Origin of the sequence: Variovorax flavidus, assembly GCF_030317145.1 — a bacterium.
Lineage (GTDB): Bacteria > Pseudomonadota > Gammaproteobacteria > Burkholderiales > Burkholderiaceae_C > Variovorax > Variovorax flavidus.
On the sequence record NZ_JASZYE010000002.1, the window covers coordinates 54328 to 169670 of the forward strand.

Consider the following 115343-nt stretch of genomic DNA (forward strand, 5'->3'; position numbering starts at 1 on the left):
GGCTGGAAAGGCAGCAGCTTCTCGAAGCCGAAGCGCCGCAGCGAGCCGGCCGCGATGCCGCCAGCGATCTGTGCGGCTTCGATGGCGATGGTGCCGCTGCCGCAGCAGGGGTCGTACAGCGGCTGGTCCGAGACTTCGCCGGTTTCCGGGTTCCACCAGCCGCTCGCGGCCAGCATGGCGGCGGCGAGCGTTTCCTTCAGCGGGGCATCGCCCTTGTCCTGGCGCCAGCCGCGCTTGAAGAGCGGTTCGCCGGAGGTGTCGATGTAGAGCGTGCAGAGATCGGTCGTCAGATGGGCGAACACGCGGGTGTCTGGCCATTGGGTCTCGATGCTGGGCCGCACGCCGCCCGCCTTGGCGCGGAAGCGGTCGGCGATGGCGTCCTTGATGCGCAGGGTCGCGAAGTTGAGGCTCTGCAGCGGGCTGTGCTGCGCGGTGGTCTCGATCTTGAAAGTCTGCTTCGGCGTGAACCAGATCTCCCAGGCCACGCCGCTGGCGATGGCGTAGAGATCGTTCTCGCTGCGGTAGGGCGCGTGGGCCAGTTCGATCAGCACGCGCTGCGCGAGCCGGCTGTGGAGGTTGAGCTTGAGCGCGTCGCGCCAGTCGGCCCGCACGCGGACGCCGCCGCGCAGGGTGAGCAGGTCCTGCCCCACGCGCCCGGTCAGCGCATGCACTTCCTGCGCCAGGAATTCCTCGACGCCGGCGGCGCAAGGGAGAAAAAGAGAGAGGTCGTTCACCGCCCGATTGTCGCCGGGACCGTCTTTTCCATGTGCCTTGCCTTGGTGCTGCTCTATAGTGCGTTCGCCGATGAGCTCCGCGCCCGCCTCCCCCGCACACCCCGAGGCTTCGCCGGCCGATCGGTTCGCGATCCATTGCGAGGTGCTTCGCCTCAGCGCCCAGCCCAGCGGGCCCGTGCTGCTGGTGCAGTTCCTGCTCGACTGCGGCGTGGCCGCCCTGTTCGCTTGGCAGTACTCGGTGCTGCATGCCGGCATCTGGATCGCGCTGATCGCGGTCACCACGGCCTACCGGGGCTTCTTTCCGCAACATCTGCCCGAGACGCTGACGCCCGAGAACCTGCCGCCGGCGCTGCGCCTGCACACAATGCGCATCGCGGTGCACGAAGGCGCGCACGGCGCGGCGGGCATCCTGCTCTTCAACAGGGCCGACAGCACGGCGCAACTGATGCTCGGGCTGGTCATCATGGCGATGACGCTGTCCTCCGTCTTTTCCGTTTCGTACTACACGCCCGCGATGCAGCTCGCCATCACGCTGCTGCTGGCGCCGGTCATCGTGATGGGGCTCACGACCGGATCGCCCGCCATGATGGTGCTGTCGGTGCTCGGCATCGGCCTGCTCGCCATGGTCTGGAAGCTGGTGGCCGAGCGCTCGCGCCAGCTCGAGGAAAACATCGGCCTGCGCCACAACGAAAGCACCTTGCGCGAGCAGGCGCTGGCCGGCCTGCGCGAATCGCAGCAGGCCCAGGCCGAGCGGCTGCGCTTCTTCTCGGCCGCCAACCACGACCTGCGCCAGCCGGTGATGGCCATGGGCCTGCAGGCCGAAGTGCTGCGCCACCAGCTCGATGCCGGGGAAGACCGGATCACGGTGCAGAACACCGTCGCCGCGCTGTCGCGGGCGCAGCAGGCGCTCGAGGCGCTCACCAACCAGTTGCTGGAGATCGGGCGCATCGAGGCCGCGGCCGATCCGATCACGCCCTCCGCGGTCGCGCTCGCGCCCCTCCTGCACGAGTTCGCGCGCCAGGCCGGCAGCGGCCGGGTGCGGGTGCGTTGCCCGGCCGATGCGGCGGCGTGGACGGACCCGGTCGCGCTGCGGCGCATCCTCGGCAACCTGGTGGACAACGCGCTCAAGTTCACCCCGCACGGGCGCGTGCTGCTGGCGTGCCGGCGGCGCGACGAGGGCTGGCGCATCGAGGTGCGCGACGCTGGCGTCGGCATCGCACCGGAGGCGCAGGAACGCGTGTTCGGCGACTTCGAGCAGGTGGGCAATATCGAGCGCAACCTGCAGCGCGGGCACGGCCTGGGGCTGGCCATCGTGCGGCGTCTGGCGGAACGCCTGGGCGTGCTTGTCACGCTGCGGTCGGCGCCGGGGCGAGGGTCGGTCTTCGGCTTCGTGCTGCCGGCCGCGCCGCACGGCGCTCCGTTGGCGCCCGCGCTCGTCTCGGCGACCGAAAGCGCCAAGGCAACGCAGGGCACCACGATGCTGCGCCCCGGCCTCGCCGTGCTGGTGGTGGAGGACAACGCCGTGGTCGCCGACAGCATCGCCGCGCTGCTGCGGCTCTGGGGCGCCAGTCCGCGTGTGTACGCCAGCGCGGCGGAGACGCTGGCACTGGCCAATCTGTCGACCATCGACGTCGCGCTGTGCGACATCCGCCTGCCGGGCGAGATGGACGGCATCGCGCTCGCGAAGGAGTTGCAGCGGCTCCGGCCGGACCTGGCCATCGCGCTGGTGTCCGCCGACATCGACGACACGATGCAGCAGCTCGCGCGAGAGCGCGGCTGGCAGGCGCTGCGCAAGCCCGTGCAGCCCGCGGCCCTGCGCGCGCTCCTGCTGCGGGCGCAGGGCTGAGCGCAGGCATATGCTTCGGGCATGGCCGCCGTTTCAAACGCAATCCGAAAGCCCGCCATGAAGAAGCTCATCCCCGTGGTCGTGCTGACCGTGGCAACCACCCTGACCGCCGCGCAGCAGGCGCCGGAAGCTGCGGCCAAGCCGGCCGGAGGTCCCGTCAAGGGCGCCACTTACGTGATCGATCCGACGCACACCTTCGTGATGTACGAGATGGGCCACTACGGCACCACCACCAACCGGGGCCGCTTCAGCACCAAGGACGGCAGCGTCAAGATCGACCCGGAAGGCGCCGGCGGCAAGGTCGACATCACGATGGACATCAGCTCCATCAACACCGGCGTCGACCTGCTCAACCGGCATCTGCAGAGCAAGGACTTCTTCAACGCCGCCGAGTTTCCGACGGGCCGCTTTGTGGCCGACAAGATCGCCTTCAACGGCGACAAGGTCACCGAGGTCGCGGGCACCCTCACCTTGATGGGCCAGTCCAAGCCGGTGACCCTGAAGGCGAACCGCTTCAACTGCTACACCAGCCCGCTCATCAATCGCCAGATCTGCGGCGGCGACTTCGAGACGACGGTGGAGCGAAGCAACTGGGGCATCACCTGGGGGATTCCGTTCGGATTCGAGGACAAGGTGCGGCTGCTGGTGCAGGTTGAAGCCGTGAACATCAGATAGCCTACAAAAGACTCTCCGGCGCCAGCGGCGCCAACAGCTCCAGCATCAACCGGTCCCCCAGGTCCGAGTCCGGCTCCACGGTGAGCACCGTCTCGATGCCATCCTCCGTACTCACCCATTCGAGCTTCTCGCTGCCCTTCGCGAAGCGCACGCGGTAGGCGCCCTGCTGCTTCAGCACGTCGAGCAGCTTCAGCACCTGCTGCGCCATCTCGGGGCTGAAGATGATGAGTCCGATCTCGGTGTTGTGCGTGTCGGAGCGCGGGTCGAAGTTCATCGATCCCAGGAAGAGCGTGCGCCGGTCGAAGATGGCCGATTTCGCATGCAGGCGGCCGACCTGCGAGCCGAAGAGGCCGAGCCGCACGCTGCGTCGCGTGCGTACCGAACTCAGCTCGTAGAGCTCGACGTCGAGGCGCAGCATGTCGGGCCGGTAGCGGCGGTAACCGGTGTGGACCACGGGCTCGTCCGTGGCCGCCAGCGAGTTCGTGACGACGCTGATCCTGACATTGCGCGCGCGGACCTCGCGCATCACTTCCAGGCCGGCCTTGCCGGGGATCAGGTAGGGCGAGACGAGCGTGACTTCGGAGCGCGCGCGGCGCATCTGCTCGATGACGTTGTAGCGCACGCTGTCGACGTCGAGCAGCGGCACGCCGCCGTAGGACGCGGTCTTGCCGATGACGCGATCGGGCGAGTCGGCATAGGCCTCGGCGCGGGTCCAGATCAGGCCGAGCTGGCCGGCCTTGATGTCCTCCGCGATCGGGCCGTAGCCGAGCACGTCGTTCGGCGCGGGCGGGCGCGGCGCTGGCGTGGTGGCCGGGCCGGTCGCCTCGTCGAAGCGGCGCATCAGCTCTTCGCCCGAAAGGCTGGTCTTCACGACGGTCCCGATGGGCCGCACGTAGGCGCTGTTCCAGTAGAGGTCGAACAGGCTTTCCAGCCGTGCAACCAGGGCGCCGGAGACGAAGGTGTCGATGTCGAGGAAGTTCTCGCCCGCCATCTGCGTGAAGTACTCGTTGCCGATGTTGCGCCCGCCCGCCACCGCCATCGCGCCGTCTGCGATGAAGAGCTTGTTGTGCATGCGGCGGTTGACGCGGTCGAAGTCGAAGAGCGACGCGGAAAAGCGCTGGAGCATGCTGTCGCGCCCGGCGGGGAACGGATTGAACAGCCGGAGCTCGACGTTGGGCGTGGCCGCGAGCCCGAGCAGCAGCTCATCCTCGCCCGAGGTGTAGAGGTCGTCCATCAGCAGCCGCACGCGCACGCCGCGCTGCGCCGCGTCGCGCAGCGTGCGCAGGAAGTAGCGGCCGGTCTCGTCGTTCTCGATCTGGTAGTACTGCACGTCGAGCGTGCGTTCGGCGCGGCGCGCGAGTTCGAGACGGGTGTTGAGCGCGAAGTCGCCGCCGGGCATGAGGCGGAAGCCGCTCAGGTCGGGGTCGGGCTGGGAGGCCCTGGCGATGCGGCCCAGCGCCGTGTCGGCCGAGGCGGCGATCGCCGTGGACGGCGTGCGTTCGAATTCGTCCGGCAGGGTCGCGCAGCCGGTCGCGAGCAACAGCGCCGCCATCCAAGCCCAAGCCCAACGCAACCCATCGGGAAGCAGGCCGGGGCGACGGCTCATCGGCAGGCGCCCTTCAGAGGGCCTTGCGCAGATTGGCGGGTGCGATGCGCAGGGCCTCGCGGTATTTCGCAACGGTGCGTCGCGCGCACTCGATGCCCTGCTCCTTGAGCATCTCGGAGATCTGGCTGTCGGAGAGCGGCTTCTTGAGATCTTCCGAACTCACGAACTGCTTGATCAGCGCGCGCACCGCCGTGCTCGACGCATTGCCGCCGGTTTCGGTGCCCAGCGCCGAGCCGAAGAAGTACTTGAGCTCGACCGTGCCGTAAGGCGTCGCCATGTACTTGGCGGTGGTCACGCGGCTGATGGTCGATTCGTGCAGCCCGAGTTCGTCGGCGATCTCGCGCAGCACCAGCGGGCGCATGGCCAGTTCGCCGTGTACGAAGAAGCTCTTCTGCCGCTCGACGATGGCGTTGGACACGCGCAGGATGGTGTCGAAGCGCTGCTGGATGTTCTTGATAAACCACCGCGCCTCCTGCAGCCGCTGCGAGAGCGCCTGGCTGCCCTCGCCCTTGTGCTGCTTGAGCGCGCCGGCGTAGATGTCGTGCACGCGCAGGCGCGGCATGACTTCGGGGTTGAGCATCACGCGGAACTTGGTGTGGGTGCCGTTGCCGACACGCGTGACGATCACATCGGGTACGACTACGTTGCGCTCGACATCGACGAAGCGGCGCCCCGGCTTGGGTTCGAGCCTCGCGATGAGCTGGAGCGCGGCGCGCACTTCTTCCTCGTTGCTGCGGGTGAGCGTGGCCAGGCGCTTGAAGTCGCGCCGGGCGAGCAGTTCCATTGGCTGCTTGCAGATCGCGATGGCGGTCTTGCGCACCTGCGCTTCGTCGTCGGCCTCATCCTCGTGCGCCAGGGCGCGCAACTGGATGGTCAGGCACTCGCCGAGGCTGCGCGCGCCCACGCCGGCAGGCTCCAGGCTCTGCAGCAGGCCGAGCGCAACCTGGAAATGATGGACGAGGTCGTCGAACTGGTCGTTGTCGTCACCCGCCAGGCCCGAGGCCAGCGCGGGCAGCGAGTCTTCGAGGTAGCCGTCGTCGTTGATCGATTCGATCAGGAAGCGGAGCGCGGCGCGGTCGGTCTCGCTCAGGCGCAATCCGAGCGCCTGCCGGTGCAGGAAGGACTGGAGCGACTCCTGGCTGCGCGCGAGTTCGGTCGCGTCGGTGCGCTCGTCGTCGCCCAGGTTGTTGGCGCGCGCGGGGGCGTCGCCGCCCCATTCACTGTCGTCGGGCGCGAGGTCGACCGAGCCGTCGCCTTCCCAGTCGGGCTCGCCATCGGCGGTATCGGCGGTGGCGACTTCGGTGTCGCTGGTGGCGGCGACGGCGACTTCCGGGGCAGACGACGACGCGACGGCCGTGAAGTCGCCTTCGCCGTCGGCGAACCGATCGTCATCGCGCACCGGCGCATCGGCCGCCTCCAGCCCGAACTCCTCGCGCGTCGCCTCTTCGGCCGTGCGTTCGAGAAATGGGTTGTCGTCGAGCATCTGCTCGACCTCCTGGGTCAGCTCGAGCGTGGAAAGCTGTAGCAGCCGGATCGACTGCTGTAGCTGGGGTGTCAGCGCGAGATGCTGCGATACACGCAGCGAGAGACCCTGTTTCATGGAGAACCGAAAACCCTCGCCTTTGGCATGCTTACATTCTGAAATGCTCGCCGAGGTAGACGCGTCGTACCTCGGCGTTGTCGACGATCTCCGCGGGCGTGCCTTGTGCCAGTACATGCCCGTCGCTGATGATGAAAGCGTGGTCGCAGATGCCCAGCGTCTCACGCACGTTGTGGTCGGTGATCAGCACGCCGATGCCGCGTTCCTTCAGGAAACTGATGATCCGCTGGATCTCGATCACCGCGATCGGGTCGATGCCGGCGAAGGGCTCGTCCAGCAGGATGAAGCGCGGCTGCGTGGCCAGGGCGCGGGCGATCTCGACGCGGCGGCGCTCGCCGCCGGACAGCGACAGCGCCGGCGAATCGCGCAGGTGGTCCACGCGCAGGTCGGCCAGCAGTTCGGCGAGCCGTTCCTCGATGCGCTGCTTCGACAGCGTCACCGGCCGGCCCTCGGCGTCGGGCTCGCGCTGCAGTTCGAGCACGGCGCGCACGTTCTCCTCGACCGTGAGCTTGCGGAAGATCGACGCCTCCTGCGGCAGGTAGCTCAGGCCCATGCGCGCGCGGCGGTGGATCGGCATGTGCGCGATCGGCTCGCCGTCGATGGTGATGACGCCGGCGTCGGCCCGCACCAGGCCCACGATCATGTAGAAGGACGTGGTCTTGCCCGCGCCGTTGGGGCCCAGCAGGCCGACGACTTCGCCCTTCTGCACGCCCAGCGACACATCCTTGACGACCTTGCGGCTGCCGTAGCTCTTCTGGAGCCCGCGCGCCTCGAGGCGACTGCCCGGTGCGCCAATTCCCTCGCTCATGCCAGCGGTTTCGATCACTTCTTGGGTTCTCCCCCGAGGGTGGTGGTGGAGCGCAGGCCGGCGCCCGGCGCCGGAGCGGCGGGCTTGCTGCCGGCGGCCGGCGCCGCGGGAGCAGCAGGCGCCGCCTTGGGCGTGAGGATCGCCTTGACCCGGCCGCCCTGGCTCGCCACGCCGGCGTTCGGCGGCACCGACGAGCCGTTGACGGTGAAGGTGTCGTTGCTCTGGTCGTAGACGATCAGCGGGCCGCTGCTCTCGTCGTTCGGCGTGGCGCCGATCAGGCGGCGCATCACCGCGCGGCGGATGAACTTCACGTTGTCGGCGCGGCTGTCGTATTCGATGACTTCGCCCTCGCCCTCGATCCACTCGTCGGAGCCGGAGTCGCGCTTCTGCTTGTAATAGGCCAGCTTGCCGGGCGCCGCCGTGACCACGCCGTACTGGTAGCCCTCGGGGTCCTGCCGGACGTCGATCCGCTCGCCGCGGATGACGATGGTGCCCTTGTTCACCACCACGTTGCCCGTGAACACGCTGGTCTGCTTGAGGTCGTCGTAGCGCATCGAATCCGCCTCGATGTTCATCGGCTTGGTGCGGTCGGCTTTCTCGGCCTGGGCGGCCGACGCGAGGCCGGCCAGGGCCAGGGCGAAAAGCAGTGCGCGGCTGAGATGGCGGAAGGAGGAGGAGAGTGGCGAGATCATAGAGGCACGAAACTTGCTCGAAGATTGTATGCGGCCGACGGACGCGGTTTCGCAGGCACTGACGAAAAAGCCCGCAGAAGCGGGCTTCATGGACGGACGGGTGGCGCGACCACCCGCTTCTTCAACCCTTGCGGGCTTCTCCGATCAGGAAATCGGTGACCTGCAGCGCGCGGTCCAGATTGCCCGCGGTGTCGCCGTCCACATACCAGCGACCGGCCACGCCGATGGCCGGCACGCCGGCGACCTGGTAGTCGCTCGTGAGCTGGGCGGCGCGCTTCGCCTTGCCGGAGACCGAGAAGGACTTGTACAGCTCGGCGAACTTCTTGGCGTCCAGGCCCGGCTGCTTTTCGACCCACGCCAGAATTCCCGCGTCGCCGGTCAGGGGTTGGCGCTGCTTGTGGATGGCGTCGAAGATCTTCGGCTGGAACTCGTCCACCTTGCCCATGGCTTCGAGCGTGTAGTACAGGCGCTGCTTGGCCTCGGTGTCATTGCCCACGAAGGGCACCGGGATGCGCTTGAAATTGACGTGCGGCGGCAGCTTCTTGATCCAGGCTTCGAGTTGCGGCTCGAAGGCCGCGCAATGCGGGCAGTTGTAGGAAAAGAATTCGACCACCTCGACCTTGCCGGCCGGCGTGTCGACCGGCGCGGGCTTGCCGAGCGCGATGTAGTCGGTGCCTGCCTTGGGCGGGCGTTGCTGCGCGTGCGAAGGGGCCACGAGCGGAAGAAGGCCCAGCGAGGCAGCGGCCATCGAAAAGTCACGACGTTTCATTCAGAGGTTCTCCTGTCGCCTGAAAGAGCCCGCGGTCCGGGGTGGAGTTCCCCGAACACGCGAAGTAAAGAAAAGTGAAGGTTCAGCGCTGGACGCGGACCAGGGCCGATTCGAGCCCCCCGCCATCGAGCCGTTCCTTGAGATGGTCGGCGTCGTCCTTCTTGTTGAACGGGCCTGCGCGCACACGATAGACAGTCCGCCCGGCCTGCTCGCGCTCGGTCACGCGGGCTTCCACGCCCATGAGCGAGAGCTTGGCGCGCTGCGCTTCCGCGTCTTCGGGGGTACGGAAGGCGCCGGCCTGCACGAAATACATGAAGGGATCTGCGCCGGAACTGGAACTTGCGCTGCTGCTCGTGCCGGCACGCGCCTTGGCGAGATCGCCCAGCGGGTCGCTCGACGGCGTGGCGTTGGCCTCGGCCGGAACGGGCGCAGTGCGCGCCGTGCGCGGCGGGGTGGCCGGATCGCTGCCACGGGAACCGGGGGCGACCACCACCGGCACGGGTGCGGACGGCGGATTGAGCGGGCCGACGCTGGCCGGCTGCGTCGGCGCTGCGGGCGTGGCAGCGGCGGTGCGGGGCGGCGGCGCCGACTTGCCCGCGAGCGGTGCGTTCGGGTCCCAGTCGCGGTTCTTGCGCGCCTCGGCTTCGTCCTGCTCGGGGCCGCCGCGCTGCGTCTTGGTCATGAACGGGATCGGCACTTTGGTCACGTAGACCGCGATGCCGAGCGCCACGCCGAGCCCGAGCACCAGCCCGATGATCAAGCCGATGACGATGTTGCCGCTTTGTCTTTGTTTCATGGTGGAGGTCGAAATCACATCTTTCGCGGCGCGCTCACGCCGAGAACAGCGAGGCCATTGTGCAGCACCTGCGCCGTCGCCGCGACCAGCGCGAGGCGGGCCCGTTTCACCGGCTCGTCGTCGACCAGGATGCGCTCGGCGTCGTAATAGCTGTGGTAGCTCGCGGCCAGTTCGCGCAGGTAGAAAGTGACGTCGTGCGGCGCGAAATCCTTGGCCGCGGCGGTCAGCATGGCGGGGTATTTCGCGAGTTGCAGCAGCAGGGCCTGCGAGGCAGGGCTTTGCAGCGGCGACAGGTCCACGTCCTTGAGCGTCGCCGCATCGCCGCCCCAGGCCGCCAGCACCGAGCAGATGCGCGCATGGGCGTACTGCACGTAGTAGACCGGGTTGTCGTTGTTCTGCGCCAGCGCGAGGTCGATGTCGAAGGTGTATTCGGTGTCGGGCTTGCGGCTCAGCAGGAAGAAGCGCACGGCGTCGGTGCTGGTCCACTCGATCAGGTCGCGCAACGTGACGTAGCTGCCGGCGCGCTTGCTGATCTTGACCTCTTCGCCGCCGCGCATCACGCGCACCATGGTGTGCAGCACGTAGTCGGGGTAGCCCGCCGGGATGCCGACGCCGGCCGCCTGCAGCCCGGCGCGCACGCGCGCGATCGTGCCGTGGTGATCCGTGCCCTGGATGTTGACCACCTTGTGGAAGCCGCGCTCCCACTTGGCGATGTGGTACGCCACGTCGGGCACGAAGTAGGTGTACGTGCCGTCGCCCTTGCGCATGACGCGGTCCTTGTCGTCGCCGTAGTCGGTCGACTTGAGCCACAACGCGCCGTCCAGCTCGTAGGTCTTGCCGGCGTCGATGAGCTTCTGCACCGTCGCCTCGACCCGGCCGCTGGTGTAGAGGCTGGACTCGAGGTAGTAGTTGTCGAACTTCACCTGGAACGCCTTCAGGTCCAGGTCCTGCTCGTGGCGCAGGTAGGCGACGGCGAACTGGCGGATCGAGTCGATGTCGTCCACGTCGCCGCTGGCGGTGTATTCGCGGTCGTCGGAGCGCACGGTCTTCTTCGCCTTGAAGTCCTCGGCGATGTCGGCGATGTACTCGCCGTTGTAGGCCTGCTCGGGCCATTCGGCGTCGCCGGGCTTGAAGCCCTTGGCGCGCAGCTGCGTGCTGGTGGCGAGCGTCTGGATCTGCACGCCCGCGTCGTTGTAATAGAACTCGCGCCAGACGCGGTCGCCCTGGGTCGCGAGCAGGTTGCAGATGGCATCGCCGAGCGCGGCCTGGCGGCCGTGGCCCACATGCAGCGGGCCGGTCGGGTTGGCGGAGACGAACTCGACCAGCACGCGCTCTTCGACGGCCGGCTGCTTGCCGAAATCGGCGCCGGCCTGCAGCACCTCGCGCACGACCTGCTGCTTGGCAGCGGTCTTGAGACGGATGTTGAGGAAGCCGGGGCCGGCGATCTCGACGGCTTCGACCCATTGCGTGAAAGCCGGCGTGGCCTGCAGGGCGGCACTGAGTTCTTCGGCCAGCTCGCGCGGCTTGCGCTGGAGCGGCTTGGCGAGCTGCATGGCCGCCGTGCTTGCGAAGTCGCCGTGGGCGGCCACCTTGGGTGACTCGAACGCGGCTTTGCTGCCGGCGCCGGGCGAGAGGGATTCGAGCGTGTTCGCGAGCGCCGCGAGCAGCTCCTGTTTGACCAATAGCATTTGCGAATTTTACCGGGGGCAAAACCAGCGCCGGTAACGATCATCAACGATCGTCATCCAACAGTGAACGCCGACCGTTAGGATGGTCAGCCCCAGGGTGGGGGAAACCTGTCACAACCCTTCATCAAGGAATTACTCCATCATGAAAAAGCTCCTTTCCCTGCTGGCTCTGGGTGCCTCGCTGTCGTTCGGTGCCGCGCACGCCCAATCCGCCTGTGACTCCCAGGCTGCGGACAAGAAGCTGAGCGGCGCCGCCAAGAACAGCTTCGTCAAGAAGTGCGAGAAGGACGCCAAGGCCGCCGCGACGCCTGCATGCGCCGCCAAGGCGATCGACAAGAACGGCAAGCCGCTGGCCGGTGCCGCCAAGAACAGCTTCATGAAGAAGTGCGAATCCGAAGCAAAAGGCTGACTCGCCCCCAGGCTTGCCCACTTCGTGTGGCCGCCTACCCCCTGCCGGGGGCAACACCGGCGGCCCGGCGGAGCCGGTTCCGCGGTGTTTCACCAATGGGGCGGCTGGGCCGCCCCCTGGCCTCTATTTGAGAACGCTGAACAGATTGTTGTTGTCGTCGGTCCAGGGCTCCAGGCCGGGGATGGGGTCGATGGTGGAGCTGGCGATGCGGATGGCGTCGCGGGTGAGTACGGCCTGATCGCGGGCGACCAGCACCCAGTCGGTGTTGCGGAGGCCCGGCTCCGCCGGTTCGTCGTGCACGAGGGCCACATGCAAGCCCTTGGCCTGGGCGATTTTCTCGACCACGGGCGCCAGCGCGAGAAAGCGGTTGGTGACGTGGAAGGCGACGATGCCCTCCGGGCGCATGTGCCTCAGGTACACGTCCATCGCCTCGGAGGTGATGAGGTGGATCGGCACCGAATCGCCCGAGAAAGCATCGACGGCCAGCACGTCGAAGGCCTGCGCCGGCTCGCGCTCCAGTGCCAGGCGCGCATCGCCTAGCACCCGTTCGATGCGGGCCCGGCTGTCGGCGAGGAAGCTGAACTCGGTGTCGGCCAGGTCGAACACTTCCGGGTTGATTTCGTAGACGCGGTAGACATCGCCGGCCCGGCCGTAGGTGGCGAGCGTGCCGGCGCCCAATCCGATGAGCCCGACCTGTCGCGACGAGGCCGGCGCCGCCGAAATGGCCAGCCCGACGCCGGACCGCGGCCCGTAGTAGGTGGTGGGTTCGCGCCGCCGCTCTGGCGCCAGGTACTGCTCGCCATGCTTGACCGAGCCGTGATACATCTGGCGCACATCGTCCCGCGCGCTGCCGCGCTGCGTATCGAGCGTGACCAGCGTTCCGTAGAAGTTGCGCTGCATGCGGCGCACGCCCGTCGCGTCGACGTTCACTTGCAGGAAGAGAAACCACGCGGAGGCGCCCGCCAGCGCGAGCGAGGCCGCCATGCCGACGCGACGCTGCCGCCACAGCACGGCGCCGATCAGCGCGCACAGCGTCAGGCCCACGCCGAGTTCGTAGTACGCCGGCAGCACGTGCGGCGCGATCAGCCCCACGCTCACGCCGCCGAGCGCACCGCCCAGCGACAGCATCAGATAGAAGCGCGTGAGGTACGCACTGCCCGGCCGCAGGCGCGACATTTCGCCGTGCAGGAACATGCACAGCGCGAACAGGCCGACGACATAGATCGGCAGCGCCGTCCGGAGGTCGGAGCCCAGGCTGTCCTGAAGGCCGAACGCGCACAGCGCCAGCATCACCGCCGCAAGCGGCACGAAGACCGCGCGGCGATACCAGCGGTCGCTCTCGAAGGTCAGCACGAAGCTCAGCAGGTAGACCGACAGCGGCAGCACCCACAGGAAAGGGATGGCCGCGACGTTCTGCGTGATGTGGTTGGTGATGGCGAGCAGCAGCCACGAGCCGAGCGCCGGCAGGGCCAGCCACATCAGGTGATCGCCCAGTCCGGGCCGCGCAGCCTTTGTCACTGTGCCGGACGGCAGCTCTCCCGCGCCACGCGCAGGCGCCGCCCAGTGCCGCGCCACATACAAGGTGGTGGCGGCACACAGCAGCACGAACACGCCATAGGCCAGCGACCAGCCCCACGCCTGCTGCACCAGCGTGCTGCGCGGCTCGATCAGCACCGGGTAGCTCAGCAGCGAGGCCAGCGATGCGAAGTTGGACAGCGAGAAGTAGCGATACACCTGCGCGCCCCAGGGCGTGCGCGCCACCCACGATTGCACCAGCGGCCCGGTGGTCGACAGCAGGAAATACGGCAGGCCGATGGTGCCGAGCAAGAGTCCAAGGATCCAGAGCGTCGGGTCCTCGCTGCCGGTCGGCTTCCAGCGCGCGCTGGTCACGATCGGCAGGAAGGCCAGGCTCGCCAGCAGCAGCCCCACATGCAGCTTCGCCTGCGCCCATGCGCCAAGCCTGCGCGTGACCCAGTCGGAATACGCATAGCCCGCCAGCAGCACGACCTGGAAGAAGACCATGCAGATCGACCACACCGCCGCCGAGCCGCCGAACCACGGCAGGATCTGCTTGGCGATCAGCGGCTGGACCAGGAAGAGCAGGAAGGCGCTGGTGAAGATCGTGCCGGCAAACAGCGCCTTGATGATGGCCGGCCGCATGGGAGGCTAGCCCCTGGCGCCAAAACCGCGCGCGAGGAACACGGCGGCGAGCGGGATCAATGCGATGAGGTGTGCCTGGATCATCACCAGCTTGCGCGTCTTGCGGATCTCGGCCTCGGCCGGCAGCGAGCCGCTGGACCGCAATGCCTTGCGCCAGCGGAAATAGGTGAGCGTCGGGAAGATCGAGATCACGCCCACGATGATGAAGAGCGTGAGCTTCACGTGCAACAGCGGATTGGTCCAGTACCAGGCCGTGCCCTTGACGCCCCACCAGGTGCGCGCAACGCCGGTGGCGAGCACCGCGATCGCCGCGATGCCGTAGACCAGGTCGACCTTGGCCAATCGCTCGATCACCGCGGCGTTGAGCCACTCGACGCGGCACAGCGCGGCCTCGCTGGCGATAAAGACGACCATCGTGAGGATGGCCAGCAGGTGCAGGTAGGCAAGGATCGCTTCGAGCGTCATCGTGGAGGTTCCTTCGTTGTCGGGAGCGCAGCGATTGTGCCGCCCCAGAACTCGGGGCGCGCGTACTGCGCCTTCAGAAAATCCAGCCACAGGCGCACGCGCAAGGGCAGGTGCTTGCGCTCGGGAAACACCGCGTAGATGCCGTTCGGCGGCGCGGCGAATTCATCGAGCAGCGGCACGAGCAGGCCGGCGTCGATCTCGGCCTCGACCTCCCAGGTGCTGCGCCACGCGATGCCGTGGCCGGCGAGGCACCAGTCGTGCAGCACCTGGCCGTCGGAGCAGTCGAGCGGGCCGGTGGGCTTGAGGTGGATGACCTCGTGCTCGCCATCGTCGGTCGGGACGCGAAAGGCCCAGCCACGGGTCTGCGACGCATCGCTCGACAGGCTGAGGCAGGCAAAGCGCGACAGCTCGCCCGGATGACGCGGCGCACCGTTCCGGCGGATGAATTCAGGCGTCGCGACGCAGCGCCGCCGGTTGTCGGCGAGGCGCATGCTCACCAGCGACGAATCCGGCAGGTCGCCGACGCGCACCGCGCAATCGAAGCTTTCGCCGGCCATGTCGACCAGGCGGTCGCTGAGGTTCAGCGAGATCGTGACCTCGGGATGCAATTCGTGGAAACGCGGCACCAGCGGCGCCACATGCCGGCGCCCGAAGCCGGCCGGCGCGGTCACGCGCAAGTGACCACTGGCCTTCACGCCGCCCGCGCTCACGCTGGCCTCCGCGTTCGCCAGCTCGACCAGCAGGCGCTGGCAGTCCTCCAGGAATGCGCTGCCCTCGTGCGTGAGCGTGAGACGGCGCGTCGTGCGCAGCAGGAGCTTGACGCCCAGCCGCTCTTCGAGCGCGTCCAGCCGCCGCCCGATGATCGCCGGCGCCACGCCTTCCGCCTTGGCCGCCGCCGTGAGGCTGCCGCGCGTGGCGATCGCGACGAAGGATTCGAGTTGCTTCAGGCGGTCCATGGGCGGCGATTATGCGTAGCGCATGCTAAAAACCTCGGCCGCCTTCTCCGGACGATCCAACGATGAGCCGCCAGCCTTGACCCAGCCCGCCCAACCCGCCGCGCCTTCGAGCGTCAGCTTCCACGAAGCCTTCCGCTTCTGGCTCAAGCTGGGCTTCATCAGCTTCGGCGGCCCGGCCGGGCAGATCGCGATCATGCACACCGAGCTGGTCGAGCGCAGGCGCTGGATCAGCGAGAAGCGATTTCTCCATGCGCTCAACTACTGCATGCTGCTGCCCGGCCCGGAGGCGCAGCAGCTCGCCACATATATAGGGTGGCTGATGCATCGCACCTGGGGCGGGATCGTCGCGGGCGCGCTGTTCGTGCTGCCGTCGCTCTTCATCCTGATCGCGCTGTCGTGGGTCTACCTGCGCTTCGGCGACGTGCCGGTGGTCGCGGGCATCTTCTATGGCATCAAGCCCGCGGTGACGGCGCTCGTCCTGCATGCTGCGCACCGCATCGGCACCCGTGCGCTGAAGAACGCGTGGATGTGGGGCATCGCAGCGGCGGCCTTCATCGCGATCTTTGCGTTCGACACGCCGTTTCCGGCCATCGTCCTGGGCGCGGCGCTGATTGGCCATTTCGGCGCGCGCCGGGCGCCTGCGGTGTTCGCGCTCGGCGGCGGCCATGGTTCCGTGCAGCAGAGCTACGGTCCGGCACTCATCGACGATGACACACCGACACCCGCGCACGCACGCTTTTCGCGCGGGCATCTGGCGAAACTGCTCGCCGTCGGCCTGGCGCTGTGGGCCGTGCCGATGGCGGTGCTGATCGCCAGCCAGGGCGTGCAGGGCACCTTGACGCAGATGGGATGGTTCTTCACCAAGGCGGCGCTGATGACCTTCGGCGGTGCCTACGCGGTGCTGCCCTACGTGTACCAGGGCGCCGTCGAGCATCACCACTGGCTCTCGGGCGCGCAGATGATCGACGGACTGGCGCTCGGCGAGACCACCCCCGGGCCGCTGATCATGGTGGTCGCCTTCGTCGGCTTCGTCGGCGGGTGGCTCGGGCAGGTGCTGGGGCCCGATGCGGTGTTTCTAGGCGGCGCACTGGCGGCGACGGTGGTCACCTACTTCACCTTCCTGCCCTCGTTCATCTTCATCCTCGCCGGCGGACCGCTGGTCGAGGCCACGCACGGCAGGCTCGGATTCACGGCGCCGCTGTCCGCCATCACGGCGGCAGTGGTCGGCGTGATCCTGAACCTCGCGCTGTTCTTCGCGTACCACGTGCTCTGGCCGCAAGGATTCGGGGGGCGCTTCGACGCCATCTCGGCCGTCATCGCGGTGGCGGCAGCCGTGGCGCTGTTCCGCTTCAAGGTCGGGGTGATGCCGCTGCTCGGCGCCTGCGCCGTGGCCGGGCTGGCGATCCATTTGCTGCGCTGACGGGCATGGCCTAGGCACTCCCACGCTGGCGGGCCGTCGGCGAACGGCGTACAACCGAAGCGTCAGGACTGTCCGGAGCACCGCCATGAACACGCTTGCCTCCAGCCGCGTCACCTGCATGCTGCCCGTGAAGGATCTTGCCCGCGCGCGCCGCTTCTACGAGGAGTCGCTGGGGCTGGAGCCGCTCGGCGCCAAGCCGGACGGCAAGTTCATCTACCACTGCGGCGGCACCGAACTCGCGCTCTTCCCCAAGCCCGAAGGCACCAAGGCCGAGCACACGGCGCTGAGTTTTCGAGTGGAGCGCATCGACGACGCGGTGAAGGCGCTGGAGCAGCGCGGCGTACGCTTTGCCGACTACGACCTGCCGGGGCTGAAGACGGTCGAGCACGTTTGCGTGCTCGGCTCGGAAAAGGCGGCGTGGTTCGAGGACCCGGAAGGCAACATCCTCTGCCTGCACGAAGACATTTGAGCTGACCCCCAGGCTCGCGCACTCCGTGTCGCTCTCCACCCCCTTTCAGGGGGCAACCCCGGCGGCCCGGCTAAGCCGGTTCCGCGGGGTTTCTGGCCTAGGGTCACTCGCTGCGCGTGACGGCGCTCGACTTGAGTTCTGCGATCTGCGCGTCGCTATAGCCCACCTCCTTGAGCAGCGCATCCGTGTGCTCGCCGAGCAGCGGCGGCTGCAGGCGGATGCCCGGCCGTTCGCCGCCGAGGGTGAAGGGCATGAGCGGCACCTTCGACTGGCTGCCGTCGTTCATGCGGATCGGCGCGAGCCCGCCGGTCGCGTTGAGGTGCGGGTCGTCGAACAGGTCCTGCGGCTTGGTGATGGGCGCGAAGGGCAGCTCGTTCTGCTCGAACACCGCGCTGAGTTCGGCCGCGCTGTGTTCCGCCAGATGCGAGCGGAGGATCGGCATCATCCATTCGCGCGCCATCACGCGGTCGTTGTTGGTCTTCAGGCGCGGATCGGACAGCATCTCTTCCAGGCCGAAGGCCTTGCAGAAAATGCTCCACTGCTTGTCGCTGACCGCCGCCAGGAAGATCTGTTCGCCGTCCTTGACGGTGAACACGTCGTAAACGCCCCAGGCCGAGATGCGGCTCGGCATCGGGTCGGCGGCCTTGCCGGTGGCGGCGAACTGCATCATGTGCTGCGCCACGAGGAAGATGTTGTTCTCGAACAGCGCCGACTGCACCTCGCAGCCCTTGCCGGTGAGTTCGCGCTGGCGCAGCGCGGCCATCGCGCCGATGGCGCCGAACATGCCGCCCATGATGTCGTTGACGCTGGTGCCGGCGCGCAGGGGGTCGCCGGCGCGGCCGGTCATGTAGGCGAGGCCGCCCATCATCTGCACCACCTCGTCCAGCGCGGTGCGGTGGTCGTAGGGGCCGGGCAGAAAGCCCTTGTGGCTCACGTAGATGAGGCGCGGGTTGAGCTTCTGCAGGCTGTCGTAGTCCAGCCCCAGCTTCTTCATCGTGCCGGGCTTGAAGTTCTCGCTCACGATGTCGGCGGTGGCGATCAGGCGCAGCGCGGCCTCGACGCCCTCGGGCTTCTTGAGGTCGAGCGCGATGCTCTTCTTGTTGCGGTTGAAGGTCGGGAAGAAGCCCGCGCCGGACCCCAGCAGGCGCCGCGTGTTGTCGCCCTCGATGGGCTCGACCTTGATGACCTCGGCGCCCAGGTCCGCGAGCAGCATGCCGCAAGTGGGCCCCATGACCATGTGGGTGAACTCGACGACGCGGATGCCCGCGTAAGGCAGTGGCGTGGACTCAGACATGGGCGGCTCCCTGGAAACCCTGGACGAAGCCCTTGGGCAGGCCGGCCTCGGGCGTCATGCCATAGACCGGTTCGCCCGGCAGGCCGGCGATGAGCGGCGCGCGGGCCGCGATGAGCTGGTCGATGTCGATGCCGGTGCGCACGCCCATGGCCTCGAACATGAAGACGAGATCCTCGGTGACGACATTGCCCGAGGCGCCGGGCGCGTAGGGGCAGCCGCCCAGGCCGCCGAGCGAGGAGTCGAAGGTTCGCACGCCTTCCTCGTAGGCCGCGAGGCAGTTGGCGAGGCCGAGCCCGCGCGTGTTGTGCATGTGGGCCGCGCCCGCCTTGTCCCCCAGCTCGGCGCGCAGGCGCTTGAAGAGGCGCCGCACCTGCGCGGGGTTGGCGTAGCCGACCGTATCCGAGAGGCCGGATTCGTCGGCACCTGCCGCCACGCATTGCGCCGCCAGCCAGATGACCTCGTCCTCCGGCACCTCGCCCTGCAGCGTGCAGCCGAAGGCGGTGGAGATGCCGGCTTCGAGCCGGACGTGCGGCGCGATCTCGCGGCGCAGGTCGGAGATCGCGCGGACCTCCTCGACCATTTCCTCGCGCGTCTTGCGCACATTGGCAAGCGAGTGGGCCGCGCTGGCCGAGACCGGCATCGTCAGCTTGTGCACGCCGGCCGCGAGGGCGGCTTCGGCCCCCCTGCGGTTGGGCACGAGCGCCATCACGGTCAGGCCCGGCAGCGTGATGGCGTGGCGCACCACCTCGGCGGCGTCCGCCATCTGCGGCAGCAACCGTGCGGGCACGAAGGAAGCGACCTCGATCTCGCGGATGCCGGCCTGGTAGAGCGCGTCGATCCAGCGCAGCTTGTCGGCAGTCGGCATGGTGGCCTTGACTGACTGCAGGCCGTCGCGCGGGCCAACCTCGCTGATGAGGACATCGGGGGCAGTCATCGGGATTCCTCTCCTGGGGCAGTGATGTTTGACAGTTCTACCTTGTAGAACTACATTCCGTTAAACAGAATTAGACCGGCGATCATCCTCCCTGTCAAGGCCAGCCCATGCCACGCAAAGCCCAAACCGAACCGGTGTCCGACCTGAATGCAGCGCCCGGCGGCGCGGCGGCGGTCGACCGCGCGCTCAGTCTGCTCTCGGCGTTCCGTCCCGGCGACGACGCGCTGACGCTCGCACAGTTTGCCGAACGCACGCATTTCTACAAGAGCACGGCGCTGCGCCTGCTCGCCTCGCTGGAACACGCCCGCATGGTCCGCCGCCAGGAGGACGGCCGCTATGCGCTCGGCATGGAAATCGCGCGGCTGCATGCGCTGTATGCGGCCTCGTTCTCGCTGGACGATGTCGTGCTGCCGGTGCTGCGCAACCTCGTCGCCGCCACCGGCGAAAGCGCCGCGTACCACGTGCGCCAGCAGCAAGGGGAAGGCTGGGCACGGCTGTGCCTCTACCGCATCGATTCGCCGCACGTGGTGCGCGACCACGTCCGGGCGGGCGACCTGCTGCCTGTCGATCGCGGTGCCGGCGCGCGCATCCTGATCGCCTTCGGGCCGCAGGCCGGGCGCCGGGGCGATGCGAAGGAACGCCAGCTCTACGAAGCGATCCGCGCGCAGGGCTACTGCGCCCTGGTCGGCGACCGCACGGCCGAGCTCGCCGGCATCTCGGCGCCGGTGTTCCATGGCGATGGCCGCCTGGCCGCGGCCGTGACGCTGACCATGCCGACGCACCGCTACGACGAGCGCTACGTCGAACCGGTGCGCACCGCCGCACGGCGCCTCGACGGCGAGGTCTAGCGCGACGGGGACTCATCGTGGCGCTCCCGGGGGCGTAGGGGTACCCTTTGCCGAGAGACGTCCGCGCCAGGCCCAGACCGGCGATTACCCTCAATTAAGTCACTGATCATTCACAGTTTCGGCTCTTACTCACCAGCCAGGTATCGAATAAAGTCCCCGGCTGCACCCTCTCAAGGAGAAAAGAACCATGACCGCCCGCACCACCGTCCACGGCCTCCAGGTCGCCAACGAACTCCATCGCTTCATCGAAGACACCGTCCTGCCCGCCACCGGCGTCGCGAGCGACACCTTCTGGAAGGGCTTCGACGCCATCGTCAGCGAATTCGCGCCCAAGAACATCGCCCTGCTCGCCGAGCGCGACCGCCTGCAGGCCGAGATGGACAAGTGGCATAAGGCGCACCCCGGCCCGATCACCGACATGCCGGCCTACCGCGCCTTCCTGGAATCGACCGGCTACCTGCTGCCGCAGCCGAAGGACGTGCAAACGACCACCGCCAACGTCGACGCTGAACTGGCGCTGCAGGCCGGCCCGCAACTGGTGGTGCCGATCCTGAACGCGCGCTACGCGCTCAACGCCGCGAATGCACGCTGGGGCTCGCTGTACGACGCCCTCTACGGCACCGACGCGATTCCCGAGACCGGCGGCGCCGAGAAGGGCAAGGGCTACAACCCGGCGCGCGGCGCCAAGGTGATCGAGTTCGCACGCAACGTGCTCGACCAGGCCGCGCCGCTGGAGAACGGCTCGCACAAGAACGCCACCGGCTACAAGGTCGAGCACGGCAAGCTGGTGATCGCGCTGCAGAGCAGCAGCACGGAACTCAAGGACCCGACGCAGTTCATCGGCTACCAGGGCGATGCGGCCGCGCCGAAGTCGGTGCTGCTCAAGCACAACGGCATCCACCTCGACATCCAGATCGATCGCAGCACGCCGATCGGCAAGGGCGATGCAGCCGGCGTCAGCGACGTGGTGCTCGAAGCCGCGCTCTCGACCATCCTCGACCTCGAGGACTCCGTGGCCGTGGTCGATGCCGAGGACAAGGTGCTCGCCTATTCCAACTGGCTCGGCATCCTGCAAGGCACGCTGACCGAGGAAGTCGCCAAGGGCGGCAAGACCTTCACGCGCGGCCTCAACCCCGACCGCGAATACACGGGCGCCGATGGCAAGCCGGTCAAGCTGCATGGCCGTTCGCTGATGTTCGTGCGCAATGTCGGCCACCTGATGACCAACCCGGCCATCCTGTACGCAGGCGGCAAGGAGATCCCCGAGGGGATCATGGACGCGGTGATCACCACGACCATCGCCACCATCGACCTGAAGCGCAAGGGCAACTCGCGCACGGGCAGCGTCTACATCGTCAAGCCGAAGATGCACGGCCCTGCCGAAGTGGCCTTTGCGAGCGCACTGTTCGGCCGCGTCGAGGACATGCTCGGCCTGCCCGCCAACACCGTGAAGCTCGGCATCATGGACGAGGAGCGCCGCACCAGCATCAACCTCAAGGCCTGCATTGCCGAAGCCGCCGCGCGCGTGGCCTTTATCAACACCGGCTTCCTCGACCGCACGGGCGACGAGATGCACACCGCCATGCAAGCCGGCGCGATGCTGCGCAAGGGCGACATGAAGACCACGCCCTGGATCCAGGCCTACGAGAAGAACAACGTGCTGGTGGGCCTCTCGTGCGGCTTGCGCGGCAAGGCGCAGATCGGCAAGGGCATGTGGGCCATGCCCGACCTGATGGCCGCGATGCTCGAACAGAAGATCGGCCATCCCAAGGCCGGTGCCAACACCGCGTGGGTGCCCTCGCCCACCGCCGCCACGCTGCATGCGCTGCACTATCACCAGGTGAGCGTGGCCGACGTGCAGAAGCAGCTGGAGAAGATCGACGCCAACGCCGAGCGCGACAACATCCTGAACGACCTGCTCAAGGTGCCGGTCGCGCCGCACGTGAACTGGACCGATGCCGAGCGCCAGCAGGAACTCGACAACAACGTTCAGGGCATCCTCGGCTACGTGGTGCGCTGGATCGACCAGGGCGTCGGCTGCTCGAAGGTGCCGGACATCCACAACATCGGCCTGATGGAAGACCGTGCGACCCTGCGCATCTCCAGCCAGCACATCGCCAACTGGCTGCTGCACGGCGTGGTGACGAAGGAGCAGGTCGAATCGACCTTCCAGCGCATGGCCGCGGTGGTGGACCAGCAGAACGCCGGCGATCCGCTCTACAAGAAGATGGCCGGCAACTTCACCACTTCAGCAGCCTACAAGGCCGCGCTGGAGCTGGTGTTCAAGGGCGTCGAGCAGCCCAGCGGCTACACCGAGCCGCTGCTGCATGCGTGGCGGCTGAAGGTGAAGGCAGGCGCCTGAGGCGCTGACTAGGACTGCGCGCGAGGCCGCGCGCGCTGCAGGGCCCGGCCGACCTCGGCCGGATCCATTCCGTACATCTCCGCAAATTCAGCCACGGTACGCCCGCTGGCTTCGAAGGCGCGCTGCAGCGCCTCGCGCTTCGCCGTCCGCGCGCTGACTTCGGCAAAGGCCTCGTCGAGCACGGCGTTCGAAGTCTCATCGCCCGTGCGAACGGCCAGCACGTATTCCTCGCGCGTGAGGCCCGAGGCTTCGATGACATCGACCAGACGTGCGCGCAGCTTGGGCCGCAAGTCTTCGCTGGTGCGTGCCTGACGGCGCTTGAAGACTTCCAGGATGGCGTGGTGCACGTGCTCGGGCGCAACGGGCTCGACGGGCTGCCCGTTCAGGTCGTGGCGTTGCTCGCCGGCCGCGACGGCTTCGAGGTAGCGCGTGGAGCGGGCATGCAGCCCCAGCGCGATCTTGAGGTCTTCCTTCTTGAACTCCTCCGGATGCAGGGCCAGCAGTTCCTGGTACACGCCGAGCTTGAGCGGCAGGAAGCGCGCGCCGAACATCTTGGGGTAGAGCTCGAAGAGCTTTTCGAGGGCGGGATGAACCTTGCGAGCACGCTGGGGCGCGTTCGGACTGGCGTTCCTGGGCTTGGCGTTCTGTCGCTCGCGACCACCCTTCTTGGCGGCGGCGGGTGCGGGGACGGTTTCGGGAGTCGGAGTCATCGAGATTTCTTGTCAGCGGAATCGGGGCCCAAGGGGCGAATGCGTTGCCCCGACTGTAATGCCGTGGCCGTGGGCCTTCCTCAGCCCTTCTGTGCCGCTTCGGCTTCGGCGCGCAGCCAGCGCACGAAGTCCTGGGCGTCGGCATTGCTTGCCGCGCGGCGCGAGGTCTCGATGAAATAGCCGCGCCGCGACGCTGCGCCCTCGCTGAACGGCGCCACCAGCTGCCCCGTCTGGACCAGCTCGCGCAGCAGCGGCAGGCGGCCGATGACCACGCCCTGGCCGGCGACCGCCGCCGCGACGGCGTCCGCGTACTGCGTGAAGCGCATGGTGTTCTTCATGCGCAGGTCGGCCAGGCCCATCACTTCGAGCCAGGGTTCCCAATCGGCCGTGGGCGCCTCTGCATGGTTGGGTAAATCGACAGTGAGCAAGGTCTGCTCCACCAAATCACCCGGTGCATGCAAGGCGGCAGCGATGCGCGGGGCGCACAGCGGCATCACGGACTCCTCGAACAGCGTCGGCCCGGTGCCCCGGCTGATCGGGACGAAGCGCACGGCCACGTCGATGCGGCTGCGCTCCAGATCGAGCACGTCGAGCGTCGCGGACACGCGCACGTCGACCAGCGGGTGATCGGCGGTGAAACGCACGAGGCGGGGAATGAGCCACAGCGAGGCAAAGCCCGGCGTGGTGGTGATGGCAACCTGCCGCAGCACCGGCGCGGCCCGGACCCTGGCAGTGGCATCGCGCAGGCGCTCCAGGCTCTCGACGACGGCACGCTGGAGCACCCGTCCGGCTTCGGTCAGCGCCAGCGAGCGATGGCGGCGCTCGAACAGCAGCACGCCGAGGCTGGCTTCGAGCTGCTGGATCTGCCGGCTCACTGCGGATTGCGTGAGGAACACCTCGGCGGCGGCCTGCGTGAAGCTCAGCGTGCGCGCCGCCGCCTCGAAGCTGCGCAGCAGCTCCAAAGGAGGCAGTTCGACGGCCGGCGCGGGCGCCTTCGCATTCTCTGGATGCATGCAACGAGTTCCGAATGACCGTATGACACGTAGGGCTCGGCTCACTATATTCATTCTCATGACGAATGCCAAGGAGCCTGCGATGAACACCCGCCAGCAACGCCTCAGTCTGAGCCTGCCGAAGAAAGCCATCTTCACCTTGCCCGATGCCCATGACGTGGACATCGAATGCCAGGCCGGCAGCCTGTGGATCACGCTCGACCACGACCCGCGCGACATCGTCCTGGAGCAGGGCGAGCGCTTCCGCAGCGACGTGCACCGCCGCGCGCTGGTGGCCGCGCTGGAACCCTCGTGCGTGCGCTTCACCGCCGAACGCCTCACGGTGGCGGCAGAGCGGGCGCGGCCGGAGCGCGCCACGTCGCCTTGGCGACTGTGGCCCCACGGGATGACCCCGGCTTGACCCCAGCGCCCGGGCGTTGAACCATCGACGCTCGCGGCCATGGATGCACGGGTCTCGCGCCGTCGTGGATCGACGGCGCTTCGCCTTTCGCGCCGGGCCCCCCTTACTCGGACGAAGGACATCCCATGGCAGAGGCATACATCGTGGCCACCGCGCGCACCGCCGGTGGCCGACGCGGCGGCAAGCTCGCTGGCTGGCATCCGGTCGACCTGGCAGCGCAGGTCATCGACGCACTGGTTGAACGAAGCGGCATCGATCCCGCCGCGGTGGAGGACGTGATCCTCGGCTGCGTGAGCCAGGTCGGCGAACAGGCGACCAACGTTGCGCGCAATGCGGTGCTGGCGTCGAAGCTGCCCGAATCGGTGCCGGGCACTTCCGTCGACCGCCAGTGCGGCTCCTCCCAGCAGGCGCTGCATTTCGCGGCGCAGGCGGTGATGTCGGGCACGATGGACGCGGTGATCGCGGCCGGCGTCGAGAGCATGACCCGCGTGCCCATGTTCACGCCCAACGCGCTGCCGGCCAAGGCCGGCCTCGGCATCTACATGAGCCCCGCGATGCAGCGGCGCTATCCCGGCGTGGAGTTCAGCCAGTTCACCGGCGCCGAGATGATCGCGAAAAACTACGGCCTCTCGAAGGACGCGCTCGACCGCTACGCCTTCGAGAGCCACAGGCGCGCCATCGCCGCCAGCCGCGAAGGCGCGTTCAGGGACGAGATCGTGCCGGTGGAGATCCGCCTCGCCGACGGCTCGGCCAGCGGCGAGATGCACACGGTCGATGAAGGCATCCGCTTCGACGCCACGCTCGAAGGCATCGCCGGCGTCAAGCTGATCGCGGAGGGCGGACGCTGCACCGCTGCCACCGCCAGCCAGATCTGCGACGGCGCCAGCGGCGTGCTGGTCGTCAACGAGCGCGGCCTGAAGGCGCTGGGCGTGAAGCCGCTCGCGCGCATCCACCACATGAGCGTGATGGGGCATGACCCGGTGATCATGCTGGAGGCGCCGATTCCGGCGACCGCACGCGCCCTCGCCAAAGCCGGCATGAAGATCGACGACATCGACCTGTACGAAGTCAACGAGGCCTTCGCGCCGGTGCCGCTGGCCTGGCTGCAGACGCTGGGCGCCGACCCTGCGCGGCTCAACGTGAACGGCGGCGCCATCGCCCTCGGCCACCCGTTGGGCGCCTCGGGCACCAAGCTCATGACCACGCTCGTCAACGCGCTCGGCCAGCGCGGCAAGCGCTTCGGCCTGCAGACGATGTGCGAGGGCGGCGGGATGGCCAACGTCACGATCGTGGAGAGGTTGTGACATGACCCCCGTTCTCTACGAACTGAACGACGGCATCGCGACGATCACGCTCAACCTGCCGGCCAAGCTCAACCCGATCGCGCTCGAACTGCAGACGGCACTGCGCGAGGCATTCGCGCGCGTGCGCCACGACCGCAGCGTGCGCGCCGTGCTGCTCACCGGCGCCGGCAAGGCCTTCTGCGTGGGCGCCGACCTCGGCACGATGCGCGAGCCCGTCGAGGGCAAGTCGCTCGGCGACCAGACGGCCGACTGGATGCAGTCGATGAGCAACCCGCTGATCGAGGAATTGCGCGCGCTGCCGGTGCCGGTGGTCTGCGCGGTCAATGGCCCCGCGGCCGGCGCGGGCGTGGGCCTGGCGCTGGCATGCGACATCGTCGTGGCGGCGCGCAGCGCGTACTTCTACCTGCCCTTCCTGCCCAAGCTGGGCATCGTGCCGGACCTCGGCTGCACCTGGTTCATCCCGCGTCGCGTCGGACCGGCGCGCGCGATGGGCATGGCCTTGCTCGACGAGAAGCTCGGCGCGGAAACGGCGGCGCAGTGGGGGCTGATCTGGGCCTGCATCGACGACAAGTTGCTGCTGCTGGAAGCAACGAGCATCGCGCAACGCCTCGCGCAGTTGCCGGTGCATGCGGTGATCGAAGCCCGCAAGGCCCTGGAGCAGTCGGAGCGCCACTCGCTGCCGGACCAGCTTCACTACGAGAGCGAGCGCCAGCGCGAGCTGATCGAGCAACCGACTTTCGCCGAAGGCGTCATGGCCTTCCTGCAAAAACGCGCACCCGTGTTCCCCAAGCGCTCCTGACCATGATCGAACGCACCCTCTTCACGCCTGACCACGAGGCCTTCCGCGACAGCTTCCGCCGTTTCATGGACAAGGAGATCGCTCCCTTCCACGACGCATGGGAAGAGCAGGGCTACGTCGACCGCAAGGTCTGGGACAAGGCCGGCGAGAACGGCTTTCTCTGCATGTCGCTGCCCGAGGAGTACGGCGGCGCGGGCGCCGACCTGATCTATTCGGTGATCCAGTTCGAGGAACTCTGGGTCCGCGGCTTCACGGGGATCGGCTACGCGCTGCACAGCGAGATCGTGGCGCCGTACATCCTGCGCTACGGAACCGATGAACAGAAGAAGCACTACCTGCCCAAGCTCGCAAGCGGCGAGATGATCGGCGCCATCGCGATGAGCGAGCCGGCCGCCGGCAGCGACCTTCAGGGCGTGCGCACGACCGCGCTGAAGCAGCCGGACGGCAGCTACCTCATGAACGGCAGCAAGACCTTCATCACCAACGGCTGGCACGCCGATCTGGTGATCGTGGTCGCCAAGACCGACCCGGCCGGCGGCGCCAAGGGCACCAGCCTGTTCCTGGTGGAGCGCGGCATGCCGGGCTTCGAGAAGGGCAAGCGCCTGAAAAAACTCGGCCTGAAGGCTCAGGACACATCGGAGTTGTTCTTCAACGATGTCCGGCTGCCGGCCGATGCGCTGCTCGGCGGCGCCGCTCAGGAAAATCGCGGCTTCGTCTGCCTGATGGAACAGTTGCCGTGGGAGCGGCTGCAGATCGCGATCAGCGCGGTGGCGGCGTCCCAGTCCGCCATCGACCAGACCGTGGCCTACGTGAAGGACCGCAAGGTCTTCGGCCAGCCCGTGGGCGCCTACCAGAACACGCGCTACACGCTGGCCGAGCTGCAGACCGAGGTGCAGGTGGCGCAGGTCTTCGTCGACAAGTGCATCGAACTGCTGATGCAGGAGAAGCTCGACACTGCGACCGCCAGCATGGCCAAGTACTGGACCACCGACCTGCAATGCAAGGTCATGGACGAGTGCGTGCAGCTGCACGGCGGCTACGGCTTCATGTGGGAGTACCCGGTCACGCGGGCGTACGCCGATGCCCGGGTGCAGCGCATCTACGGCGGGACGAACGAGATCATGAAAGAAGTGATCACGCGGGCGATGGGGCTGCCGGGACGCTGACCGGCGCACTGGCATCCGGCGGAGGGCTGCGGGACAATGCCGCATGCCCATCCTCAACGCCTTCTACGCCCAGTCCGGCGGCGTGACCTCCGTGATCAACGCCTCGGCTTGCGGCGTGATCGAGACGGCCCGCCGGCACCCCGACCGCATCGGCAACGTGTACGCCGGCCGCAACGGCATCATCGGCGCGCTGACCGAGGAGCTGATCGACACCGGCCGCGAGTCGCCCGAGGCGATCGCCGCCCTGCGCTCCACGCCCTCGGGTGCGTTCGGGTCGTGCCGCTACAAGCTCAAGTCGCTCGAAAAGAACCGCCGCGAATACGAGCGCCTGATCGAGGTCTTCAAGGCGCATGGCATCGGCTATTTCTTCTACAACGGCGGCGGCGACTCGGCGGACACCTGCTTCAAGGTGAGCCAGTTGTCGCAGTCGATGGGCTATCCGCTGCAGGCGATCCACGTGCCGAAGACCATCGACAACGACCTGCCGCTGACCGACTGCTGCCCGGGCTTCGGCTCGGTCGCGAAATACGTGGCGGTGTCGACGCTCGAAGCCTCGCTGGACGTGCGCTCGATGGCGGCCACGTCGACCAAGGTGTTCGTGATCGAGGTGATGGGACGCCATGCGGGCTGGATCGCCGCCGCCGGCGGGCTGGCGGCGGACCACGGCATTCCGGTCGTGATCCTGTTCCCGGAGATTCCCTTCGACCAGCCGGCTTTCCTCGCACGCGTGGATGCGCTCGTGAAGTACCACGGCTACTGCACCGTGGTGGTGTCCGAAGGGTGCCATCACCCGGACGGCACCTTCCTCGCGGAACAGGGCACCAAGGACGCCTTCGGCCATGCGCAGCTCGGCGGCGCGGCGCCTGTCGTGGCGCAGATGGTCAAGGAGGCGCTGGGCCACAAGTTCCATTGGGCAGTCGCCGATTACCTCCAGCGCTCGGCACGGCACATCGCGTCGGCGACGGATGTGCGCCAGGCCTACGAGCTCGGGCAACGCGCGGTCGAGCTGGCGCTCGAAGGCCGCAACTCGGTGATGCCGACCATCGACCGCACCTCCGACGAGCCCTACGCGTACAGCATCGGCTCAGCGCCACTCGACGCGGTGGCGAATGCCGAGAAGTTCATGCCGCGCGATTTCATCTCCGAGGACGGCTATGGCATCACCGACAAGTGCCGGAAATACCTGCTGCCGCTGATCCAGGGCGAGGACTACCCGGCCTACCGCGACGGCCTGCCGGTGTACGTCACGCTGCAGAACATCGCGGTCGACAAGAAGCTGCCGGCTTTCGAGGTCGCGTGATGGGCGAATCGGCATGGCCTGATCCGTCGCGCTGCCCCTTGTGCGGCGAGATGAACCGCTGCGCGATGGAAATCGCGCGCGAGACCGGTCAGGCGCAACCGCCCTGCTGGTGCATGGAAGCCGACTTCAGCGCCGATCTGCTCGCGCGAGTGCCCGCCGAGAAGCGCCGCCTCGCCTGCATCTGCGCGCGATGTGCCGCGCAGGCGGTGGTTCAGGACTGAGGCGCCGGCGCCTGGGCCGAATCTGACGGCGCATCCGCGACCGGGCCGGCATCCGGCTCGACCGGCTCAGGCGGCGCAACCAGATCATTGTGGGACACCATCGCCGGCAAGCCGCCGCGCGCCCGCTGCTCCGTAATCACCTCGTGGATGAACTGCAGCTTGCCGACCGCAGCGCGCGGCAGGACGAAGGGGTAGTAGTCCGGCTGCCCCATGCTGCGCGATAACTCGTTGAGCACGTTGGTGAGCCTCACCCAGCCGTTCAGGAAATCGAGGAATTTCCCGGCGTTGGGGTCTTCGGGTTGCCAGAGGTCGGCCGGTCCGAAGAGATCGCTCGTGAGTTCGACGTTCTGCGCGTCGACGCCGAAGCTCATCGCCGTGTCCGCGGTGTCGGCCATGTGCAGGTAGTGCGCCCAGGTCTCGGCCCAGTCTTCCCAGGGATGCGAACTGGCGTAGCTGGTCACGCAGCGGTTGGCCCAGTCGGGCGGCGGGCCGTTGTCGTAGTGGTTGCGCAGCGCCGTGGCGTAGTCCGCCCGCTCGTCGCCGAAGAGTTCGCGGAAGCTGTCGATCCACGGCGTGGGAAAGACCAGCAGGTCCCAGTAGTAGTGGCCGATCTCGTGCCGGAAGTGGCCGAGCAGGGTGCGGTAGGGCTCGCGCATCTCCGCGCGGATGCGCTCGCGCACGGCGTCCTCGGCCTCCTCGGCGTTGAGCGTGATCACACCCATTTCGTGGCCGGTCATCACGTGCGGGCCGCCGGGCATGTGGCTCAGGAAGTCGAAGGCCAGGCCATGGACCGGATCGCTCAGCCGCGTCACCACCGGCAGGCCGAGCGCCAGCAGTTGCGAGATCAGCCGCCGCTTCGCCAGTTCGAGGCTGCGCCACAGGTTGCCGTTGCTCTCGATGGACAGGTCCGGGATGGTGCGCGTGACGCTGCATGAGATGCACAGGCCGGGCACGAGGCCGTCGGTGTTGAAGGCGGGGTCGTCGCCTTCGCGCGGCGCGGGCACCATCCAGTTGCAGGCCGCCTCGGTCATCAGGTTGCCGCAGCGGCGGTAGGCCTTGCCGTGGGTGTCGCCGAACACGGTGAAGGTGTCGGGCTCGGCGCCTTCGTGCGTGGCCGGCGCGAGCGGCACCACGCCGAGGCTTTCGACGACGTAGCCCAGCGGCGTCTGGCAGGCGAGGCACTGGCTGTTGCGCAGGAAGACGGGGCGGCCGCACTGGCACTGGTAGGCGCGGCTGACCGTGGGCGCCTGGAGTTCCGTGGCAAGGGACGGGGCGGATTCGGTTTCGGAGGCGACGGCAAGGTCTCGGTTGTTGTCGTTCTCGGGTTCCATGGCGGCAATCTCTTGTCAAAGTCGGGACAGCAAAACCCATTGTGGACGCGCACGGCACGTCGGTGCGGTGCCCAAACGCCCGTATCCTTGTAGGACGGCCCGAGCCGGCTTCGCCCCATGAACACTCCTCCCGTGCAATCCCTCAGCAGCCGCTATGGCGAGCGCTACCGCTGGCTGCTGCTGTTTTCCGTGATGGTGGGCGTGATGGCCTCGATCATGTCCTCGACCATCGTCAACGTGGCGATCCCGGGCATGAGCCATTTCTTCACGCTCGGCCAGGAGCGGGCGCAGTGGGTGAGTTCGGGCTTCATGGTCGCGATGACCGTGTCCATGCTCACCACGCCGTGGCTGCTGTCGCGCTACGGCTACCGGCGCACCTATGTCGGCACGATGGTGCTGCTGCTGGTGGGCGGAATGATGGGCGGGCTGGCCAACAACTTCTCGCTGGTGCTGATCGCGCGGGTGGCCGAGGGGCTGGCAGCGGGCGTGGTGCAGCCGATCCCGGCCATCATCATCCTGCGCGCCTTCGAGCCGCACGAGCAGGGCCGCGCCAGCGGCATCTTCGGCATGGGCGTGGTGCTGGCGCCGGCCATCGGCCCCAGCATCGGCGGGATCCTGGTCGACCTGTTCGGCTGGCGCTCGATCTTCTTCATGGTGGTGCCGTTCTGCCTGAGCTCGATCTGGCTGGCCTACAAGTTCGTGCCGACCACCGCGCCCGGCGGCGTCGTGGCCGCGCGCAGCGGCGGGCTGGACTGGCGCGGGCTCACGCTCGGCACCGTCGGCACGCTGTGCCTTCTCAACGGGCTGGTCGAACTGCGCGGCGAATCGCCCTGGCAAGCCGTCGCGCTGCTGGTCGCCGCAGGCCTCGCCTTCGCCGCCTTCATCGCGTGGCAGAAGCGTCTCGCGGCGTCGGGCGGCCTGCCGCTGATGAACCTGGCGCTCTTTCAGTACCGGCAGTTCGCGATGGGCAGCGTGGTGGCCTTCATCTACGGCACGGCGCTGTTCGGCTCGACCTACCTGCTGCCGGTCTACATGCAGGTCGGGCTGCATCTGTCGGCCTCGCACGTCGGCACCATCCTGCTGCCGGCAGGCATCGTGCTGGCGCTGACGATCGCGGGCGTCGGGCGGCTGGCCGACAAGCATCCGACCTACCTGCTGGTGTGCATCGGCCTGGGACTGCTGGCGGCCTCCTTCGCGCTGATGATGGCGCTGCGCATCGACAGCGCCATCTGGCTGCTGGTGCTTTTCGCGATCGTCGGCCGCGTGGGGCTGGGCTTCATCCTGCCCTCCCTCAACCTGGGCTCGATGCGGCCGCTGGCCAAGCCGCTGATCCCGCAAGGCGCGAGCGCCATCAATTTCCTGCGCATGCTCGGCGGTGCCGCCGGCGTGAGCCTCTGCGCCATCGTCCTCGAATGGCGCCTTGCAGCGCACGGCGACTCGCTCGCCAACGCGGCCACCAGCCCCGCCCGCATCGCCGCCTTCGACGAGGTGTTCGCCATGCTGGCAGCCCTGTGCGCCCTGGCCATCTGCGCCGCTTGGCAACTGCGGGAACAAGCCCCCAAGAACCGCCCCACCCCCGCAGTCGATTAACCTGGACCCTCACCGTGACCATCACCCCCCTCACCGGCCGCGCGCAGCGCGCCGCCCCCGCAGGCTCCCGCGGATCCGGCTCCGCCGGTCCGCCGGGAGCGCCCCCTGCAAGGGGGTGGAGAGCGACACGCAGTGCGCGAGCCTGGGGGTAATCCAAATGTGCCAGTTGCTGGGAATGAACTGCAATACGCCGACCGACGTGACCTTCAGCTTCACGGGGTTCGCGCAGCGGGGCGGGCGCACCGACCACCATGCCGACGGCTGGGGTATCGCCTTCTTCGAGGATCGCGGGCTGCGGCATTTCGTCGACCACCAGCCGGCTTGCGAATCACCGGTTGCCGAGCTCATCCGGCGCTACCCGATCCAGAGCCGCAACGTCATCGCGCACATCCGCAAGGCGACGCAGGGCGCGATCAACCTGCAGAACTGCCATCCCTTCGTGCGCGAGCTGTGGGGCCGCTACTGGGTGTTCGCGCACAACGGCGACCTGAAGGATTTCCGGCCGCGTCTGCACGGCAGCTTCCATCCGGTGGGCAGCACCGACAGCGAGCACGCCTTCTGCTGGATCATGCAGGAGCTGGCCAAGTCCCACGCGGACGTGCCGAGCGTCGATGAACTCACGCTCACGCTGCGCGAGCTGGCGCCGCGCCTGGCCGCCCAGGGCACCTTCAACTTCATGCTGTCGAACGGGCAGGCGTTGTGGGCGCATGCGTCGACGCATCTCTGGTACGTGGAGCGCAAGCATCCCTTCGTGACGGCCGAGCTGTCCGATGAAGACCTGAGCATCGACTTCGCCCAGCACACCACGCCGAACGACCGGGTCGCGGTGGTGGTCACGGCGCCGCTGACCACGAACGAAACCTGGACGGCTTTCGCGCCACAGGAACTGGCGGTGTTCGTGGACGGGCAGCGCAACGGCTGAGGGCTGCGCCCGTCTGGCGCCGCCGGGCGCGCTGTTTGGCTTGAAAACAACGCGCTCGCTTCTTTTCCAGTGACTGAGAACCTTCGTCCGCAGGCAGACGAAGATAATAACCATTCTCATTCCCGTTCAAAAAAAGAGCCTCACATGCCCTCAGTCCGCTTCCCCCTTCGTCCCGTCGCACTCGCCACCACCCTTGCGCTGCAGACGCTGATAGCAACGGCGCAAACGGCACCGGCAGCGGCGGCCGAGTCGGGCGGAACCTTGGCGACCGTGACGGTCGAGGCCAGTGCCGACGCATCGGCAGCGGGTCTGGCCAAGCCTTTCGCGGGCGGCCAGGTGGCACGCGGCGGGCGCGTCGGCATCCTGGGCACGCTCGACAACATGGAGTCGCCCTTCAGCGCCACGAGCTACACCAACGAGCTGATCCAGAACCAGCAGGCCCGCAGCGTGGGCGACGTGCTGTTGAACGACCCCTCGGTGCGCGTGGCGCGCGGCTTCGGCAACTTCCAGGAGACGTACTTCATCCGCGGGTTCCTTTTGGGCTCCGACAGCATTGCGTACAACGGGCTCTACAGCCTCCTGCCGCGCCAGTACATCTCGTCCGAACTCTTCGAGCGCGTCGAAGTGCTTCGCGGCCCCAGTGCGTTCCTCTCGGGCGCATCGCCCGGCGGTGACGGCATCGGTGGCGCGGTGAACCTGCTGCCGAAGCGTGCTTCCAACGAACCCCTCACGCAACTGACCCTGGGCGGCTCGACCGGTTCGCAGTTCTACGGCGCGGCCGACATCTCGCGCCGCTTCGGGCCGGACGACAGCGTCGGCATCCGCGTCAATGCGGCCCATCGCAACGGCGGCACGGGCATCGACAACGAAGACGTGCAGCTCGACGTGGCTTCCGTCGGCCTCGACTGGCGCAGCCGCAATGCGCGCCTTTCCGCCGACGTCGGCTACCAGGACCATCGCCTCGACCAGACGCGCACCAATGTCGCGCTGGGATTCGGCGTGACCCGCGTGCCGTCGCCGCCGGACTCCAAGACCAACTGGGCGCAGCCCTGGACTTATTCCAACGAACGTGACACCTTCGGCACGGTGCGCGGGGAATACGACTTCAGCGACAACGTCACCGGCTGGTTCGCGGCCGGCATGCGCAGCGGCAGCGAAGCCAATTCACTCGCCAACCTCACGGTAGACAACGCGCTCACCGGCGCTGGCACGACCTACCGTTTCGACAACACCGCCGACGAAGACGTCAAGACTGGCGAGGTCGGCATTCGCGGCACCGTCAGGACGGGCCCGGTCAAGCACACGCTCGTGGCCTCGTACGACTACTTCAACTCGGAGCGCAAGAACGCCTACCGCTTCGACTTCGCCAACACGCAGGCCACGAATCTCTACAACCCCGTCTATTCGCCGCTGCCTGCGTTCGGCCCCTTGGCGAGCGGCGGCAACAACCTGGCATCGCCCGCGCTCACGCAGGAAAAGCGGCTGACGAGCTACGCCATCGGTGACACCATGTCCTTCCTGGACGACACGCTGCTGCTCACGCTGGGCGCGCGTCGCCAGACGCTGCAAATCGACAACTTCGCCTACGACACGCACGTGCGGTCGACCGGCAACGACGAGAGCCGCACCAGCCCGGCCGCCGGCATCGTCTTCAAGGTCACCAAGGAAGTGTCGGCCTACGCGAACTACATCGAGAGCCTCGCCCCCGGCGAGACGGCGCCGGCGCAAGTCAACGGGCTCCCGGTGGTCAATGTGGGAGAGACGCTGGCGCCATACGTCGCCAAGCAGAAGGAGATCGGCGTCAAGTACGAAGGCGGCGGGCTCGGCGCCACCGCTGCGTTGTTCTCGATCGAGAAGCCGCGTGCCTTGCGCAATACGGCCGGGTTCTTCGTGGCCGAAGGCGAGGATCGCCACCAGGGTGTCGAGTTCACGGTCTTCGGCGAACCGGTCAAGGGCTTCCGCGTCCTGGGCGGCGTGACCTTCCTCGACGCCGTGCAGCGCAACACCGGCAACCCCGCGACCAACGACAAGAAGGTCATCGGCGTGCCGAGCCAGCAGGGCACCATCGGACTGGAATGGGATGTGCCGGGCGTGCCGGGCCTCACGCTCGATGGCCGCGTCATCGCGACCGGCGCCAGCTACGCGGACGACCTGAACACCCTGCGCGTGCCCGGCTGGGGCCGCCTGGACATCGGCGCGCGATACGTCACGGAAGTGGCCGGAAAGCTGCTGACGGTGCGTGCGCGCGTCAACAACGTGGCCGATCGCAACTACTGGGCATCGGTCGGCGGCTATCCGGGCGCCGGCTACCTCGTCCTGGGCAACCCGCGCACCTTCACCCTGACGGCTTCCGTCGACTTCTGATCGCCGCAGGTCCGTCCGGACCTGCCGGTCAAGCCGTCTTCAAGAACGCTTCCAGCGCATCGATGAACATGGCCGGCACGTCGAAGCCGGTCTGTTCGGTGATCTCCTGGAAGCACGTCGGGCTGGTGACGTTGATCTCGGTCAGCGAGCCGCCGATCACGTCCAGCCCGATCAGCAGCAGTCCACGCTTGTTCAGCACCGGACCGATCGCCTCGGCGATCTTGCGGTCTTGCTCGGTCAGCGGCTGGGCCACGCCCTTGCCGCCCGCGGCGAGGTTGCCACGAACCTCCGTGCCTTGCGGGATGCGCGCGAGGCTGTAGGGCACGGGCTGGCCGCCGATCACGAGCACGCGCTTGTCGCCTTGCGAGATCTCCGGCACGAAGCGCTGCACCATGATGGTCTCGGCGCCGTTCTTGTTGAGCGTCTCGACGATCGAGCCGAGGTTCAGCGCGTCGGCCTTCACACGGAAGATGCCCATGCCGCCCATGCCATCGAGCGGCTTCAGGATGATGTCCTGGTGCTCGGCGTGGAAGGCGCGCACGGCGGCCGCGTCGCGCGTCACCAGCGTGGGCGTGGTGAACTCCGAGAACTCCATGATCGCGAGCTTCTCCGGATGGTCGCGCAGGGCTCGAGGCTTGTTCACCACGCGGGCGCCTTCGCGCTCGGCCTGCTCCAGCAGGTGCGTCGCATAGATGTACTCGGCGTCGAAGGGCGGGTCCTTGCGCATCAGCACGACGTCGAAGCCATGCAGCGGGCGCTCCTGGATCGCGTCTTCGCTGAACCACGCGTCCGGATCGCCCGTCAGCGTGATCGCACGCGCCCGGGCGGTGACCGGCCGGCCGCGTTGCCAGCCCAGATCGCGCGGCTCGCACGCCGACAGTGTGTGGCCACGGCGCTGCGCCTCCCGCATCATCGAGAAGGTGGTGTCCTTGTAGATCTTGAAGTGCTCGAGCGGATCGGCAACGAAGAGGATGTGCATGTCAGGAGGTCTTTCCCGCGGTCGGGGTGGAAACGGAAGGCTTGGAAGGCGACGCTTCGTCGGCGGTGCGGTTGTCGAGCTTGATCTTGCAGGCAGCAGGGATGTCCTTGCCCGCGAAGGGTTTGCGGCCGAGTTGCTGGATGCCCAGGGCGATGGCCCCCGCCACCACGCCCCAGAAGGCGGAACCGATGCCCACGAGCGTGACGCCCGAGAGGGTGACGAGGAAGGTGATCAGCGCGGCCTCGCGGTGCGGTTCATCGCGCACCGCCGCGGCGAGCCCGCTGCCGATGGTGCCCAGCAGCGCCAGGCCGGCGATGGTGGCGACCAGTTCCTTCGGAAAGGCCGTCAGCAGGCCCGTGACGGCCGCGCCGAAGAGGCCGATCACCACGTAGATCGCCCCGCAGCTCACCGCCGCGGTGTAGCGGCGCGCAGGGTCCTCATGCGCCTCGCGCCCCATGCAGATGGCCGCGGTGATGGCGCTGAGATTGAGCGCGAACGCGCCGAAGGGTGCGAACACCAGCGTGAAGAGCCCGCTGATCGTGATGAGCCTGGACACCGGCAGGTCGTAGCCCGCGGCGCGGATGGCGGCCACGCCCGGCAGGTTCTGCGATGCCATGGTCACCACGAACAGCGGCAGTGCCAGGCTGACGGCTGCCTGCCAGGTGAATACGGGCATCGTGAACACCGGCATCGCCACGCTGAAGTGCACCGCACCCCAGGCGAGTTCGCCGCGCGCTGCCACGAAGACGATGGCGACCAGCAGCGTGAGCGGCACCGCGTAGCGCGGCAGCAGCCGCTTGCCGAGCAGGTAGGTGCCGAGCATCAGCAGCACCAGCGGCAAGGCCGTCTGCGCAGCAACGAAAGCCTGCAGCCCGAAGCGCGCCAGCACGCCGGCCAGCAGCGCCGAGGCCAGGGCCATCGGAATCTTGTTCATCACGCGCTCGAACCAGCCGGTTGCACCCGCGAGGGTCATGAGCAGCGCGCAGACGATGAAGGCGCCGACCGCCTCGTTCATGCCGTAGCCTGCCCCCGCCACCGCCAGCACCGCCGCGCCGGGCGTGCTCCAGGCGATCATGACCGGCTTGCGCCACCACAGCGAGGGCAGCGCGGACGCCAGCCCCATGCCGAGGCCCAGCGCCCACATCCAAGAGGAAATCATCTCCGGCGTGGCGCCAAAAGCCTGCGCGGCCTGGAACACGATCGCCACCGAACTCGTGAAACCCACGAGCACCGCGACAAAGCCCGCGGTAAAAGCCGAGAGGCTCAGATCCTTGAAAAAACGCATACCGACAATTGTGCCCCGGGGGTACCCGAGGCCAGAAACACCGAGGATCCGGCTCCGCCGGTCCGCCGGTGTTGCCCCCTGCAGGGGGTGGAGAGCGACACGAAGTGCGCGAGCCTGGGGGCGAGCCTATATTTCGATTTTGGAGCCCAGCTCCACGACGGCGTTGTTCGGCAGACCCAGGAAGTCCGCCGCTCCGCTCGCGTTGTGGTGCATCTGCGCGAAGAGCTTCTCGCGCCACGGCGCCATGCCGCTGCCCAGCGTGGGAATCACCACGTCGCGCGACAGGAAGTAGCTGGTCGCCATCGGTTCGAGCTGGCAACCGCGCAGGCGTGCATGCTCGAGCGCACGGGGCAAGTCGACGTCGTTCTTGAAGCCGTAGTGCACGATCACCTGCCAGCAGTGGTGGCCGAGCGGCTCCATCTCGATGCGCTTGTCCATCGGGATCCAAGGCACCTCGTGGTTGCGCACTGTGACGAACAGGTTCTGGTCGTGCATCACCTTGTTGTGCTTGAGGTTGTGCAGGAGCGCATTGGGCACCACGCCCGGCTCTGCGGTCATGAACACGGCGGTTCCGTCCACGCGCGCCGGCGGATTCACGAACACCGAGCCCAGGAAATCCTTCAGGTCAATGGCCTCGGCCAGCTGCATCTCGCCCATGAGGCGCCGGCCTTCCTTCCAGGTCAGCATCAGCATGAAGATCGAGCCGCCGATCACCAGCGGGAACCAGCCGCCCTCGAACAGCTTGAGCAGGTTCGACGCGAAGAAGAGGAAGTCGACCACGAAGAAGGCGCCGGTCGCGGCGATGCACAAGGCCAGCGGGTACTTCCATGCATAACGGATCACGAAGAAGGTCAGCACAGTCGTGATCAGCATGTCGGTGGTCACGGCAATGCCGTAGGCCGCGGCCAGGTTGCTCGACGAGCGGAACATGACGACCGCGAGCACGATGGCGACGAACAGGCCCCAGTTGACGAAGGGCATGTAGATCTGGCCCGCCGTGCGCACGCTGGTGTGCTCGATGTTCAGCCGCGGCAGGTAGCCGAGTTGGATCACCTGCCGCGTGACGCTGAAGGCGCCCGTGATGAGGGCCTGCGATGCAATCACCGTGGCGGCCGTGGCGAGGAACACCAGCGGCAGCAGCGCCCACTCGGGCGCCATCATGAAGAAGGGGTTCTGCACCGCCAGCGGGTTCTCCAGCAGCAACGCGCCCTGGCCGAAGTAGTTGAGCGTCAGCGCCGGCATCACCACCGAGAACCAGGCCACACGGATCGGCCGCTTGCCGAAGTGCCCGAGGTCGGCATAGAGCGCCTCGGCACCGGTCACGCACAGCACGATCGCGCCCAGGATGATGAAGCTGGTGCCCGGGTTGTCCCACATGAAGCGCAGCGCGTAGTGCGGGCTGATCGCCTTGAGGATCTCCGGATGGGTCAGGATCTGCGAGACGCCGAGCAACGCGATCGCCAGGAACCACATCAGCGTGATCGGGCCGAAGAAGCGGCCGATGCCCGCGGTGCCGCGCTTCTGCACAGCAAAGAGACAGAACAGCACGACCAGCGTGATCGGGATCACGTAGTGCCTGAACTGCGGCGACACGACCTCCAGACCCTCGACCGCCGACAGCACGGAGATCGCCGGCGTGATGACCCCGTCACCGTAGAAGAGCGACGTGCCGAAAATGCCGATGACCAGCAGGCCCTGGCGCAGCCGCGGCTTGTCGACCACGGCTTGCGAAGCCAGGGCCAGCATGGCGACCAGTCCGCCTTCGCCTTCGTTGTCGGCCCGCAGCACGAGCACCACGTACTTGAGCGAGACGATGACCGTCAGGGTCCAGAAGAACATCGACAGGATGCCGTAGACGTTCTCGATGGTGAAGGGCACGTGACCGTGGCCGAACACCTCCTTGACGGAATACAGCACGCTGGTGCCGATGTCGCCATAGACGACGCCGACGGCCGCGATGATCAACGCGAGGGAGGAGGATTTGGGGGCGGACACGAGGTCGATGCAAAGGGCTGTCGGGCATGTGCGCCCCGGCGCGGCGCCAGCCTGAATGGCCGTCGCATCGCCTCCACCCTCAAATTTGCGTTGCTATGGGGTCGCTATTTTGCCGCTGTCGCGAAGGCTCGCAATATGTAATGCGAAATCATTCATAGACTTCGGCATCGGGGTCGGTCGCCTCGAGCTCGTAACTGGCCGCCACCATCGCCAGCCGGCCGATCACGCCGTACATGTAGAACCGGTTCGGGGCGCTGGCCCCTGGCTTCGCGCCCGGTTGCGGTAAGTGCGCACTCTCCGAGAACGCCAGCGGCACGAAGCTCGCGCCCGGCAAGTTGAGGTTCTCGTCCGGGTTGCGTTCCGCATGCACCCGGTAGAAGCCGCCCACCACGTAGCGGTCCATCATGTAGACCACGGGCTCGGCCACGCCGTTGTGCACCCGCTCGTTGGTGAGCACGCCTTCCTGCACGATCAGGTCGTTCAGGTCCTGGCCATCCTTGGCCGCAGCGGACTTGCTGCGCGAACGCTGGGCAAGCGCCTCGATCTCCTTGGCGTCGCGCACCGTCATGACGCCCATACCGTGGGCGCTGTTGTCGGGCTTGACGACCACGAAGGCCTTTTCGTTGATGCCGTATTCCTTGTACTTGCGGCGCACCTTGGTGAGCAGCGCGTCCACGTGGCTCGTGAGCACGTCGATGCCCTGGCCGCTCGTGAAGCTGACGTCGCCCGCCTTGGCGTACATCGGGTTGATCAGCCAGGGGTCGATGCCCAGCAGCTTGCCGAAGCGCTTGGAGACCTCTTCGTAGCTGTGGAAGTGGTTGCTCTTGCGGCGCACCGACCAGCCCGCATGCAGCGGCGGCAGCAGGTACTGCTCATGCAGGTCTTCGAGGATGCCGGGCGTTCCGGCCGAGAGGTCGCTGTTGAGCAGGATGGTGCACGGGTCGAAGTGCTTCAGGCCGAGGCGACGCTTGCTCCGCACCACCGGCTCCAGGCACACCGTCTCGCCGTTCGGCAGCTCGATCTTCTTGGGCGACTTGATCGCCGGATCGATGGAGCCCACGCGCACGTTGAGCCCCGCCATGTGAAAGATGCGCACCAGCTGCGCCACGTTGGCGAGGTAGAAGGTGTTGCGCGCGTGGTTCTCAGGGATCACGAGCAGGTTGCGCGCCTCGGGGCAGATCTTCTCGATCGCGGCCTGCGCGGCCTGCACCGCCAGCGGCAGCATCTCCTGCGTGAGGTTGTTCCAGCCGCCGGGGTAGAGGTTGGTGTCGACCGGCGCCAGCTTGAAGCCGGCATTGCGGATGTCCACCGAACTGTAGAAGGGCGGCGTGTGCTCCATCCATTCGAGCCGGAACCAGCGCTCGATGGCCGGCGTGGAATCGAGAATGCGCTGCTCGAGTTCGTTGATGGGGCCGGTCAGGGCGGTGACGAGATGGGGGACCATGCGGCGGCCTTCTTGGATTTGCAGCTTGAGCTAAGAGCGGATTGTAGATTTGGGGCCCGATGCCCCAATGACAAGCTGCAGCAACGCCGCATATTCAATCTGGAAACACCGCGAAACGGGCCCTGCCGGTCCGCGAGCCTGGGGGTCAGCTTCGAGTCTCGCCTTGGCCAAGCACCACGTATTTGAGCGACGTGAGGCCCTCGATGCCCACCGGCCCGCGCGCATGGAACTTGTCCGTGCTGATGCCGATTTCCGCACCGAGCCCGAATTCGAAGCCGTCGGCAAAGCGCGTGCTGGCATTGACCATCACGCTGGCGGAATCCACCTCGCGCAGGAAGCGCTGCGCGTTCATGTGGTCGCGCGTGACGATCGCATCGGTGTGATGGCTCGAATAGCGGTTGATGTGCGCGATGGCTTCGTCCACGCCCTCGACCACCTTGACGCTGATGACCGCCGCCAGATACTCCTCCGACCAGTCGGATTCCACGGCGTCCACGACGGAGCTGGCGGGCGCATGCAGGCCTTCGCGCAGGATCCGGGCGGCTGCCGGGTCGCAGCGCATCTCCACGCCCTTGGCCGCGAAGATCGCGCCGATCTCGGGCAGGAAGGTCTCGGCGATGGAAGCCGCCACCAGCAGCCCTTCGGCGGCGTTGCAGGGGCTGTATTTCTGGGTCTTGGCGTTGTCGACGATCTTCAGCGCCATGTCGAGTTCGGCGGTGTCGTCCACATAGACGTGGCAATTGCCGTCCAGGTGCTTGATCACCGGCACCTTGGCATCGCGGCTGATGCGCTCGATCAGGCCCTTGCCGCCGCGCGGAATGATCACGTCGACGAACTCGGGCATGGCGATCAGCTGGCCCACGGCCTCGCGGTCGGTGGTCTGCACCAGCTGCACGGCGTCGACCGGCAGGCCTGCTTCGGCGAGTGATTCGGATACCAGTTGTGCGAGCGCCTTGTTCGATTCGATCGCCTCCGAGCCGCCGCGCAGGATCGCCGCGTTGCCGCTCTTGATCGCCAGGCTCGCCGCCTCGATGGTCACGTTGGGCCGGCTCTCGTAGATCATGCCGAAGACACCGATCGGCACGCGCATCTGGCCGACGCGGATGCCGCTGGGCTGTTGCTTCATGCCGATCACTTCGCCGATCACGTCGGGCATGGCGGCCAGTTGCTCGCAACCCAGGGCGACGGTCTCGATGACCTTCGGCGTGAGCTTGAGGCGATCGATCATCGGCGCCGACAGGCCGGCGCCTTCGGCGCGGGCGAGATCCTGTGCATTGGCCTCGGCGAGCGGGCCGCCGACCGCGCGCAGCTTGCGCGCGAGGGCCCGGAGGGCCTTGTTCTTGGTGGCGGCATCGGCGCGCGCCATCTGGACGGAGGCCTGCTTGGCCTGCAAACCGAGGGTCCGCACGTACTCGGGGACATTCAACATATTCATCCCCCGGATTGTGCCGTGACCCCGAAGGTCAGCGGGCGCGAAGGGGCAGTCGCGCACCGAGTTGGTGCATCGACAGTGCTCTGGGCGCCCTTGCCGCTCGCGCAAGCACGGCACAGCGTCAACGCCAGCCGCTGCAGGGCCTGCCAACCGTTGGCCGGCCAATCGGGCTGCTTCAGGCCCTTGACGATGCCGTCGACCACGTGCGCCGCGCGCAGCATGCGTGCAAGCGCGTGGTCGTCCAGTCGGGGCAGCACGCGCTCGAAGGCTCGCTCGCGCGGCCCCCAGATACGGTTCTCGCGCAGCGCCATGGGCAACGGGCGGCCGGCCGCCATCGCGTCCTTCACGCGCTTCAGCGCGCGGATGTCCTCGGCCAGCGTGTAGTGCACCAGCACCTCGGCCTCGCCTTCGGCCTGCAGCCCTTCGAGCATGCGCGAGACGCGCTGCGGGTTGCCCGCCAGCACCGCCTCGGACAGCTTGAACACGTCATAGCGGGCCACGTTGTTGACGGCGCCTTCGACCTGCTCCCAGCTCAGTTCGCCTTCGGGGTGCAGCAGCGCGAGCTTCTGGATTTCCTGGTGCGCCGCGAGCAGGTTGCCCTCCACGCGATCGGCGAAGAACTGCAGCGTGCGCTGGCCCTCCTCGCCGGCCTTCACGCGCTGGCCCTGCTGGGCGAGGCGTTGCGCGATCCATTGGGGCAGTGCGTTGCGCTCGATGGTCTCGACCTGCACGCTGACCCCGTTGTTCTCCAGCGCCGAGAACCAGGCGCCGGTGCGCGTGGCCTTGTCGAGGCGCGGAAGCATCACCAGCGTGAGCGTGCTGTCGTTGCCCTGCGCGGCCTCGGCGATCTGCTGCAGCGCCACGCTGCCGTCCTTGCCCGGCTTGCCCGAGGGAATGCGGATCTCGACGATCTGCCGGTCTGCAAAGAGACTCAGCGAGCCACCGGCCGCAAGCACGGCGCTCCAGTCGAAATGGGCACCGGCCACGGTGTACGAGCTGCGCTCGGTGTAACCCTGCGTGCGTGCCGCCGCGCGGATCGCATCGGCCGCTTCCTGCGCGAGCAGTGGCTCGTCGCCATGGATGGCGTACAGCGGCGCCACCCGCTTGGCGAGGTGCGCGGAAAGTTGGGCCGGCGCCAGTTGCACGGGATCAGGCGGGCTTGATGGCGGCGAGCCGGCGCAGGATCTGCTGTGCGATGTCGGTCTGCATGTCGCGGTACAGCAGCTCCGACTCGCCTTCCTTGGCCAGCGCCGCGGTTTCGTTGTAGGTGATGTCGCGCGTCTGCTGGATCGCGGTCGGGCCCATCAATTCCTTGCCGCCTTGCCCGCGCACCCTGAAGCGGATGGTCAATCGCAGGTTGAGTTCACGCACTTGGCCCGAGGCGTTGGTCGAGATCACGACGCTGTCGCGGTTCTCGCCCAGGATCTCGAACACCGCCTCGGCCTTGTCGGCCTGGTCGGCCGGGAGCACCTCGACCGTGCCGGCCGCCCGGAGGTTGCGCCGCAGGTAATTCGCGAACGCCGTGTTGCCCGGCACCGCGATGCTGTTGAACGCGAAATCGGGCGCCTTGCGCAACTGGAAGCCGCAACCGGCGAGCGCGAGCGACGCCGCGCCCAGGGCCAGGAAGCCACGGCGCGGAAGGGCGGTGCGTGAGCTCATGTGCTTCACAGGACCACGTTGACCAGCCGGCCCGGAACCACGATCACGCGCTTGGCCGTCGCGCCTTCGGCGTGCTTGGCCAGGACCTCGCTCGCCAGCACGATCTTCTCGATCTCCTGCTTCGAGGCGGCGGCCGGCACGCGCAGCGAACCGCGCAGCTTGCCGTTGACCTGGAGCATCAGCTCGATCTCGTCCTGTTCGAGCGCGCCGACGTCGACCACGGGCCAGGGCGCATCGAGCAGCTCGCCCATGTCCTTGTCGTAGCCGAGTTGCTTCCACAGCTCGTGCGCGATGTGCGGCGTCGCCGGATAGAGGCAGCGCAGCAGGATGCCGAAGCCCTCGCGCACGGCGGCCTGGTCGCCCGCATCGGCCGCGGCGGGCTTGAAGCCCTCCAGCGCATTGAGCAACTTCATCGCGCCCGATACCACCGTGTTGTATTGCATGCGCTGGTAGTCGTAGTCGACCTGGCGCAGCACGGTGTGCACCTCGTGCCGCAGCGCCTTGGCGTCCTTGCCGAATGCGGATGCCTTGCCGCCGCCGGCATCGGCCGCCGCACCGTGGAGCGCCACGCCGAAGTTCCAGACCCGGCGCAGGAAGCGGTAGCTGCCTTCGACCGCCGCGTCATTCCACTCCAGCGTCGCCTCGGGCGGCGCGGTGAACATGGTGTAGAGCCGCGCGGTGTCGGCGCCGTACTTCTCGATCAGGTCCTGCGGGTCGACGCCGTTGCGCTCGGTCTTGCCCATCTTGCCGACGCCGCCGTATTCCAGCCGGGTGCCGTCCGCCAGAGTGCCGCCGGTGATACGGCCCTGGGCATCGAGTACGGGCGTGACGTCGGACGGCGGGTAGTAGTCCTTGCCGCCCTTCTCGCCGCGCGTGTAGTAGATGTGGTTGAGCACCATGCCCTGCGTCAGCAGCTTGCTGAAGGGCTCGTCCACCGTGACCAGGCCGAGGTCGCGCATGACCTTGGTCCAGAAGCGTGCGTAGAGCAGATGCAGGATCGCGTGCTCGATGCCGCCGATGTACTGGTCCATCGGCATCCAGTACTTCGCGCCGTCGGCCACCATGGCCTCGTCGTTCTTCGGGTCGCAGTAGCGCATGAAGTACCACGAGCTGTCGACGAAGGTATCCATCGTGTCGGTCTCGCGGCGCGCGGCCTTGCCGCAGACCGGGCAGACGACGCCGGCGTGGAAGCCTTCGTGCTTTGCCAGGGGATTGCCCGAGCCGTCGGGCACGCACTCCGTCGGCAGGACGACCGGCAGATCCTTCTCGGGCACCGGCACGGCGCCGTGCTCGTCGCAATGGATGATCGGGATCGGCGTGCCCCAGTAGCGCTGGCGGCTCACGCCCCAGTCGCGCAGGCGCCAGGTGGTCTGCATCTCGCCCAGGCCCTTCTGGCCGAGGGCGTGGGCGACCGCCTTGACTGCCTCGGCATAGTGCATGCCGCTGAAGTTGTCGGAGTTGATGGTCACGCCGCGCTGCTTGTCGCCGTACCAGTCCTGCCAGCGGTGGTAGTCGAAATGCGGTTCGTCGTCGACCAGCACGACCTGGATGATCTCGATGCCGTACTTGTTGGCAAAGGCGAAATCGCGCTCGTCGTGCGCGGGCACGCCCATCACGGCGCCGTCGCCGTAGCCGATCAGCACGTAGTTGCCGACCCAGACCGGAACCTGCTCCTCGGTGATGGGGTGCGTGACGGTGAGCCCCGTGGGCACGCCCTTCTTTTCCTGCGTGGCAAGCTCGGCCTCGGTGGTGCCGCCGCTCTTGCACTCCTCGATGAAGGCCGCGACCTTGGGATTCGACTTCGCGGCGTGCAGCGCCAGCGGATGCTCCGGCGCCACGGCGCAGAAGGTGACGCCCATGATCGTGTCGGCGCGCGTCGTGAAGACGTACATGCGGCCGCCCTGGATCAGTTCGCCCTTGGCGTCCTTGATCTGGTGCGTGAAGGCGAAGCGCACGCCCTCGCTCTTGCCGATCCAGTTTTCCTGCATCAGCTTGACGCGCTCGGGCCAGCCGGGCAGCTTGTGCTGGGTGTGGTCGAGCAGTTCCTCGGCGTAGTCGCTGATCTTGAGGTAGTAGCCCGGGATCTCGCGGCGCTCGACGGTGGCGCCGGTGCGCCAGCCCTTGCCGTCGATCACCTGCTCGTTGGCCAGCACGGTCTGGTCGACCGGATCCCAGTTGACGACCTGCGTCTTGCGGTAGGCGATGCCCTTTTCGAGCATCTTCAGGAACAGCCACTGGTTCCACTTGTAGTAGGCCGGGTCGCAGGTCGCGATCTCGCGGCTCCAGTCGATCGCCAGCCCCATGGCCTGGAGCTGGCTCTTCATGTAGCCGATGTTCTCGTAGGTCCACTGGGCCGGCGGCACGCCGTTCTTGAGCGCCGCGTTCTCCGCCGGCAGGCCGAAGGCGTCCCAGCCCATGGGCATCAGGACGTTGTAGCCGCTCATGCGCAGGTAGCGCGTGAGCATGTCGTTGATCGTGTAGTTGCGCACATGGCCCATGTGCAGCTTGCCGCTGGGGTACGGCAGCATCGAACAGGCGTAGTACTTTTTCCTGCGCGTGTCCTCGGTCACGCGGTAGGCATCGGCGGCGGTCCAGTGGGCCTGGGCTGCGGACTCGACGTCGCTGGGTTTATAGCTGGGGTTCATTGGACTTCGCAACAGCCCGGCACCAGGCGGCCGGGGGAAGACGGATTATCGCGGGTTGGACAATGGCCCACTTCTCGCATGCCACAATGATTTTCGAACCGGAGAGGCACGCATGGTCAAGGACTGGTGGCGCGGAGCGGTGATCTACCAGATCTACCCGCGCAGCTTCATGGACAGCAATGGCGACGGGATCGGCGACCTGCCAGGGATCACGGCCAGGCTCGACCACGTTGCCGACCTGGGCGCGGACGCCATCTGGGTTTCGCCCTTCTTCCGGTCGCCGATGAAGGATTTCGGCTACGACGTGGCCGATTACCGCGCGGTCGACCCGATGTTCGGCACGCTCGCCGACTTCGACGCGCTGCTCGCCCGGGCGCATGCACTGGGCCTGAAGGTCATCATCGACCAGGTGCTCTCCCACACCTCCGACCAGCACGCCTGGTTCGCAGCCAGCCGGGCAAGCCGCCAGAACCCGCAGGCCGACTGGTATGTGTGGGCCGATCCACGGCCCGACGGCACGCCGCCCAACAACTGGCTGTCGGTCTTCGGCGGTTCGGCCTGGCAGTGGGACTCGCGCCGGCGGCAGTACTACCTGCACAGCTTCCTGACCGAGCAGCCGGACCTCAACTTCCATTGCCAGGCGGTGCAGGACACGCTGCTCGGCGAAGTGCGTTTCTGGTGCGAGCGCGGCGTCGACGGATTCCGATTCGACGCCTGCAACCACCAGTTCCACGATGCGCAATTGCGGGACAACCCACCCGCCGACGGCGGCGAGGTGAGCACGGTGCGCGCCGACAACCCCTACGCGATGCAGCAGCATCGCCACGACAAGAGCCAGCCCGAGAACCTGGTCTTCCTCGAACGGCTGCGCCGGCTCCTCGATGAATACGGCGCGGTCGCGCTCGGCGAGGTCGGCGACGAAAACGCGCCGCCGGTGATGGCCCAGTACACCGAGCGCGGCAAGCGGCTGCACCTGGCGTACAGCTTCAGCCTGCTCACGAGCGAGCACAGCGCGCGCCATCTGCGCACGCAGGTCGAGGCGCTGGACCAGGCGCTCGCCGAAACCGACGGCTGGGGCTGCTGGGCGGTCTCGAACCACGACGTGCCACGCGTCGCCAGCCGCTGGAACGCCAATGGCCAGGACGACACCCGCCGCGACCGCCTCTGGCTCGCACTGCTGCTGTCGCTGCGAGGCAGCGCCAGCGTGTACCAGGGCGAGGAACTCGGCCTGCCCGAAGCGGAAGTGCCTTTCGAGTTGCTGCAGGATCCGTACGGCCGCGCCTTCTGGCCCGAGTTCAAGGGCCGCGACGGCGCCCGCACGCCGATCCCCTGGCTCGCCGACGCACAGCACGCGGGCTTCACCAGCGGCGCGCCGTGGCTGCCGGTATCCGACACGCACATTCCGCTGGCCATCGACCAGCAGGAGGGCGATCCGCAGTCCATGCTCCACTTCAGCCGCGCGCTGCTGCGCTGGCGCCGCGGCCAGCCGCTGCTTCGCATGGGCAGCATGAAGTTCCTGGATGCGCCTGAACCTTTGTTGTGGTTCGAACGGCGGGACGGAGACGCCTCGCTGCAGGCCGTCTTCAATCTTTCCGCCGAGCCGGCTTCGCTGGCCTTGCCCCAAGCCCTCGCACCGATCGCGGGCGCCCCGTTCTCCGGCGCGCGGATCGAAGGCCGGACACTCGCATTGCCGCCCTTCGGCGTCTTCTTCGGAGAACCGCTCCATGCTCCCTGATGCCGAAGTCCGCGCCCTGATGCGCGCCGAACATGGCGATCCTTTCGCCGTGCTCGGACCGCACGAGAGCGACGAAGGCTTGTGGGTCCGCGCCCTGCTGCCCGGCGCCAAGGCCGTGGCGGTGATGCATTCCGGCTCGGGCTGGCCGCTGGCCGAACTCGATCGGCAGGGCGGCAGCGATCTCTTCGCCGGGCTCGTGCCCGCTTCGGAAGCCCGGCTGGGCTACAGCTTCCAGGTCGACTGGGGCACGCACAGCTCGCTGCTCGACGATCCGTACCGCTTCTCCTTCGTGCTCGGCGAAACCGACGTCTGGCTGCTGGCCGAAGGCACGCACCTGCGGCCCTTCGAGCAGCTGGGCGCGCACCTGCGCGAAATCGACGGCGTTCGCGGCGTGGCATTCGCGGTGTGGGCGCCGAATGCGCGGCGCGTGTCGGTGGTCGGCGATTTCAACCAGTGGGACGGCCGGCGCCACATGATGCGGCTGCGCCGCGAGTGCGGCGTGTGGGAGATCTTCGCGCCGCACGTGGCGCCGGGCGACAGCTACGAATTCGAGATCCTCTCGGCGCAGGGGCAGGTGCTGCGCAAGGCCGACCCCTTCGGCTTCTCCGCCCGGCTGCGGCCGGACACGGCCTGCGTCGTGCAGCCGCTGCCCCAGCCTGCAAAGGTGCCGCCCGGCCGCGCCGAAGCCAACGCACGCGACGCGCCCATCAGCATCTACGAAGTCCACCTCGGCTCGTGGCGGCGCAAGAACGGCCACGAATGGCTCGACTATCGCGAGCTGGCCGACACGCTGGTGCCTTACGCGCGCGACATGGGCTTTACCCACATCGAGCTGCTGCCGATCAGCGAGCACCCCTTCGACGGCTCATGGGGCTACCAGCCGATCGGCCTCTACGCGCCGACCTCGCGCTTCGGCACGCCCGGCGACTTCCGCGCCTTCGTCGAAGCCGCGCACGCAGCCGGACTGGGCGTGATCCTCGACTGGGTGCCGGCGCATTTCCCGACCGACTCGCATGGACTGGGCAACTTCGACGGCACGGCCCTCTATGAATATGCCGACCCGCGCGAGGGCTTCCACAACGACTGGCAGACGCTGATCTTCAACTACGCGCGAACGGAGGTGCGCAACTACCTCGTCGGCAACGCGCTCTACTGGCTGGAGCGCTACGGCGTCGACGGGCTGCGCGTCGATGCGGTCGCCTCGATGCTCTACCGCGACTACAGCCGCGAGCCCGGCCAGTGGGTGCCCAACGCCCATGGCGGCCGCGAGAACCTGGAGGCCATCGACTTCCTGCGGCGCATGAACCGCGTGGTCGGTGTCGAGCGGCCCGGCACCGTCACCATCGCGGAAGAGTCGACCAGCTTCCCTGGCGTGACGCGACCGCCCGAGAACGGCGGTCTCGGCTTCCACTACAAGTGGAACATGGGCTGGATGAACGACACGCTGGCCTACACCGGCATCGACCCGGTCTACCGCAAGCACCACCACCAGCAGATCACCTTCGGGCTGATGTATGCGCACACCGAGAACTTCGTGCTGCCGCTGTCGCACGACGAGGTGGTGCACGGCAAGGGCTCGATGATCGGCCGCTTGCCGGGCGACGCCTGGCAGAAGTTCGCGGGGCTGCGCAACCTCTACGGCTACCTGTGGGCGTATCCGGGCAAGAAGCTGCTGTTCATGGGCGGCGAGTTTGCGCAGTGGGGGGAATGGGACGCCGACCGCAGCCTGGACTGGCACCTGCTGGAGCAGACGTCGCACCAGGGCATCCGGCGGCTGGTGCGGGACCTGAACAACGTCTATCGCCATTTCCCCGCGCTGCACGAACTTGACTGCGAGCCGCAGGGCTTCGAGTGGCTCAGCCATGACGACGCGGAGCATTCGGTGTTCGCCTTCGTGCGGCGCGCGCGGGATGACGCGTTCGTGGCGGCCGTGTGCAACTTCACGCCGGTGGCGCGGCATGGATATCGGCTGGGCATTCCGGCCGCGGGGCGATACCGCGAAATCATCAACACCGACAACGCGGTGTACGGGGGAAGCGGCGTGGGCAACGGGGTGGTGCAGAGCGAGGCGGTGGCCTGGCAAGGGCAGGCGCAGTCGCTGGTGATTTCCGTGCCGCCGCTGGCAACCGCGATGTGGGTGCTGGAGTGAGCGGCCCCCGCTCCCTGTCGGGCGACGGCTCCCCCTACCCGCTGGGCGCCACGCCGGGCCCCGACGGCGTCAATTTCGCCCTTTCCGCCCCCGCCGCGACCGCTGTCGAGCTGTGCCTCTTCGACACCACGGGGCAGCACGAACAGCAGCGCCTCAAGCTGAAGGCGTGCACCGATGGCGTCTGGCACACCTGCCTGCCCAGCGCCCGGCCGGGGCTGGTCTATGGCTGGCGCGTTCATGGCCCGTGGGCGCCTCACGAGGGCCAGCGCTTCAATCCCTCCAAGGTGCTGCTCGACCCGTACGCCCGCGAGGTGGTCGGCCGGTACGGCGGCGAAGACCTGTTCCTCGGCCACGACCCCGCCGACCCGAGTCGCCGCGACCCGCGCGACAACGCATCCGTCGCGCTCAAGGCCAGAGTCACCGCGCCGATGCCGCCCACGGGCCCGGCGCGTCCTCGCGTCGAGACTGGCGCGCGCGTGATCTACGAACTCCACGTCCGCGGCCAGACCCAATTGCACCCGGACGTGCCCACTGCGCTGCGCGGCACCTATGCCGGCCTTGCGGAGCCGGCGGTGCTCGACCACCTGCAGCGGCTCGGCGTCACCACCCTGAACCTGATGCCCGTGCAGCACCGCGCCGACGAATCGAGGCTGCTCGCGATGGGCCTGAGCAACTACTGGGGCTACAGCCCCATCGGCTGGTTCGCACCCGAAACCCGCTACTGGAGCGGCCGGCCCGGAACCACGCCTGCGAGCGAATTCCGCGCGATGGCCGACGCGGTCCACGCACGCGGGATGGAACTGGTCATCGACGTCGTCTTCAACCACAGTGGCGAGACGGATGAACTCGGCCCGACGCTGAGCCTGCGCGGCATCGACAACGCGCTCTATTACCACCTGCGCCCGGACGACCGGTCGCTCTACCAGAACTGGACAGGCTGCGGCAATTGCCTGAACCTGGCCGAGCCGCGCGTGGTGCAGCTCGTCATGGACAGCCTGCGCCACTGGGTCACCGAACTCGGCGTGGATGGCTTCCGCTTCGATCTCGCACCGGTGCTGGCGCGCCGGGAAGGCGGCGAGTTCGATCCCCGAGCGCCCTTCCTCGCAGCCATCGCGCAGGACCCGGTGCTGGCCCAGGCCCTGTTGATTGCAGAACCGTGGGACATCGGCCCCGGTGGCTATCGCCTCGGCGAGTTCCCGCCCGGCTGGATGGAGTGGAACGACCGCTTCCGCGACACGCAGCGCGGCTTCTGGCTGCACCGCAGCGCGGGCCTCGGCGAGTTCGCGCAGCGCTTCACCGCGTCGAGCGGCGACTTCAGCCATGACGGCCGCGCACCCACCGCCAGCGTCAACTTCGTCACCGCGCACGACGGCTTCACCTTGCGCGACCTGCTCAGCTACAACGAGCGCCACAACCTCGCGAACGGGGAACAGAACCGCGACGGCCATGGCCACAACCTGAGCCGCAATTGCGGCGTCGAAGGCGACACCGACGACCCGCTGGTCCTGGCCGAGCGCCGGCGGCTGCAGCGCGTTCTGCTGGCCGCGCTGCTTCTTTCGCAAGGCACGCCGATGCTGCTCGGCGGCGATGAACTCAACCACACCCAGCACGGCAACAACAACGCCTACTGCCAGGACAACCCCACCACCTGGCTGGACTGGAACCGCGCCGATGCGAGCCTGACGGCCTTCGTCGCCCGCGTGCTGGCGCTTCGCCGCGAAGCCGAGCCGCTGCGCAGCGCTCGATGGTGGCCGGCCGTGCCGATTGCAGGCGCCGCTGCGCTGCGTTGGCTGACACCCGAGGGCAACGCCATGACCGCGGCCGACTGGGAACGCGGTGACCGGCATGCGCTGGCGATCGTGTTCGACGCCGTGCCGCCCGCCACCAGTTGGCTGGTGCTGGTGAACGCCGAAGAACGCGAGGTCGAATTCAAGCTGCCGCCGGGACGCTGGCTGCAGCAGCTGGCGAGCGACACGGACGACGCATTGCCGGCACTGCCCCTCGACGGTGGCACCCAGGTCTTGCGCCCCGGCAGCCTCCGGGTCGCAAAAACATAGGAGCCAAGCGCCCGCCGGGGTGCTAGGCTGGATCACCGGGAAACGGAAAAACCAACGGAGACATCTGATGGCCCAAATCGAGCAACCGACACTCCAGGCTCACCAACTCGTCCGCCGCACCATCGCCCTGGTGCTCGCCGGCGGACGAGGTTCCCGGCTCAAGCAACTCACCGACCGACGGGCCAAGCCCGCGGTCTACTTCGGCGGCAAGTTCCGCATCATCGATTTCGCGCTGTCGAACTGCCTCAACTCCGGCATCCGGCGCATGGCGGTGGTGACGCAATACAAGTCGCACTCGCTGATGCGCCACCTGCAGCGCGGCTGGAGCTTCCTGCGCGCCGAGCTCAACGAGATGGTCGATGTGCTGCCGGCCCAGCAGCGCGTCGGCGACGAGCACTGGTATCGCGGCACGGCCGATGCCGTCTACCAGAACCTGGACATCATCCAGACCCGGTCGACGCCGCACGACTACGTGGTCGTGCTGGCCGGCGACCACGTCTACAAGATGGACTACTCGATCATGCTGACCGACCACGTCGCGCACGGCCTGGGCTGCACGGTCGGCTGCATCGAGGTGCCACGCATGGAAGCGGTGGCCTTCGGCGTGATGGCGATCGAAAAGGACCGCAAGATCACCGAGTTCCTCGAAAAGCCGGCCGATCCGCCCGCCATGCCCGGCAACGCGGACGTCGCGCTGGCGAGCATGGGCATCTACATCTTCGATTCCGAGTACCTGTACCAGTTGCTCGAGGAAGACAACGCCAACCCGGAGTCGAACCACGATTTCGGCAAGGACATCATTCCGCGCGTCGTCGCCGCGGGCCGTGCGGTGGCGCATCCTTTCGGCATGTCCTGCGTCACGCGGGCCCGGCGCGGGGCCGACGCGAAGGCCTACTGGCGCGACGTGGGCACGATTGATGCATTCTGGGCAGCGAACCTGGACCTGGCTTCCATCACCCCGGAGCTCGACATCTATGACACCGACTGGCCCATCTGGACCTACCAGCGGCAGCTGCCGCCGGCCAAGTTCGTGCTCGATCGCGACGGCAAGCACGGGATGACGGTCAACACCATCGTCTCGGGCGGCTGCATCGTCTCGGGCTCCAAGGTCAGCAGCTCGGTGCTGTTCTCGGGCGTGCGGGTGCATTCCTTCTGCGAGATCAACGAAGCGGTGCTGCTGCCCGATGTGGAAGTCGGCCGCGGCGCCCGCCTGAACAAGGTGGTGATCGACCGGGCCTGCGTGATTCCCGATGAGATGGTGGTCGGCGAGGACCCCGCGGCCGACGCGGCGCGTTTCGAGCGGACGGAGGGCGGCGTGGTCCTGATCACGCGCGAGATGCTCAAGCGTCTGGAGCCATAGCAGCGCATGCGGGTCCTCCAGGTCAGCGCCGAACTGTTTCCCCTGCTCAAGACCGGAGGGTTGGCCGATATCGCGGGTGCGCTGCCGCTGGCGCTCATGGCGGCGGGGCAGGATGTGCGGGTGCTTCTGCCGGGATTTCCGGCGATCGTCGCCGGGGTTCGTGACGCGGTGACGGTGAAGGAGTTCGCAGCGCCCTGGGGCGAACGCGCGAGCTTGCGCCTCGGCCGCATCGTGACGCCCGGCGCGCGCGACATCGCCGCCTATGTGATCGACGCACCCGCCCTCTACGACCGGCCCGGCAACCCCTACGAAGACCTCGCCCGCGAGCCCTACGGCGACAACCACCGGCGCTTCGCGCTGCTCGGCTGGGCCGCGGCACAGATCGCGCAAGGGCTGGACGCCGACTGGCAGCCCGAAATCGTGCATGCCCACGACTGGCATGCAGCGCTGGCGCCGGCCTACCTCGCCTTCGCGCGGCCCAGCGGACGTCCCCGCGTAGGTAGCGTGTTCACCGTGCACAACCTGGCCTACCAGGGCCTGTTCGCGCCGCGGCATTTCTCCGAACTGGGCCTGCCGCCCGCAGCCTTCGGCGTCGAGGGGCTCGAGTACTACGGCCAGCTGTCATTCATGAAGGGCGGGCTTTGCTTCGCCGACCGCATCACCACCGTGAGCCCGACCTATGCGCGCGAGATCCAGACGCCGGAGCAGGGTTGCGGGCTGGACGGCCTGCTGCGCAGCCGCTCGCACGTGCTCACGGGCATCCTCAACGCCGTCGATGACCAGATCTGGAATCCGGCCACGGACACCCTGATCCCGTTCCGCTACGACCTGCGGCGGCTGGGCGGCAAGGCGCAGTGCAAGGCCGCGCTGCAGGAAGAACTCGGCCTGGCGCCGCAAGCCGATGCGCCGCTGTTCGTGGTGGTGAGCCGGCTGACCGAACAGAAGGGCCTGCACCTCGTGCTCGGCGGGCTCGACGCGCTGCTGGCGCAAGGCGGTCAGCTCGCGCTGCTCGGCAGCGGAGATGCGCCACTGGAAACGGCCTTCCGGCAGCGTGCCACGGCCGCACCGGAATCGGTCAGCGTCACGCTGGGCTACAGCGAGCCGTTGGCGCATCGCCTCTTCGGCGCCGGCGACGTCACGCTGGTCCCGTCGCTCTTCGAGCCCTGCGGCCTCACGCAGATGTACGGTCTCAAGTACGGCAGCCTGCCGCTCGTGCACCACGTCGGCGGCCTGGCCGACACGGTGGTCGACGCCACCCTGGAAGATCTGGCCAGCGGCGAAGCCACGGGCTTTGCCTTCGACGACTTCGATGACGCAGGTTATGCGCGCGCGCTTCGCCGCGCCTTTGCGCTCTACCGGCGGCCGGCCGACTGGCGCGCCGTTCGCGCGAATGCCATGCGCCGCCCCGCCGACTGGGGCACTGCTGCCGCCCGCTACCTCGACGTCTTCGCCGAGGCCCTGGCCTGAAGCCCATCCGTCAGAGAACCCACACCGTTCCCACCATGACCATCGAAGAATTCAAGTACGACCACCCCGACCGCGACGTCGCCGCCTTCAAGCGCGCCGTCGCGAACAAGCTCATGTACGCGGTCGGCAAGGACCCGGTGGCCGCCAGCCCCGATGACTGGCTGCACGCGACCGCGCTCGCGGTGCGCGACCAGATCGTCGAGCGCTGGATGGGCACCACCCGCGCGATCTATGCGCAGCGGCTCAAGCGCGTCTACTACCTGTCGATGGAGTTCCTGATCGGGCGCACCTTCACCAATGCCCTGCTTGCGCTGGAACTGCAGGACACCGTGAAGCAGGCGCTGGCCGATTTCGGTGTCGACATCCAGAAGCTGGCCGAGCGCGAGCCCGACGCCGCGTTGGGCAACGGGGGCCTCGGCCGACTCGCCGCCTGCTTCCTCGACTCCATGGCGACGCTCGGCGTGCCGGGCCTGGGCTACGGCATCCGCTACGAATACGGCATGTTCCGCCAGCGCATCGTCGACGGCCAGCAGGTCGAGACGCCCGACTACTGGCTCACGCGTGGCAACCCGTGGGAGTTCCAGCGGCCCGAGGTGACCTACCGCGTGCGCTTCGGCGGCCACGTACAAAGGCGCGAAGGCAAGGGCGTGCCCTACGGCGCCGCGAACTGGGTCGACACCCACGACGTGCTCGCCGTGGCCTACGACACCATCATCCCCGGCTACGGCACGCAGGCCACCAACACGCTGCGGCTGTGGTCCGCCCGCGCGACCGAGGAAATCGATCTCTCGGCCTTCAACCGCGGCAACTACTTCGAGGCCGTGGAGAGCAAGAACCACTCGGAGAACGTCTCGCGGGTGCTCTACCCCGACGACTCCACGCCGTCGGGCCGCGAATTGCGGCTGCACCAGGAATACTTCTTCGTCAGCGCGAGCGTGCAGGATCTTGTGCGGCGCTACCTGCGCAACCACACCGACTTCGACGCGTTGCCCGACCAGGTCAGCATCCACCTCAACGACACGCACCCGGTGCTGGCCGTGCCGGAGCTGATGCGCCTCCTGATCGACGAGCACGACCTGCCCTGGGACACGGCGTGGGCCCACACGCAGAAAGTCTTCAGCTACACCAACCACACGCTGATGCACGAGGCGCTGGAGACCTGGCCGGTGGAGATGTTCGGGCGGGTGCTGCCGCGCCACCTGCAGATCCTCTTCGACATGAACTCGCGCTTTCTCGCGGCGGTGACGCAGTCGCACGGCCAGGACATCGAGCTGATGCGCCGGCTTTCGCTGATCGACGAGTCCGGCGAGCGGCGCGTGCGCATGGCGTACGTGGCCGTATTGGCAAGCCATTCGATCAACGGCGTATCGGGCCTGCACTCGGAACTCATGAAGCAATCGATCTTCGCGGACTTCGCGATGCTTTTTCCGGAGCGCTTCAACAACAAGACCAACGGCGTGACGCCGCGGCGCTGGCTGGCGCAAGCCAACCCGCCGCTGGCGGCCCTGCTCGACACGCGCATCGGCCGCGGCTGGCGTCGCGACCTGACGCAGCTCGAAGTGCTGCGGCCCATGGCGCAGCAGCCGGCCTTCGTGCGCGCCTTCCGCCATGCCAAGCGCGAGAACAAGCTGCGGCTGGCGAACTGGATCGACGAGCACCTTCGGGTCGACGTGGACACCGACGCGCTCTTCGACGTGCAGGTCAAGCGCATGCACGAGTACAAGCGGCAGCTGCTCAACGTGCTGCACGTGATCACGCGCTATCACCGCATCCTGGATGCCCCGGACGCCGGCCACGTGCCGCGCGTGGTGGTGTTCGCGGGCAAGGCCGCTTCGGCGTACCACATGGCCAAGCTCGTCATCCGCCTCATCAACGACGTGGCGCACGTCATCAACAACGACGAGCGCGTGGGCAAGCTGCTCAAGGTCGTGTTCCTGCCGAACTACAGCGTCAGCCTGGCCGAGGTCATCATGCCGGCGGCCGACCTGTCGGAGCAGATCTCCACGGCCGGCACCGAGGCCTCGGGCACGGGCAACATGAAGTTCGCGCTCAACGGCGCACTGACCATCGGCACGCTCGACGGCGCCAACGTCGAGATGCGCGAGAACGTCGGCCCCGAGAATTTCTTCATCTTCGGCAACACCACGCCGCAGGTGGCCGACATCCGCGCGAGCGGCTACCAGCCGCGCGACATCTACGAGGCCAACCCCGAACTGCAGCGCGTGCTCGACAGCATCCGCGACGGCGCCTTCTCGCCCACCGAGCCGGCGCGCTACCAGCAGATCTTCGACGCGCTGGTGAGCTGGGGCGACCACTACCTGCTGCTGGCCGACTATGCGAGCTACATCGAGGCGCAGGAAAAGGTCGATGCGCTGTATCGCGACCCGGATGCGTGGACGCGCATGGCGATTCTCAATGTCGCGGGGATGGGGGCGTTTTCGTCGGATCGGACGATTGCGCAGTATGCGCATGAGATCTGGAAGACGCGGCCGGTGGTGATGGGCTGACCCCCAGGCTCGCGCACTTCGTGTCGCTCTCCACCCCCTTTCAGGGGGCAACACCGGCGGCCCGGCGAAGCCGGTTCCGCGGTGTTTCGCGAACGCCACGGCTTCGCCAGCGGGTTATTTCGCTGGAGGGTTTGTCGGGGGCGCTTCAGTCACGAAGCCGATGCGGGTCAGGCCGACCTTGTTGGCGATGCCCATCAGTTCGACGACCTTGCCGTAGGGCACGGTCTGGTCGGCGCGGAGCTGGACTTCGGTGTCGCGGCTCGCGGTGGCGGCATTGGCAAGGCCGGCCGCCAACTCCTCTTGCGTGACCGGCTTGTCGTTCAGGTAGACCTTGCCCGCCGCATCGACCACGAGCGACACGAACTTCGGCGTGTCGCCGGACCGGCCTGCGTCGGTGCGCGGCAGGTTGAGCTTGATCGAGCTGGCCATGAGCGGCGCGGTGATGATGAAGATCACCAGCAGCACGAGCATCACGTCGACCAGCGGCGTGACGTTGATGTCGGACAGCGGGCGCTGGCCGCCTGCGCCGGTCGATCGTCCGCCGGTGGCCGTGCTGCCGAGCGATGTGCGACCGAAGGCCATGTGCGTTGCGCCCCGCGCTCAGGCCGGCATCGGCCGCGCTGGCGGCAGAGGGATCTCGCGTTGCGCGGGTTCGCCGAGCATGCCCAGCAGGTCGTGCGCGAAGCCCTCGAGTTCGGCCTCGATGCGGCCGACCACGCGTCCGAACACGTTGTAGGCGAGCACGGCCGGAATCGCGACCGCGAGGCCGAAGGCCGTCATGATCAGCGCCTCGCCGACGGGGCCGGCGACCTTGTCGATGGTGAAGCCGCCCGTTTCGCCGGCGATGCCCACCAGCGCGCGATAAATGCCCCAGACCGTGCCGAGCAGGCCGACGAAGGGCGCGGTGGCGCCCACCGTGGCCAGCAGGATCTGGCCAGCTTGCAGGCGCCGCAGCGCCGCATGCAGGGCATCGCGCAGGACGCGCGTGACGCGCTGGGTCCGGTCGACGGCGCCGCCCAAGGTGGCGCTGTCGGCGTGGGTTGCGAGATTGCGCACCGCGCTCACCGCCGGCAGCACCAGCGCCGCACGGTCGAAGGCCCTGAGGCTCGATTCCGCATCCCCGATGGATGGCGATTGCCAGAAGGCCGCAATGCTGCGCACCACATCGCGCGTCCCCCCACGCAGGAGCCAGGCTTTCCAGAGAATCACGACCCAGCTCGACACCGACATGACCAGCAACAGCGCCGCGACCGAGCGGCTGACGGCGTCACCGTGGGCGAGCAGCGCCAGGATGCTCATGCCGGAGTCAGCGCAGACCCAGAACGTCGAACATGTCGAACAAGCCGGCGCGCTGGTTCGCCAGGAAGCGCACCGCGCGCAGGCTGCCTTGCGCATAAGTCGCGCGGCTAGCCGACTTGTGCGTGATCTCGATGCGCTCGCCGGTGCCGGCAAACAGCACCGTGTGGTCGCCGACGATGTCGCCGCCACGGATGGTGGCGAAGCCGATGGTCGACGGGTCGCGTTCGCCGGTGACGCCTTCGCGCGCGTAGACGGCGCAGTCCTTGAGGTCGCGGCCCAGCGCATCGGCGATCACCTCGCCCATCTTGAGCGCCGTGCCCGAAGGCGCGTCGACCTTGTGGCGGTGGTGCGCTTCGATGATCTCGATGTCATAGCCGGTCGACAGCGCCTTGGCGGCCATTTCGAGCAGCTTGAAGGTGACATTGACGCCCACGCTCATGTTCGGCGCCATCACGATCGCGATGTCCTTGGCGGCCTCGGCGATCTCGGCCTTCTGTGCGTCGCTGAACCCGGTGGTGCCGATCACGAGCTGCACGCCGAGTTCGCGGCACACGGCGAGGTGTGCCAGCGTGCCTTCGGGCCGCGTGAAGTCGATGAGCACCTGCGCGTCCTTGAGCCCGACGCGCAGGTCGGACACGACGGGCACGCCGCTCGTGAAGCCCAGGAACGAAGCCGCATCGCCACCGATCGCAGCACTGCCTGCGACGTCCAGCGCGCCGGCGAGGCGGCAATCCTGCGCATTGCGCACGGCCTCGATCAGCATGTGGCCCATGCGCCCGGAAGCGCCCGCGATCGCGACGCGCCGCAGGGAAGTGGATGGAGAAGTAGAGTCGGTCACGCGTTTCAGCCTCTGGAAATGCGGATTTCAGAAAGGAGCGCGACGACCCGGATCGGCCGGCGCGTGCTCAGCGCGATTCGAGCGGAGGGTAAGCCGCAGGCAATGGCGGCGGCGTTGCTGGCGCCGCCGGAGCATCGCCGTCTGCCTTCTTGTCCTTGGCCGGATCGAACTTCTTGAGCTGGTCTTCGGTCGCTTCCAGCGGAGGCACCTTGCCGCTGCGCTTGCGGCTGTCGAGCTGGGCGACGAATTCTTCCTCGCTCGGCATCGGATCGCCTTCGAAGCGATCGAGCACCTCGCCGTTGAAATACAGCGTCAGGTGGCGCTGCTGCGGCTCGACGCCCTGGCGGCGGATCGTGAACACGTAGTCCCAGCGATTGGAGTGGAAAACATCGGTCAGGAGCGACGTGCCGAGGACCTCGCGCACCTGCTGGCGCGACATGCCGGGCTTCAGCGCCTCGACCTGTTCCTTGGACACGAAATTGCCCTGGACCACTTCGACCTTGTAGGGCGTGACGGCGGTCAGGGCGCCGCGCGCTCTGTCGCCGACACTGCTGCAAGCGCCGAGGCACAGGCTCGCGGCGACGACGCCGAAGAGCGGCCAGAGGCGGCGTTGTGGAATGGCAGGCATGGAAAAAGGGTTGGGCGATATGATCAAATCATTGTAGCGGCTGGCCCCCGGCGGGCCCTTCCCGCAAGGCTGGCGCAGGGAACGAACCATCATGGCTAACATCGACGAACTCAAGAACACGGGCCTCAAGGCCACTTTGCCGCGCCTCAAGATTCTTGAAATCTTCCAGAACGGCGGGCAGCGCCACATGACGGCGGAAGACGTGTTTCGCGTCCTCCTCAACGACCATTCGGATATCGGGCTGGCCACGGTCTACCGCGTGCTGACGCAGTTCGAGCAGGCCGGCATCCTGGAGCGCAGCCACTTCGAGAGCGGCAAGGCGGTCTACGAACTCAACGAAGGCAAGCACCACGACCACCTCGTGTGCACGTCGTGCGGCAAGGTCGAGGAGTTCTACGACGCCGAGATCGAGCGCCGCCAGCAGATGATCGCCGCAGACAAGGGCTGGATCCTCCAGGATCACGCCATGTCCCTCTACGGCCTCTGCGCCGACTGCACCAGCAAGCACTGAACGCGCGACAGGCTCGCCCCCAGGCTTGCTCACTTCGTGTAGCCGCCTACCCCCTGACCGGGGGCAACACCGGCGGCCCGGCGGAGCCGGTTCCGCGGTGTTTCCGGGATTCGCGCGCTAGTCGTCTTCTCTGGCGCTTTCCATGGCCTTGTGGTGGCGGGCCACGAAATCGGCATAGGTATCGATGCCGCGCAGTTGCAGGATCGAATTGCGCACGGCCGCCTCGACCAGCACGGCGATGTTGCGGCCGGCCACGACCTGGATGATCACCTTGCGGACCGGAATGCCCAGCACATCCTGCGTGAGCGGCGCCGAGGGCATGCGCTCGTAGTCGCGCTCGAAGCTGTCGCGCCGCACGAGGTGGACGATCAGCTTGAGCCGCATCTTCCGGCGCACGGCCGTCTCGCCGAAGATCGCCCGAATGTCGAGCAGGCCGATGCCGCGCACTTCGAGCAGGTTCTGCAGCAGCTCGGGGCAGCGCCCTTCCAGGGTGGTCTGGTTGATGCGGTAGAGGTCGACCGCGTCGTCCGCCACGAGGCCGTTGCCGCGCGAAATCAACTCCAGGCCGAGTTCGCTCTTTCCGAGACCGGACTCGCCCGTGATCATCACGCCCAGCCCCAGGATGTCCATGAACACCCCATGCATCGAGGTGCGCTCGGCAAAGTGCTTGGAGAGATAGGCCCGCAGCAAATCGATGACGAAGGCCGACGATTCACGGGTGGCAAACAGGGGCAATTGCGCCCGTTCGCAGATCGACAGCAGTTCGTCCGGCGCTGGCTGGCCGTCCGCCAGCACCAGCATCGGCGGCTCCAGCGTCACGATGCGGGCAATGCGCCGCACGCAATCCTCCGGCGTGCCGCGCGTCAGATAGGCGACTTCACGGGCGCCCAGGATCTGTACGCGGTACGGGTGGATGTAGTTGAGATAGCCCACCAGATCGGCGGCAGACTGGGCCCGGCTGATGACGTCCGGATCGAACTGGCGCTCCGAGGCTCCCAATCCCGCCAGCCACTCCCATCGGAGAGAGCCGCGGAACTCCTCGAACATCGCGTCGGCGCTGATGACGGTCGGCTTCATGCGCCAGACCGTCCCAAGGCCGCGCGGATCAGGCGACCTGCGCGGATTGCCATCCTGCGATCAGGGCGTGCAGTGCCGCGGCGTCCGAACTCGACTTGATCTGCTCGCGCAGGTTGGCGTCGCTCAGGAGTTCGGCGATCTCGGAAAGTATTTCAAGATGTTTCTGCGTCGCCGCTTCAGGCACAAGCAGGAAGATCAGCAGGACCACGGGCTGTTCGTCCGGCGCGTCGAACCCGATCGGGTTCGCCAGCTGGAACACGGCAGCCATGGGCGACTTGAGCCCCTTGATGCGGCCGTGCGGGATGGCCACGCCATGGCCCAGGCCGGTCGAGCCGAGACGCTCGCGGGCAAAGAGGCTGTCGGTGATGAGCGCACGGCCGAGGCCATGCAGGTTTTCGAACAGCAAGCCTGCTTCTTCAAAAGCACGCTTCTTGCTGGTGGCGTCAACGCTCACAAGCACTTGAGCGGGCGGCAGGATGGACGCGAGTCGGTTCATGTTGGGGCAGGGCGGGGGCGATTATGCACCCACACCGCAAAAAGCAAAGAGCCACCCGAAGGTGGCCCGCAAGAGTATTTGCCCGGAGTGGTACTACATCACACGCTTGGGCGCTTCGTGATGATGGTCCTGCAGTCGGTCCTTGTGGCGGACGACCTGCCTGTCGAGCTTGTCGACCAGCTCGTCGACAGCAGCGTAGAGATCAGCGTGGCTCGACTCCGCGAACATGTCATTGCCCTTGACGTGAATATTGCATTCGGCGCGTTGCCGGCGTTCCTTTTCCTTTTGCTTTTCCACCGTGAGGATCACCTTGACATCGACTACCTGGTCGAAATGGCGGGTGATCCGGTCCAGCTTGCTCGTAACGTAGTTGCGCAAGGCAGGTGTGACGTCGAGGTGATGACCGCTGATCGTCAAATTCATGAATGACCTCCTGGAATTGACGGTTGGGGAAATAGCCGCACCCCTTGGTGAGGGAGGCACAGCCGGGGAAACGAAAGCAGAGTGGGGGGAAAGAGGGAGAGGGGAAGAGAAGAGAAAGCGGGGAAGGTCGGTTCACTATGCCCATGCTGTCATCGAATTGCAATCTTTCCGAACACGTACAAAGGGCCATTCCCCATAGGGGTTTTCTACCGCTATCGATTTGATAGCCCACCCTCCAATCAGGCCGTGCCCCACCAGCCGGCGAAGCCCGGCCCCCTTCGTGAAACACCGCGGATCCGGCTCCGCCGGTCCGCCGGTGTCGCCCCCGGCAGGGGGTAGGCGAAGCGACACGCAGTGCGCGCAGCCTGGGGGCGAGCTATCTCCAGTTGGCCCGCATCCGGCTCAACAGGTCGATCGTGGCGGCTGGCGCCGGCACGTGCGGCGCGCGCTCGGGCGGCGGGGGCCAGGTCTGGTGCTCGAAACGTTCGGCGTCGGACGCCGTGATGAAGCGCGTGCGGCCCGCATACAGATGCCGATCGCCGCGAGCCGCCTGCTGCGTGACGTAGAAGCGCTGCGGCACGAGCAGGTGCAGATGGTCGCGCGCGCGGGTCATCGCGACATACAACAGCCGTCGCTCCTCTTCGAGTTCCTGCGCGCCCTGCGCCACATCGGCCGGGATGCAGCCGTCCACCACGTTCAGCACGTGGACCGACGTCCACTCCTGCCCCTTGGCCGAGTGGATCGTCGAAAGAATCAGGTAGTCCTCGTCCAGCAGCGGAGGCCCTGGCCGGTCGCTCGTGGCTTCAGGCGGATCGAGCGTGAGTTCGGTCAGGAAGCGCTCGCGCGACGCATAGCCTGACGCCAGCCGCGCGAGTTGCTCGATGTCGCCGCGGCGCAGCCCCGCGTCATCGTGGAGACGCTCCAGATGCGGCAGATACCACTGCAGCGCCAGATCCATGTCTGCGGGCCAGGCCAGCGAAGGCTCGCGCAGCGCCGCATAGATGGCTGCGAACCGGGCCCATTCGTCCCGCGCAGTGCTGGGCGGCACGAAGGCCTGTACGACCGCACCCGGGTCGGCCGCTTCGGACATCGCATCGAGCAGCCGGGTGGAAGTAACCGGCCCGATGCCCGGAATCAGCTGCGTGACCCGGAAACCCGCCATGCGCCCTCTCGGGTTTTGCGCAAAGCGCAGCACGGCCAGCAGATCCTTCACATGCGCGGCTTCGAGAAACTTGAGCCCCCCGTACTTGACGAAAGGAATGTTGCGCCGTGCCAGTTCAAGCTCCAGCGCAGCGCTGTGCGTCGACGTGCGGAACAGCACCGCCTGGGACTTCAGCGCCAGTCCGCCTTCGCGATGCGCCAGCACGCGATCGGCGACCCAGCGCGCCTGCTGCGCCTCGTCGGGCACCAGCACGAGCTGGGGCCGGCCGGCCGAGGGCTTGTCGGTCCAGAGCGTCTTCGCATGGCGCTCCGCGGCGGCGGCAATCACCGCGTTCGAGACATCGAGGATGGGCTGCGTCGAGCGGTAGTTGCGCTCCAGCGTGACGATGCGCGCGGGCCGGCTGAAGTGCTGCGGAAAGTCGAGGATGTTGCGAACCGTTGCGCCGCGAAACGAGTAGATCGACTGCGCGTCGTCACCCACCACGGTCACGCCGCATCCATCGGGCTTCATCGATCGCAGGATGGCAGCCTGCAGCAGGTTGGTGTCCTGGTATTCGTCGACCAGCACGTGGTCGAAGCGCGCGCCGACGTGCTCCGCCAGCGTCGGCTCGGCCACCATTTCGGCCCAGTACAGCAGCAGATCGTCATAGTCGAGCACGTGCTGCTGCTGCTTGGCCTCGACGTAGGCACCGAACAGCCGCTTGAGTTCGGCTTCCCATTCCGCACACCACGGAAACGCATGCTTCAGCACCTCCGCCAGCGGTGCGCAGGTGTTGACCGTGCGCGAGTAGATCGACAGGCATGTGCCCTTCTGCGGAAAGCGCCGCGTCGTGGACGACAGGCCGAGGTCGTTGCGCACCAGCCCCATGAGGTCTTCGGCATCGCCGCGATCGTGGATGGTGAAGTTCTCGCTGAGGCCGATCTGGGCCGCGTACTCGCGCAGCAGCCGCGCGCCGATGCCGTGGAAGGTGCCGGCCCACGGCAGCGCCGGCGGCGCCTCGGATCTCAGGCCGAGCACGCGGGCCAGCACCTGCCCTGCCCGGCGCTCCATTTCCTGCGCCGCACGGCGTGAGAAGGTCAGCAGCAGGATGCGCTGCGGATCGGCGCCGCGCGCAATCAGGTGGGCGACGCGGTGTGCCAGCGTGCTGGTCTTGCCGGAGCCCGCGCCGGCGATCACGAGCAGGGGGCGATCGTCCCGTTGCGCGTCGCCCAGGGCGGCGCCGACACCGTGCTCGACCGCCGCGCGCTGCGCATCGTTGAGCTGGGCGAGCGCCGCCGCGAGGCGCTCGGCCTGGCTGGCTGGAGTGGGTTGCGCGACGCTTTGCATCGACGTCACTTTACTGTATGTCCATCCAGATACGGCCGGGGATACCCGGAGGGCGGATGACATAATCGCGCCTCGCTGCAACCGGAGCCTTTCATATGGAAATCGACCCGTCTCGGCAGCTTTCACTTCCGCTCTGACATGTCCGTTGGCGAGGGAGTTGAAAGCGCCCCCCTTCGCCCAACCGCCAGACCATTCACGGGAGTGAGCCATGCTCAACATCTTCACGCTCGCCAACGGTCGCCTCGTCCAGGAAGAGATCGAGGCGCTCGAAGAGCTTTCCCAGTTTCAGCCCATCTGGGTCGACCTCGAATCACCCACCGTCGAGGAAAAGCGCTGGATCAAGCAGTACTACGGCCTCTCCATCCCCGAAGACGCGATGGACGAGGACATCGAGGAATCCGCGCGCTTCTATGAAGAGGACAACGGCGAACTCCACATCCGCAGCGACTTCCTGATCGACGACGACGAGAACCCGCGCTCGGTGCGCGTGGCCTTCATCCTCAACCAGCACAACACCGAACTGCGCAGCCGCGGCGTGCTGTTCTCGATCCACGACGAGGACGTGCCGGTGTTCCGACTGCTGCGCATGCGCGCCCGCCGCGCCCCCGGCCTGATCGAGGACGCCAAGGAAGTGCTGCTGAAGCTGTTCGATGCCGACGCCGAATACTCGGCCGACACGCTCGAGAACATCTACGACGAACTCGAATCCGCCGGCAAGAAAGTGCTCTCGGGCAACGTGAGCGACGAACTGGCCGGCGAGGTGCTCGGCCTGATCGCCCGGCAGGAAGACTTGAACGGGCGCATCCGCCGCAACGTGATGGACACGCGCCGCGCGGTGAGCTTCATGATGCGCAGCCGCATGCTCAATGCCGAGCAGTTCGAGGAGGCGCGGCAGATCCTTCGCGACATCGAATCGCTCGACAACCACACGGCCTTCCTGTTCGACAAGATCAACTTCCTGATGGATGCGACCGTCGGTTTCATCAACATCAACCAGAACAAGACCATCAAGATCTTCTCGGTCGCGAGCGTGGCGCTGCTGCCGCCAACCTTGATCGCGAGCGTGTACGGCATGAACTTCAAGTTCATGCCCGAACTCGATCTGAGCTACGGCTACGCCTACGCGATCGTGCTGATGATCGCGAGCGCGCTAGTGCCGATGTGGTACTTCCGCCGGCGCGGCTGGCTCAAGTAGGCGCAGGCTCGTCCGCTGGCAGCGTGGCCAGCCACGCGTCGACCACCGCGAGGCTGTAGCGGCTCGCGACCGACGAGACGAAGCGGGTGAAATCGCCATGGGCCGCGTCGTCGGCCCGATCGGAAATCGTGCGCACCGCGGCGAAGGGCACGCCGTAGTCGTGGCACACCTGCGCCACGGCGGCGCCCTCCATCTCGACCGCGAGTGCGTCGGGCAATGCAAGGCGCAGCGCTTCGCTTTCGGCCGAGGTCGACACGAAGCGATCCCCGCTCACCACCAGGCCGCGGTGGACCTTCGGCGCTGTCAGGCGGAAATCCTCGACCACCTTCTCGCCCAGCAGCGTGACCGGATCGCTCAGCAGGTCGGCGGCCACGACGGCCAGCGCATCGCTGATCGCTGTGTCGGTGGCGAAGCGCGCGTGGCCGGTCAGCGGCACTTCGTACTTCGGGAAGATCGGGGACGCGTCCAGGTCGTGCTGCAGCAGCCGGGTCGCCACGACGACGTCGCCGACCTCGACACCGGGCGCCAGCCCGCCGGCGACGCCCGTGAACACGATGGCCCGCACGCCGAATCGCTCCAACAACACCGTGGCCGTGGTGGCCGCCGCGACCTTGCCGATGCGCGACAGCACCGCGACCACGAGTTGCCCCTGCAAGTGGCCGACCCAGTAGTCCCGGCCGGCAACCTGGATGCGCTGCTCGTCAGGCATCTGCGCGAGCAGCGCCGCCAACTCCTCGTGCATCGCCGCAACGATGGCAATCGGCAGTCGAGGCGAATCGCTCATCGCGCTTCCTTCTTCAAGCCGTTACTGCTTGATATCCACGCCATAGAAGGTGTGGCGGCCGAACGGGCTGAGCTTGAAGTCCACCACTTCCTTGCGGACCGGCTTCAGTTGAACCGCATGCGCAATGGTGAACCACGGCGCCTGCTCCTTGAAGATCACCTGCGCCTTCTTGTAGAGCGCATCGCGCTCGGCCTGCTTGGGCACGTTCTTCGCCTGCACGACCAGATCCTCGTAGGGCTTGTAGCAGAACTTCGCCACGTTGCTGCCGTTCGATTGCGCCGACGCGCAGCCCAGCAGGGTGTACATGAAGTTGTCCGGGTCGCCGTTGTCGCCCGTCCAGCCCAGCATGCCCATCTGGTGCTCGCCGGCCTGCATGCGCTTGCGGTATTCGCCCCATTCGAAGGACTTGATCTCCGCCTTGACGCCGACCTTCGCGAGGTCGGCCTGCATCAGTTCGGCGATGCGCTTGGCGTTCGGGTTGTACGGGCGCTGAACCGGCATCGCCCACAGGTCCGTGGTGAAGCCATCCGGATAGCCCGCCTGCGCCAGCAGCTTCTTCGCGGCTTCGGGATCGTACGGGTCGTCCTTGATCGCGTCGTTGTACGACCACATCGTCGGCGGGATCGGGTTCTTGGCGGCAACGCCGGTGGTGAGATAGACACCGTCGACGATGGCCTTCTTGTTGATCGCCATGTTGAGCGCCTTGCGCACGCGCACGTCGTCGAAGGGCTTCTTCTGCGTGTTGTAGGCAAGGTAGCCGACGTTGAGCCCGGCCTGCTCCAGCACCTGCACGTTGGGGTCCTTGCGGATCGCGTCGAGGTCGGCGGGGTTCGGGTACGGCATCACATGGCATTCGCCCTTCTGCAGCTTGGCCCAGCGCACCGAGGCGTCGGGCGTGATCGCGAAGATCAGGTCGTCGATCTTGGCCTTGCCGCCCCAGTACTGGGGGAAGGCCTTGAAGCGCACGATGGCGTCCTTCTGGTACTGCACCAGATAGAAGGGGCCGGTGCCGATCGGATCCTGGTCGACCTTCTCCGGCGTGCCGGCCTTGAGCATCGCGATCGCGTATTCCTTCGACTGAATGCCGGCATAGGGCATCGCGAGGTTGGCGAGGAAAGGCGCCTCGGGCTTGTTCAGCGTGAACTTCACCGTGTAGTCATCGATGCGGTCGATGGACTTCAGCAGCTTGGGCATGCCCATGTCATTGAAGTAGGAGTGGTTCGGGCTCGTGACCTTGAAATAGGGGTCGTTCTCCTTCCACTGGCGTTCCATCATGAAGATGACGTCGTCGGCATTGAAGTCGCGGGTGGGCTTGAAGCTCTTGGCCGTGTTGTGCCACTTGACGCCCTTGCGCAGCTTGAAGGTGTACTCCGTGCCGTCGGGTGAAATGGTCCAGCTCTCGGCGAGGCCCGGTACCACCTTGGTCGAGCCGCGCTCGAAATCGACGAGGTTGTTGTAGACCTGCGTGGTGGCGTCGAAGGAGGTGCCGGTGGTGTTCACCGCCGCATAGAAGTTCTCCGGGCTGCCTTCCGAGCAGAAGACCAGCGTCTTGGCCGAAGCGGCGCCGCAGGCGAGCGCGAGCGCCGCCGGCGCCAGCAGCGCGACGGTGCGAAGGCGGCGCGAGAGTTTGGAAGTGGGGGACATGTCGGTCGACTCCTTCAGGGTTGAATCCGCACTCAAGCGGGCAGGGAATGATCGGCACGGACTTCCGCCGCACCATCGAGAAACTTTTCGGCATGGTGGCAGGCCACCATGCGTTCGTCGAGCAGGCGCGGCAACGGCCGTTCGGTACGGCAGCGCTCGGTGGCGTGCGCGCACCGCGTGTTGAACACGCATCCGGGCGGAGGCGACAACGGCGAAGGCAGCTCGCCCTTCAGCACGATGCGTTCCGCCGCGAGGCCGGGTGTCGAGGCCAGCAGCGCCTGCGTGTAGGGATGCAGCGGCCGCGCGAAGATGCGCGCCTTGGGGCCTTGCTCCACCGCATGGCCCAGGTACATCACCAGCACGTCGTGCGCGATGTGCCGCACCACGCCGAGGTCGTGCGAGATGAAGAGATAGGACAGACCCAGCTCGGCCTGCAGGTCCGCCAGCAGGTTCAGCACCTGCGCCTGGATCGACACGTCGAGCGCGGACACGGGTTCGTCGGCCACCAGCAGGCGCGGATCGAGCATCAGCGCACGCGCGATCGCGATGCGCTGGCGCTGGCCGCCCGAGAACATGTGCGGATAGCGATTGGCGTACTCGGGCCGCAGCCCGACGCGTGCCAGCATGTCGCGGGCCTTCGCAGCGCGCTCCGACTTGCCGAGCGATGTGTTGATCGCGAGCGGATCTTCGAGCACGGCGGAGATCTTCTTGCGCGGGTTGAGCGAGCCGTAGGGGTTCTGGAACACCAGCTGCACGGCCTGCCGCAGTTCGCGTCGACGCTCCGCAGGCGGGTGGACCGCATCGTGGCCCACCAGCGTGAGGGAGCCTGCCGTCGGCTTTTCGATCAGCGCGACCATGCGCGCCAGCGTCGACTTGCCGCAGCCCGATTCGCCGACCACGGCGAGCGTGCGGCCCTTCTCCAACGTGAAGGAGATGTTGCCCACCGCCTGCAGATGCGCAGGCGCGCGGAAGAGTCCGCGCCGGACCGAATAGACGCGCTGCAGTCCCTTCGCCTCGACGACCACTTCGCTCATCGGACGAACTCCACCACCTGCGCGCCGTCGCGGGCAAGCGCTTCGTTGCGCCGGGGATCGCCGAGCGCGTAGTGGCAGCGCACCTGCCCGCCCATCCATTCCCGCAGCTCGGGCCGAACGGCGCGCGAATGTGCCGTCGCGTAGCTGCAGCGCGGCGCGAAGAGGCAGCCGGCAGGACGGTCGTGCACGCCCGGCACCACGCCCGCGATGGTGGCGAGCCGCCCTTCGCCTGCCGTGCGCTCGGGCAGCGCCGCGAGCAGGGCCGCCGTGTACGGATGCTGCGGCGCGGCGAACAGCTCGGCCACACCGCGCTCCTCCATCACCTGCCCGGCATACATCACGGCCACGCGCTGGGCCATCTCGCTGACCACGCCCATGTTGTGCGTGATGAGCACCAGCCCCATGCCGCGCTCTTTCTGCAAGCTGCGCAGCAGGTCGAGGATCTGCGCCTGGATGGTCACGTCGAGCGCGGTGGTCGGCTCGTCGGCGATCAGCAGGCGCGGGTTGCAGGCGATCGCCATCGCGATCATCACGCGCTGGTTCATCCCGCCCGACAACTGGTGCGGGTAGGCGCCGAGGCGCGACGACGCGGCGGGGATTCCCACCTGTTCGAGCAGTTCGGTCGCACGCTTCTTCGCCTCGCGCTTGTCGAGGGTCAGGTGCAGGCGCAAGGTCTCCATCAACTGCCAGCCGATGGTGAAGCAGGGGTTGAGGCTGGTCGTCGGCTCCTGGAAGATCATCGCGACGTCCTTGCCGACGAGCTTGCGTCGCTCCTTGTCGGAGATGCCGAGCAAGTCATGGCCGGCGAAGCGCAGGTGCTGGGCACGCACGCGGCCGGGCCAGCCGATGAGCCCCATCAGCGCCATCATCGTGACGCTCTTGCCCGAGCCCGACTCGCCGACGATGCCGAGCACCTCGCCCTGCTCCAGGCGAAGGCTCACGCCATCGACCGCGTGCAGCGTGCCGCCTTGCGTGGGGAACTCAACGTGCAGATCGCGTATATCAAGCAGCGGCATCAGCGCCCTCCGCACGCGAACTCGTCGCGGCCGAGTCCAGGAACCCGGCGGGACCGGCTTTGCCGGTCCGCAGGGGTTGCCCCCGGAGGGGGTGTCCGAGCCACACGAAGTGGGCGAGGCTGGGGGCGAGCTTCATGACTAGCGTTTGAGTTTGGGATCGAGGGCGTCGCGCAATCCGTCGCCAAGCAGATTGAACGCGAGCACCGCGGCAAGGATCGCAAGGCCCGGCAAGGTCACGACCCACCACGCGCGCAGGACGAACTCGCGCGCATCGGCCAACATGGTTCCCCACTCCGGTGACGGCGGCTGTGCCCCCAGGCCGAGAAAGCCCAGCGCCGCCGCGTCGAGGATGGCCGTCGACACGCCCAGCGAAGCCTGCACGATCAGCGGCGCGGCGCAGTTGGGCAGCACTTCGCGAAACATCAGGCGCAGCGTGCCCGCACCGCTCACGCGGGCGGCCGTCACGTAGTCGCGCGAGACCTCCGAGATCACGGCGGCGCGCGTGATCCGCACATAGTGCGGCAGCACCACGATCGCGACCGCCAGCATCGCGTTGATCAACCCCGGCCCGAGGATCGCGACGATCACGATCGCGAGCAGCAAGCTCGGCAGCGTGAGGATCACGTCCATCAGCCGCATGATGGCGATCTCGAGCACGCCGCGAAAGAATCCGGCGATCAGCCCCAGCGCGATGCCGACCGCGACCGAGATCGCGACGACCGCCATGCCGATCGACAGCGACAGCCGTGCGCCGAACATGAGCCGCGAGAGGATGTCCCGGCCAATGGCATCGGTGCCCAGCAGGTGCGTTGCGGTGCCGCCCTCCTGCCAGGCAGGAGGCCGCAGGAAGGCCGTGCTGTCGGTCTGGTTCGGCGCATGCGGCGCGATCCACGGCGCGAACAGCGCCACCAGCAGCAGGAACACGACCACGCCCAGGCCGATGACCGCGCCGCGATTGGCAGAGAACGAGTGCCAGAACTCGCGCCACGGACCCGGCGGCGCCGAGTTTCTTTCGACAGGAACAGCGGCCGTATTCATCGCGATTGCCGGATGCGGGGATTGATGAAGCCGTAGGCCAGATCGACCACGACGTTGACCACCATCACGATCACGCCGAGCAACAGCATGCCCCCCTGGAGCACCGGATAGTCGCGCCGGCCGATGGCTTCGATCAGCCACTTGCCGACGCCGGGCCAGGAAAAGATCGTCTCGGTCAGGATGGCACCGGTGAAGAGGACCCCGACCTGCAGCCCGATCACCGTGACCACCGGGATCAACGCATTGCGCAGCGCATGCACGCCCACCACGCGCAGCGGCGCGAGGCCCTTCGCACGCGCGGTGCGGATGTAGTCCTCGCCCAACACTTCGAGCATGGCCGAGCGCGTCATCCGGGCGATCACCGCGAGCGTGTTGGTGCCGAGCACGATGGCCGGCAGGATCAGGTGCTGCAGCGCCGAGAAGAACGCACCCTTGTCATCCGACAGCAACGAGTCGATCAGCAGGAAGCCGGTCACCGGCTCGATGTAGTACTGCACCGCGATGCGGCCCGAGACCGGCGTCCAGCCGAGCTGCACCGAAAAGAACAGGATCAGCAGCAACCCCCACCAGAAGATGGGCATCGAGTAGCCGGTGAGCGAGGTCGCCATCACGCCGTGGTCGAACAGCGAATTGCGCTTGACCGCCGCGATGATGCCGGCCGGAATGCCGAGCAGGAGCGCGAAGAGGATGGCACACACCGCCAGTTCGACGGTGGCCGGGAACAGCGCGAGAAACTCGCTCATCACCGGCTCCTGCGTGATGACCGACTTGCCCAGGTCGCCGCGCATCACGCGCTCGATGTAGATGCCGTATTGCGTGAAGAGCGGCTTGTCGAGGCCGTAGTCCTTCAGCAGCTGCGCATGCCGGACCGGATCGATGCCGCGCTCGCCTGCGAGCGTTTCGATGGGGTCGCCCGGCACCAGCCGGATCAGGAAAAACGCAAGCAGCGTCATGCCGACGAAGGTCGGCACGAGGAGGCTTGCGCGAGTCAGGATGAATCGGAACATTCAGTCCCAATATGCAAGAGCGATGCCGGGTCGCGTCCCGGGCCGAACCCTTACTTTTTGACGTCGCGCAGTTCGCGTCGCAGGATCTTTCCGACCGGCGTCTTGGGAAGATCGGTGCGGAACTCGATGACACGCGGCTGCTTGTAGCCGGTGAGGTTCGCGCGGCAGAACTCGCGGATCTCGGCTTCGGTGAGGTCGGCGTCCTTCTTGACGATCACGAGCTTCACGGTTTCGCCGGTCTTGTCGTCGGGAATGCCCACGGCTGCGCATTCGAGCACGCCCGGGATCTGTGCAACGACGTCCTCGATCTCGTTCGGGTATACGTTGAAGCCCGAGACCAGGATCATGTCCTTCTTGCGATCGACGATCTTGAAGTAGCCGCGCTCGTCGACCACGCCGACGTCGCCGGTCTTGAAGTAGCCGTCGGCCGTCATGACCTTGGCTGTTTCGTCGGGGCGCTGCCAGTAGCCGGCCATCACCTGCGGTCCCTTGACCGCGACCTCGCCGGCCTGGCCCGGTGCGACGTCATGGCCGTCGTCATCGAGCAGCTTCACGTAGGTGCTGGGCAATGGCACGCCGATGGTGCCCGTGTAGGCGATGCTCGTCGTCGGATTGCAGGTGACCGACGGCGAGGTTTCCGAGAGGCCATAGCCTTCGCAGATCGGGCAGCCCGTCTTGTCGAGCCACAGCTTGGCCACCGCACCCTGCACCGCCATGCCGCCGCCGACGGAGACCTTCAGGTTCTTCCAGTTGACGGTGTTGAAGTCAGGATGGTTCGCGAGGCCGTTGAACAGCGTGTTGACGGCCGGGAAGCTGTGGAAGGTGTGCTTCGACAACTCCTTGAGCACGCCCGCGATGTCGCGCGGATTCGGGATCAGGATCAGCTTTCCGCCCGTGCGCATGCTGAGCATCATGTTCACGGTGAAAGCGAAGATGTGATACAGCGGCAGCGCGCAGACACTGGTCGGCTGCTCGCCGGCAGGCACCTTTTGCATGACCGGATCGTTCCAGGCTTCCGACTGCAGCACGTTGGCGATCACGTTGCGATGAAGCAGCACCGCGCCCTTCGACACCCCCGTGGTGCCGCCGGTGTACTGCAGCACCGCGACGTCGTCGGGGCCGATCGCCACCGTCTGGACAGTGCGCGCTGCGCCCTTTTCGAGCGCGTCGTTGAATCGCACGGCGCCCGGCAGGCTGTAGGTGGGCACCATCTTCTTGACGCTGCGCACCACATAGTTGACCAGTGCACCCTTCAGCAGCCCCAACCGGTCGCCCATCGCGGCCAGCACGACGTGTTTGACCGGCGTGGCGGCCAGGCATTGCTGCAGCGTGGTGCCGAAGTTCTCCATGATCACGATCGCCTTGGAGCCCGAGTCCTTGAGCTGATGCTCCAGTTCGCGCGGCGTATAGAGCGGATTCACGTTGACCAGGATCAAGCCGGCGCGCAGCAGGCCCGCGACGGCGATCGGGTACTGCGGACAGTTGGGCATCATCACGGCGACGCGGTCGCCCTTGACGAGGCCAAGCCCCTGCAGATAGCCGGCAAAAGCGCGGCTGAGGCGATCGACGTCAGCGTAGCTCACGTCCTTGCCCATGAAGCTGTAGGCCGTGCGGTCCGCGTACTTTGAAAAGCTCTCTTCCATCAGCGCGACCAGCGAGGGGTAGCGCGAGGCATCGATGTCGGCGGGCACGCCTTGCGGATAGCTGCCGAGCCAGGGGCGATCAGTCACAGTGAGTCTCCAGTGCGAAATCTTGTATCGAAATTTGCCGCCATCGTAACTTGACGTTCGGATGCAGCACGGGCCGCGACATTGCGCGGCCCGTGGTTTTCAAGCGCGGCGCCGAGAATTACTCGATCGCCTTCGCCATGTCCTCGACCACCTTCTTGGCATCGCCGAAGACCATCATGGTCTTGTCCATGTAGAACAGCTCGTTGTCGAGGCCGGCATAGCCCGCGGCCATCGAGCGCTTGTTCACGATCACCGTCTTGGCCTTGTAGGCCTCCAGGATCGGCATGCCGTAGATCGGCGTGCCCTTCTGCAGCGCCGCCGGATTCACCACGTCGTTCGCGCCGAGGATGATCGCGACGTCGGCCTGGCCGAACTCGCCGTTGATGTCTTCCATTTCGAACACCTGGTCGTAAGGCACTTCGGCTTCGGCCAGCAGCACGTTCATGTGGCCGGGCATGCGGCCTGCCACCGGATGGATCGCGTACTTGACGGTCACGCCGTGCTCGGTGAGCTTGGCCGCGAGTTCCTTCACGGCGTGCTGCGCGCGCGCCACGGCGAGGCCGTAGCCGGGCACGATGATCACGGTCTCGGCATTGCTCAGCACGAAGGCCGCGTCGTCGGCGCTCCCGCTCTTGACCGGACGCTGCTCCTTGGCGCCGCCGGCAGCCGTGGCGGCCTCGCCACCGAAGCCGCCCAGGATCACGTTGAAGAACGACCGGTTCATCGCCTTGCACATGATGTAGCTCAGGATCGCACCCGAGGAGCCCACCAGCGAACCCGCGACGATCAGCATCGCGTTGTTGAGCGAGAAGCCGATGCCAGCCGCCGCCCAGCCCGAATAGCTGTTGAGCATCGACACCACCACCGGCATGTCGGCGCCGCCGATCGGGATGATGATCAGAACGCCCATCACGAAGGCCAGCAGCAGCATCGCGAGGAAGGCGAGCCAGCTCTCGGTGGCCATGTAGACCAGCCCGAGGCCGATGGTCAGCAGGCCCAGCACGAGGTTCAGCATGTGCTGGCCCTTGAACTGCACCGGCGCGCCCTGGAACAGGCGGAACTTGTACTTGCCCGACAGCTTGCCGAAGGCGATCACCGAACCGCTGAAGGTGATGGCGCCGATGGCCGCACCCAGGAACAGTTCGAGCCGGTTGCCCGCGGGAATGGCGTAGCGCAGGAAGCCGTCGATCACGGCCGCGCCTTCCGGCGTGTTGACCCCGACCGCAGCCGCCACCGGCGGCGGCGTGATGCCGAAGGCCCAGGGCTCGACCACCGCAGCCACGGCGATGAACACCGCGGCCAGACCGATCATGCTGTGGAAGAACGCAACCAGTTCAGGCATCTGCGTCATCTCGACGGTCTTGGCGCGATACGCGCCGTAGCCGCCGCCGACGACCAGGCCCAGCAGCACCCAGGCCATGCCCATGGCCTTGCCGCCGGAGAGCTGCACGATCAATGCGGCCGTGGTCAGGATGGCGATGGCCATGCCGACCATGCCGAAGAGGTTGCCGCGGATGGAGGTGGTCGGATGGGAGAGGCCTTTCAGGGCCTGGATGAAGCAGACGGATGCAATGAGGTACAGCAGCGTGACGACATTCATGCTCATGCTGCATTCCCCTTGTCGGCTGCGGGCGCCTTCTTGTCCTTCTTCTTGAACATCTCCAGCATCCGCCGCGTCACGAGGAAGCCGCCGAAGACGTTCACCGCCGCGAGCGCGACGGCCAGCACGCCCATGGTCTTGCCGAGGCCGCTTTCCGTGAGCGCCGCAGCCAGCATGGCGCCGACGATCACGATCGCCGAGATGGCGTTGGTGACCGCCATCAGCGGCGTGTGCAACGCCGGTGTGACAGTCCACACCACGTGGTAGCCGACGTAGATGGCCAGCACGAAGATGATGAGGTTGATGACGGTGTGTGAAACGGGATCCATGGCTGCTTCTCCTCGCGGTTCGCTGGTTCGCTTATTTCTTCGTGACCTGGCCGTCTTGCGCCATGCGGCAGGCCGCCACGATGTCGTCTTCGAGGTCGATCTTCAGCGTGCCTTCCTTGGTCACGATGAGCTTCAGGAAGTCGAGCACATTGCGCGCATAGAGCGAGGAGGCGTCGGCCGCGACCAGTGCCGCGAGATTGGTCTCGCCGACGATCGTCACGCCGTGCTTCACCACCGTCTTGTCGGCTTCGGAAAGCGGGCAGTTGCCGCCGATGCCGTCGGGCCCCTTGCCTGCGGCGATGTCGACGATGACCGAACCCGGCTTCATCGACTTGACCATGTCCTCGGTGATCAGCGTCGGCGCGGCGCGGCCCGGGATCAGCGCGGTGCTGATCACGATGTCGGCCAGCGCCACGCGCTTGGCGACCTCGACCTGCTGGCGCGCCAGCCAGCTCGGCGGCATCGGCTTGGCGTAGCCGCCGACGCCGACGGCGGCTTCTTTTTCTTCATCCGTGTCGTAGGACACCTCGATGAACTTGCCGCCCAGCGATTCGATCTGCTCCTTGACGCTCGGGCGCACATCCGAGGCCTCGATGACCGCACCCAGCCGCTTGGCCGTGGCGATGGCCTGCAAGCCGGCCACGCCGACGCCGAGGATCACGACGCGCGCGGCCTTCACCGTGCCGGCAGCGGTCATCAGCATCGGGAAGAAGCGCTGGTAGCGATCGGCCGCGATCATCACGGCCTTGTAGCCCGCGATGTTGGCCTGGGAGGAGAGCACGTCCATGCTCTGCGCGCGCGTGGTGCGCGGGGCGGCCTCGAGCGCGAAGGCGGTGAGGCCCGCCGTGGCGAGCCGCTGCAGGCCGGCCGCGTCGAAAGGATTGAGCATGCCGATGACGACGGTGCCCGGTTTCATGAGCGCGTTTTCGTTGTCGAAGGGCGAGCGCACCTTGAGGACGATGTCGGCACCGAAGGCCCCGGCCTGGTCGGTGATCTCGGCACCGGCGGCCTGGTAGGCGGCATCGGTGACGCTCGCGGCAACCCCGGCGCCCGACTGCACACGCACGGTGTGGCCCTGGGCTGTGAGCTTTTTCGCGGTCTCCGGAGTGACGGCGACACGGGTTTCGCCTAGCGCAGTTTCGGCCGGCACGCCTATCAGCATGGACTTCTCCTCAGGGCAGCATTGAAATTTCGCGCCGAGCTTACATGAAGACGCGCCCCTCAAGTTGTCCCTGAGGCGCCCTTTCAGGCGGGCGGCGTGTGCACCTGCACCGCGCTCTTCGCTGCCAGATCGATCGCGATATTGGGGTATGCACCCATTGCTCGCGCGAACGAGTCGCTGCGCCGAAACGGGCGTCGATATGTACACTCCCCGACGTGACCGATCGACAGACTTCGGCACGAATAACGAGATACAGGGAATGGAATGCGAATAGCAGCGCTTGACGACGAGGCGGTCCAGCTCGAACTGATCCGCCACACGATGGAGGGCATTGGTCATGAATGCCATGGCTTCAGCGATGGGAAAACGCTGTTGCGCGATCTCCGCCAGCAGACTTACGACCTGCTGATCCTCGATTGGACTCTCCCCGATGTACAGGGGCCACGCGTCGTGCGATGGATCCGCGAGGACCTGAACAGCCGGCTTCCCATTCTCTTCGTGACCAACCGGCGCGAAGAGAAGGACATGGTCGAGGGCCTCGCGGCCGGCGCCGATGATTTCATGGTCAAGCCGATCCGCGTGGCCGAACTGCAGGCCCGCGTTCGCGCGCTGTTGCGCCGCTCCTATCCGGCACAGCACGATGTCGAACTGGTCTTCGGCCCCTATCACTTCATGCCCGCGACCCGCAGCCTGCGCGTCCACGGAAAGCCGACCGACCTGAGCCACCGCGAATACGAGCTGGCCCTGTTCCTGTTCCAGAACATCGGGCGCCTGCTGTCGCGCGAACACCTGCGCGAAGCGGTCTGGGGCGTGGGGGCCGAGTCGCCTTCGCGCTCGCTCGACACGCACATCTCCCGCCTCCGCGTGAAACTGGATCTGGTGCCGTCCAACGGGTTCCTGCTGTCGGCCGTCTACGGACTCGGCTACCGGCTGGAGTCCATCGACGCCACCTTGCTCAACCCGATCTACAACACGCCGAGCCATTCGGAATGAGCCCCGACCGTCCGCGGCACGCGGCGGACACGGCACAGCCCCCGGAACGCTGGCACTGGGCACAACGACGCGGCCCCTGGCTGCTCCTTGCGGCGGCTCTCTCGTCGCTGGTCAGCCTGCTCAGCCTGACCCAGCCGATGCCGGGGGCCGACCGGCTGCTGCAGGACAGCGCGCGCGCCGCGCTGGCGGCGCCGCCATCGGACGACATCGTGATCGTGGCCATCGACGAAAAAAGCCTTGATGCGATTGGCCGCTGGCCATGGCGCCGCGCACAGCACGCCGAGCTGCTGCGCGCCATCGCCGCCCAGTCGCCGAAGTGCATCGGCTTCGACGTGCTGTCGGCAGAGCCCGACGCCGGCCATCCCGGCGACGACGCGGCGCTGGCCGACGCCATGCGCGACAGCGGCTGCGTGGTGCTGCCGACCGCCCTGCAGACCCTCGGGCAGCGGTCGCAGCAAGAGCTGCTGCCCATACCCGTGCTGGCCGAGGCCGCCACCGGCATCGGGCACGTTCACCTGTCGGTCGACGGGAATGGCCTTGCGCGCAGTGCCTACCTCCGCGAAGGCTTTGCGGAAAGCATGCGCCCGCACTTCGTGATCGCGCTGCGCGACGCCGCGGCCGGACATGCGGGAACTGCCGCCCCTCGCGCCCTGGAGGCCGCCGACGACGCGCCGCGCGTCTGGCTGCGTCGCGACCTCGAAGCCATCATGTTCACCCGCGGACCCGCACACTTCAAGACGGTCTCCTACATCGATGTGCTTCGCGGCAACGTGGACCGTGAGGTGTTCCGCAACCGCTACGTGCTCGTGGGCGTCACGGCGCCGGGACTCGGCGACGCGCATGCCAACTCGGCCCCGAACCGGCCCGGCCTCATGCCCGGCGTGGACATCTTCGCCAACATGCTGCAGGCATCGCTCGCCGGGCAGCACGTGAAATTCGCCAAGCCCTGGCAGGATCTGCTCTTCAACCTCGGGCCGCTGCTGGTCGCGCTTTTCGGCGTGCTGTGGCTGAGGCCGCTGGGCGTGATGGCGCTCATCGGCGCCATGCTGGCGCTTCAGCTCGGCATCCTCGGGCAGCCGTCGATCAACGTGCTGTTCGCTCCCGCCGCGGGCGTCGCCGGCTTGCTGGCGCTGTACCCGCTGTGGAGCCACATGCGACTCTCCGCGGCCATTCGTTCCCTGCGCCGCGGCACCGAGGAGTTCCTGCACGATGTCGGCCGCCGGCCCGTTGCCGCACAGCGCAATGTCGGAGATTTTCTCGACCGCCAGATGGACGCCACCTGGGCCGCCGCGCGCCGCATGCAGGACGTGCATCGCTTCGTGCTCGACGGCATCGACCACCTTCCCGACCCGACCCTGACCCTCAGCACCGAAGGCCGCGTGGTGCTCGCCAACGTCGCGGCACACCGCTACTGGCAGCGCGGCACCAGCGGAATACACGGCCAGGACGCCCATGGGCTCATGGCCGGCATCCGCTCGCGCAACAACGGCTCGCCGATGATGCCGAAAGGCGCGTTGCTCGGCGAGCTTCGGGCGATCGCCGGCGAGGGCGAAGACCCTCGAGGACGCGCCGTGCTGCTGCGCTGCGTACCCTTCTTCGATGCGGGCAACGAACACGCCGGCTGGATGGTCTCGCTGGTCGACATCACGGAAATGCGCCGTGCGCAGAGCCAGCGCGACGAGGCGCTCCGGTTCATCTCCCACGACACGAGAGAGCCCAGCGCCACGATCCTCACCATCATCGAACTGGCACGCGAGCGACCCGAGACCTTTGCCGACGGGTCGCTGCTGGCGCGCATCGAACGCCAGGCCCACACGGGGCTCGAACTGGCCGACGGCTTCGTGAACCTCGCGCGCGCCGAAGCCGAGCCCTTTCGTGCCGAACTGCTCGACCTGGCCGCACTGCTCCAGCAGACCATCGACGACAGCTGGGCACGCGCGCGCCAACGCCAGGTGCGAATCGTGCTGGTCAACACGCTCGAAGAAGCGCAGTGCATCGGCGACCGCAACCTGTTGATGCGCGCCCTGGCCAATGTGCTGAGCAACGCGCTCAAGTACTCCCCGTCCGGCGCCGACCTCGAATGCAGCGTGCAGGAAGACGAGCGGCATTGGCGCGTGGCCTTCCGGGACCACGGCCCTGGCATTCCGGTCGAGCTGCAGTCACAACTGTTCCAGCCCTTCCACCGGCTGAATCACGAGGCCCACCCCGAAGTCCACGGCGTCGGACTCGGGCTGCTGCTGGTGCGAACGGTGGTGCAGCGCCACGGCGGGTCCGTCGAGATCGACAGCGCCGAAGGCGCCGGCTGTATCGTCACGCTGGTGCTTCCGAAGCCGACGTCCGTCGAGCGCGAGGCACTGGCATCCCACGAGGAATGATGAACATGGCAGAACGCTGGAAGCCCAATGTCACGGTGGCCGCAGTGATCGAGCAGGTCGGCCGCTTCCTGCTCGTCGAGGAAGAAACCGGCGAGGGCCTGCTCCTCAACACGCCGGCAGGCCATCTCGACCCCGGCGAGTCCCCCGCCGAAGGCTGCGCGCGCGAGACCCTGGAAGAAACCGCCCACCGCTTCACACCCACCGCCCTGATCGGCATCTACATGGCACGAACACGGCGGGAGGAAGAAGACATCACCTACCTCCGCTTCGCCTTCACCGGCACGCTCGGCGAACTGGAATCAGGACGCGCGCTGGACCACGGCATCGTCCGCACGCTGTGGATGACCGCCGAAGAGATCCGCGCCAGCACCGCCCGCCACCGCAGCCCCCTTTTGCTGCAGTGCGTCGAAGACTACCTGGCCGGCAAACGCCACCCCCTGGATCTCATCCACATCGACGAATCGGTATGACCCCTTTCGCGAAACACCGCGGATCCGGCTTTGCCGGTCCGCCGGTGTTGCCCCCGGCAGGGGGCTAGCGAAGCGACACGAAGTGCGCGGAGCTTGGGGGGGAGCTGATCACCCCGCCACCGAGGCAGACCTCTCCGTCGTACAGCACCGCCGACTGCCCCGGCGTCACCGCCCACTGGGGCTCCGCAAACTCCAGCCGGAAAGCGCCGTTGGCCCCGTCGCGCAGTTCGCAGCTCGCATCGGCCTGGCGATACCGTGACTTGGCCCCATAGGCCCCAGCCTCCGGCGTGCCGCCCGCAACCCAACTCGCGTCGTCGGCCTCCAGCACCGGCGACAGCAGCCACGGATGGTCATGCCCCTGCACCACCCAGAGCGTGTTGCTCTCGACATCCTTGCGCGCCACGAACCACGGCGAATGATCGCCCGCGCCGCGCTGCGCGCCCTTGGCCTTGATGCCGCCGATGCCGAGTCCCTGTCGCTGACCGAGCGTGTAGAAGCTCAAGCCCTGGTGCTCGCCGATCTGGCGACCCCGCTCGTCGCGGATCGGCCCCGGCTCCTTCGAGATGTAGCGATTGAGGAACTCGCGGAAGGGCCGCTCGCCGATGAAGCAGATCCCGGTCGAATCCTTCTTCTTCGCGTTGGGCAGCCCGATCTCGTCGGCGATGCGCCGCACTTCGGTCTTGCGCAGTTCGCCGACCGGAAACAGCGTCTTCGACAGCTGCAGCTGGTTCAGGCGGTGCAGGAAGTAGCTCTGGTCCTTGGCCGGATCGAGGCCCTTGAGCAGTTCATGCCGCGCGGTGGCAGCGTTGTGGCGGACGCGGGCATAGTGGCCGGTCGCGATCTTCTCCGCCCCGAGTCGCATCGCATGGTCGAGAAAGGCCTTGAACTTGATCTCGGCATTGCACAGCACGTCGGGATTGGGCGTGCGCCCGGCCTGGTACTCGCGCAGGAATTCGGCGAACACGCGGTCCTTGTAGTCGGCGGCGAAGTTGACGTGCTCGATCTCGATGCCCAGCACGTCGGCCACGCTGGCCGCGTCGATGAAGTCGATGTTCGACGAGCAGTACTCGCTGTCGTCATCGTCTTCCCAGTTTTTCATGAAGATGCCGACCACCTCGTGGCCTTGCTGTTTAAGCAGGTGCGCCGTGACCGCGGAGTCCACTCCGCCGCTCAGGCCCACCACGATGCGCTGCTTTTCCATAGGTTGCGGATTGTCCCAGCACCGGCAAGCCGGTGCCCGCATCCGGGAAATCACCGAGAGGCGGACCCGCCCGCACCGCCGGCCGGCTCCCACAATGGACTGCCCAACCGGAGACAACCATGGTTTCTTCTCCCTCCAGCGCCACGCCCTGGACGAAGTCCTATCCGAGCGGCATGCGCTGGGATGCCGAACTCCCCACCCGCCCGGTACAGCAGATCCTCGACGAGGCCGTGGCGCAATGGCCCGACCGGCCGGCCATCGAATTCATGGGCCAGGTCATCACCTACCGCGAATTCGGCGACGCCGTCGAGCATGCGGCCGCGGGCCTGAAGGCGCTGGGCGTCCAGCCCGGCATGCACGTCGGCCTCTTCCTGCCCAACACGCCGCACTACCCGATCGCATTCTTCGCGGTGCTGAAGGCCGGCGGCACCGTGGTGAACTACTCGCCGCTGGATGCCGAGCGGGTGCTGGCCCACAAGATCGAGGACAGCCGGACGGACATCCTCGTCACGCTCGACCTGGCCACGCTCTATCCGCAGATGGCGCGGCTGCTGGGCAAGTCGCGCCTGAAGAAGCTGGTCGTCGGCAGTCTCACGGACTACGGCGGCGCCCGCGACGCGGTGCGCGCGCACCTGCAGGCCGCGGGCCAGGTCGCCGCGGTGCCGACAGACGACCGGCACATGAGCTTCACCCAGCTCCTTGCGAACGACGGCCGCTACCAGCCGCACGCCGTCGCCTCGGTCGACGACGAGATCGTGGTGCTGCAATACACCGGCGGCACCACCGGACTGCCGAAGGGCGCGATGCTCACGCACGCCAACCTGTCGTCCGCCTGCGCGCAGTACCTCGAATCGACCGGTGGCGACCCGCCGATCCTCGACCCCGGCAGCGAGCGGGTGCTGGTCGTGCTGCCGCTGTTCCATATCTATTCGCTGAGCGTGAACATGATGCTCGGCATCCGGCTGGGCGCTCACCTGGTGCTCCACACGCGCTTCGACCTCGATGCCGTGATGAACGACCTGGCGGCCAAGAAGATCACGACGTTCCCCGGCGTGCCGACGATGTTCACCGCGATCATCAACCACCCGAAGGCCGGCGAAATCGACCTTCGATCGCTGAAGTTCTGCGGCTCGGGCGGCGCGCCATTGCCGGTCGAGGTCGAGCACCGCTTCTTCTCGCTCACAGGCTGCCACCTCAACGAAGGCTGGGGCATGACGGAGACGTCGCCGACCGGCACCTTCACGCCCGCGCGCGGCATCCGCAAGGCCGGCTCCTGCGGCATGCCGCTGCCGGGCATCCGCCTCAAGCTCCTGAGCCTGGACGACCCGTCGAAGGAAGCCGCCATCGGCGAGCCGGGCGAGCTGTGCATCCGGGGCCCCAACGTGATGAAGGGCTACTGGAACAACGAGGCCGCCACAGCGGCTTCGATGACGCCCGACGGCTACTTCAAGAGCGGCGACGTCGCGAAGATGGATGCCGACGGCTTCTTCTACATCGTCGACCGCACCAAGGACATGCTGCTGTGCGGCGGCTACAACGTCTACCCGCGCGTCCTGGAGGAGGCGATGTACGAGCACCCGAGCATTGCCGAGGTGTGCGTGATCGGCATCCCGGACGAGTACCGCGGCCAGTCGCCCAAGGCCTTCATCAAATTGAAGGAAGGCGCGCCGGGCTTCACGCTCGACGAGTTCAAGCTGTTCCTGAAGGACCGCCTGGGCAAGCACGAGATGGTGGGCGCGATCGAGATCCGCGACGAGCTGCCCAAGACCGCCGTGGGCAAGCTGTCGAAGAAAGAGCTGGTCGACGAGGAAGAGCGCAGGCGGAGCCAGGCGGCTTCCGCGAGGAGCACGTCATGATTCATCTCAGCGGCATGGACGCATCGTTCCTGCACCTCGAAACCCCCGAATCGCCGATGCACGTGGGCAGCCTGCAGCTGCTCGATCTCCCCGCGGACTACGAAGGCGACTTTGCGGAGGACGCCAAGAAGTACCTGAGCGGCCGGCTGCACCTCGCCTCGGTGTTCGTGCGCAAGCTGGCGATGATGCCCTTCGATCTCGCCAACCCGGTCTGGGTGGACGACGACGACCTGGACCTCGAGCATCACATCCATCACGTGATCATGCCGAGGCCGGGCACCATGGCGCAGCTCGAACGGCTCGTCGGCCGGTTGCATTCGTCGCTGCTCGACCGCAGCCGGCCTCTGTGGGAGATCCACATCATCGAAGGCCTGCAGACGGGCCAGGTCGCGCTCTACAGCAAGATGCACCACGCAGCAATCGACGGCCAGGCCGGCGTCGCCGTGGCGAAGGCGCTGTTCGACATCTCGGAGACGCCGTCGGTGGTCAAGGCGCCGCGCGCCACGCGCCGGCGCGATTCCTCGCAACTCGGCATGGCAGAGCTGGCCAGCGCAGCGCTCAGCAACACGGTGCAGCAGTACGTGAAGCTCATCCAGTCGATTCCGACCACGGCCAAGGCGATCACGAGCGTGCTGATGCCGGTGTCCGAGGCCACCGGCAAGCGGACCTTCGAGTTGCCCAAGGGCGTGAAGACGGCGCCGAAGACACCGCTCAACGTGTCGATCACCAACCAGCGTTCGTTCGCAGGCCGGTCCGTGCCGCTGGCCGAGATCAAGCAGATGGCGAAGGCCGCGAACGTCAGCCTCAACGATGTCGTGCTGGCGATCTGCGCCGGCGCGCTCAAGCGCTACCTGGCGGACTACGGCTGCAAGCCCGACAAGCCGCTGATGGCGGCGGTGCCGGTGTCCTTGCGCAGCGAGGGCAACACCGATCTCAACAACCAGGTGTCGACGATGCTGGTGAGCCTGGCCACTGACATCTCGGACCCGCTGGAGCGGCTCGCCGCCATCCACGAATCGTCGAGCGAAGGCAAGAAGCTCACTGGCAACGTCAAGGCGGCCATCCCGATGGACTTCCCGTCGCTGGGCATGCCGTCGATCGTGTCCGGGCTGGCATCGCTCTACGGGCGTTCGGGCCTCGCCGACAAGCTGCCGCCGATCGCCAATGTGGCGATCTCGAACGTTCCGGGGCCTTCGTTCCCGCTCTACTTCGCGGGGGCCAAGCTGGCGACCTATTTCCCGGTGTCCATCCCCGGGCACGGGCTCGCCCTCAACATGACGGTGCAGAGCTACAACGGCTCGCTCGAATTCGGCCTGACAGCCTGCCGGCGCGCCGTGCCCGACGTGGCCGACCTTGCCGACTATGTCGTGGCGGAACACAAGAAGCTGCTGTCGCTGATTGTTCGGCACGAGAGCGGTGCGCAGCCGGTGGCCGAGAAGCCGAAGGCAGCGCCTGCACCAGCACCGGTGGCGGCGGTCCCTGCCAAGCCCAAGCCGGCAGTGAAGCGCAAGCCCGCGGCTAAGAAGCGGGTCGCGTCAGCGAAGACAGCTCCGCCACGATCTCGTAAGACCGCAAGCGGGCTTGATGGTCGAAGACCTGCGAGGTGATCATCAGCTCGTCCGCACCGGTGCGGTCCACGAACTCCTGCAGCCTGGCCTTCACCGTGTCGCGCGAGCCGACGGCCGAACAGGACAGCACCGAATCGAGCAGCGCGTTCTCGGCCGGCCCCACGCGTTCGCGGTAGCCTTCCACCGGTGGCGGCAGGCGGCCGGGCCGTCCGCTGCGCAGGTTCACGAAAGCCTGCTGCCAGGAGGTGGCCCGGAACGCAGCCTCCTCGTCCGTCTCGGCCGCGAACACATTGAAGCCGAGCATCACGTAGGGCTTGGCCAGCTGCGCGGACGGCTTGAAGGTCTCGCGGTAGATCCGGATCGCCTGCATCAGCTGCTGCGGCGCGAAGTGCGAGGCAAAGGCATAGGGCAGGCCCAGGTGCGCCGCGAGCTGCGCGCCGAAGGTGCTCGAACCCAGGATCCACACCGGCACCTCGAGCCCCATGCCCGGCACCGCGCGCACCGGTTGCCGCGGCTCCTTCGACATGAAGTCCATCAGCTCGATGACATCCTGCGGGAACCGGTCCGAATCGGACTGGAGATCGCGCCGGAGCGCCTGCGCGGTGCGCTGGTCGGAGCCCGGGGCCCGGCCGAGGCCGAGGTCGATGCGGCCCGGATAGAGGGATTCCAGCGTGCCGAACTGCTCGGCAATGACCAACGGCGAGTGGTTCGGCAGCATCACGCCGCCGGCGCCGATGCGGAGGGTCGACGTGCCGGCACCAATGTAGGCCAGCAGCACGGCCGTGGCCGCGCTCGCGATGCCCGGCATGCCATGGTGCTCGGCCAGCCAGTAGCGGCGATAGCCCAGCTTTTCGCCGTGCTGCGCCAGGCTGAGCGAGTTGCGGAACGACTGCGCGGCGTCGCTGCCTTCGGTGATGGGGGAAAGATCGAGGATCGAAAACGGAGTCATGGCGCTATCTTGGCCCGGATCCCGTCGCTTCAACCTGTGAAGGGATATTCGCCCGGCTGCAGGTAGTCTCGGCGCATGACTCTGCGTTCATTCAGGCTCCTGACCGTTCTCTTCATGCTGGCGCTGGCTGGTTGTGGCTCACTTCCCGCCAACGTGCGGCGCCCGGTCTCGCACAGCCTGCCGCCCACGCCCGACCAGAGCCCGATCGCGCGGCTCGCGGCGGACCAGTTGCCGGCCGGCGCGCAGTCCGGCTTCCGCTTGCTGCCGCTGGGCTCTTATGCGCTCGACGCCCGGCTGGCCCTGATCCGTCACGCCTCACGCACGCTGGACCTGCAGTACTACATCTGGGACAACGATGAATCGGGCCGCGCGATCTTCAGCGCCCTGAAGGACGCGGCCGAGCGCGGTGTCCGTGTGCGCCTGCTGCTGGACGACCTGAACACCGCCAGCGTGGAGGAACTGCTGCAGGCCCTCTCCAGGGTGCCGAACCTGGAGATCCGCGTGTTCAACCCCTTCTGCTGCGCACGCACCAGCCTGCCGGGACGCCTCGCGACGTCGCTGGGCGATCTCCCCCGGCTCGACCATCGCATGCACAACAAGCTGCTGATCGCCGACGGCGCGCTGGCGATGATCGGCGGTCGCAACATCGCGGACGAATACTTTGCGCGCAATCCGGTCGCCAACTTCATCGACCTCGACGCCATTGCGGCGGGTCGCGTGGTGCCGCAACTGGCGATGCACTTCGATCGCTACTGGAACAGCGACGAATCCTTTCCCGTCGCTTACTTTTCGAGTTCGCGCGATTCCGGGTTCGACGCCGGGGTATTGCAGAAGCTGCTGCCGCCAAGCGCAGGGCGCATCGAGATCGAGCTTCCCGAGAAGGATCTCCTCGGGCTGGAGCCGGTCAGCAAGGAACTCCAGGCCAACCATCTGACCCTGGTGTCCGGTCTTGCCTATGCAGTGGCTGACCGCCCCTCCAAGCGCCTCCTGCCGCCGGCGGAGCTGGAGTCCGGCAGCCTGATGACCGGCGCGGTGAGCCAGATGCTCGGCGCCCGCTCGGAGATGGTGGTGACGTCGCCGTATCTCGTACCGGGCAAGCGCGGCATGGGCGTGCTGCAGAGCCTTCAGCAGAAGGGCGTTCGCATGACGCTCGTCACCAATTCGCTGCCCGCCACCGATTCGGCCTTCGTGTACTTCGGCTACGCGCGCTATCGGCCCCGCATCCTGAAGACAGGCGTCGAGGTCTACGAGGTCAGCGCGAGCACATCGCAAGACAACAAGCCCGTGTTCGGCGGCGGCTCGTCACGCGGACGCCTGCATGCGAAGCTGGCGGTCATCGACGAGGAGGTCGTGCTGCTGGGATCGCTCAATCTCGACCCGCGCTCGGCACGCAGGAACACGGAGCTGGGCGTTGCCGTCGACAGCCCCGATCTGGCGAAGCAGGCGCTGCGCATCGTCGAGGCCATGAAGGCGGAGGCCTATCGCGTACGGCTGGAGTCCGAAGGCGGCGCGCTGGAGTGGATTCCGCCCAACGAGGACGACGACCAGGCGCTCAATGAAGAGCCGGGCGTTTCGGCATTGAACGCGCTGCAACGGCTCCTGCTGAATCCGCTCGTGCCCGAAGACCTCTTGTAAGGCGGCCAGCCAGCCGCCGCTGCGGAACGGTCAGGCGAGGGCCTTGGCCTTCAGTTTCGCGAACTCATCCTGGTTGATCGTTCCGGCGTCCAGCAGCGCTTTGGCGTCGGCGATCTGTTCGGCCGGCGATTTGCCGGCCACCTGTCGGATGTACGCGTCGGTGTCGGACTTGGCTCGCTGCACGCTGGCGCGCTGCCTCTCGGCCATGCCCCTGCCGCGCGCGACGATGTAGAGGATCGCGGTCAGCCCCGGCAGGAAGATCAGCCCGATGAGCCACAGCACCTTGAATCCTCCGCCCAGGTCCGAATCGCGGAACAGGTCGACGACGATCTGAAAAAGGATAAGGAGGTATGCAATCAACACGAAGGTCGACAGCATCAGCAGAATCAGATCCCAGAAATTGCTCATTTCACATCCTCTCGTAGTTGTCTTGATTGAAAGCGGTGTCGGCGAACCCGGTCAGCGCGGACGCGCCGTCGCCTTGTTGGTCAATGAACGCAGGAGTCCCAGCACGAAGCCTCCGGTGAACATGCCGAGGACATAGACGACGAACACCAGGACCGAGACCGGCAGCGTGACGCTCATCGAGAACAGCGACACGGTCGCCGTCTCCAGGTTCTGTACCTTGAAGAGGATCACGATGCCGGCAAGGATCACGATCAGGGCGATGTAGACATAGCGTTGCATGGGGCTTCCTTCAGTACGAACAAGGGAACATGACGCCTACACGGTGAGCATGCCGGTCGCCAGCGCATACACCGCAGCGATCGCCGCGATGGCGAACACGGCGAAGACGATCATCTCGGGCAACGTGAAGAGCTGTTTCTTCTGCTCGCGCCGCGCCAGAAAGTAGAGGAAGGTTCCCGGTGCATAGAGGACCGCCGAGAACAGCAGGTACTTCGCGCCGCCCGCGTACAGCATGCCTGCGGCATAGAGGACTGCGATCGCGCCGCGCACCCGATCGACCGAGCGACCACGCTCATCGGGCGCATAGGTTTCGCCGGTCCACGCAAGCTTGAGGCCGTAAGCCGCGACCAGCAGATACGGGATGAGCGTCATCGAGCTGGTCATCTTCAGGGCCAGGGTGAAGGCGTATTCGGCAAACCAGGTGACGAGCAGGAAGACCTGGATGACGATGTTCGTCAGCCACAGCGCGGCGGAAGGGGTCCCGTTCTTGTTCTCGCCAGCGAGGAAGCTCGGCATCGTCTTGTTCTTGGCCGCCGAGTGCAGAACCTCTGCCGCCAGCAGCGACCATGAAAGGTAGTTGCCAAGGATCGAGATGAGCAGCCCGATGCTGACGAAGATCAAGCCCCAGGGCCCGACGATGGACGCCATCACGCCCGCCATCGCCGGCGTGGGAAGCGCCGCGAGGTCGGGACGCAGCAGCACGCCGTAGGAGAGCATGGTGACCATGATCAGCAGGCACAGGACGCCGAGGAATCCGAGCACGGTGGCGATGCCCACGTCCTCCCGCTTCTTCGCATAGCGGGAGTAGACGCTGGCGCCTTCGATGCCGACGAACACGAACACCGTGACCAGCATCGTGTTGCGGACCTGGGTGGCGACGCTCGACAGGGTTCGCTCTTCGCCGCCCCAGAAGTTCACCGCGAAGATGTCCGCCTTGAACCCGGCGATGGCGACAAAGATGAAGACGGCGATCGGCACGATCTTCGCGACGGTCGCGATGGTGTTCAGGGCCGCCGCCTCCTTCACGCCGCGCAGGATCAAGATGTGCACGGCCCACAGCAGGACCGACGCGGAAAGGATCGCCACGGGGGTCGTCCCGTCGCCGAACACCGGGAAGAACTGCCCCAGAGTCGCCTTGATCAGCACCAGGCAGGCGACGTCGGCGAGGCAGCAGCCGATCCAGTAGCCGACTGCCGACGCGAAGCCGAGATAGTTGCCGAAGCCTTCCTTGGCATAGGCATAGATGCCGGTGTCGAGATCGGGCCGACGCCGGGACAGGGTCTGGAACACGAACGCCAGCATCAGCATGCCGGTGCCGGCAATGGCCCATGCAATCAGCGCGCCCAAGCCGCCGGTCGAACGCCCGAAGGCCGACGGTACGGCAAAGATGCCCGAACCGATCATCGAGCCAACGACAAGGGCCGTGAGTGCGCCGCGCGAGAGTTGCTGGTCCTGGGGGGTGGTCATGCCGGGTCAGCGGCTTTCGCATCTGTCGCCATGAGGATCTCCTGTGCCGATGCCTTCGGCAGGCGCGACTTAGCATCAGTGGCGATTGTGTCTTTGTCAAGTCAGGGCGCCGCAGAGGCGGACCGCGCAGCACGGTGGTCCCTGCTGGATTTTTTGCCTTGCTGCGCAGATGATCGAGTTCCTCGCACCTTGCAAAGGACTCCCATGGAATCGATCAAGGATTGCTGCATGGCGGCGCACACCCGGGTCGACGGACGCCGCGCATGGTTGAAGGCAGGCATGGGTGCGGGTGCCGTCGCACTGGTGGCGGGCATGGGATCCGCGGCGAAGAACGCCCATGCGGCCTCCTGGACCCAGGCCGAACGGGATGCGCTGACGCCCGACAGGGTGATCGAGATGATGAAGAGGGGAAACTCGCGCTTCCGTGCCGGCAAGATGCATGCGCAGGACTTCCTCGCACAGAAGCGATCCAGTGCGCCGGGTCAGTTCCCGGCTGCGGTCATCCTCAGCTGCATCGACTCGCGTTCACCCGCCGAGATCATTTTCGACATGGGGATCGGAGACACCTTCAACGCGCGCATTGCGGGCAACATCGCCAACAACGACCTGATCGGAAGCCTGGAATTCGCATGCGCTGCTGCAGGCGCGAAAGTGGTCCTGGTGATGGGGCACACCGCCTGCGGCGCCATCAAGGGCGCGATCGACAACGTGCAGCTGGGCAACCTGACGGGCCTTCTCGAGACCATCAAGCCGGCCGTCGCGGCAACCACCTACACGGGTGACCGCTCCAGCAAGAACGATGCGTTCGTCGATGCGGTGGCACGCACCAATGTTCAGCAGACCATCGACACGATTCGCCGCGTCAGTCCGATCCTCGTCGACCTCGAGAAGAAGGGGCAGATCAGGATCGTCGGGTCGATGTACGACCTCCGCAACGGCGTGGTGACCTTCCTGGGCTGACGTCCATCGCCATGCCCGAAAGGGCAACCGATGCCGCCCCTTCGGGCAACCATCAAGAACCCGACCGATGCCATGATTTTCGAAACCGATGAAGGAGACTGATCCATGACAACCACAACGCAACTTCTCTCTCGCTTCGCGACCTTCGCACTGGCCCTCCTGCTCGCAGCCTGTGCGGCACCCGGATCGTCGTCGGACTCGATGGTGATCCGACAGGGCGTGATCGAGCAGATCTCGCCGACGCAGATTCGAAGCTCGCAGCACACCGGTGTCGGAGCCGTCCTCGGCGGCCTCACCGGTGTCGGCCTCGGCAGCCTGATCGGCGGCGGCACGGGACGCGACGTGGCGATGGTCGTCGGCGCCATTGGCGGCACGATGGCGGGCGCTGAAGTCGCAAGAAGGTACGACCAGCCGCTGGCAGGCCATGAGATCTTCGTTCGCACGACCAGCGGCGTCCTGGTCGAAGTGACGCAGCCCGCTACGCCAGGTCTTCGCGTGGGACAGCGTGTCTACATCGAGGGGAAGGGAGACGCCGCACGCGTCATCCCGCAGGCGCAATGACCTGATCGTGCGCCGGATTGCAACGGGACACTCCAGTTCGTCATGAAGGACGTCAGGATCGACCAGCGCATCGCGTCCCCGGCGCCATGAGCGGAAGCGAGCCCGAGCCATGACCTACCAGCTCGGCATGGTCCTGGCACTTCTCGCCGGCGCGGTCACGATGTTCGCGATCAACCGGCCACGCACCGACGTGGTCGCGCTCATCGTGATGGCCGCGTTGCCGTTCACCGGCGTGGTCAGCATGCAGGAAGTACTGGCGGGCTTTGCGGACCCCAACGTCGTGCTGATCGCGTTATTGTTCGTGATCGGCCAGGGCCTCGTGCGCACCGGCGTCGCGCAGCGCCTGGGCGACCTCCTGGTGCTACGGGCCGGCCCCAACGAGACGCGGCTCATCGCACTGCTCATGGTGATCGTCGCGGGTGTCGGCTCGGTGATGAGTTCGACGGCGGTGGTGGCGATCTTCGTTCCCATCGTGCTGCGCATCGCGAGCAACACCGGCATCGCGGCGCGGCGCCTGATGATGCCGCTCAGTGTCGCCGCCCTGCTCAGCGGCACGCTGACGCTGGTCGCGACAACGCCCAACCTTCTGATCCATGGCGAGCTCGTGCGCAAGGGCTTCGAGGGTTTCCAGTTCTTCAGCTTCACGCCTTTCGGCGTGCCGCTCCTGATGATGGCCATCGGCTACATGCTGCTCACCAGACGCTGGCTGGCCGGGCCGGAGGGACCGGCGATTCCGCCCAGCAGGCGGACCGGGCTCGGCCACTGGATCGAAGAGTACGCACTGGCCGGGCGCGAGTATCGATATCGGGTGGCGCCGCACTCGCCAGCCGTGGGCCAGCTGCTCGACGAACTCGAGCTGGAGGACGTGCCTGGCGTCAATGTGCTTGCGATCGAGCGCAGCGTTCGCTTCACCCGCAACCTGCTGCCACCGAGCACCCGGATCGAGCCGGGTGACGTGCTGTTCGTCGACGTATCCAATCCGGCCGCGGACATCGAGGATCTCGCCGGTCGACTCGCGCTGGAGAGGGTTCCGCTGGCCGGCGCCTACTTCTCCGAGCATGTACAGGACATCGGCATGGCCGAGGTGCTGGTGCCGCCCGGCTCCAATCTCATCGGCAAGACCGTGGCCGAGTCGCGCCTGCGCGCCATCCACGATGTGTCCGTCATCGGCCTGAAGCGCGGCAGCGAGCCGGTGGCTGCGGAAAGTGTTCTTTCCGTTCCGATGAAGGCTGGCGACACGCTGCTGGTGGTCGGCATCTGGAAGGCCATCCGCAAGCTCAAGTCGGACATGGACCTGGTCATCTTCAACCTGCCGGCGGAGTTCGACGAGATCGCGCCGGCGGCCGCACGCGCGCCCTTCGCGCTGTTCTCCCTCGCACTGGTCGTGACCTTCATGGTCACCGGCGTGTTGCCGAACGTGCAGGCCGCGCTCATCGGCTGCCTGCTGATGGGGTTGTTCGGCTGCATGGATCTCTCCACCGCCTATCGCTCCATCTACTGGCAAAGCCTGCTCCTGATCGTCGGCATGCTGCCTTTCTCGCTCGCACTGCAGCGGACCGGCGGAGTCGACCTCGCCGCGCAGATGCTGCTGGAGCTCGTCGGCGAAGCCAGCCCGCGCGCGGTGCTGGCTGCCATCTTCGTGGTCACGGCGGTGCTGGGCATGTTCATCTCCAACACGGCCACCGCGGTGCTGATGGCACCGGTGGCCCTGGCCGTCGCCCAGCACCTGCAGGCGTCGCCCTACCCCTTCGCCATGACGGTGGCACTGGCGGCCTCGGCCGCCTTCATGACGCCGGTGTCGTCGCCGGTCAATACGCTGGTGGTGGGACCGGGCGACTACAGCTTCATGGACTTCGTGCGCATCGGCGTGCCGCTCGTCCTTCTGACCCTGGTCATGAGCGTGCTGCTCGTCCCGTTGCTGTTGCCACTCTAGTCTGCGTCGAGGGCTCCCCGGCTCGGCCTTCGAGCCCGTCTTTCGGACGATTCTGATATGCGCAACCCCGCGCGATTCGTACGATCCCTTCCAAGCTCCTTCCGCTGCTCACCGGCGCCATCGGCGCCGCCCTGACAGGCGAAGAACAGGACTCAAGCGGTCGATGAAAGACAGGCGCCAAGCGCCTTTCTGGTTGGCCCTTACTCCCGCCTCCGATTTCCGCGCTCTGCCCCGAGGGTCCTCGGGTGAGGGCTACTCGGCGCCCAGTCGAAAAGGCGCCAGCTTCGATGCCCCACGCCTCGCGACTCGACTTGCGAGGCTGGAGCAACTCATTTGTTTCGTCGCCCGCTTCTGCGCTGATCGGGTGACGGCGCTCAAACAGTTTCAGCGCCGAGGAATCACCATGAACATATGGCTTGTTGGGATCGCAATCTGGACCGTCCTGATGTGGGCCTTCCTGCGCAGCAGACTGCTCCCATCGCGCGAAGCCCTGTCGCGTTCGATTGCATTCGATCCCACGGAGAAGCTGTCGCCCGAGCAACTCTTCGGGTGCTTGCTGAGCGGGAACTTCGCCCTGCTCATGCGCGACAACTTCAACCAGCTCGCAAGCGCATTGCCCGAGCGTCGTGTCAAGGAAGTGCTGGCCGAGCACTGGGGCATCGCTTCGCGCGCCGATTGCCACCGCACCATCGACGAGGGTCTTCATCGATTGGGCCGCATGTCGCCGGAAGAGAAGCGGGCCATTGCCGCATGGCGGCTGTCCCGGCGGTACGGTCAGAGCGAAGGCCACCCGCGTGAAGTCCGCACCGCGATCGAACGAAACCCCGAACCAAGCCACGACCTCCGAAGCGTCCTCGCCTGGGATGTCCAGCAACTCGCCTATCTGGTTCGGCTTGCCCTCGCCGCGGGCCATGCATCGCGAGAGGAAGCAGCCAGCCTGCTCGAGACCTTGGCAGCGCAGGCTCGATCGCACTTCGCCTCATGGGAGGACTATTCCGTGTCCGCACTGACCGGACTCGGCCTTCGCGGATCGCTCGAAATTCTCGACAGCACGGCAGAGTGGACGGAGTTCTCGCAGACGCATTCCGTGCTGCTGGGCAAGCACTCGCCCATCAGGAGCGCATCGTCGTGGCGCAGCGCAATGCGCGACTCGAGCCATGGCGTCAGCGCGGGCCGGGTCTGGACGGCAGCCGCTGCGACTTGAGCCAAGCCACGCCGCGCATCGTCTCGTTCATCCGTCCACCCATCCATCCGGCGCAGAAGTCACATGTTGCCCGAGAGCCGTGTCGTGAATTCCCTCGGCGGGGGCCTCATCACGATGGCGTTGACCTGTCTGCTCGGAGGCGCAAGCTACTTCTTCGGCCAGCCGATGGCCATCGAACTCCACTGGGTCTGGACGGCGCTGGGATCGCTTTGCATCATTGGCTTGGCGATCCTGCAGTTCGTTCGTGCGCGCAATGTTCAACGCCGTGACGATCAACTCAACGCCATCCTCGATGCCGTGCCGCATATCCTGTTCTTCAAGGATCGTGATTTTCGGTATCGGGCGCTGAACGCGGAATTCGTGCGCGTGTTCAATCTCGATGCGCGGGCGGCCGTCGGCAAGAACGACGAAGAGCTTTTTGGCCCGGAGCTTCAGGATCGCTTCGTCGCGCAGGACATGGAACTGATCTCTTCAGGCGAGGCCCGTACCTTCGACGAGGAGATTCAGGTCGACGGCGTGCTGAGAAGCATCCAGGCACGCAAGCGGCCGGTCTACGACCGAAGCGGAAAGCTCTGCGGCACGGTGGGCCTGGCGATCGACGTCACCGAGCAGAAACTGCTGCAGCGTCAGCTCGAGGAAGCCCACGCCCGACTGGACATGGCGCTGGAAGGTGCTCAGATGGGCACCTGGGAGTGGAACGTGACCACCGGCGAGGTGCATACCGACGAACGCGCCAAGCGGATCCTCGGACTGAAAGGCAGCGCTCACGATCTGTCGGCGGTGTTCGCCCGGGTCCACCCGGACGATGTCGGCGACATCACGCGCCGCATCGACCACCTGTCCCATGCGCGCCGGGATGTGGAGGCCGTCGAGTTTCGCGTCCTCGACGATTTGGGCGCAGAGCGGTGGGTCGAAGGCTTCGCCTCACCGAACCGCGTGCGCTCGGGCAAGGTCTATGTGGTCGGGGTCACCCGCGACATCACCGAACGCCGCACGGGCGAACTGGCGTTCGCGGCGGCCAAGGCGCGCGCGGATCGCGCGTTGAGCGAACTCGATCAGTTCCGCTCCAATCTCGAACTGGCCCTGATCGTCGGCGGGATGGGGGTGTGGCGCTCTGTCACCCGGATGGGCAAGGACACGCAACTGTCCGACTCGACGTTCATGGACACGGTCATCACGGCCGACCAGAAGATCCGGGAGATCTATGGCCACGAACCCGACGCCGTCATCACGTACCGCGATCAGGTCCAGCTGCTCCATCCGGAAGACCGCGACCGTGTCGCGGCAAACATCCAGGCGACGTATCGGCAGAACTCGGGCGCCTACCGCGACCAGTTCCGCATCCGCAGCCGCAGCGGCGTGGTCCGCACGCTCGACGTGCGCGGCATCCTGAGGGTGGCTTCGGAAGGACATGGCGATGCACTGCTTGTTTCCTTCACGGGCATCGCCAAGGACATCAGCGAGGAAGAGAGGCTCAAGGCCGATCTGGTCGCGAAGGCCGAGGAAGCCCGCCTGGCGGTGGAAGCCAAGCGCGCGTTCCTCGCGATGATCAGCCACGAGGTCCGCACGCCGCTCAATGGGGTGCTCGGAATGATCGAACTCGTGCTCGACAGCCCGCTCGCCACCGAACAGCGCGCGATGCTGGACCGCTGTCGCGAGTCTTCGCTCGAACTGCTCACCATCATCAACGACCTGCTCGACTATTCGAAGATCCGAGCGCGCAAGCTCGACCTCGAGAACCGGCCGCTGCAACTGGCCGCACTGGTCGAAGACGTCTGCGCGAACTTCATCGCCGAGACGCGGCTCAAGTCCGTCAGCCTGCACTCCAGGGTCGATCCGCAATTGCCGCTGTTCATCATCGGAGATCCGGTGCGCCTGCGGCAGGTGCTGACCAATCTCGTCGGCAACGCCGTCAAGTTCACCGAACGCGGCGGCGTGAAAGTCGAAGTGCGCAGAAGCCCGGACGCGCGACTGCAGATGATCATCGAGGACTCCGGCATCGGCATTGCGCGCGAAGCCATGGATGCGCTCTTCGAGCCGTTCGCACAGGCGGACATCACGACCACCCGGCGCTACGGCGGCACGGGCCTGGGTCTTACCATCGTGAAGCAACTGGTCGACCTGATGCAAGGCACGATCGAGTGCGACAGCGAGCCGGGCCGGGGGAGCCGCTTCACGGTGACGCTGCCTCTGCAACCGTACACGACGGTGACGGGCTCGGCGACGGATGAAGTTCCGATCGAGAGCGGGAAGAGAGGGGTTCATCCGATCGGCCGGGGACAAAAGCTGCTGCTTGCCGAAGACCATCCGATCAACCGCGAGGTCATCACGCGGCAGCTCGTCAAGCTCGGCTTTCAATGCGATTGCGCGGAAGACGGCGAGGAAGCATGGGAGCTGCTCACGTCGCCCAATGCGAGCTATGCCATGCTCCTGACCGACTGCCATATGCCGCGGCTCGACGGCTACGGGCTGACAAGGCGCTTGCGCGACTTCGAGATGCGCTTTGGTCTCCAGCGGCTGCCGACCATCGCACTGACCGCCAATGCACTGCCAGGCGAAGCCGAACGCTGCGTGGCGGCCGGGATGGATGGCTATCTGTCCAAGCCATTGCAGATCCACGTGCTGCGTGACGAATTGGCCAAGTTCATGCCGCCGCCAACCCAGGTCTCGAACGCGGCGCCATCGGCTGCCGAGCCGCCTGAAGCCACGGAATCAATGGGATCTGCGTCGGCCGACGCCTATCCGACGCTGGCGTCGCTGTGCAAGGGAGATACCCGCGAAGTCGCGAAGCTGCTGCGCCTCTTCGTCGACGCCACGTCGAAGGACCTGGACGCCATGGATCGGGCCACCGAGGTCTGCGACCATGTCACCCTTCGGCAGCTGGCGCACCGGTTGAGTTCGGCCTGCCATCAGCTCGATGAGACGAAAGCGGTCACCCTGCTGCAGGTCATCGAGCAGCTGGAAGAGACCGGGGGAGCCGTCGTTCTCGCACCCGTGCGTGCGCTCTACGTCATGGCACGGCAAGAGGTCGCTTCGGCGCTTGCGCGCGCATCGGAGTTCATCGACCGGGCCTGAACCGGATTCAGGAATCCATTCCGTGCTCGCGCGCGTAGACAAAGATGTCGTAGTCGTTCCTCAGGCCAAGCTTCAGCATGGCGACGGTCTTCTGGGTGCTCACCGTCTTGATGCTGCGGGCCAACCGCTCGGAGATGGCGGACACCGTCAAGCCGGATGCGAAGAGCCGGAGGACCTCGACTTCCCGAAGCGACAACTGGGTGGAGGCACCGTAGTTGATCTTGTTGGGGTTCTCGAAGAGCCCTCTTCGGAATGCGCCGCTGACGTACTGCCGTCCTACGGAAACTGCGTCGATGGCCATGATGATCTCCGTCATGTCGGAGGTCTTGTCGACGAGGCCGCGGACGCCGATTTCCAGCATGCTGCTGTGGACGCCGACATTGGCCATCATCGTCAGAACCACGATGGGCACATTCGGGAAGTCGCGCCGAAGGCGCTGAAGCAGGCCGAGACCGTCCGTCACCTCCCCGCCCGGCATCGAGAAATCCGTGATCAGCAGGTCGGCCGGCGTTTGCTCCAGAACGCTCAATAGCGTGTCCGTGGAGTGGGCTTCGGCCACCACCGCGATGTCGGTCCTGTCCTTCAGCAACATCCGGACTCCACCGCGAATCAGTGGATGGTCATCAGCAACGACTATGCGCAGTGTCACGAGGTTTGGGCCGACGTTGAAAGCCGGCAATGGTTCTGGAAACGTTGCTGCGCGCTCAATGTGATTCAGTGCGCAGATTCATTCCGCTGATGGACGCCGGGCTCCCGTCACCGACAGCCTACAAGGCCATCGTATCTCTACAGAGAGAATCGCTCGCCGTAAGGCGACTCACGAAGTGAATACTTTCTTCTGCCGTGAAGAACTACACACCGGCCCGCGGGCTCTGCAGGTTTCAAGAACCTGTTGGCGCGAATCAGAACGGAATGTCATCGTCCATGTCGTCGAAACCTGACGACGACTTGGCCGGTGCCTGGCGTGGTGCGGGAGCAGGCGCGCGAGGTGCCGCTGCCGGCGGGCGCGAATAACCGCCGCCGCCTTGCGAGTAGCCGCCGTCATCGTCACCGCCCGATGGGCCGCCCTGACCCTGGCGGCTGCCGAGCATCTGCATCTGGTCGACGCGGATGTCGGTCGCGTACTTCTCGACGCCGTCCTTGTCCGTGTACTTGCGGGTACGGATCTGGCCTTCGACGTAGATCTGCGAGCCCTTGCGCAGGTACTGCGCGGCGATTTCGGCGAGGCGGCCATTGAACACGAGGCGGTGCCACTCGGTGGCCTCGCGCATTTCGCCGCTCTGCTTGTCCTTCCACTTGTCGGTGGTGGCCAGGGTCGCATTGCACACCTGATCGCCGCTCGGGAACGTGCGTGTTTCCGGATCGCGTCCGAGGTTGCCGACGAGGATGACTTTATTGACCGATGCCATATGCGCTGCCCCTGAGATATCAGAAGTCCAAGAAAACGAAAGATTGAACCAACGAGTCTACCTCGCCGACCCGGTCACCGGCAGGCATTGTGGAGCACGCCCCGGGGCGGTTCGGCATGGGTCAGGGTGTAGAGGCCGACATCCACCCTGCCGGCGCGAAATCCGGCCTCGCAATAGCAGAGGTAGTACTCCCAGAGCCGCCGGAACGAGGCATCGAAGCCCAGTGCTTCGACCTGCGGCCAGGCCCGCAGGAAGCGGCGCCGCCATTCGGCCAGCGTCAGCGCATAGCTCTCGCCGAAGGACAGGTCCCGGACGAGATTCAGCCCCGCGCGCCTGGCCTGCGCCTGCAGGGCGGCAAGCGACGGCAGCATGCCGCCCGGAAAGATGAAGTGCTGGATGAAATCGGCGTGCCGCCGGTAGTGGTCGAAGTGCTCGTCCGAAATCGTGATCGCCTGGACGACGGCAACGCCGCCGGGCCGCAGACGCTGGCGCAGGGTATCGAAGTAGACCGGCCAATAGCGCTCGCCCACGGCTTCGACCATTTCGACGGAAACGATCCGATCGTGCAGCCCCTCCGCGTCCCGGTAGTCCTGCAATCGAAGGTCTACCCGGCCGGCCGGCACCCGCTCGGATGCGCGCTGCCGCGCATGCGCCAGCTGTTGCGCGGACAGCGTCAGCGCGGTGACCTGAACGCCCCGACGGCGAGCGAGCGCCAGGGCGAGCGCGCCCCATCCGCAGCCGATCTCCAGCACCGACTCGCCGTCCTGGAGGCCGAGCAGCTCGACGATGCGCTCCAGCTTGAGCGCCTGGGCTTCCTCCAGGGATTCGTTGCCGCGGGCGTAGAGCGCGCTCGAATAGATCATCTCCGGATCCAGCCACAGCGCGTAGAAGGCGTTGCCCAGGTCGTAGTGGAACGCGATGTTCCTCCGGCTCCCACGGCGCGAGTTGACATTGCCAAGGTGCATGAGGCGGCCCAGCCAGCGCGCCGGCCATGAAGTGTCCAGCGCGCGGCCCCAGCCCGGTTCGTTGCGCAAGCCCAGTTCCAGCAGCGCTGCCAGGTCCGGGCTCGACCAATCCCCGTCGCGATAGGACTCCGCAAAGCCGATGTCTCCGCGCAGCAGCAGGCGCACGAGGGGACGCCAGCGGTGCAGCGTGATGGAGGCGTGCGGCCCTGCGAGTTCGCCCCGCCCATCGAAACGCCGGCCATCGGGCAATTCGATCGACAGCGCACCGACGCTCAGCCCGCGCAACATGCGCTCGAGCAGTCGCCGCAAGGGCCACTTGCCCTTCCAAGACAGGAAATCCGAGCGCCGGCGTGGGCTGCCCTGCCGGACATCGCTCGATGGCGACGACGACGCGCTCATCGCTCTGTCGGCTCGACGACGGTGACCGCACGCACCGGCGCCAGCGGGCGCCGGTGCAGGGGCGCCCCCTTGACCCAGAGGCGCAGCGCCTCCCAATGAATGGCGCCCATGACCTTGACCGTGAGAAGTGGATGGGAGAAGAACGCCAGCGCCAGCGTGGCGTCGCTCAATGCGCGCCGGCGGGCGTCGAAGCATGCCGTGAGCGCCACGCCCGCGGGACCCTCGACGGTCACGCCGATCTGCAGGCCCTCCCGCTCGGCGCTCGGCGGCTCGACGCGAAAGCGGTAGCCCATCTCCATCGCGAGAAAGGGCGACACATGGAACTGCTTGGCGCAGCGCTGTGTGATGCGTTCGGCATCGCGCCCGGATTCCTCCACGGGGATGAGATAGCCGTGCCGCTCGCCGAAGGTGTTGTTCACCTCGTAGAGGATGGCCTGCAGGCCGCCGTCCGGGCGATGGCAGAAATAGACGCTGAGCGGGTTGAATGCATAGCCCAGGATGCGCGGCATGCTCAGCAGGCGAATGGGGCCGCCGACGGCCAGGTGGGCCGTGGCCAGTTGCCGTTCCACATGGGCACGCAGTCCGCAGCCGTCGCCATAGTCGCGCTCATGCAGGCTGAACAGGTTGAAGCGGTTGACCGAGAACAGCCGAAGGCGCTGCCCGAGTTGCGGGAGTTCGTCCAGATCGATCAGCAGCGAGAACATGCGATAGCGCAGGCGATGGCGTGTCGGCCCGGATCGCTGGTGCATCACGGAGCCTGCATAGAGCGCGCTGTGGCTGCTCATGAGGCCGCCATCTCCGTTGTCGAATGCAGGCGGATGCGTGCGGACTCGTTCGCGACGGTCCAGGGCCGACGCACGCCACCGAGGGCTTCGGCGACCGCCAGGCCAGCCTGCAATCCATCCTCGTGAAAGCCGGAACCGAAATAGGCGCCGCAGAACCACGTCCGGAGCCGCCCCTGCAGCGACCAGAGCTCGCCCTGCGCGCGAATGGCCGCGCCGTCGAACAGCGGGTGCTCGTAGATCTCCGAATGAAGGAGGTGCCCAGCGCGCGGCTCGTGCGCGGGATTGAGCGACAGGAACAGGGGCGTTTCGCCGGAGATCCCCTGCAAACGGTTCATCCAGTAGGTCACGCACAAGGCAGGCGACCCATGGCGGTGGGCCGCGTAGTTCCAGCTCGACCAGACCTCGCGGCGCCTGGGCATCAGCGAAGGGTCGCTGTGCAGCAGCGCGCGGTTGCGGCTGTAGCCGAATGCGCCCAGCACACGCGACTCGTCGGCACTGGCGTCGGACAGCAGGCGCAGCGCCTGGTCGGCATGGGTCGCGATCACGACTTGATCGAAGCGTTCGGGTTCGCAGGCTCCGTCGGTTCGCACCCCGATGCCCTGGGCATGGCGAAGGACTTCGACGACGGGGCTGTCCAGCCGGAGACGGTCGCCGAGCACCTCGGTCATGCGCTCGACATACCGGCGGCTCCCGCCCCGGACCGTGCGCCATGCCGGGCGTCCGGCAAGCCGGAGAAGCTGGTGGTTCTCGCAGAAGCGGACGAAGGCTTCCGTCGGATAGGCACCGATGCGGTCCGCGGAGGTCGACCAGATCGCCGCCGCCATCGGGTAGAGGTGATCCTCCCGGAACGCACGCCCATAGCCCCGCATCCGGAGATAGTCATCGAGCGGCATCAGGCCCACGACCGCCGCGTCGCCCGGCGCCTGGCGATAGAAGCGCACGATGTCGCGCAGCATCGACCAGAAACGCGGGCTGCACAGATTGCGACGTTGCGCGAAGAGTGTTCCCAGGCTGCTGCCGGAATACTCCAGCGCGCCATCGTCCAGGCTGACCGCGAAAGACATCTCGGACGCCTGCGTCTCGACACCCAGGTGGCCGAACAAGGCCGTGAGGTTCGGGTAGGCCGCCTCGTTGTAGACGATGAAGCCGGTATCGACCGGAACAGGCCCACCTGCGGAAGGCGCGTCCACGGTGTTGCTGTGGCCACCGGGACGGCTGTCGGCCTCGAAGACCGTCACCCGGTGCCGCTGCGCCAGCAGCCATGCCGCCGACAGACCGGAGATCCCGCTTCCCACCACGGCCACGTCCAGCACGGCGCCGTCCGGCGCGGAAGCGGGCGGCGGGTGCCGTTGCGGCGCGGCCGCGAAGCTCATGGGGTCATCCTCGAAACTCCTTGTGACAGGCTTGGAGCTTGTACGCAGCAATTGGCCGTCTGGATCATTTTTTCCGGCCCCCGTGATCTAATCCTGCTGGCTCTGCGTAAGAGCAGCATGAACACCGTCCGACCGTCATCGGGAGTGCCCGCGATGCAGATGCGGCCGCGATCGCCCTACCTGTCGGTTGTGACACCCCACCAGGGCCGGGGAGCGATGCCGACCATCGAGGAACTGAACGCGCTTGCCAGGGCTGTGGCGCTCCACGCCGACCGGGAAGCGTTCGCGGCTCTGTTCAAGCATTTCGCGCCGCGCGTGAAGTCGTACCTGATGCGATCGGGCACCGCCGAAGGACTGGCCGAGGAACTCACCCAGGAAGCGATGGTGAGCGTCTGGCGCAAGGCGGCAATGTTCGATCCCGACCGGGCCAGCGTCTCCACCTGGATATTCACCATCGCGCGCAACCTTCGCGTCGACCACTTCAGGCATCAGGGCCAGGGGCTGGTCGACGGGGACGATCTGGATTGCGACGCCATGGCCAGCGACCTGCCGTCGCCCGAGGAGCAGGCCGACATGAAGCAGCGCGAAATCGGCGTGCGCAACGCGCTGCGGCACCTGCCCGAAGAGCAGGCCCAGGTGCTTCGCCTTTCTTTCTTCGAAGAGCAGCCCCATGCCCGGATCGCAAGCGAACTGGGCATTCCTCTCGGCACCGTCAAGTCGCGGGTGCGCCTTGCCGTGAATCATTTGCGTCGCTTGCTCGACCAATTCGAACCATGATCCTCCACCATCCCGCCGAAGATCTCCTGCTTGCATTTGCAGCAGGCCGGCTTTCCAACGGTCATTCGCTGGTCGTGGCCAGCCACGTCGAGGGTTGCGCGCATTGCCGCGAGCGCGTGCGCCTTTTCGAAGCCATGGGCGGCGCCATGCTGGAAGAGCTGGCGCCGGAAGTGCTCGAGTCGCAGGCATTGGCGAAGACCTTGGCCGCGATCGATGCACCAGCCTCTGCCGTGACGCGGCCGCGTGCCGGCTCCGCCATGCGCGCCGAATTGCCCGACGGACTTCCGTGGCCGCATGCACTCCAGGGCTGCGCATCCACGCGCTGGCGCTGGCTCGGGCCCGGAATGCGCTGGAGCCGTGTCACGCTGCCTGGCGACGACGCGGCCAACGTGTTCCTGCTTCGCATCGGCGCGGGCAAGATGCTGCCGCAGCACACGCACAGCGACTCCGAACTCACCCAGGTTCTCTACGGAACCTTCCACGACGGCCGCGCCTTGTTCGGGCCAGGCGATTTCGATGAGACGGACGGCAGCATCCGGCATCAGCCTACCGTGGAGGCGGCGGGGGAGTGCATCTGCCTGGCATCGGTCCAGGGCAAGGTGCTGTTCGATGGCGCGGTGGCGCGAGTGCTCGGAGCGCTCGTCGGCATGTAGAGCGCGCGAACGCGCCTTCATCGCGCTGCGTTGCGTGGCGGACCGGGAATGAAGGCGTTGGTCCGCGCGACGTAGTCCCTGTAGCCGGGCCGGCGTTCGGCGATGTCCTTTTCGAGCAGGCGCACGCCGGACACCTTCAGCAGGAGCACGGTCATCAACACCGGGGACACCACGCTCCAGGCGCCGCTCCATCCGGCTGCAGAAACGGCCATGAGCCACAGTCCCCACCAGACGCAGCACTCGCCGAAATAGTTGGGGTGCCGGGTGAAGCGCCACAGGCCCCGGTCCATCACCTTGCCGCGGTGCGAAGGGTTCGCTTGAAAGCGCGTCATCTGCGCATCGGCGACGGTCTCGAAGACGATCCCGAAGGCGGCCAGCGCAAATCCCGCTGCATCGAGCCAGCCCGCCGAACCGCTTGCCTGCATGCCCGCCAGCAATGGCGCCGACACGATCCACGCCAGCAACGCCTGCAAGCCAAAGACGAGATAGACGCTCTTCCATGCGAAGCCAGGCTCGTTGCGTTCGCGGATCTCCCGGTATCGCCGATCTTCACCGTGGCCCCAATGGCGCCACGTGATGAAGAGGCTCAGGCGCAATGCCCACACGAGTACCAGCGTGAGCATCCAGAGGCCGCGCCGTCCCGGCGCGGGAAGCAGTACGAAGTACACGAGCCCGGCGGCGGCGATGAAGATCGACCAGATGCGGTCCACCAGGCTCGCATCGCGGCGCGCGAGGCTCGCCAGCCATGCCAGGCCGGCCAATGCGAGCGCCACGCCCAGGCCCGCCAGCGCGATGCCGGGTTCCGATGCAAGCCCTGTCATCCGCGCTTCTCGAACAGGTAGTGGCCGACCCACCATTGCTGCCCCGCCTCGTAGCCGAACAGTTCGGACACCGACATGAAGAACAGGCGCCACCGCATCCACCACAGCCCGGCTTCATCGCCGTAGATGCTGCTGAACAGGGGCCACAGTTCGCTCCGGCGCTCGTCCATCTGGTGAAGCCAGGCTTCGGCGGTGCGTTGGTAGTGCGTACCGTCCCAGCGCCAGCGCCTTGCCAGGCGGAGGTCATCCTGGAAATGCAGGGCGAGGTCGTCGCTCGGCATCATGCCGCCCGAGAAAAAGTGCCTGCTCATCCAGTCGCTCGCGTCGCGCTCGACGAACAGGTAGGGCGCCTCGCGGTGCGCGAAGACATGCATGAAGAAGCGTCCGTGCGGCCGCAGCCATTTCGCCACGTGGGCGAAGGCGCGCGGCCAGTTGCGCAGATGCTCGAACATCTCGATCGACACGACCCGGTCGAATCGCTCCGCGGTGTCGAAGTCGTTGAAGTCGCACGTGATCACGCAGATGTTGCAGAGGCCGCGCTCGATCGCCTGCGTCTCGATGTACTCGCGCTGCGCGTGCGAGTTCGAGACGGCGGTGATGAGACTGAGCGGGTATCGCTCCGCCATCCACAGGGTGAGCGAGCCCCAGCCGCAACCCAGTTCCAGCACCTGCTGGCCATCGACCAGCCCGGCGCGCTCGCAGGTGATGGCGAGGGCCGCTGCTTCGGCGTCCGACAGCGTCTCGACGCCCTCGGGCCAGTAGCTGCTGCTGTACTTGCGATGCCGGCCGAGCACGCCGCCGAAGAAGCCGGCGGGCAGTTCGTAGTGCTGTTCGTTCGCCTTTTCGGGCAGCAACGCCAGTTTGGCGGAGCGGATTTCGTCCGCGAACGCCTGGGTCAGCTCCGCGGTCGCCGCCGCGTCCCCGCTGTGCAGTTCCGCGAGGCGCGCCTTCAGCAACCGGCGGATGCCCAGCCGGACCACCCGGTCGGGAACCATGCCCTGCTCGACCCAATGGATCGCCATGGCTGCGTCTTGCGGCATGCGCATCTCCGTGTCGGTGACACACGAAAGCGTGTGCCGGCAGGACGTATACGCACGGCCGGCCCCGTTGGATCAGTGCCCTGCCTGGCGCTGCGCCTCGACTTCCGGCGGATCGGCGTCCGCGAGCCAAGCGTCGATCAGCGTATAGGACACGGCCAGCATGACCGGGCCCACGAAGATCCCGACCAGCCCGAAGCCGAGCAGGCCACCGATGACGCCGGCAAAGATCAGGAGCAGCGGCAGGTCCGCGCCGCGCTTGATGAGCATCGGGCGCAGGAAGTTGTCCATGGTGCCGACGATCAGGGTCCAGATCCCCAGGAAGATGCCCCAGCCGGTGGAACCATGCCAGAAGACCCAGATCGCGGCCGGCGCGAGCACCAGCGTCGGACCGATCTGGATGATGCAGAGCATGAACATCACCGCCGTGAGCAGCGCGGCGAACGGCACGCCGGCAATCGCGAGCCCGATGCCACCCACCACCGCCTGGACGATGGCCGTGACGCCCACGCCCAGCGCCACCCCGCGGATCGCCTTGCCGGCCAGGACGACTGCGCCCTCTCCGCGCGGCCCGCCGAGCCGGCGGCCGAAACGCAGGGCCTCGGCCGCGGCCGTTTCACCCTGGGCGTACATCACGCCCGCAATGACCACGGTCAGCAGGAACTGCAGCGTCAGCGCTCCCACGACGCCGGCCTGTGAAAAGAGCCAGCCCGTGACCTGCTTGGCATAGGGCGTGACCTTGGCCTCGACGCCGGCCACGCCCGAAGCCACGAGTTCGTCCCAGGCGACCGTCAGCTTGGGCCCGACGAATGGCAGGCCGCCGACCCATGCCGGCAGTTGGGGGGGCCCCTCGCTGATCTGCTGCCTGAACCAGTCGGCGACTTCGTCCGCGTTGGCCGCGATGGTCGAAATGGCCAGCGTCAGCGGCAGCACGAACAGCAGCAGCAGGATCAGCACCATCACCAGCACTGCGAGGCTGCGACGCTTCCACAGCCGGGCCTCGAACCACAGCAGTGCAGGCCACGTGGCCACTACGACCATGACCGCCCAGATCGTCGCGCCCAGGAAGGGGCGAAGAATCCAGAGGGACGAGCCGATGAGCAGGACGATGCTCAGTACGCCAAAGGTGATCTTGGCAAGGTCGGAGCGAGGTTCGGTCATGAGGGTCACCAGTTTCTTGGACAACCCGCAGTTTGCTTGAGGCCGGGCCTGCCGTTAAGTCTTCAGTGGTTCGGGCCGGCTGGAAATCGCGCGTTCCAGGAGTTCGGAGCGCAGTTTGATCGACGCCTCGACCTGCTCCACGCGCGCGAGCAGCGCGGCATGGCGCTCGGCATTGCGCTCCATGTGGGTGTTTTCCTGGCCCTCAAGGAAGTTGCGCAGTTCGGTGAATCGCGAAGCCTCCGCCTTGTCGGCGAGCGTGCGCTGGGCCTGGATCTCCTTCGATTGCCGGCGCGTTTCGAGCAGCATCGAGCTCTGCAGATACACCACGTAGGTCGCGGAAACGACGACCAGGAGCCCCGTCAGCGCCAGCATGACCAGCCCCAGCGGCGCCGTGATGTGCATGAAGCCGAGCGACATGGCGACCGGCGCGGCCAGGACGCCCCAGTTCAAGGTGGCCAGTGCCGCGATCAGCACCATGACGATGAGCAACACGCCCGTTCTTAGTCCCATTGCGTACCTTCTTCAGTTTCTTGCGTTGTGGAGGGCCGGACCGGTTACCGGTCCAGCGGACCCGTGACTGTAGAAACTCCGCCCCTAGCGGTCTACGAGACGGGTCTGGTCCTGCGGGCGACCTTTCGAGCAGCCGCCCGGGAAGGTTCAGTTGCAATCCAGTGGTTGCGCTGGTGGCCAGAGCGAGGATCGACTAGTCTCGTTGTTGCATTTGTCCACCGGACGCGGAGCTTCCATGACCCCCAAGGTCCGTCGAATCATCCGGACGCTCGACGGCGGTGTCGGCACCATGGCGCTGACCTGCCTGCTCGGCGTCGCGAGCTACTTCGTCGGGCAGCCGTCGGCGATCGAGCTGAGCTGGTTCTGGGTGGCGCTCGGGTCGCTCTGCATCGTCAGCCTCGCGGTTCTGCAGTACGCCCGGGCTCGCCGCGTGCAGCGCCGGGACGATGAACTCCAGGCCATCGTCGATGCGGTACCCCATGTCGTTTTCTTCAAGGACACCAATTTCCGGTATCAGACGCTGAATGCGGAGTTCGAGAAGGTGTTCGACCTCGACGTGCACTCCGTACTGGGCAAGACCGACAAGGAAGTCTTCGACCCCGAAATCCATGCTCGCCTGGCGTCGCAGGACCGCGAAATCCTCGGGTCGGGCGTTGCCCACACGTACGAACAGCAGGCCGTGTTCGGCGGGGATGGCAGTCTCCGCACCATCCAGACGCGCAAGCGCCCGGTCCACGATCGCCGCGGAAAGCTTCTCGGCATCGTCGGCGTGGCGATCGACGTCACGGAGCAGAGGCTGGTCCAGCGCCAGCTGGAGGATGCCAACACCCGACTTGGCATCGCGCTCGATGCGGCACGCATGGGCTTCTGGGAATGGAACCTGGCGACGGGCGAGATTCGCGCCGACCCACGCGCTCGCGAGATCCTCGGCTTCGACGACACCATTCATGACGCGACCGCGGCTTTCGCCAATCTTCATCCCGATGACATCGGCGGCATCATGGCGCGCATCGAAGTCGTGCGCACACGGAAGGAAATCGCTGCCTACGAGTTCCGGGTCATCCATCCATCCGGCGAGGAGCGCTGGGTGGAGGGGTTCTCCTCGGTCGACCGGGCGCGGGAAGGCTCCGACTACCTCATCGGCGTCAATCGCGACATCACCGAGCGTCGCCGCAGCGAACTCGAACTCAGCGAGGCGAAGCAGCGCGCCGACCGGGCGCTCGCCGAACTCGAACTGTCCCGCAACAACCTGGCGTTGGCGCTGAGCATCGGCGGCCTCGGCGTGTGGCGATCGGTCACGCTGTTGCCCAGGCGGGCGCGACTGGCGGATTCCGCGTTTCTCGACACCGTCCTCACCACAGACTCGAAGGTCCGGGAATTTCTCGGGCTCGGCGAGGATTCCGCCGTCACCTACCGCGATCTGCTCTCGATGCTGCACCCTGAGGACCGCGATCGCGTGGCGGCAAGGCTCGAGCTGACGTATCGCCGCAGGCACTCGGCATACCGCGACCATTTCCGCGTCTGCAGCCGTGACGGCGTGGTCCGAACCCTGGACACGCAAGGCAGCATGACGAGGCACGTCGACAGCCACGGCGATACCGTCGCCGTCTCCTTCACGGGCATCGCCAAGGACATCACGAAGGAAGAAGAACTGAAGGCCGACCTCGTGGCCAAGGCCGAAGAGGCGCGATCCGCCGTGGAGGCCAAGGCGCACTTCCTCGCGATGATGAGCCACGAAGTCCGCACACCGCTCAATGGTGTGCTGGGAATGATCGATCTCGTCATCGACACGCCGCTGACGGACGACCAGCGAAGCATGCTGCAGCGAAGCCGGGAATCATCGGTCGCCCTGCTCACGATCATCAACGACATCCTCGACTTCTCGAAGATCGAAGCACGCATGCTCGATCTGGAGCGTCGGCCGCTGTCGCTGGGCGGGCTCATCGAAGACGTGTGCGCGACGATGGCGCCGGAAACGAGTCGCAAGGGGATCCGGCTGGACTTCCAGGTCGATCCGCAGATTCCGCCCTTCATCGTCGGCGATTCCGTGCGCCTGCGGCAGGTGCTCACGAATCTCATCGGCAATGCGGTCAAGTTCACCCACCAGGGCGGCGTCAAAGTCGAGGCGCGCCGGATTTCGGACAGGCAGTTCGAGCTGGCGGTGGAGGACACCGGCATCGGCATCGACCCGCGCGTGACGAAGTCGCTCTTCCAGCCCTTCCGACAAGCCGACGTGGCCACCACCCGGCGCTACGGCGGCACCGGGTTGGGGCTCACCATCGTCAAGCAACTGGTCGACCTGATGCAGGGTCGCATCGATTGCCACAGCCAGCTGAACCGGGGCAGCCGATTCGCAGTGACCTTGCCGCTGCATGCGTGGACTCCGGGCGCGGGCTCGGCGCATGGGCATCTGGCGGCCCAGCCTGCCGCCTCCAGCCGCGTGAAGCCCGCGGCCGGAGACGCGCTCGCAATGACCCGGACTCCGGCGCAGAAGGTCCTGCTCGCCGAGGACCATCCGATCAATCGCGAAGTCATCACCCGGCAGCTCGCCAAGCTCGGCTACGAATGCGACTGCGCGGAAGATGGCGAGCAGGCGTGGGAGAGGCTCAGCGCCCCCGGTGCGTCCTATTCGATGCTGCTGACGGACTGCCACATGCCGCGGCTCGATGGGTACGAACTGACGCAACGCCTGCGCGATCGCGAAGCCAGGCTGGGACTGCCGAGGCTGCCGATCGTCGCGCTGACCGCCAACGCGTTGCGAGGCGAAGCCGAACGCTGCATCGCGCTCGGAATGGACGCCTACCTGTCCAAGCCGCTGCAACTCGCCGACCTGCGCAAGACGCTGCTCGATGTCATGCCCGAACCGCCGGCGCCAGATTCCGCCGGGGCCGCGCCGGGCACCGCCGGCTCCTCGAAAGCGGAGCCGAAGCCCCCCTACGAAGCCCTCGCCGACCTGTGCGGCGGCGACCTCGGCAAGGTAGCGAAGCTGGTCGATATCTTCGTCGCGGCCACGTCGGAGGACGTGAAGGCGATGGATCGGGCGTTCGAAGCCGGCGACCATGCAGCGCTGCGGCAGCTGGCGCACAGGTTGAGTTCAGCCTGCCACCAACTCGGCGAGACCGGCACGGTCACGCGCTTGCGAGCGATCGAACATCTGGAAGACGCGGACAACGCCCGGCTGCAGGACAAGCTCGGCGAGCTCTACGGTTCCGCACGAAAAGACCTGTCGGCAGTGCTGGGGCGCGCCTCGGATTTCACGCGTACGCACGCCTGAGCCTGGAGGCTCAGGAAATCATGCCGTTCTCGCGGGCGTAGGTATAGATGTCGAGATCGCTCTTCAGGCCCAGCTTGACCATGGCGTCCGACTTTTGCCGGCTCACCGTCTTGATGCTGCGCGACAGGCGCTCGGCAATGGCCGTGACCGTCATCCCCGATGCGAACAGGCGCAACACTTCGACCTCGCGCGGCGAGAGCTTGGCGACCTCGCCCGATTTCAGGTTGAACTCGCTTTCGAACAGCGTCTGCCGAAAGGTCGTGCTGACGTAGGTCTGACCTTGCTGCACCGCCTGGATCGCGAGAGAAATCTCGGTCATGCCGGCAGACTTGTCGACCAGGCCGCGCACACCCGTCTCCAGGATCGTTCCGTGCACGGCCGCGTTGGAGATCATCGTCAGCACGATGATCGGGAGATGGGGATGGTCGCGGCGTATGCGTTGAAGCAAGCCCAGACCATCCGCCGCCTGACCGCCCGGCATCGAAAAATCGGTGATGAGCAAGTCGGCGGGCGTTTCGCGCAGTGTCGACAACACCTGCTCCGGCGAGTCGGCTTCAGCGACGACGGCCAAGCCGCTATCGCCTTCGAGAAGCATCCTGACGCCGGCGCGAATGAAGGGATGGTCGTCAGCAATGATCAAGCGCAACGTCACGATCCGATCGTCCTTTTGAAGCTTTTCCGAAGACCGTCGTGCGCACAAAGCCCACCCGGCTCCAAGGCTCCAGGGACTATCAGACTGAACATCCTCCCTTGTCAACCGGAGGTTCAAGTTCAGAGCAGACTCCTGGAAATGGCACGATCGCTCATGTAACCAGATGATGGGCTCGCGAAAAATCGACCAGTTCCACGAGCGTGGAGATGCTCAGCTTTTCAAAGATCCGCGTCTTGTAGCCGCTGATGGTCTTGTTGCTGATGAGCAGCGTGTCGGCAATTTCCTTGTTGCTCAGGCCGCGGGCCAGGTATTGCAGGACGGTCAATTCGCGATCGGAGAGACTCTTGATCAAGGTCCCCGGCTTGCCGTCCCCCAGGCTGGCCTGGTCCTTCAGCACGGAGGTCGCGAACATGCTGTAGCCCGCCAGCACGGTGTAGGAGGCCTGCACCACGCGATCGAGGTCTTCCGTCTTGCTGATGAAGGCATTGGCGCCGGCCTTCACGGCGCGAGCACCAAAGATCGACTCTTGCTGACCCGACAGCACGAGCAGCTTGGTTTCACGCTGGAGCTTTCGCACGCGCTCGATCACGTCGAGGCCGTTCAGGCGCGGCAGGTCGACATCGAGGATCACCAGATCGGGCTGGTGTTCGCGGATGGTGGCGAGCGCCGACGGGCCATCGGCCGCTTCGGCCACGACATTGAAATCGCCGGTGGCCTCCAACGCAGAGCGGACGGCCAGCCGAATGGCCGGATGATCATCGACGAGAACGACTGAGTGCATGTTGTATCCCTGGGTTGAAAAACAGAAGCACGCCGTGCGTTCCACAAAAGGTGTCTGGTCCGTTTCCGAACCTTCTGGCCGAGCCCTTTGACATGGACGCGGCTCCCGTGTGGATGCAAGGCATGACTCGCAGGCGCCGAAGCATAGCGGCGGCGTGTGGAGGCCCACCCTGTCAGGGGACCTTTTCAGATTTTTCCGAGGAATCATTCGAGAATATTCCTCATTTCGAGATTGAATTGCAGCGGCGCAGCCTCTTCGGTGCCCGACGCCGAGGGCGCTCAGGCACCCGACGATTCCTCTCGCAGGCCCGGAAACCGCCGGGGACTTATCATGTCCGGTTGCCCAGGACCGACCGCCCGTGAATTCACCCTCCGATGACGCCTACCTCGGCGCCGTGCTCGCGCAGCAACGCATCAGCATTCGCGGCGCGCGCACGCACAACCTCAAGAACGTCGATCTCGACATTCCGCGCAACAAGCTGGTGGTGATCACCGGCCTGTCGGGCTCGGGAAAATCCAGCCTGGCCTTCGACACGCTCTATGCCGAAGGCCAGCGCCGCTACGTCGAGAGCCTCTCGGCCTATGCGCGGCAGTTCCTGCAACTGATGGACAAGCCGGACGTCGATGTGATCGAGGGCCTGTCGCCCGCGATCAGCATCGAGCAGAAGGCCACCAGCCACAACCCGCGTTCGACCGTGGGCACGGTGACCGAGATCCACGACTACCTGCGGCTGCTCTACGCCCGGGCCGGCACGCCCTACTGCCCCGACCACCACCTGCCCCTGCAGGCGCAGACGGTGAGCCAGATGGTCGACGCGGTGCTTGCCATTCCCAACGAGCCGCGCCTCATGATCCTGGCGCCGGTGGCGCGCGAGAAGAAGGGCGAGTTCCTCGAACTCTTCGCCGAGATGCAGGCGCAGGGCTACATCCGCTTCCGGGTCGACGGCCAGACCTACGAATACAACGACCTGCCCAAGCTCAAGAAGACCGAGAAGCACGACATCGACGTGGTCATCGACCGCCTGCGCGCACGGCCCGACATGCAGCAGCGACTGGCCGAAAGCTTCGAGGCCGCGCTGCGGCTGGCCGACGGCCGCGCTATCGCGCTCGAAATGGATGCACCTGCGAGCGAGCCTGAATCGGCGCCCG

At 66.8% G+C, this 115343-nt stretch carries 97 protein-coding genes (2 of these 97 only partly in view); 39 read left to right on the forward strand and 58 right to left on the reverse strand.

Features of this window, described 5'->3' with window-relative positions:
- Positions 1-734 carry the 5' portion of a THUMP domain-containing class I SAM-dependent RNA methyltransferase gene (locus tag QTH90_RS10950; protein WP_286664581.1) on the reverse strand. 523 nt of this gene lie to the left of the window's left edge, so 734 of the gene's 1257 nt are visible here — the first part of the coding sequence; it begins with the start codon at positions 732-734; its stop codon lies off the left edge, out of view.
- 70 nt (positions 735-804) lie between these two features.
- Here QTH90_RS10950 and QTH90_RS10955 point away from each other — a divergent pair, with 70 nt between their 5' ends.
- Together QTH90_RS10955 and QTH90_RS10960 are read left to right on the forward strand one after the other, a co-directional pair.
- On the forward strand, positions 805-2580 hold the full coding sequence (locus QTH90_RS10955; RefSeq protein WP_286664582.1) for a hybrid sensor histidine kinase/response regulator: 1776 nt from the start codon (positions 805-807) through the stop codon (positions 2578-2580).
- Between the two features lie 57 nt (positions 2581-2637).
- Positions 2638-3255: a YceI family protein gene (locus tag QTH90_RS10960; protein ID WP_286664583.1), complete on the forward strand. Its 618-nt coding sequence runs from the start codon at positions 2638-2640 to the stop codon at positions 3253-3255.
- Between the two features lies 1 nt (position 3256).
- Here the strand turns inward: QTH90_RS10960 and QTH90_RS10965 are convergent, their stop codons facing one another.
- The 7 genes from QTH90_RS10965 to argS form a co-directional block, all read right to left on the reverse strand.
- Positions 3257-4861 carry a phospholipase D family protein gene (locus QTH90_RS10965; protein WP_286664584.1) on the reverse strand — a complete coding sequence of 535 codons (1605 nt, stop codon included), beginning with the start codon at positions 4859-4861 and terminating at the stop codon, positions 3257-3259.
- 13 nt (positions 4862-4874) lie between these two features.
- Entirely contained in the window at positions 4875-6461 is a 1587-nt protein-coding gene (locus QTH90_RS10970; RefSeq protein ID WP_286664585.1) for an RNA polymerase factor sigma-54, read from the reverse strand.
- A gap of 31 nt (positions 6462-6492) precedes the next feature.
- Positions 6493-7269 (reverse strand): LPS export ABC transporter ATP-binding protein, encoded by a 777-nt coding sequence (gene lptB / locus QTH90_RS10975; protein ID WP_286664586.1) that lies wholly within the window; start codon positions 7267-7269, stop codon positions 6493-6495.
- Between the two features lie 14 nt (positions 7270-7283).
- On the reverse strand, positions 7284-7961 hold the full coding sequence (gene lptA / locus QTH90_RS10980; RefSeq protein ID WP_286664587.1) for a lipopolysaccharide transport periplasmic protein LptA: 678 nt from the start codon (positions 7959-7961) through the stop codon (positions 7284-7286).
- Positions 7962-8082: 121 nt separating this feature from the next.
- Positions 8083-8730, reverse strand: a complete 648-nt coding sequence (locus QTH90_RS10985; protein WP_286664588.1) for a thiol:disulfide interchange protein DsbA/DsbL — start codon at positions 8728-8730, stop codon at positions 8083-8085.
- An 82-nt stretch (positions 8731-8812) separates the two neighbouring features.
- Positions 8813-9526, reverse strand: a complete 714-nt coding sequence (locus QTH90_RS10990) for an SPOR domain-containing protein (protein WP_286664589.1) — start codon at positions 9524-9526, stop codon at positions 8813-8815.
- 14 nt (positions 9527-9540) lie between these two features.
- Positions 9541-11214: an arginine--tRNA ligase gene (gene argS / locus QTH90_RS10995; protein WP_286664590.1), complete on the reverse strand. Its 1674-nt coding sequence runs from the start codon at positions 11212-11214 to the stop codon at positions 9541-9543.
- A 142-nt stretch (positions 11215-11356) separates the two neighbouring features.
- Here argS and QTH90_RS11000 point away from each other — a divergent pair, with 142 nt between their 5' ends.
- Positions 11357-11623 (forward strand): hypothetical protein, encoded by a 267-nt coding sequence (locus tag QTH90_RS11000; protein ID WP_286569033.1) that lies wholly within the window; start codon positions 11357-11359, stop codon positions 11621-11623.
- A 123-nt stretch (positions 11624-11746) separates the two neighbouring features.
- Here QTH90_RS11000 and QTH90_RS11005 read toward each other — a convergent pair whose 3' ends face one another.
- The 3 genes from QTH90_RS11005 to QTH90_RS11015 are packed head-to-tail and all read right to left on the reverse strand — an operon-like array spanning position 11747 to position 15204.
- The gene (locus QTH90_RS11005) at positions 11747-13783 is read right to left on the reverse strand and encodes a fused MFS/spermidine synthase (RefSeq protein WP_286664591.1); all 2037 of its coding nucleotides are present in this window, start codon (positions 13781-13783) and stop codon (positions 11747-11749) included.
- Between the two features lie 6 nt (positions 13784-13789).
- The gene (locus QTH90_RS11010; protein WP_286664592.1) at positions 13790-14248 is read right to left on the reverse strand and encodes a DUF2214 family protein; all 459 of its coding nucleotides are present in this window, start codon (positions 14246-14248) and stop codon (positions 13790-13792) included.
- Positions 14245-15204 carry a LysR family transcriptional regulator gene (locus tag QTH90_RS11015; protein ID WP_286664593.1) on the reverse strand — a complete coding sequence of 320 codons (960 nt, stop codon included), beginning with the start codon at positions 15202-15204 and terminating at the stop codon, positions 14245-14247. Before QTH90_RS11015 ends, QTH90_RS11010 begins: the two co-directional genes overlap by 4 nt.
- A gap of 22 nt (positions 15205-15226) precedes the next feature.
- On the opposite strand from QTH90_RS11015, the gene chrA reads away from it, so the two are divergent.
- A complete protein-coding gene (gene chrA, locus QTH90_RS11020; RefSeq protein WP_286664594.1) occupies positions 15227-16624 on the forward strand; it encodes a chromate efflux transporter in 1398 nt (465 codons plus the stop codon).
- Between the two features lie 85 nt (positions 16625-16709).
- Entirely contained in the window at positions 16710-17093 is a 384-nt protein-coding gene (locus QTH90_RS11025; RefSeq protein WP_286664595.1) for a VOC family protein, read from the forward strand.
- A 103-nt stretch (positions 17094-17196) separates the two neighbouring features.
- Here QTH90_RS11025 and QTH90_RS11030 read toward each other — a convergent pair whose 3' ends face one another.
- Together QTH90_RS11030 and QTH90_RS11035 are read right to left on the reverse strand one after the other, a co-directional pair.
- Positions 17197-18387 carry a CaiB/BaiF CoA transferase family protein gene (locus QTH90_RS11030; RefSeq protein WP_286664596.1) on the reverse strand — a complete coding sequence of 397 codons (1191 nt, stop codon included), beginning with the start codon at positions 18385-18387 and terminating at the stop codon, positions 17197-17199.
- On the reverse strand, positions 18380-19321 hold the full coding sequence (locus tag QTH90_RS11035) for a hydroxymethylglutaryl-CoA lyase (protein WP_286664597.1): 942 nt from the start codon (positions 19319-19321) through the stop codon (positions 18380-18382). Before QTH90_RS11035 ends, QTH90_RS11030 begins: the two co-directional genes overlap by 8 nt.
- Positions 19322-19428: 107 nt before the next feature.
- On the opposite strand from QTH90_RS11035, the gene QTH90_RS11040 reads away from it, so the two are divergent.
- Both QTH90_RS11040 and QTH90_RS11045 read left to right on the forward strand, forming a co-directional pair.
- The gene (locus QTH90_RS11040; protein WP_286664598.1) at positions 19429-20169 is read left to right on the forward strand and encodes an IclR family transcriptional regulator; all 741 of its coding nucleotides are present in this window, start codon (positions 19429-19431) and stop codon (positions 20167-20169) included.
- Positions 20170-20356: 187 nt separating this feature from the next.
- On the forward strand, positions 20357-22531 hold the full coding sequence (locus QTH90_RS11045; RefSeq protein ID WP_286664599.1) for a malate synthase G: 2175 nt from the start codon (positions 20357-20359) through the stop codon (positions 22529-22531).
- Positions 22532-22539: 8 nt separating this feature from the next.
- Here QTH90_RS11045 and QTH90_RS11050 read toward each other — a convergent pair whose 3' ends face one another.
- Both QTH90_RS11050 and QTH90_RS11055 read right to left on the reverse strand, forming a co-directional pair.
- Positions 22540-23241: a ProQ/FINO family protein gene (locus QTH90_RS11050; protein WP_286664600.1), complete on the reverse strand. Its 702-nt coding sequence runs from the start codon at positions 23239-23241 to the stop codon at positions 22540-22542.
- A gap of 80 nt (positions 23242-23321) precedes the next feature.
- The gene (locus QTH90_RS11055) at positions 23322-24254 is read right to left on the reverse strand and encodes a LysR substrate-binding domain-containing protein (protein ID WP_286664601.1); all 933 of its coding nucleotides are present in this window, start codon (positions 24252-24254) and stop codon (positions 23322-23324) included.
- 82 nt (positions 24255-24336) lie between these two features.
- Here QTH90_RS11055 and QTH90_RS11060 point away from each other — a divergent pair, with 82 nt between their 5' ends.
- The 6 genes from QTH90_RS11060 (at position 24337) to QTH90_RS11085 (ending at position 29444) form a co-directional block, all read left to right on the forward strand.
- On the forward strand, positions 24337-24654 hold the full coding sequence (locus QTH90_RS11060; RefSeq protein WP_286664602.1) for a DUF2917 domain-containing protein: 318 nt from the start codon (positions 24337-24339) through the stop codon (positions 24652-24654).
- A 125-nt stretch (positions 24655-24779) separates the two neighbouring features.
- Positions 24780-25958, forward strand: a complete 1179-nt coding sequence (locus QTH90_RS11065; protein WP_286664603.1) for an acetyl-CoA C-acetyltransferase — start codon at positions 24780-24782, stop codon at positions 25956-25958.
- A 1-nt stretch (position 25959) separates the two neighbouring features.
- Positions 25960-26757 (forward strand): enoyl-CoA hydratase-related protein, encoded by a 798-nt coding sequence (locus QTH90_RS11070; protein WP_286664604.1) that lies wholly within the window; start codon positions 25960-25962, stop codon positions 26755-26757.
- Positions 26758-26759: 2 nt separating this feature from the next.
- Positions 26760-27923, forward strand: a complete 1164-nt coding sequence (locus QTH90_RS11075) for an acyl-CoA dehydrogenase family protein (protein WP_286664605.1) — start codon at positions 26760-26762, stop codon at positions 27921-27923.
- 43 nt (positions 27924-27966) lie between these two features.
- Complete coding sequence (locus QTH90_RS11080; RefSeq protein WP_286664606.1) at positions 27967-29223, forward strand: 6-phosphofructokinase; 1257 nt, start codon at positions 27967-27969, stop codon at positions 29221-29223.
- Complete coding sequence (locus QTH90_RS11085) at positions 29223-29444, forward strand: cysteine-rich CWC family protein (protein ID WP_286664607.1); 222 nt, start codon at positions 29223-29225, stop codon at positions 29442-29444. The genes QTH90_RS11080 and QTH90_RS11085 overlap by 1 nt, the downstream gene beginning before the upstream one ends.
- Here QTH90_RS11085 and QTH90_RS11090 read toward each other — a convergent pair.
- Positions 29435-30775, reverse strand: coding sequence for a zinc-binding metallopeptidase family protein (locus QTH90_RS11090; protein WP_286664608.1), 1341 nt, complete (start codon positions 30773-30775; stop codon positions 29435-29437). The genes QTH90_RS11085 and QTH90_RS11090 overlap by 10 nt on opposite strands.
- Positions 30776-30892: 117 nt before the next feature.
- On the opposite strand from QTH90_RS11090, the gene QTH90_RS11095 reads away from it, so the two are divergent.
- The 3 genes from QTH90_RS11095 to QTH90_RS11105 all read left to right on the forward strand — a co-directional run bounded on the left by QTH90_RS11095 (position 30893) and on the right by QTH90_RS11105 (position 35651).
- Positions 30893-32365: a DHA2 family efflux MFS transporter permease subunit gene (locus tag QTH90_RS11095; protein WP_286664609.1), complete on the forward strand. Its 1473-nt coding sequence runs from the start codon at positions 30893-30895 to the stop codon at positions 32363-32365.
- A gap of 157 nt (positions 32366-32522) precedes the next feature.
- Positions 32523-33287: a class II glutamine amidotransferase gene (locus QTH90_RS11100; RefSeq protein WP_286664610.1), complete on the forward strand. Its 765-nt coding sequence runs from the start codon at positions 32523-32525 to the stop codon at positions 33285-33287.
- Positions 33288-33431: 144 nt separating this feature from the next.
- Positions 33432-35651: a TonB-dependent receptor gene (locus QTH90_RS11105; RefSeq protein WP_286664611.1), complete on the forward strand. Its 2220-nt coding sequence runs from the start codon at positions 33432-33434 to the stop codon at positions 35649-35651.
- A gap of 28 nt (positions 35652-35679) precedes the next feature.
- Here the strand turns inward: QTH90_RS11105 and gshB are convergent, their stop codons facing one another.
- The 8 genes from gshB to leuS form a co-directional block, all read right to left on the reverse strand.
- Positions 35680-36630 (reverse strand): glutathione synthase, encoded by a 951-nt coding sequence (gshB, locus tag QTH90_RS11110; RefSeq protein ID WP_286664612.1) that lies wholly within the window; start codon positions 36628-36630, stop codon positions 35680-35682.
- A 1-nt stretch (position 36631) separates the two neighbouring features.
- Positions 36632-37915 carry a benzoate/H(+) symporter BenE family transporter gene (locus QTH90_RS11115; RefSeq protein WP_286664613.1) on the reverse strand — a complete coding sequence of 428 codons (1284 nt, stop codon included), beginning with the start codon at positions 37913-37915 and terminating at the stop codon, positions 36632-36634.
- Positions 37916-38041: 126 nt separating this feature from the next.
- A complete protein-coding gene (locus QTH90_RS11120) occupies positions 38042-39910 on the reverse strand; it encodes a potassium transporter Kup (RefSeq protein WP_286664614.1) in 1869 nt (622 codons plus the stop codon).
- Between the two features lie 148 nt (positions 39911-40058).
- Entirely contained in the window at positions 40059-41354 is a 1296-nt protein-coding gene (gene gshA / locus QTH90_RS11125; protein ID WP_286664615.1) for a glutamate--cysteine ligase, read from the reverse strand.
- A gap of 145 nt (positions 41355-41499) precedes the next feature.
- Positions 41500-42789, reverse strand: coding sequence for a glutamate-5-semialdehyde dehydrogenase (locus QTH90_RS11130; RefSeq protein ID WP_286664616.1), 1290 nt, complete (start codon positions 42787-42789; stop codon positions 41500-41502).
- Positions 42786-43931, reverse strand: coding sequence for a DNA polymerase III subunit delta (holA, locus tag QTH90_RS11135; protein WP_286664617.1), 1146 nt, complete (start codon positions 43929-43931; stop codon positions 42786-42788). Before holA ends, QTH90_RS11130 begins: the two co-directional genes overlap by 4 nt.
- A gap of 4 nt (positions 43932-43935) precedes the next feature.
- Complete coding sequence (locus QTH90_RS11140; protein ID WP_286664618.1) at positions 43936-44445, reverse strand: LPS-assembly lipoprotein LptE; 510 nt, start codon at positions 44443-44445, stop codon at positions 43936-43938.
- A gap of 5 nt (positions 44446-44450) precedes the next feature.
- Positions 44451-47090 carry a leucine--tRNA ligase gene (leuS, locus tag QTH90_RS11145; RefSeq protein ID WP_286664619.1) on the reverse strand — a complete coding sequence of 880 codons (2640 nt, stop codon included), beginning with the start codon at positions 47088-47090 and terminating at the stop codon, positions 44451-44453.
- A 112-nt stretch (positions 47091-47202) separates the two neighbouring features.
- Between leuS and QTH90_RS11150 the strand changes: the two genes are divergently transcribed.
- The 6 genes from QTH90_RS11150 to QTH90_RS11175 all read left to right on the forward strand — a co-directional run bounded on the left by QTH90_RS11150 (position 47203) and on the right by QTH90_RS11175 (position 58365).
- Complete coding sequence (locus QTH90_RS11150) at positions 47203-48825, forward strand: alpha-glucosidase (RefSeq protein WP_286664620.1); 1623 nt, start codon at positions 47203-47205, stop codon at positions 48823-48825.
- Positions 48815-50974 carry a 1,4-alpha-glucan branching protein GlgB gene (gene glgB / locus QTH90_RS11155; RefSeq protein WP_286664621.1) on the forward strand — a complete coding sequence of 720 codons (2160 nt, stop codon included), beginning with the start codon at positions 48815-48817 and terminating at the stop codon, positions 50972-50974. Before QTH90_RS11150 ends, glgB begins: the two co-directional genes overlap by 11 nt.
- Before the next feature lie 14 nt (positions 50975-50988).
- Positions 50989-53031 (forward strand): glycogen debranching protein GlgX, encoded by a 2043-nt coding sequence (gene glgX, locus QTH90_RS11160; protein ID WP_286665401.1) that lies wholly within the window; start codon positions 50989-50991, stop codon positions 53029-53031.
- A 67-nt stretch (positions 53032-53098) separates the two neighbouring features.
- The gene (gene glgC / locus QTH90_RS11165) at positions 53099-54391 is read left to right on the forward strand and encodes a glucose-1-phosphate adenylyltransferase (protein WP_286664622.1); all 1293 of its coding nucleotides are present in this window, start codon (positions 53099-53101) and stop codon (positions 54389-54391) included.
- A 6-nt stretch (positions 54392-54397) separates the two neighbouring features.
- Positions 54398-55858 carry a glycogen synthase GlgA gene (gene glgA / locus QTH90_RS11170; protein WP_286664623.1) on the forward strand — a complete coding sequence of 487 codons (1461 nt, stop codon included), beginning with the start codon at positions 54398-54400 and terminating at the stop codon, positions 55856-55858.
- Positions 55859-55893: 35 nt separating this feature from the next.
- Positions 55894-58365 carry a glycogen/starch/alpha-glucan phosphorylase gene (locus QTH90_RS11175; protein WP_286664624.1) on the forward strand — a complete coding sequence of 824 codons (2472 nt, stop codon included), beginning with the start codon at positions 55894-55896 and terminating at the stop codon, positions 58363-58365.
- Positions 58366-58479: 114 nt separating this feature from the next.
- On the opposite strand, the gene QTH90_RS11180 is transcribed toward QTH90_RS11175, so the two are convergent.
- From QTH90_RS11180 to QTH90_RS11195, 4 genes are all read right to left on the reverse strand, one after another.
- Entirely contained in the window at positions 58480-58947 is a 468-nt protein-coding gene (locus QTH90_RS11180; protein ID WP_286664625.1) for an ExbD/TolR family protein, read from the reverse strand.
- 18 nt (positions 58948-58965) lie between these two features.
- Positions 58966-59664, reverse strand: coding sequence for a MotA/TolQ/ExbB proton channel family protein (locus tag QTH90_RS11185; protein WP_286664626.1), 699 nt, complete (start codon positions 59662-59664; stop codon positions 58966-58968).
- Between the two features lie 7 nt (positions 59665-59671).
- Positions 59672-60472, reverse strand: a complete 801-nt coding sequence (gene dapB / locus QTH90_RS11190) for a 4-hydroxy-tetrahydrodipicolinate reductase (protein ID WP_444814722.1) — start codon at positions 60470-60472, stop codon at positions 59672-59674.
- Between the two features lie 97 nt (positions 60473-60569).
- On the reverse strand, positions 60570-61130 hold the full coding sequence (locus tag QTH90_RS11195) for an outer membrane protein assembly factor BamE (protein WP_286664627.1): 561 nt from the start codon (positions 61128-61130) through the stop codon (positions 60570-60572).
- A gap of 91 nt (positions 61131-61221) precedes the next feature.
- Here QTH90_RS11195 and fur point away from each other — a divergent pair, with 91 nt between their 5' ends.
- Positions 61222-61641, forward strand: a complete 420-nt coding sequence (gene fur / locus QTH90_RS11200; protein ID WP_286664628.1) for a ferric iron uptake transcriptional regulator — start codon at positions 61222-61224, stop codon at positions 61639-61641.
- Positions 61642-61758: 117 nt separating this feature from the next.
- On the opposite strand, the gene hprK is transcribed toward fur, so the two are convergent.
- The 4 genes from hprK to QTH90_RS11220 all read right to left on the reverse strand — a co-directional run bounded on the left by hprK (position 61759) and on the right by QTH90_RS11220 (position 66125).
- Positions 61759-62718, reverse strand: a complete 960-nt coding sequence (gene hprK, locus QTH90_RS11205; RefSeq protein ID WP_286568990.1) for an HPr(Ser) kinase/phosphatase — start codon at positions 62716-62718, stop codon at positions 61759-61761.
- Positions 62719-62746: 28 nt separating this feature from the next.
- Positions 62747-63214 carry a PTS sugar transporter subunit IIA gene (locus QTH90_RS11210; RefSeq protein ID WP_028251657.1) on the reverse strand — a complete coding sequence of 156 codons (468 nt, stop codon included), beginning with the start codon at positions 63212-63214 and terminating at the stop codon, positions 62747-62749.
- A gap of 93 nt (positions 63215-63307) precedes the next feature.
- The gene (gene hpf / locus QTH90_RS11215) at positions 63308-63637 is read right to left on the reverse strand and encodes a ribosome hibernation-promoting factor, HPF/YfiA family (RefSeq protein ID WP_068640485.1); all 330 of its coding nucleotides are present in this window, start codon (positions 63635-63637) and stop codon (positions 63308-63310) included.
- 376 nt (positions 63638-64013) lie between these two features.
- Positions 64014-66125, reverse strand: coding sequence for an ATP-dependent helicase (locus QTH90_RS11220; RefSeq protein WP_286664629.1), 2112 nt, complete (start codon positions 66123-66125; stop codon positions 64014-64016).
- Positions 66126-66333: 208 nt separating this feature from the next.
- On the opposite strand from QTH90_RS11220, the gene corA reads away from it, so the two are divergent.
- Complete coding sequence (gene corA / locus QTH90_RS11225; RefSeq protein WP_286603664.1) at positions 66334-67320, forward strand: magnesium/cobalt transporter CorA; 987 nt, start codon at positions 66334-66336, stop codon at positions 67318-67320.
- Here corA and QTH90_RS11230 read toward each other — a convergent pair.
- The 10 genes from QTH90_RS11230 to QTH90_RS11275 form a co-directional block, all read right to left on the reverse strand.
- Positions 67313-68104 carry a 5'-methylthioadenosine/adenosylhomocysteine nucleosidase gene (locus QTH90_RS11230; RefSeq protein WP_286664630.1) on the reverse strand — a complete coding sequence of 264 codons (792 nt, stop codon included), beginning with the start codon at positions 68102-68104 and terminating at the stop codon, positions 67313-67315. The genes corA and QTH90_RS11230 overlap by 8 nt on opposite strands.
- Positions 68105-68125: 21 nt before the next feature.
- Positions 68126-69748, reverse strand: coding sequence for an ABC transporter substrate-binding protein (locus QTH90_RS11235; RefSeq protein ID WP_286664631.1), 1623 nt, complete (start codon positions 69746-69748; stop codon positions 68126-68128).
- Between the two features lie 32 nt (positions 69749-69780).
- Positions 69781-70782, reverse strand: coding sequence for a dipeptide ABC transporter ATP-binding protein (locus tag QTH90_RS11240; protein WP_286664632.1), 1002 nt, complete (start codon positions 70780-70782; stop codon positions 69781-69783).
- A complete protein-coding gene (locus QTH90_RS11245) occupies positions 70779-71798 on the reverse strand; it encodes an ABC transporter ATP-binding protein (protein WP_286664633.1) in 1020 nt (339 codons plus the stop codon). The genes QTH90_RS11240 and QTH90_RS11245 overlap by 4 nt, the downstream gene beginning before the upstream one ends.
- A 138-nt stretch (positions 71799-71936) precedes the next feature.
- Entirely contained in the window at positions 71937-72836 is a 900-nt protein-coding gene (locus QTH90_RS11250) for an ABC transporter permease subunit (protein WP_286664634.1), read from the reverse strand.
- Positions 72833-73843: an ABC transporter permease subunit gene (locus tag QTH90_RS11255; protein ID WP_286664635.1), complete on the reverse strand. Its 1011-nt coding sequence runs from the start codon at positions 73841-73843 to the stop codon at positions 72833-72835. Before QTH90_RS11255 ends, QTH90_RS11250 begins: the two co-directional genes overlap by 4 nt.
- A gap of 50 nt (positions 73844-73893) precedes the next feature.
- Positions 73894-75573, reverse strand: coding sequence for a long-chain-fatty-acid--CoA ligase (locus tag QTH90_RS11260; RefSeq protein WP_286664636.1), 1680 nt, complete (start codon positions 75571-75573; stop codon positions 73894-73896).
- 118 nt (positions 75574-75691) lie between these two features.
- Complete coding sequence (locus QTH90_RS11265) at positions 75692-77179, reverse strand: NAD(P)(+) transhydrogenase (Re/Si-specific) subunit beta (RefSeq protein ID WP_286664637.1); 1488 nt, start codon at positions 77177-77179, stop codon at positions 75692-75694.
- The gene (locus tag QTH90_RS11270) at positions 77176-77502 is read right to left on the reverse strand and encodes an NAD(P) transhydrogenase subunit alpha part 2 (RefSeq protein WP_286664638.1); all 327 of its coding nucleotides are present in this window, start codon (positions 77500-77502) and stop codon (positions 77176-77178) included. Before QTH90_RS11270 ends, QTH90_RS11265 begins: the two co-directional genes overlap by 4 nt.
- Positions 77503-77533: 31 nt before the next feature.
- Complete coding sequence (locus QTH90_RS11275) at positions 77534-78664, reverse strand: Re/Si-specific NAD(P)(+) transhydrogenase subunit alpha (RefSeq protein WP_286664639.1); 1131 nt, start codon at positions 78662-78664, stop codon at positions 77534-77536.
- A 264-nt stretch (positions 78665-78928) separates the two neighbouring features.
- Between QTH90_RS11275 and QTH90_RS11280 the strand changes: the two genes are divergently transcribed.
- The 3 genes from QTH90_RS11280 to QTH90_RS11290 are packed head-to-tail and all read left to right on the forward strand — an operon-like array spanning position 78929 to position 82502.
- Positions 78929-79657, forward strand: coding sequence for a response regulator transcription factor (locus QTH90_RS11280; RefSeq protein ID WP_286664640.1), 729 nt, complete (start codon positions 78929-78931; stop codon positions 79655-79657).
- Positions 79654-82032, forward strand: coding sequence for a CHASE2 domain-containing protein (locus QTH90_RS11285; protein WP_286664641.1), 2379 nt, complete (start codon positions 79654-79656; stop codon positions 82030-82032). Before QTH90_RS11280 ends, QTH90_RS11285 begins: the two co-directional genes overlap by 4 nt.
- Before the next feature lie 5 nt (positions 82033-82037).
- The gene (locus QTH90_RS11290) at positions 82038-82502 is read left to right on the forward strand and encodes an NUDIX hydrolase (RefSeq protein ID WP_286664642.1); all 465 of its coding nucleotides are present in this window, start codon (positions 82038-82040) and stop codon (positions 82500-82502) included.
- Positions 82503-82566: 64 nt separating this feature from the next.
- Here the strand turns inward: QTH90_RS11290 and mnmA are convergent, their stop codons facing one another.
- Positions 82567-83703, reverse strand: coding sequence for a tRNA 2-thiouridine(34) synthase MnmA (mnmA, locus tag QTH90_RS11295; protein WP_286664643.1), 1137 nt, complete (start codon positions 83701-83703; stop codon positions 82567-82569).
- Positions 83704-83822: 119 nt separating this feature from the next.
- Here mnmA and QTH90_RS11300 point away from each other — a divergent pair, with 119 nt between their 5' ends.
- Positions 83823-85559 carry a long-chain-fatty-acid--CoA ligase gene (locus QTH90_RS11300; RefSeq protein WP_286664644.1) on the forward strand — a complete coding sequence of 579 codons (1737 nt, stop codon included), beginning with the start codon at positions 83823-83825 and terminating at the stop codon, positions 85557-85559.
- The gene (locus QTH90_RS11305; RefSeq protein ID WP_286664645.1) at positions 85556-87166 is read left to right on the forward strand and encodes a WS/DGAT/MGAT family O-acyltransferase; all 1611 of its coding nucleotides are present in this window, start codon (positions 85556-85558) and stop codon (positions 87164-87166) included. Before QTH90_RS11300 ends, QTH90_RS11305 begins: the two co-directional genes overlap by 4 nt.
- Here the strand turns inward: QTH90_RS11305 and QTH90_RS11310 are convergent.
- Positions 87078-88076 (reverse strand): LLM class flavin-dependent oxidoreductase, encoded by a 999-nt coding sequence (locus QTH90_RS11310; protein WP_286664646.1) that lies wholly within the window; start codon positions 88074-88076, stop codon positions 87078-87080. The two genes, QTH90_RS11305 and QTH90_RS11310, sit on opposite strands and share 89 nt — an antisense overlap.
- 75 nt (positions 88077-88151) lie before the next feature.
- On the opposite strand from QTH90_RS11310, the gene QTH90_RS11315 reads away from it, so the two are divergent.
- Positions 88152-89711, forward strand: a complete 1560-nt coding sequence (locus QTH90_RS11315; protein WP_286664647.1) for a phospholipase D-like domain-containing protein — start codon at positions 88152-88154, stop codon at positions 89709-89711.
- 30 nt (positions 89712-89741) lie between these two features.
- On the opposite strand, the gene QTH90_RS11320 is transcribed toward QTH90_RS11315, so the two are convergent.
- From QTH90_RS11320 to QTH90_RS11330, 3 genes are all read right to left on the reverse strand, one after another.
- On the reverse strand, positions 89742-90089 hold the full coding sequence (locus QTH90_RS11320) for an SHOCT domain-containing protein (protein WP_286664648.1): 348 nt from the start codon (positions 90087-90089) through the stop codon (positions 89742-89744).
- A gap of 81 nt (positions 90090-90170) precedes the next feature.
- Positions 90171-90398 carry a LapA family protein gene (locus QTH90_RS11325; protein ID WP_286664649.1) on the reverse strand — a complete coding sequence of 76 codons (228 nt, stop codon included), beginning with the start codon at positions 90396-90398 and terminating at the stop codon, positions 90171-90173.
- A gap of 36 nt (positions 90399-90434) precedes the next feature.
- Positions 90435-91865 carry a basic amino acid/polyamine antiporter gene (locus QTH90_RS11330; protein WP_286664650.1) on the reverse strand — a complete coding sequence of 477 codons (1431 nt, stop codon included), beginning with the start codon at positions 91863-91865 and terminating at the stop codon, positions 90435-90437.
- 204 nt (positions 91866-92069) lie between these two features.
- On the opposite strand from QTH90_RS11330, the gene QTH90_RS11335 reads away from it, so the two are divergent.
- The 5 genes from QTH90_RS11335 (at position 92070) to QTH90_RS11355 (ending at position 99598) form a co-directional block, all read left to right on the forward strand.
- Positions 92070-92825, forward strand: a complete 756-nt coding sequence (locus tag QTH90_RS11335; RefSeq protein WP_286664651.1) for a carbonic anhydrase family protein — start codon at positions 92070-92072, stop codon at positions 92823-92825.
- 105 nt (positions 92826-92930) lie between these two features.
- The gene (locus tag QTH90_RS11340) at positions 92931-93386 is read left to right on the forward strand and encodes an outer membrane lipoprotein (RefSeq protein ID WP_286664652.1); all 456 of its coding nucleotides are present in this window, start codon (positions 92931-92933) and stop codon (positions 93384-93386) included.
- Positions 93387-93495: 109 nt separating this feature from the next.
- Positions 93496-95319, forward strand: coding sequence for an SLC13 family permease (locus QTH90_RS11345; RefSeq protein ID WP_286664653.1), 1824 nt, complete (start codon positions 93496-93498; stop codon positions 95317-95319).
- A gap of 403 nt (positions 95320-95722) precedes the next feature.
- A complete protein-coding gene (locus QTH90_RS11350) occupies positions 95723-96523 on the forward strand; it encodes a DUF1266 domain-containing protein (protein WP_286664654.1) in 801 nt (266 codons plus the stop codon).
- Between the two features lie 63 nt (positions 96524-96586).
- Positions 96587-99598, forward strand: a complete 3012-nt coding sequence (locus QTH90_RS11355) for a PAS domain-containing hybrid sensor histidine kinase/response regulator (RefSeq protein ID WP_286664655.1) — start codon at positions 96587-96589, stop codon at positions 99596-99598.
- A gap of 7 nt (positions 99599-99605) precedes the next feature.
- On the opposite strand, the gene QTH90_RS11360 is transcribed toward QTH90_RS11355, so the two are convergent.
- From QTH90_RS11360 to QTH90_RS11380, 5 genes are all read right to left on the reverse strand, one after another.
- On the reverse strand, positions 99606-100247 hold the full coding sequence (locus tag QTH90_RS11360; protein WP_286664656.1) for a response regulator: 642 nt from the start codon (positions 100245-100247) through the stop codon (positions 99606-99608).
- Positions 100248-100500: 253 nt separating this feature from the next.
- Positions 100501-101007 (reverse strand): single-stranded DNA-binding protein, encoded by a 507-nt coding sequence (gene ssb / locus QTH90_RS11365; RefSeq protein ID WP_286664657.1) that lies wholly within the window; start codon positions 101005-101007, stop codon positions 100501-100503.
- A 74-nt stretch (positions 101008-101081) separates the two neighbouring features.
- A complete protein-coding gene (locus QTH90_RS11370) occupies positions 101082-102371 on the reverse strand; it encodes an SAM-dependent methyltransferase (RefSeq protein ID WP_286664658.1) in 1290 nt (429 codons plus the stop codon).
- Positions 102368-103156: a DUF1365 domain-containing protein gene (locus QTH90_RS11375; RefSeq protein ID WP_286664659.1), complete on the reverse strand. Its 789-nt coding sequence runs from the start codon at positions 103154-103156 to the stop codon at positions 102368-102370. The genes QTH90_RS11370 and QTH90_RS11375 overlap by 4 nt, the downstream gene beginning before the upstream one ends.
- Positions 103153-104529, reverse strand: coding sequence for an NAD(P)/FAD-dependent oxidoreductase (locus QTH90_RS11380; protein WP_286664660.1), 1377 nt, complete (start codon positions 104527-104529; stop codon positions 103153-103155). The genes QTH90_RS11375 and QTH90_RS11380 overlap by 4 nt, the downstream gene beginning before the upstream one ends.
- 51 nt (positions 104530-104580) lie before the next feature.
- Here QTH90_RS11380 and QTH90_RS11385 point away from each other — a divergent pair, with 51 nt between their 5' ends.
- Positions 104581-105306: a sigma-70 family RNA polymerase sigma factor gene (locus QTH90_RS11385; protein WP_286664661.1), complete on the forward strand. Its 726-nt coding sequence runs from the start codon at positions 104581-104583 to the stop codon at positions 105304-105306.
- Positions 105303-105959 (forward strand): ChrR family anti-sigma-E factor, encoded by a 657-nt coding sequence (locus tag QTH90_RS11390; RefSeq protein WP_286664662.1) that lies wholly within the window; start codon positions 105303-105305, stop codon positions 105957-105959. The genes QTH90_RS11385 and QTH90_RS11390 overlap by 4 nt, the downstream gene beginning before the upstream one ends.
- 17 nt (positions 105960-105976) lie before the next feature.
- On the opposite strand, the gene QTH90_RS11395 is transcribed toward QTH90_RS11390, so the two are convergent.
- The 4 genes from QTH90_RS11395 to QTH90_RS11410 form a co-directional block, all read right to left on the reverse strand.
- Complete coding sequence (locus tag QTH90_RS11395; protein ID WP_286664663.1) at positions 105977-106780, reverse strand: DUF1295 domain-containing protein; 804 nt, start codon at positions 106778-106780, stop codon at positions 105977-105979.
- On the reverse strand, positions 106777-107820 hold the full coding sequence (locus QTH90_RS11400; protein WP_286664664.1) for a cyclopropane-fatty-acyl-phospholipid synthase family protein: 1044 nt from the start codon (positions 107818-107820) through the stop codon (positions 106777-106779). The genes QTH90_RS11395 and QTH90_RS11400 overlap by 4 nt, the downstream gene beginning before the upstream one ends.
- Before the next feature lie 72 nt (positions 107821-107892).
- On the reverse strand, positions 107893-108978 hold the full coding sequence (gene ydiK / locus QTH90_RS11405; RefSeq protein ID WP_286664665.1) for an AI-2E family transporter YdiK: 1086 nt from the start codon (positions 108976-108978) through the stop codon (positions 107893-107895).
- A gap of 54 nt (positions 108979-109032) precedes the next feature.
- Positions 109033-109488, reverse strand: a complete 456-nt coding sequence (locus tag QTH90_RS11410) for a LapA family protein (protein ID WP_286664666.1) — start codon at positions 109486-109488, stop codon at positions 109033-109035.
- Positions 109489-109723: 235 nt separating this feature from the next.
- Here QTH90_RS11410 and QTH90_RS11415 point away from each other — a divergent pair, with 235 nt between their 5' ends.
- Positions 109724-112762 carry a PAS domain-containing hybrid sensor histidine kinase/response regulator gene (locus tag QTH90_RS11415; RefSeq protein ID WP_286664667.1) on the forward strand — a complete coding sequence of 1013 codons (3039 nt, stop codon included), beginning with the start codon at positions 109724-109726 and terminating at the stop codon, positions 112760-112762.
- Between the two features lie 10 nt (positions 112763-112772).
- Here the strand turns inward: QTH90_RS11415 and QTH90_RS11420 are convergent, their stop codons facing one another.
- Positions 112773-113414 carry a response regulator gene (locus QTH90_RS11420; protein ID WP_286664668.1) on the reverse strand — a complete coding sequence of 214 codons (642 nt, stop codon included), beginning with the start codon at positions 113412-113414 and terminating at the stop codon, positions 112773-112775.
- Positions 113415-113565: 151 nt separating this feature from the next.
- Positions 113566-114195: a response regulator gene (locus tag QTH90_RS11425; protein ID WP_286664669.1), complete on the reverse strand. Its 630-nt coding sequence runs from the start codon at positions 114193-114195 to the stop codon at positions 113566-113568.
- A 358-nt stretch (positions 114196-114553) separates the two neighbouring features.
- On the opposite strand from QTH90_RS11425, the gene uvrA reads away from it, so the two are divergent.
- Positions 114554-115343: the start of an excinuclease ABC subunit UvrA gene (gene uvrA, locus QTH90_RS11430; RefSeq protein ID WP_286664670.1), read on the forward strand. The gene runs 2264 nt beyond the window's last position; only the first 790 of its 3054 coding nucleotides appear in the window; it begins with the start codon at positions 114554-114556; its stop codon lies off the right edge, out of view.

Bases quoted from the DNA above. Each gene is read 5' to 3' on its own strand.
- QTH90_RS10955 (WP_286664582.1), top strand. From the start codon at position 805: ATGAGCTCCGCGCCCGCCTCCCCCGCACACCCCGAGGCTTCGCCGGCC.
- QTH90_RS10960 (WP_286664583.1), top strand. From the start codon at position 2,638: ATGAAGAAGCTCATCCCCGTGGTCGTGCTGACCGTGGCAACCACCCTG.
- QTH90_RS10965 (WP_286664584.1), bottom strand. From the start codon at position 4,861: ATGAGCCGTCGCCCCGGCCTGCTTCCCGATGGGTTGCGTTGGGCTTGG.
- QTH90_RS10970 (WP_286664585.1), bottom strand. From the start codon at position 6,461: ATGAAACAGGGTCTCTCGCTGCGTGTATCGCAGCATCTCGCGCTGACA.
- lptB (WP_286664586.1), bottom strand. From the start codon at position 7,269: ATGAGCGAGGGAATTGGCGCACCGGGCAGTCGCCTCGAGGCGCGCGGG.
- lptA (WP_286664587.1), bottom strand. From the start codon at position 7,961: ATGATCTCGCCACTCTCCTCCTCCTTCCGCCATCTCAGCCGCGCACTG.
- QTH90_RS10985 (WP_286664588.1), bottom strand. From the start codon at position 8,730: ATGAAACGTCGTGACTTTTCGATGGCCGCTGCCTCGCTGGGCCTTCTT.
- QTH90_RS10990 (WP_286664589.1), bottom strand. From the start codon at position 9,526: ATGAAACAAAGACAAAGCGGCAACATCGTCATCGGCTTGATCATCGGG.
- argS (WP_286664590.1), bottom strand. From the start codon at position 11,214: ATGCTATTGGTCAAACAGGAGCTGCTCGCGGCGCTCGCGAACACGCTC.
- QTH90_RS11000 (WP_286569033.1), top strand. From the start codon at position 11,357: ATGAAAAAGCTCCTTTCCCTGCTGGCTCTGGGTGCCTCGCTGTCGTTC.
- QTH90_RS11005 (WP_286664591.1), bottom strand. From the start codon at position 13,783: ATGCGGCCGGCCATCATCAAGGCGCTGTTTGCCGGCACGATCTTCACC.
- QTH90_RS11010 (WP_286664592.1), bottom strand. From the start codon at position 14,248: ATGACGCTCGAAGCGATCCTTGCCTACCTGCACCTGCTGGCCATCCTC.
- QTH90_RS11015 (WP_286664593.1), bottom strand. From the start codon at position 15,204: ATGGACCGCCTGAAGCAACTCGAATCCTTCGTCGCGATCGCCACGCGC.
- chrA (WP_286664594.1), top strand. From the start codon at position 15,227: ATGCTAAAAACCTCGGCCGCCTTCTCCGGACGATCCAACGATGAGCCG.
- QTH90_RS11025 (WP_286664595.1), top strand. From the start codon at position 16,710: ATGAACACGCTTGCCTCCAGCCGCGTCACCTGCATGCTGCCCGTGAAG.
- QTH90_RS11030 (WP_286664596.1), bottom strand. From the start codon at position 18,387: ATGTCTGAGTCCACGCCACTGCCTTACGCGGGCATCCGCGTCGTCGAG.
- QTH90_RS11035 (WP_286664597.1), bottom strand. From the start codon at position 19,321: ATGACTGCCCCCGATGTCCTCATCAGCGAGGTTGGCCCGCGCGACGGC.
- QTH90_RS11040 (WP_286664598.1), top strand. From the start codon at position 19,429: ATGCCACGCAAAGCCCAAACCGAACCGGTGTCCGACCTGAATGCAGCG.
- QTH90_RS11045 (WP_286664599.1), top strand. From the start codon at position 20,357: ATGACCGCCCGCACCACCGTCCACGGCCTCCAGGTCGCCAACGAACTC.
- QTH90_RS11050 (WP_286664600.1), bottom strand. From the start codon at position 23,241: ATGACTCCGACTCCCGAAACCGTCCCCGCACCCGCCGCCGCCAAGAAG.
- QTH90_RS11055 (WP_286664601.1), bottom strand. From the start codon at position 24,254: ATGCATCCAGAGAATGCGAAGGCGCCCGCGCCGGCCGTCGAACTGCCT.
- QTH90_RS11060 (WP_286664602.1), top strand. From the start codon at position 24,337: ATGAACACCCGCCAGCAACGCCTCAGTCTGAGCCTGCCGAAGAAAGCC.
- QTH90_RS11065 (WP_286664603.1), top strand. From the start codon at position 24,780: ATGGCAGAGGCATACATCGTGGCCACCGCGCGCACCGCCGGTGGCCGA.
- QTH90_RS11070 (WP_286664604.1), top strand. From the start codon at position 25,960: ATGACCCCCGTTCTCTACGAACTGAACGACGGCATCGCGACGATCACG.
- QTH90_RS11075 (WP_286664605.1), top strand. From the start codon at position 26,760: ATGATCGAACGCACCCTCTTCACGCCTGACCACGAGGCCTTCCGCGAC.
- QTH90_RS11080 (WP_286664606.1), top strand. From the start codon at position 27,967: ATGCCCATCCTCAACGCCTTCTACGCCCAGTCCGGCGGCGTGACCTCC.
- QTH90_RS11085 (WP_286664607.1), top strand. From the start codon at position 29,223: ATGGGCGAATCGGCATGGCCTGATCCGTCGCGCTGCCCCTTGTGCGGC.
- QTH90_RS11090 (WP_286664608.1), bottom strand. From the start codon at position 30,775: ATGGAACCCGAGAACGACAACAACCGAGACCTTGCCGTCGCCTCCGAA.
- QTH90_RS11095 (WP_286664609.1), top strand. From the start codon at position 30,893: ATGAACACTCCTCCCGTGCAATCCCTCAGCAGCCGCTATGGCGAGCGC.
- QTH90_RS11100 (WP_286664610.1), top strand. From the start codon at position 32,523: ATGTGCCAGTTGCTGGGAATGAACTGCAATACGCCGACCGACGTGACC.
- QTH90_RS11105 (WP_286664611.1), top strand. From the start codon at position 33,432: ATGCCCTCAGTCCGCTTCCCCCTTCGTCCCGTCGCACTCGCCACCACC.
- gshB (WP_286664612.1), bottom strand. From the start codon at position 36,630: ATGCACATCCTCTTCGTTGCCGATCCGCTCGAGCACTTCAAGATCTAC.
- QTH90_RS11115 (WP_286664613.1), bottom strand. From the start codon at position 37,915: ATGCGTTTTTTCAAGGATCTGAGCCTCTCGGCTTTTACCGCGGGCTTT.
- gshA (WP_286664615.1), bottom strand. From the start codon at position 41,354: ATGGTCCCCCATCTCGTCACCGCCCTGACCGGCCCCATCAACGAACTC.
- QTH90_RS11130 (WP_286664616.1), bottom strand. From the start codon at position 42,789: ATGAATATGTTGAATGTCCCCGAGTACGTGCGGACCCTCGGTTTGCAG.
- QTH90_RS11140 (WP_286664618.1), bottom strand. From the start codon at position 44,445: ATGAGCTCACGCACCGCCCTTCCGCGCCGTGGCTTCCTGGCCCTGGGC.
- leuS (WP_286664619.1), bottom strand. From the start codon at position 47,090: ATGAACCCCAGCTATAAACCCAGCGACGTCGAGTCCGCAGCCCAGGCC.
- QTH90_RS11150 (WP_286664620.1), top strand. From the start codon at position 47,203: ATGGTCAAGGACTGGTGGCGCGGAGCGGTGATCTACCAGATCTACCCG.
- glgB (WP_286664621.1), top strand. From the start codon at position 48,815: ATGCTCCCTGATGCCGAAGTCCGCGCCCTGATGCGCGCCGAACATGGC.
- glgC (WP_286664622.1), top strand. From the start codon at position 53,099: ATGGCCCAAATCGAGCAACCGACACTCCAGGCTCACCAACTCGTCCGC.
- glgA (WP_286664623.1), top strand. From the start codon at position 54,398: ATGCGGGTCCTCCAGGTCAGCGCCGAACTGTTTCCCCTGCTCAAGACC.
- QTH90_RS11175 (WP_286664624.1), top strand. From the start codon at position 55,894: ATGACCATCGAAGAATTCAAGTACGACCACCCCGACCGCGACGTCGCC.
- QTH90_RS11180 (WP_286664625.1), bottom strand. From the start codon at position 58,947: ATGGCCTTCGGTCGCACATCGCTCGGCAGCACGGCCACCGGCGGACGA.
- QTH90_RS11185 (WP_286664626.1), bottom strand. From the start codon at position 59,664: ATGAGCATCCTGGCGCTGCTCGCCCACGGTGACGCCGTCAGCCGCTCG.
- QTH90_RS11195 (WP_286664627.1), bottom strand. From the start codon at position 61,130: ATGCCTGCCATTCCACAACGCCGCCTCTGGCCGCTCTTCGGCGTCGTC.
- fur (WP_286664628.1), top strand. From the start codon at position 61,222: ATGGCTAACATCGACGAACTCAAGAACACGGGCCTCAAGGCCACTTTG.
- hprK (WP_286568990.1), bottom strand. From the start codon at position 62,718: ATGAAGCCGACCGTCATCAGCGCCGACGCGATGTTCGAGGAGTTCCGC.
- QTH90_RS11210 (WP_028251657.1), bottom strand. From the start codon at position 63,214: ATGAACCGACTCGCGTCCATCCTGCCGCCCGCTCAAGTGCTTGTGAGC.
- hpf (WP_068640485.1), bottom strand. From the start codon at position 63,637: ATGAATTTGACGATCAGCGGTCATCACCTCGACGTCACACCTGCCTTG.
- QTH90_RS11220 (WP_286664629.1), bottom strand. From the start codon at position 66,125: ATGCAAAGCGTCGCGCAACCCACTCCAGCCAGCCAGGCCGAGCGCCTC.
- corA (WP_286603664.1), top strand. From the start codon at position 66,334: ATGCTCAACATCTTCACGCTCGCCAACGGTCGCCTCGTCCAGGAAGAG.
- QTH90_RS11230 (WP_286664630.1), bottom strand. From the start codon at position 68,104: ATGAGCGATTCGCCTCGACTGCCGATTGCCATCGTTGCGGCGATGCAC.
- QTH90_RS11235 (WP_286664631.1), bottom strand. From the start codon at position 69,748: ATGTCCCCCACTTCCAAACTCTCGCGCCGCCTTCGCACCGTCGCGCTG.
- QTH90_RS11240 (WP_286664632.1), bottom strand. From the start codon at position 70,782: ATGAGCGAAGTGGTCGTCGAGGCGAAGGGACTGCAGCGCGTCTATTCG.
- QTH90_RS11245 (WP_286664633.1), bottom strand. From the start codon at position 71,798: ATGCCGCTGCTTGATATACGCGATCTGCACGTTGAGTTCCCCACGCAA.
- QTH90_RS11250 (WP_286664634.1), bottom strand. From the start codon at position 72,836: ATGAATACGGCCGCTGTTCCTGTCGAAAGAAACTCGGCGCCGCCGGGT.
- QTH90_RS11255 (WP_286664635.1), bottom strand. From the start codon at position 73,843: ATGTTCCGATTCATCCTGACTCGCGCAAGCCTCCTCGTGCCGACCTTC.
- QTH90_RS11265 (WP_286664637.1), bottom strand. From the start codon at position 77,179: ATGAGCATGAATGTCGTCACGCTGCTGTACCTCATTGCATCCGTCTGC.
- QTH90_RS11270 (WP_286664638.1), bottom strand. From the start codon at position 77,502: ATGGATCCCGTTTCACACACCGTCATCAACCTCATCATCTTCGTGCTG.
- QTH90_RS11275 (WP_286664639.1), bottom strand. From the start codon at position 78,664: ATGCTGATAGGCGTGCCGGCCGAAACTGCGCTAGGCGAAACCCGTGTC.
- QTH90_RS11280 (WP_286664640.1), top strand. From the start codon at position 78,929: ATGCGAATAGCAGCGCTTGACGACGAGGCGGTCCAGCTCGAACTGATC.
- QTH90_RS11285 (WP_286664641.1), top strand. From the start codon at position 79,654: ATGAGCCCCGACCGTCCGCGGCACGCGGCGGACACGGCACAGCCCCCG.
- QTH90_RS11290 (WP_286664642.1), top strand. From the start codon at position 82,038: ATGGCAGAACGCTGGAAGCCCAATGTCACGGTGGCCGCAGTGATCGAG.
- mnmA (WP_286664643.1), bottom strand. From the start codon at position 83,703: ATGGAAAAGCAGCGCATCGTGGTGGGCCTGAGCGGCGGAGTGGACTCC.
- QTH90_RS11300 (WP_286664644.1), top strand. From the start codon at position 83,823: ATGGTTTCTTCTCCCTCCAGCGCCACGCCCTGGACGAAGTCCTATCCG.
- QTH90_RS11305 (WP_286664645.1), top strand. From the start codon at position 85,556: ATGATTCATCTCAGCGGCATGGACGCATCGTTCCTGCACCTCGAAACC.
- QTH90_RS11310 (WP_286664646.1), bottom strand. From the start codon at position 88,076: ATGACTCCGTTTTCGATCCTCGATCTTTCCCCCATCACCGAAGGCAGC.
- QTH90_RS11315 (WP_286664647.1), top strand. From the start codon at position 88,152: ATGACTCTGCGTTCATTCAGGCTCCTGACCGTTCTCTTCATGCTGGCG.
- QTH90_RS11320 (WP_286664648.1), bottom strand. From the start codon at position 90,089: ATGCTGTCGACCTTCGTGTTGATTGCATACCTCCTTATCCTTTTTCAG.
- QTH90_RS11325 (WP_286664649.1), bottom strand. From the start codon at position 90,398: ATGCAACGCTATGTCTACATCGCCCTGATCGTGATCCTTGCCGGCATC.
- QTH90_RS11330 (WP_286664650.1), bottom strand. From the start codon at position 91,865: ATGACCACCCCCCAGGACCAGCAACTCTCGCGCGGCGCACTCACGGCC.
- QTH90_RS11335 (WP_286664651.1), top strand. From the start codon at position 92,070: ATGGAATCGATCAAGGATTGCTGCATGGCGGCGCACACCCGGGTCGAC.
- QTH90_RS11340 (WP_286664652.1), top strand. From the start codon at position 92,931: ATGACAACCACAACGCAACTTCTCTCTCGCTTCGCGACCTTCGCACTG.
- QTH90_RS11345 (WP_286664653.1), top strand. From the start codon at position 93,496: ATGACCTACCAGCTCGGCATGGTCCTGGCACTTCTCGCCGGCGCGGTC.
- QTH90_RS11350 (WP_286664654.1), top strand. From the start codon at position 95,723: ATGAACATATGGCTTGTTGGGATCGCAATCTGGACCGTCCTGATGTGG.
- QTH90_RS11355 (WP_286664655.1), top strand. From the start codon at position 96,587: ATGTTGCCCGAGAGCCGTGTCGTGAATTCCCTCGGCGGGGGCCTCATC.
- ssb (WP_286664657.1), bottom strand. From the start codon at position 101,007: ATGGCATCGGTCAATAAAGTCATCCTCGTCGGCAACCTCGGACGCGAT.
- QTH90_RS11370 (WP_286664658.1), bottom strand. From the start codon at position 102,371: ATGAGCGCGTCGTCGTCGCCATCGAGCGATGTCCGGCAGGGCAGCCCA.
- QTH90_RS11375 (WP_286664659.1), bottom strand. From the start codon at position 103,156: ATGAGCAGCCACAGCGCGCTCTATGCAGGCTCCGTGATGCACCAGCGA.
- QTH90_RS11380 (WP_286664660.1), bottom strand. From the start codon at position 104,529: ATGAGCTTCGCGGCCGCGCCGCAACGGCACCCGCCGCCCGCTTCCGCG.
- QTH90_RS11390 (WP_286664662.1), top strand. From the start codon at position 105,303: ATGATCCTCCACCATCCCGCCGAAGATCTCCTGCTTGCATTTGCAGCA.
- QTH90_RS11395 (WP_286664663.1), bottom strand. From the start codon at position 106,780: ATGACAGGGCTTGCATCGGAACCCGGCATCGCGCTGGCGGGCCTGGGC.
- QTH90_RS11400 (WP_286664664.1), bottom strand. From the start codon at position 107,820: ATGCCGCAAGACGCAGCCATGGCGATCCATTGGGTCGAGCAGGGCATG.
- ydiK (WP_286664665.1), bottom strand. From the start codon at position 108,978: ATGACCGAACCTCGCTCCGACCTTGCCAAGATCACCTTTGGCGTACTG.
- QTH90_RS11410 (WP_286664666.1), bottom strand. From the start codon at position 109,488: ATGGGACTAAGAACGGGCGTGTTGCTCATCGTCATGGTGCTGATCGCG.
- QTH90_RS11415 (WP_286664667.1), top strand. From the start codon at position 109,724: ATGACCCCCAAGGTCCGTCGAATCATCCGGACGCTCGACGGCGGTGTC.
- QTH90_RS11425 (WP_286664669.1), bottom strand. From the start codon at position 114,195: ATGCACTCAGTCGTTCTCGTCGATGATCATCCGGCCATTCGGCTGGCC.